General features: G+C 42.2%; 84 protein-coding genes and 1 tRNA gene (1 of these 85 only partly in view). 39 read left to right on the top strand and 46 right to left on the bottom strand.

The genetic code is table 11. From position 1 onward, the window contains the following. Positions 1 to 1,526, bottom strand: partial view of an ATP-dependent DNA ligase gene (locus ACZ41C_RS09075; RefSeq protein ID WP_464560860.1) — the 5' portion only. Its footprint begins 163 nt before the window's first position; the window shows 1,526 of its 1,689 coding nt (coding positions 1-1,526); it begins with the start codon at positions 1,524 to 1,526; the stop codon falls past the left edge of the window. Then, a complete protein-coding gene (locus ACZ41C_RS09080; RefSeq protein WP_464560862.1) occupies positions 1,523 to 2,545 on the bottom strand; it encodes a ligase-associated DNA damage response exonuclease in 1,023 nt (340 codons plus the stop codon). Before ACZ41C_RS09080 ends, ACZ41C_RS09075 begins: the two co-directional genes overlap by 4 nt. A 307-nt stretch (positions 2,546 to 2,852) precedes the next feature. On the opposite strand from ACZ41C_RS09080, the gene ACZ41C_RS09085 reads away from it, so the two are divergent. Next, positions 2,853 to 3,275 carry a tellurite resistance TerB family protein gene (locus tag ACZ41C_RS09085; protein WP_272635618.1) on the top strand — a complete coding sequence of 141 codons (423 nt, stop codon included), beginning with the start codon at positions 2,853 to 2,855 and terminating at the stop codon, positions 3,273 to 3,275. Between the two features lie 167 nt (positions 3,276 to 3,442). Here the strand turns inward: ACZ41C_RS09085 and fbp are convergent, their stop codons facing one another. After that, positions 3,443 to 4,453 carry a class 1 fructose-bisphosphatase gene (gene fbp, locus ACZ41C_RS09090; protein ID WP_272635617.1) on the bottom strand — a complete coding sequence of 337 codons (1,011 nt, stop codon included), beginning with the start codon at positions 4,451 to 4,453 and terminating at the stop codon, positions 3,443 to 3,445. Positions 4,454 to 4,561: 108 nt separating this feature from the next. Between fbp and ACZ41C_RS09095 the strand changes: the two genes are divergently transcribed. The 3 genes from ACZ41C_RS09095 to ACZ41C_RS09105 all read left to right on the top strand — a co-directional run bounded on the left by ACZ41C_RS09095 (position 4,562) and on the right by ACZ41C_RS09105 (position 8,211). Beyond that, positions 4,562 to 5,041 carry a GNAT family N-acetyltransferase gene (locus ACZ41C_RS09095; protein ID WP_138257906.1) on the top strand — a complete coding sequence of 160 codons (480 nt, stop codon included), beginning with the start codon at positions 4,562 to 4,564 and terminating at the stop codon, positions 5,039 to 5,041. Between the two features lie 23 nt (positions 5,042 to 5,064). Beyond that, positions 5,065 to 6,312, top strand: coding sequence for an aspartate kinase (locus ACZ41C_RS09100; RefSeq protein WP_138257905.1), 1,248 nt, complete (start codon positions 5,065 to 5,067; stop codon positions 6,310 to 6,312). 84 nt (positions 6,313 to 6,396) lie between these two features. Beyond that, the gene (locus tag ACZ41C_RS09105) at positions 6,397 to 8,211 is read left to right on the top strand and encodes a GNAT family N-acyltransferase (RefSeq protein WP_464560866.1); all 1,815 of its coding nucleotides are present in this window, start codon (positions 6,397 to 6,399) and stop codon (positions 8,209 to 8,211) included. A 4-nt stretch (positions 8,212 to 8,215) separates the two neighbouring features. On the opposite strand, the gene ACZ41C_RS09110 is transcribed toward ACZ41C_RS09105, so the two are convergent. The 14 genes from ACZ41C_RS09110 to ACZ41C_RS09175 form a co-directional block, all read right to left on the bottom strand. After that, positions 8,216 to 8,710: an N-acetyltransferase family protein gene (locus ACZ41C_RS09110; RefSeq protein WP_464560868.1), complete on the bottom strand. Its 495-nt coding sequence runs from the start codon at positions 8,708 to 8,710 to the stop codon at positions 8,216 to 8,218. Positions 8,711 to 8,726: 16 nt separating this feature from the next. After that, positions 8,727 to 9,212: a DUF6428 family protein gene (locus ACZ41C_RS09115; protein WP_464560870.1), complete on the bottom strand. Its 486-nt coding sequence runs from the start codon at positions 9,210 to 9,212 to the stop codon at positions 8,727 to 8,729. A gap of 15 nt (positions 9,213 to 9,227) precedes the next feature. Next, positions 9,228 to 9,551 (bottom strand): ArsR/SmtB family transcription factor, encoded by a 324-nt coding sequence (locus ACZ41C_RS09120; protein WP_464560872.1) that lies wholly within the window; start codon positions 9,549 to 9,551, stop codon positions 9,228 to 9,230. 77 nt (positions 9,552 to 9,628) lie between these two features. Continuing rightward, positions 9,629 to 10,015, bottom strand: a complete 387-nt coding sequence (locus ACZ41C_RS09125) for a TM2 domain-containing protein (RefSeq protein ID WP_138257900.1) — start codon at positions 10,013 to 10,015, stop codon at positions 9,629 to 9,631. Between the two features lie 53 nt (positions 10,016 to 10,068). Next, on the bottom strand, positions 10,069 to 10,455 hold the full coding sequence (locus ACZ41C_RS09130) for a VOC family protein (protein WP_464560874.1): 387 nt from the start codon (positions 10,453 to 10,455) through the stop codon (positions 10,069 to 10,071). A 7-nt stretch (positions 10,456 to 10,462) separates the two neighbouring features. Next, positions 10,463 to 10,918 (bottom strand): DUF1801 domain-containing protein, encoded by a 456-nt coding sequence (locus ACZ41C_RS09135; protein ID WP_154917391.1) that lies wholly within the window; start codon positions 10,916 to 10,918, stop codon positions 10,463 to 10,465. A gap of 1 nt (position 10,919) precedes the next feature. Next, positions 10,920 to 11,291 (bottom strand): VOC family protein, encoded by a 372-nt coding sequence (locus tag ACZ41C_RS09140; RefSeq protein ID WP_464560877.1) that lies wholly within the window; start codon positions 11,289 to 11,291, stop codon positions 10,920 to 10,922. Between the two features lie 32 nt (positions 11,292 to 11,323). Further along, positions 11,324 to 12,268 carry a 2-hydroxyacid dehydrogenase gene (locus tag ACZ41C_RS09145; protein ID WP_464560879.1) on the bottom strand — a complete coding sequence of 315 codons (945 nt, stop codon included), beginning with the start codon at positions 12,266 to 12,268 and terminating at the stop codon, positions 11,324 to 11,326. 7 nt (positions 12,269 to 12,275) lie between these two features. Further along, entirely contained in the window at positions 12,276 to 12,641 is a 366-nt protein-coding gene (locus ACZ41C_RS09150; protein ID WP_464560881.1) for a cupin domain-containing protein, read from the bottom strand. 99 nt (positions 12,642 to 12,740) lie between these two features. Next, the gene (locus tag ACZ41C_RS09155; RefSeq protein WP_464560883.1) at positions 12,741 to 14,480 is read right to left on the bottom strand and encodes a glycoside hydrolase family 13 protein; all 1,740 of its coding nucleotides are present in this window, start codon (positions 14,478 to 14,480) and stop codon (positions 12,741 to 12,743) included. Positions 14,481 to 14,576: 96 nt separating this feature from the next. After that, positions 14,577 to 15,932, bottom strand: coding sequence for a magnesium transporter (mgtE, locus tag ACZ41C_RS09160; RefSeq protein WP_464560885.1), 1,356 nt, complete (start codon positions 15,930 to 15,932; stop codon positions 14,577 to 14,579). Next, entirely contained in the window at positions 15,919 to 16,794 is an 876-nt protein-coding gene (gene rsmA, locus ACZ41C_RS09165; RefSeq protein ID WP_464560887.1) for a 16S rRNA (adenine(1518)-N(6)/adenine(1519)-N(6))-dimethyltransferase RsmA, read from the bottom strand. Before rsmA ends, mgtE begins: the two co-directional genes overlap by 14 nt. A gap of 53 nt (positions 16,795 to 16,847) precedes the next feature. Further along, entirely contained in the window at positions 16,848 to 17,477 is a 630-nt protein-coding gene (locus ACZ41C_RS09170) for a DUF4286 family protein (protein ID WP_464560889.1), read from the bottom strand. 189 nt (positions 17,478 to 17,666) lie between these two features. After that, on the bottom strand, positions 17,667 to 19,451 hold the full coding sequence (locus ACZ41C_RS09175; RefSeq protein WP_464560891.1) for a tetratricopeptide repeat protein: 1,785 nt from the start codon (positions 19,449 to 19,451) through the stop codon (positions 17,667 to 17,669). Between the two features lie 207 nt (positions 19,452 to 19,658). Here ACZ41C_RS09175 and ACZ41C_RS09180 point away from each other — a divergent pair, with 207 nt between their 5' ends. Next, the gene (locus ACZ41C_RS09180; RefSeq protein ID WP_464560893.1) at positions 19,659 to 20,966 is read left to right on the top strand and encodes a ComEC/Rec2 family competence protein; all 1,308 of its coding nucleotides are present in this window, start codon (positions 19,659 to 19,661) and stop codon (positions 20,964 to 20,966) included. A gap of 3 nt (positions 20,967 to 20,969) precedes the next feature. On the opposite strand, the gene serS is transcribed toward ACZ41C_RS09180, so the two are convergent. Beyond that, positions 20,970 to 22,241, bottom strand: coding sequence for a serine--tRNA ligase (gene serS / locus ACZ41C_RS09185; protein ID WP_464560895.1), 1,272 nt, complete (start codon positions 22,239 to 22,241; stop codon positions 20,970 to 20,972). A 79-nt stretch (positions 22,242 to 22,320) separates the two neighbouring features. Here serS and ACZ41C_RS09190 point away from each other — a divergent pair, with 79 nt between their 5' ends. Further along, complete coding sequence (locus ACZ41C_RS09190) at positions 22,321 to 22,701, top strand: VOC family protein (protein WP_464560897.1); 381 nt, start codon at positions 22,321 to 22,323, stop codon at positions 22,699 to 22,701. On the opposite strand, the gene ACZ41C_RS09195 is transcribed toward ACZ41C_RS09190, so the two are convergent. Further along, positions 22,698 to 24,020 carry an HTTM domain-containing protein gene (locus tag ACZ41C_RS09195; protein ID WP_464560899.1) on the bottom strand — a complete coding sequence of 441 codons (1,323 nt, stop codon included), beginning with the start codon at positions 24,018 to 24,020 and terminating at the stop codon, positions 22,698 to 22,700. The two genes, ACZ41C_RS09190 and ACZ41C_RS09195, sit on opposite strands and share 4 nt — an antisense overlap. Next, positions 24,020 to 24,949: a bifunctional riboflavin kinase/FAD synthetase gene (locus ACZ41C_RS09200; RefSeq protein WP_138257888.1), complete on the bottom strand. Its 930-nt coding sequence runs from the start codon at positions 24,947 to 24,949 to the stop codon at positions 24,020 to 24,022. The genes ACZ41C_RS09195 and ACZ41C_RS09200 overlap by 1 nt, the downstream gene beginning before the upstream one ends. A gap of 53 nt (positions 24,950 to 25,002) precedes the next feature. On the opposite strand from ACZ41C_RS09200, the gene ACZ41C_RS09205 reads away from it, so the two are divergent. Beyond that, positions 25,003 to 28,788, top strand: coding sequence for a reprolysin-like metallopeptidase (locus tag ACZ41C_RS09205; protein ID WP_464560901.1), 3,786 nt, complete (start codon positions 25,003 to 25,005; stop codon positions 28,786 to 28,788). After that, the gene (locus tag ACZ41C_RS09210; protein WP_464560903.1) at positions 28,785 to 29,468 is read left to right on the top strand and encodes a hypothetical protein; all 684 of its coding nucleotides are present in this window, start codon (positions 28,785 to 28,787) and stop codon (positions 29,466 to 29,468) included. Before ACZ41C_RS09205 ends, ACZ41C_RS09210 begins: the two co-directional genes overlap by 4 nt. Here ACZ41C_RS09210 and pth read toward each other — a convergent pair. The 3 genes from pth to ACZ41C_RS09225 form a co-directional block, all read right to left on the bottom strand. Then, positions 29,465 to 30,094: an aminoacyl-tRNA hydrolase gene (gene pth, locus ACZ41C_RS09215; RefSeq protein WP_464560905.1), complete on the bottom strand. Its 630-nt coding sequence runs from the start codon at positions 30,092 to 30,094 to the stop codon at positions 29,465 to 29,467. The two genes, ACZ41C_RS09210 and pth, sit on opposite strands and share 4 nt — an antisense overlap. Before the next feature lie 82 nt (positions 30,095 to 30,176). Beyond that, on the bottom strand, positions 30,177 to 30,827 hold the full coding sequence (locus ACZ41C_RS09220) for a 50S ribosomal protein L25/general stress protein Ctc (RefSeq protein ID WP_138257885.1): 651 nt from the start codon (positions 30,825 to 30,827) through the stop codon (positions 30,177 to 30,179). A gap of 57 nt (positions 30,828 to 30,884) precedes the next feature. Then, entirely contained in the window at positions 30,885 to 31,826 is a 942-nt protein-coding gene (locus ACZ41C_RS09225; RefSeq protein ID WP_138257884.1) for a ribose-phosphate pyrophosphokinase, read from the bottom strand. Positions 31,827 to 32,013: 187 nt separating this feature from the next. Between ACZ41C_RS09225 and ACZ41C_RS09230 the strand changes: the two genes are divergently transcribed. Next, positions 32,014 to 32,095, top strand: a tRNA-Leu gene (locus tag ACZ41C_RS09230). Between the two features lie 124 nt (positions 32,096 to 32,219). On the opposite strand, the gene ACZ41C_RS09235 is transcribed toward ACZ41C_RS09230, so the two are convergent. Beyond that, positions 32,220 to 33,173, bottom strand: coding sequence for an alpha/beta hydrolase (locus ACZ41C_RS09235; protein WP_464560908.1), 954 nt, complete (start codon positions 33,171 to 33,173; stop codon positions 32,220 to 32,222). Positions 33,174 to 33,414: 241 nt separating this feature from the next. Between ACZ41C_RS09235 and ACZ41C_RS09240 the strand changes: the two genes are divergently transcribed. From ACZ41C_RS09240 to ACZ41C_RS09300, 13 genes are all read left to right on the top strand, one after another. Continuing rightward, positions 33,415 to 33,921, top strand: coding sequence for an RNA polymerase sigma factor (locus tag ACZ41C_RS09240; RefSeq protein ID WP_138257855.1), 507 nt, complete (start codon positions 33,415 to 33,417; stop codon positions 33,919 to 33,921). A gap of 112 nt (positions 33,922 to 34,033) precedes the next feature. Beyond that, positions 34,034 to 35,194, top strand: coding sequence for a FecR family protein (locus ACZ41C_RS09245; RefSeq protein ID WP_138257854.1), 1,161 nt, complete (start codon positions 34,034 to 34,036; stop codon positions 35,192 to 35,194). A gap of 113 nt (positions 35,195 to 35,307) precedes the next feature. Then, positions 35,308 to 38,871, top strand: a complete 3,564-nt coding sequence (locus ACZ41C_RS09250) for a SusC/RagA family TonB-linked outer membrane protein (RefSeq protein WP_138257853.1) — start codon at positions 35,308 to 35,310, stop codon at positions 38,869 to 38,871. Between the two features lie 4 nt (positions 38,872 to 38,875). After that, a complete protein-coding gene (locus ACZ41C_RS09255; RefSeq protein WP_138257852.1) occupies positions 38,876 to 40,441 on the top strand; it encodes a SusD/RagB family nutrient-binding outer membrane lipoprotein in 1,566 nt (521 codons plus the stop codon). Between the two features lie 61 nt (positions 40,442 to 40,502). After that, the gene (locus ACZ41C_RS09260) at positions 40,503 to 42,005 is read left to right on the top strand and encodes a mandelate racemase/muconate lactonizing enzyme family protein (RefSeq protein WP_240042696.1); all 1,503 of its coding nucleotides are present in this window, start codon (positions 40,503 to 40,505) and stop codon (positions 42,003 to 42,005) included. Positions 42,006 to 42,185: 180 nt separating this feature from the next. After that, a complete protein-coding gene (locus tag ACZ41C_RS09265) occupies positions 42,186 to 43,124 on the top strand; it encodes an RraA family protein (protein WP_138257851.1) in 939 nt (312 codons plus the stop codon). Positions 43,125 to 43,151: 27 nt separating this feature from the next. Then, positions 43,152 to 43,613, top strand: coding sequence for a nuclear transport factor 2 family protein (locus ACZ41C_RS09270; protein WP_464560912.1), 462 nt, complete (start codon positions 43,152 to 43,154; stop codon positions 43,611 to 43,613). An 11-nt stretch (positions 43,614 to 43,624) separates the two neighbouring features. Further along, entirely contained in the window at positions 43,625 to 44,731 is a 1,107-nt protein-coding gene (locus ACZ41C_RS09275; protein ID WP_240042695.1) for a bile acid:sodium symporter family protein, read from the top strand. A gap of 79 nt (positions 44,732 to 44,810) precedes the next feature. Continuing rightward, on the top strand, positions 44,811 to 46,052 hold the full coding sequence (locus tag ACZ41C_RS09280) for a mandelate racemase/muconate lactonizing enzyme family protein (RefSeq protein WP_205123402.1): 1,242 nt from the start codon (positions 44,811 to 44,813) through the stop codon (positions 46,050 to 46,052). A 27-nt stretch (positions 46,053 to 46,079) separates the two neighbouring features. Next, a complete protein-coding gene (locus tag ACZ41C_RS09285) occupies positions 46,080 to 47,015 on the top strand; it encodes an RraA family protein (RefSeq protein ID WP_138257848.1) in 936 nt (311 codons plus the stop codon). Positions 47,016 to 47,075: 60 nt separating this feature from the next. After that, on the top strand, positions 47,076 to 49,325 hold the full coding sequence (locus ACZ41C_RS09290; RefSeq protein ID WP_138257847.1) for an outer membrane protein assembly factor BamB family protein: 2,250 nt from the start codon (positions 47,076 to 47,078) through the stop codon (positions 49,323 to 49,325). Positions 49,326 to 49,386: 61 nt separating this feature from the next. After that, positions 49,387 to 50,598: a cupin domain-containing protein gene (locus ACZ41C_RS09295; protein ID WP_464560916.1), complete on the top strand. Its 1,212-nt coding sequence runs from the start codon at positions 49,387 to 49,389 to the stop codon at positions 50,596 to 50,598. 210 nt (positions 50,599 to 50,808) lie between these two features. Next, a complete protein-coding gene (locus ACZ41C_RS09300) occupies positions 50,809 to 51,996 on the top strand; it encodes a fumarylacetoacetate hydrolase family protein (RefSeq protein WP_138257845.1) in 1,188 nt (395 codons plus the stop codon). Between the two features lie 245 nt (positions 51,997 to 52,241). On the opposite strand, the gene ACZ41C_RS09305 is transcribed toward ACZ41C_RS09300, so the two are convergent. Genes ACZ41C_RS09305 through ACZ41C_RS09350 form a run of 10 tightly spaced genes read right to left on the bottom strand, consistent with a single transcriptional unit; the run spans position 52,242 to position 66,688 of the window. Continuing rightward, positions 52,242 to 54,953, bottom strand: coding sequence for an alpha/beta hydrolase-fold protein (locus ACZ41C_RS09305; protein ID WP_464560918.1), 2,712 nt, complete (start codon positions 54,951 to 54,953; stop codon positions 52,242 to 52,244). 36 nt (positions 54,954 to 54,989) lie between these two features. After that, complete coding sequence (locus ACZ41C_RS09310; protein WP_464560920.1) at positions 54,990 to 55,883, bottom strand: alpha/beta hydrolase; 894 nt, start codon at positions 55,881 to 55,883, stop codon at positions 54,990 to 54,992. A 49-nt stretch (positions 55,884 to 55,932) separates the two neighbouring features. Next, positions 55,933 to 57,684 (bottom strand): glycoside hydrolase family 43 protein, encoded by a 1,752-nt coding sequence (locus ACZ41C_RS09315; protein ID WP_464560922.1) that lies wholly within the window; start codon positions 57,682 to 57,684, stop codon positions 55,933 to 55,935. Between the two features lie 30 nt (positions 57,685 to 57,714). Beyond that, positions 57,715 to 59,073: a glucuronyl esterase domain-containing protein gene (locus tag ACZ41C_RS09320; protein ID WP_464560924.1), complete on the bottom strand. Its 1,359-nt coding sequence runs from the start codon at positions 59,071 to 59,073 to the stop codon at positions 57,715 to 57,717. A 17-nt stretch (positions 59,074 to 59,090) separates the two neighbouring features. Next, positions 59,091 to 60,293 (bottom strand): esterase, encoded by a 1,203-nt coding sequence (locus ACZ41C_RS09325; RefSeq protein WP_138257842.1) that lies wholly within the window; start codon positions 60,291 to 60,293, stop codon positions 59,091 to 59,093. A gap of 29 nt (positions 60,294 to 60,322) precedes the next feature. Beyond that, positions 60,323 to 61,489: an alpha/beta hydrolase-fold protein gene (locus ACZ41C_RS09330; RefSeq protein ID WP_138257841.1), complete on the bottom strand. Its 1,167-nt coding sequence runs from the start codon at positions 61,487 to 61,489 to the stop codon at positions 60,323 to 60,325. A 21-nt stretch (positions 61,490 to 61,510) separates the two neighbouring features. Continuing rightward, positions 61,511 to 62,113 carry an alpha/beta hydrolase gene (locus tag ACZ41C_RS09335; RefSeq protein ID WP_464565742.1) on the bottom strand — a complete coding sequence of 201 codons (603 nt, stop codon included), beginning with the start codon at positions 62,111 to 62,113 and terminating at the stop codon, positions 61,511 to 61,513. Further along, positions 62,014 to 62,625 (bottom strand): hypothetical protein, encoded by a 612-nt coding sequence (locus ACZ41C_RS09340; RefSeq protein ID WP_464560927.1) that lies wholly within the window; start codon positions 62,623 to 62,625, stop codon positions 62,014 to 62,016. The genes ACZ41C_RS09335 and ACZ41C_RS09340 overlap by 100 nt, the downstream gene beginning before the upstream one ends. Before the next feature lie 23 nt (positions 62,626 to 62,648). After that, positions 62,649 to 64,214 carry a glycoside hydrolase family 43 protein gene (locus tag ACZ41C_RS09345; protein ID WP_464560929.1) on the bottom strand — a complete coding sequence of 522 codons (1,566 nt, stop codon included), beginning with the start codon at positions 64,212 to 64,214 and terminating at the stop codon, positions 62,649 to 62,651. 2 nt (positions 64,215 to 64,216) lie between these two features. Continuing rightward, a complete protein-coding gene (locus ACZ41C_RS09350; RefSeq protein ID WP_464560931.1) occupies positions 64,217 to 66,688 on the bottom strand; it encodes a glycoside hydrolase family 95 protein in 2,472 nt (823 codons plus the stop codon). A 211-nt stretch (positions 66,689 to 66,899) separates the two neighbouring features. Here ACZ41C_RS09350 and ACZ41C_RS09355 point away from each other — a divergent pair, with 211 nt between their 5' ends. The 8 genes from ACZ41C_RS09355 to ACZ41C_RS09390 all read left to right on the top strand — a co-directional run bounded on the left by ACZ41C_RS09355 (position 66,900) and on the right by ACZ41C_RS09390 (position 79,853). Continuing rightward, positions 66,900 to 67,916, top strand: coding sequence for a zinc-binding alcohol dehydrogenase family protein (locus ACZ41C_RS09355; protein ID WP_464560933.1), 1,017 nt, complete (start codon positions 66,900 to 66,902; stop codon positions 67,914 to 67,916). 13 nt (positions 67,917 to 67,929) lie between these two features. After that, positions 67,930 to 68,763, top strand: coding sequence for an amidohydrolase family protein (locus ACZ41C_RS09360; RefSeq protein ID WP_464560935.1), 834 nt, complete (start codon positions 67,930 to 67,932; stop codon positions 68,761 to 68,763). Between the two features lie 6 nt (positions 68,764 to 68,769). Further along, complete coding sequence (locus ACZ41C_RS09365; protein ID WP_464560937.1) at positions 68,770 to 69,564, top strand: SDR family oxidoreductase; 795 nt, start codon at positions 68,770 to 68,772, stop codon at positions 69,562 to 69,564. Positions 69,565 to 69,583: 19 nt separating this feature from the next. Further along, positions 69,584 to 70,909 (top strand): L-fucose:H+ symporter permease, encoded by a 1,326-nt coding sequence (fucP, locus tag ACZ41C_RS09370; protein ID WP_464560939.1) that lies wholly within the window; start codon positions 69,584 to 69,586, stop codon positions 70,907 to 70,909. Continuing rightward, entirely contained in the window at positions 70,906 to 71,256 is a 351-nt protein-coding gene (locus ACZ41C_RS09375; RefSeq protein ID WP_464560941.1) for an L-rhamnose mutarotase, read from the top strand. The genes fucP and ACZ41C_RS09375 overlap by 4 nt, the downstream gene beginning before the upstream one ends. Positions 71,257 to 71,766: 510 nt before the next feature. Beyond that, positions 71,767 to 74,847 carry a SusC/RagA family TonB-linked outer membrane protein gene (locus ACZ41C_RS09380; RefSeq protein ID WP_138257832.1) on the top strand — a complete coding sequence of 1,027 codons (3,081 nt, stop codon included), beginning with the start codon at positions 71,767 to 71,769 and terminating at the stop codon, positions 74,845 to 74,847. Positions 74,848 to 74,878: 31 nt separating this feature from the next. Further along, positions 74,879 to 76,411, top strand: a complete 1,533-nt coding sequence (locus ACZ41C_RS09385) for a RagB/SusD family nutrient uptake outer membrane protein (protein WP_138257831.1) — start codon at positions 74,879 to 74,881, stop codon at positions 76,409 to 76,411. A gap of 184 nt (positions 76,412 to 76,595) precedes the next feature. Further along, positions 76,596 to 79,853 (top strand): VCBS repeat-containing protein, encoded by a 3,258-nt coding sequence (locus ACZ41C_RS09390; protein WP_464560944.1) that lies wholly within the window; start codon positions 76,596 to 76,598, stop codon positions 79,851 to 79,853. A 77-nt stretch (positions 79,854 to 79,930) separates the two neighbouring features. Here the strand turns inward: ACZ41C_RS09390 and ACZ41C_RS09395 are convergent, their stop codons facing one another. The 4 genes from ACZ41C_RS09395 to ACZ41C_RS09410 all read right to left on the bottom strand — a co-directional run bounded on the left by ACZ41C_RS09395 (position 79,931) and on the right by ACZ41C_RS09410 (position 88,010). Then, entirely contained in the window at positions 79,931 to 80,968 is a 1,038-nt protein-coding gene (locus ACZ41C_RS09395) for a glycoside hydrolase family 43 protein (RefSeq protein WP_464560946.1), read from the bottom strand. A gap of 5 nt (positions 80,969 to 80,973) precedes the next feature. Continuing rightward, the gene (locus ACZ41C_RS09400; RefSeq protein ID WP_138257828.1) at positions 80,974 to 82,428 is read right to left on the bottom strand and encodes an MFS transporter; all 1,455 of its coding nucleotides are present in this window, start codon (positions 82,426 to 82,428) and stop codon (positions 80,974 to 80,976) included. A gap of 10 nt (positions 82,429 to 82,438) precedes the next feature. Then, positions 82,439 to 83,581: an endo-1,4-beta-xylanase gene (locus tag ACZ41C_RS09405; protein WP_464560949.1), complete on the bottom strand. Its 1,143-nt coding sequence runs from the start codon at positions 83,579 to 83,581 to the stop codon at positions 82,439 to 82,441. Between the two features lie 283 nt (positions 83,582 to 83,864). After that, a complete protein-coding gene (locus tag ACZ41C_RS09410) occupies positions 83,865 to 88,010 on the bottom strand; it encodes a two-component regulator propeller domain-containing protein (protein ID WP_464560951.1) in 4,146 nt (1,381 codons plus the stop codon). A gap of 459 nt (positions 88,011 to 88,469) precedes the next feature. On the opposite strand from ACZ41C_RS09410, the gene ACZ41C_RS09415 reads away from it, so the two are divergent. Beyond that, positions 88,470 to 89,555: a Gfo/Idh/MocA family protein gene (locus tag ACZ41C_RS09415; protein WP_138257826.1), complete on the top strand. Its 1,086-nt coding sequence runs from the start codon at positions 88,470 to 88,472 to the stop codon at positions 89,553 to 89,555. Positions 89,556 to 89,784: 229 nt separating this feature from the next. Here ACZ41C_RS09415 and ACZ41C_RS09420 read toward each other — a convergent pair whose 3' ends face one another. Both ACZ41C_RS09420 and ACZ41C_RS09425 read right to left on the bottom strand, forming a co-directional pair. Then, complete coding sequence (locus ACZ41C_RS09420; protein ID WP_464560953.1) at positions 89,785 to 91,137, bottom strand: TolB family protein; 1,353 nt, start codon at positions 91,135 to 91,137, stop codon at positions 89,785 to 89,787. Positions 91,138 to 91,236: 99 nt separating this feature from the next. Then, on the bottom strand, positions 91,237 to 92,130 hold the full coding sequence (locus tag ACZ41C_RS09425; protein ID WP_464560955.1) for a hypothetical protein: 894 nt from the start codon (positions 92,128 to 92,130) through the stop codon (positions 91,237 to 91,239). A gap of 212 nt (positions 92,131 to 92,342) precedes the next feature. Here ACZ41C_RS09425 and ACZ41C_RS09430 point away from each other — a divergent pair, with 212 nt between their 5' ends. Continuing rightward, positions 92,343 to 93,455, top strand: a complete 1,113-nt coding sequence (locus tag ACZ41C_RS09430) for a Gfo/Idh/MocA family protein (protein ID WP_464560957.1) — start codon at positions 92,343 to 92,345, stop codon at positions 93,453 to 93,455. Between the two features lie 42 nt (positions 93,456 to 93,497). On the opposite strand, the gene ACZ41C_RS09435 is transcribed toward ACZ41C_RS09430, so the two are convergent. Then, a complete protein-coding gene (locus ACZ41C_RS09435) occupies positions 93,498 to 94,466 on the bottom strand; it encodes a 2-hydroxyacid dehydrogenase (protein WP_464560959.1) in 969 nt (322 codons plus the stop codon). A 16-nt stretch (positions 94,467 to 94,482) separates the two neighbouring features. Then, positions 94,483 to 95,178, bottom strand: coding sequence for a 3-keto-disaccharide hydrolase (locus ACZ41C_RS09440; RefSeq protein WP_464565744.1), 696 nt, complete (start codon positions 95,176 to 95,178; stop codon positions 94,483 to 94,485). A gap of 254 nt (positions 95,179 to 95,432) precedes the next feature. Here ACZ41C_RS09440 and dinB point away from each other — a divergent pair, with 254 nt between their 5' ends. The 6 genes from dinB to ACZ41C_RS09470 all read left to right on the top strand — a co-directional run bounded on the left by dinB (position 95,433) and on the right by ACZ41C_RS09470 (position 108,114). Then, positions 95,433 to 96,647 carry a DNA polymerase IV gene (gene dinB, locus ACZ41C_RS09445; protein ID WP_138257992.1) on the top strand — a complete coding sequence of 405 codons (1,215 nt, stop codon included), beginning with the start codon at positions 95,433 to 95,435 and terminating at the stop codon, positions 96,645 to 96,647. A 122-nt stretch (positions 96,648 to 96,769) separates the two neighbouring features. Next, on the top strand, positions 96,770 to 99,802 hold the full coding sequence (locus ACZ41C_RS09450) for a DNA polymerase III subunit alpha (RefSeq protein WP_464560961.1): 3,033 nt from the start codon (positions 96,770 to 96,772) through the stop codon (positions 99,800 to 99,802). Between the two features lie 395 nt (positions 99,803 to 100,197). Further along, positions 100,198 to 103,284, top strand: coding sequence for a SusC/RagA family TonB-linked outer membrane protein (locus ACZ41C_RS09455; RefSeq protein ID WP_464560963.1), 3,087 nt, complete (start codon positions 100,198 to 100,200; stop codon positions 103,282 to 103,284). Positions 103,285 to 103,323: 39 nt separating this feature from the next. Then, positions 103,324 to 105,069 carry a RagB/SusD family nutrient uptake outer membrane protein gene (locus ACZ41C_RS09460; protein WP_464560965.1) on the top strand — a complete coding sequence of 582 codons (1,746 nt, stop codon included), beginning with the start codon at positions 103,324 to 103,326 and terminating at the stop codon, positions 105,067 to 105,069. A 128-nt stretch (positions 105,070 to 105,197) separates the two neighbouring features. Beyond that, a complete protein-coding gene (locus tag ACZ41C_RS09465; protein WP_464560967.1) occupies positions 105,198 to 106,244 on the top strand; it encodes a phosphatidylinositol-specific phospholipase C1-like protein in 1,047 nt (348 codons plus the stop codon). An 88-nt stretch (positions 106,245 to 106,332) separates the two neighbouring features. After that, positions 106,333 to 108,114, top strand: coding sequence for an alkaline phosphatase (locus ACZ41C_RS09470; RefSeq protein ID WP_464560969.1), 1,782 nt, complete (start codon positions 106,333 to 106,335; stop codon positions 108,112 to 108,114). 66 nt (positions 108,115 to 108,180) lie between these two features. Here ACZ41C_RS09470 and ACZ41C_RS09475 read toward each other — a convergent pair whose 3' ends face one another. From ACZ41C_RS09475 to ACZ41C_RS09490, 4 genes are all read right to left on the bottom strand, one after another. Further along, a complete protein-coding gene (locus tag ACZ41C_RS09475) occupies positions 108,181 to 109,632 on the bottom strand; it encodes a TolC family protein (RefSeq protein WP_464560971.1) in 1,452 nt (483 codons plus the stop codon). Next, positions 109,625 to 112,867, bottom strand: a complete 3,243-nt coding sequence (locus ACZ41C_RS09480) for an efflux RND transporter permease subunit (RefSeq protein ID WP_464560973.1) — start codon at positions 112,865 to 112,867, stop codon at positions 109,625 to 109,627. Before ACZ41C_RS09480 ends, ACZ41C_RS09475 begins: the two co-directional genes overlap by 8 nt. 21 nt (positions 112,868 to 112,888) lie before the next feature. Next, positions 112,889 to 113,971: an efflux RND transporter periplasmic adaptor subunit gene (locus tag ACZ41C_RS09485; protein WP_464560975.1), complete on the bottom strand. Its 1,083-nt coding sequence runs from the start codon at positions 113,969 to 113,971 to the stop codon at positions 112,889 to 112,891. A gap of 126 nt (positions 113,972 to 114,097) precedes the next feature. Next, a complete protein-coding gene (locus tag ACZ41C_RS09490) occupies positions 114,098 to 114,511 on the bottom strand; it encodes a hypothetical protein (protein ID WP_464560977.1) in 414 nt (137 codons plus the stop codon). 314 nt (positions 114,512 to 114,825) lie between these two features. On the opposite strand from ACZ41C_RS09490, the gene ACZ41C_RS09495 reads away from it, so the two are divergent. Beyond that, on the top strand, positions 114,826 to 115,236 hold the full coding sequence (locus ACZ41C_RS09495) for an SRPBCC family protein (protein WP_464560979.1): 411 nt from the start codon (positions 114,826 to 114,828) through the stop codon (positions 115,234 to 115,236). The last annotated feature ends 107 nt before the right edge of the window (positions 115,237 to 115,343 follow it).

A 115,343-nucleotide genomic window follows, 5' to 3' on the forward strand; every position in this document is an offset into this window, starting at 1 on the left:
AACACATGATGTGGGGTCACACTTCGTACCGGGCCAAAACGTTCCAATGTGTTTTTCTTGATCCATGCATCCAATGTTCTAAATTCGGCATCGGTGAGTCCGGAGTACGCTTTCGCAAAGGTGACCAATTCCCGTTCCCCCTTCTCATTTTCGTCCCACAGGGCAAAAGTGTAATCGGTAAACAAGTTGCTTCTACGCCCGTGCCCTCGCATGGCATAGGTGAGCACGGCATCTATTGTTAATGGATCTACCTTCCATTTCCACCAATCCCCCTTTTTTCGCCCTACCAAATACGGAGAGTCTTTTCTTTTTAGCATCAACCCTTCACTGTGTTTTTCTCTGGAAAGCTCCCTTTCTTTGGCAACCTCCTGCCAGGAATCAAACTGCATGGTTTCCGAGAGTTGTAGGGGCAAATCACTTCGATTTCGTTGAGTGCCCCCACTTTCACTTTGCTCTGTAGTTTTTGATTTCTGGTGGCTGAGCGTAGTCGTAGCCACGGTTTCAAACAGAGCTTCCAACAATTGTCTGCGTTCGGAAAAAGGTTTCTGCCGGATATCCGTTCCCTGCCATTCCAATAAATCATATGCTTTAAGAATGACGGGAACTTTTGTGAGGAGGGATTTTGAAACCGATTTCCTCCCGATTCGTTTTTGCAAGTCGTTAAAGGTCCCTATTTGTCCTTTTGGGTAGGGTAATATTTCGCCATCGATGACCGTTCCATTGGGAATAAAACCGATAAACTGTTCAAATTCCGGGTACTTGTCTGTAACCAGTTCCTCGCCCCGGCTCCAGACAAAGATTTCATCATTTCTTAGGATGACCTGTGAACGTATACCGTCCCATTTGTGTTCCATGGACCATTCGTTAACATCGCCCAAACTTTCCGGGACTTCTTCTAGCGCATAGGCCAAATAAAAGGGATAGGGTTTGGATAGGTAGTCGGTTTTGTGCTCCTCCAAGACCAGCTGTTGAAAGGAAATTGTATTGGGGTCCCAATTCCCCATTAACTTATAGGCGAGAATGTCCTCGTCAATTTCAGTGGCCTTGGAGAGTGCCCTTGTCATCAATTTCTGACTCACCCCAATGCGGAAACCGCCTGTTATCAATTTGGTGAAAACGAACCGTTCATAGTAATCCAGAACCTTCCAATTGTCAAAAAGATACTGCTTTTTTTCGTAGTCCGATTTCTTTTTGAGCGCTATCATCTCCTCCAAGAATTGGGTCAGGGTCTTCCCTGTGGACGCTTTTGATGAAGGGACCACCAAGGAGATGGTTTCGGCCAGGTCGCCAACAATGTGGTAGCTCTCCTCAAAAAGCCATAAAGGGATGTTCGCAAGTTCCGATGCCCATTCCCTTAAAAGTGTCGTGTTCACGGGTCTGGGAGGCCTGCGGTGCGATAGGATGGCGATGGTCCAAACTTTATCGGTATCATTAGCCTTCAAAAAGTATTGGGTGAGGGCATCAACCTTAACGGTAGTCTTGTTAGTGCTGTCCAGCGTCTTAATAATTTGCGCAAATCGTTTCATGATTCGGATACAGATTTTGAGGTTTCCATCTCGCCCTGTTCGCCTTCATATTGAGTGGCTTCGGTGCGTGCATCGTATCCTTGTTCCCTAAGGTATCGGGAAAAAATATCGCTATAGCCATGCGTACAAATGACTTTTTCTGCGCCTGTAGCTTCAATACTGGAAAGTAAGCCTTGCCAATCGCAATGATCGCTAAGGACAAAACCTTTGTCGATGGCTCGTCTGCGTCTAGCTCCCCGAAAGGTCATCCAACCACTTGCCGATGCCGTTACATAGGGCACCATCTTCCTGATCCAAGGGCTGCCATGGGCACTGGGAGGGGCCAAAACGATGTTTCCCAAAAGTTCTTTTTTGGTTGTTTCTTTAGTGACCAATTTGGTGGGAGGGAAAGAGACCATCGGCCTTAGGACTTCCGTCATATTCTCTATGGCCCCATGGGTGAAAATGGTGCCAATCTCTGTATCCAAATACTTTAACAATCGCTGTGCCTTTCCAAGACTGTAACCAAATAGGATGGAGGTCTTACCTTCCTTTTTGTTCTCCAGCCACCATTTGTTAATATCTGCTAGGACCTCTTTTTGGGGCAACCATTTAAAGGCAGGAAGACCAAAGGTACATTCGGTGATAAACGTATGGCAGTTTACAGGCTCATACGGGGTGGATATGCCATCGTCCTCCGTTTTGTAATCCCCGGTAAATACCCAGACCTCGCCTTTGTGTTCTACCCTAACTTGGGAAGCTCCAATGATATGTCCCGCTGGATGCAGGCTAAATTTTACGTTGTTAACGGTGAAGGTTTCGCCCCATTCAAATCCTGTGGTCTTAATATCACCCAACCTATGTGAGATAATGGGAATGTTCCTTGGATGCGTGATATACTGTTCGTTTCCCCAGCGACTGTGGTCCGCATGGCCGTGGGTGATAATAGCCTTTTTAACAGGTTTCCACGGATCTAGGTAAACGTCCGCTTTTTCACAATAGATACCTTTATCGGTAAATTTTAAAAGGGGTGATTTCATCTGTTTATATTTAATGGTATTAAATGGTCAGATGCAATTATTCACATCGCTGTTTATTGTATTTTAAAAAGGTGTTCATGAATCTTTGATTTAGTTCATTATTTACTATTTGCTTTTCAGCGGTATTCATGAAACTTCGTTTTCGCCATCCCGATAGCTATCGGGACATCCCGGTGGGTATCAGGACTTGTTATGGCTCATTTCATAGCATCGTGAAGTTACAAATTTGCGTAGAAACAAAGTTGGACGGGATATAAACTATGACCTGTAAAAAAATTATATTTGCCCAATAAAACAAAATACGATTATGGCCATTGCAGATTTATATACCAGTGGAGAACATAGAAGAAATTTGGCACATTTTGCGGCCCTCGCTACTCTTGCCTCTGTTGATGGAGAGGTAAGTACGGAGGAAAAGCTTTTATTGGACCGATTTGCCACCAAACTGGATATCACACAGTCCGAATATAAGGAAGTCCTTAAAAAAGAGAACAAGTATCCTATTGAGGCGCCGCTTGATTCCGAGAAACGTTTGGAGCGACTTTATGATTTGTTCAGGATTATTTATTCTGATCATGAAATGGATCCGGAAGAAAAGATTCTGGTTAAAAAATATGCTATTGGACTAGGTTTTAATGGGGAAAAGGCAGATAAAGTTATAGAACGTTCCGTTCAAATTTTTGGAGGTAAACTTGATTTTGAGGATTACCTCTATTTGGTCAAGAAATAATTTACAAAGCACTTGAAACAGAAAGGGGAGCGATTCGCTCCCTTTTTTATTGGCACCGCCAAAAGCTATAATACACCGAGGCTTGCCCGCCTGAACGCCAGTCGGGCAGGCATCAAAATTAAAAGTTCGTTTTCGAAGAATATCTCCTGAGCTTGCCCCGAGGTTGTTTACTGGTACTTATCCAGGAATTCCTGCAGTTTTTCCACCATTTTCCGGCTACCGCAGAAAAAGGGAACACGTTGGTGCAGTTCGGTCGGTTGTATGTCCAGAATCCGCGTTTTACCACCAATGGCGATTCCGTTCGCCTGCTCTGCAATAAAGGCCATGGGATTGCATTCATACAGTAATCTCAATTTTCCGTTTCCAGTGAGGCTACTTTTGGGGTACATATAAATGCCGCCCTTTATCATGTTCCGATGAAAATCCGATACCAAAGACCCAATGTACCTTGATGTGTAGGGCCTGTCTTCTTCCTCCATTTGGCAATATTTGATAAAGTCCTTCACACCTTGATGAAAATGAACGTAGTTCCCTTCGTTCACGGAATAAATCTTGCCGTTTTCTGGAAATTTCATATTGGGGTGCGATAGGTAAAAGGTTCCCAAAGCTGGGTTGAGGGTAAAACCGTTAACACCATCGCCAGTTGTGTAGACAATCATGGTGGAGGTTCCGTAAACAACGTAACCCGCGGCAACCTGTTGGTTACCAGGTTGTAGAAAGTCCTCAATGGTGACTGGGGTACCAACCGGGGTCACCCTTCTGTAAATGGAAAAGATAGTACCTACAGATACGTTTACATCTATATTGGAGGAACCGTCCAAAGGGTCTATGAGCACTACATATTTATTCTGATGGTTTTCATCACTGCTGTTTATAGAAATGAAACTATCCTCTTCTTCGGATGCTATTCCACAGACAATTTCCCTATTGGTTAAGGTCTGTATGAACTTTTCATTGGCAAAAACATCCAATTTCTGTTGGTTTTCCCCTTGGATATTGGTCTCGCCCGAGGTACCAATTATATCCACTAGCCCCGCCTTGTTGACTTCGTGGTTTACCACCTTGGCAGCCAAACGAATGGCGTTGATTAATTTGGATAGTTCCCCAGAGGAATATTGGAAAGATTTCTGGTTTTCAATGATAAATTCCCCTAAGGTTTGTTTTCTGAAGGCCGACATAGGATATAAAGGTTGATCTCACTACAAATAACGCCTATTTTGTGAAACTCTTGTGTTTGGTTTTCACTTCTTTGTTTAAAATTATAACTTTGTGTTTTATTTGTAACAATGAATTATAATATCAGAGCTTCCCGAAGGGAGGATATGGTACAGGTGTTGGAATTGATCCGGGAGCTTGCCGTATTCGAAAAAGAGGAAAATGCGGTTGAGGTTACCGTGGCCGATCTGGAAAGGAGTGGCTTTGGAGATGATAAGTTATTCCACTGTTTCGTGGCCGAACAGGAAGGGAATATCGTTGGAATGGCCTTGGTCTACCCCAGATATTCTACGTGGAAGGGACCCATCATCCACTTGGAGGATCTCATCGTCACGGAGAAAATGCGTGGAAGTGGTCTGGGGACCGCTTTGTTGAACGAGGTAGTGAAGTATGGCCACAAATTGGGTGTAAAAAGGATAAGTTGGGAGGTGCTCGATTGGAACGAACCTGCTATTGAATTTTATAAAAGCAAAGGTGCAGATGTAAAACGCGATTGGGACGTGGTGCACTTGGATGAAAAAGGGATAGCCAACTATTTGGCGAAGATTTAAAATTTTAGAATCGTAATTCGTGTATGAGAGTATTTAAGTTTGGAGGTGCCTCCGTGAAAGATGCGGAAGCGGTAAAAAATGTAGTAAACGTATTGCAGACAGTAGGCTATGAAAACACGCTGTTAGTAGTTTCCGCCATGGGAAAGACCACCAATGCCATGGAAGAGGTGGTAAATGCCTATTTTAAGAACAAGAAGGACATTCCCTCAAAAATCTCGGACATTGTGGAGTACCACAACGGCATCATAAACGATCTGTTTGAGAACAAACAACATAAAATTTATAAGGACTTTAAGGTGTTGATCGATGAGATCAACGGATTTTTGGTCTGGAACAAATCCCCCAATTACAATTTTGTCTATGACCAAATTGTAGGATATGGAGAATTGATTTCTACCACCATTATCAGTGCCTATTTGGAGAAAGTCGGTATCGCCAATAACTGGTTGGACGTGCGCAATTATATCAAGACCGATAACAGTTACAGGGACACTACCGTAAACTGGGAAAGGACCCAGGCCAATGTAGCGGATATCGATAAGAAGGTACTGAACATCACCCAAGGTTTTTTGGGTAGTGACGACAACAACTTTACGACCACTTTGGGAAGGGAGGGGTCGGATTATACCGCTGCCATTCTCGCCTATTGCCTTAATGCAGACTCCGTGACCATCTGGAAGGATGTGCCCGGTGTTTTGAACGCAGATCCTAGATATTTTAAGGAAACGCAGTTGTTGAACAATATATCCTATCGAGAGGCGATCGAACTTGCCTTCTATGGTGCATCGGTCATACATCCAAAGACCCTGCAGCCGTTACAGCGTAAGGAAATACCCTTACATGTAAAATCATTTTTGAACCCCAAGGACCCCGGGACTACGGTGGGCAAGGGCATGGGCATCGAACCCAAAGTTCCCTGCTTCATCGTTAAGAAAAACCAAGTGCTTATGAAATTGTCCTCACTGGATTTTTCCTTCATGGTGGAGAACAACATCAGTGAGATTTTCAAGCTATTTCATGACTTTAAGATCAAGGTGGACCTGATCCAAAATTCCGCTATAAGTTTTTCAGTTTGTGTAGATAACAAATTTGGTGGTTTGCAAGATCTTTTACAGCAATTAAAAAGTAAGTTCAAGGTGGTACACCATGAGGATGTTTCGCTCTACACCATCCGGCATTTTAACGCCCAAGCACTCGAATCCTTGGTCAATGGGCATGAAGTTCTGTTGGAACAGCGGGGTAAGGAAACGGTGCAATTAGTGGTGAAATAGCCTTCTGCGCTATTTTTTCCCTTCTTTAAAATAGTGACCTCCACTACCATTTTCCTATATTTATGCCCTGAAATTGTTTAGGGTATGGGTTTAGTGACCGCAAAAGAAGTGGCAAAGGCCGTTAACTTGTCCAAGTACGGCTTTCTGGGAACTTTTATAGGTTGGGTATTGATGAAGGTCACCCGCATATCCGGTGTCAATAGGTTTTACGATAGTATTTCGCACTTGGAGGGCAAGGAATTTACCCAGGCCGTTTTGGACCATTTTGAAATCGATTTTGAAATTCCCGAAGAGGATTTTAGGCGATTGCCCAAAGACGGCCCGTTCATCACCATTAGTAACCATCCCTTGGGAGCTATTGACGGTGTTCTGCTGATGAACCTATTGCTTCCCAAAAGACCGGATTTCAGGATCATGGCCAACTTCCTGTTACAGCGTATGGTGCCATTGGACCCTTACATTCTTCCGGTAAATCCGTTCGAAGGGCATAAGGATGCCAAAAGTAGTGTTAGCGGATTTAAAAGGACACTCACACATCTAAGGGATGGGCATCCCTTGGGGATATTTCCGGCAGGGGAAGTTTCCACGTATCGCGATGGAAAATTGATCGTGGACAAACCTTGGGAAGATGCTGTCTTAAAGCTAATAAGAAAGGCGGAGGTACCGGTAGTCCCTATTTATTTTCATGCCAGAAATAGCAAGCTTTTTTATAGGCTTTCCAAACTGAACGATATTTTTAGAACGGCTATGATTCCTTCACAGGTATTTTCACAACATAACAGACCCATAAAAATCAGGATCGGCCAGCCTATAACGGTACAGACCCAAAAGGAACAGGAAGACATGGTTGAATTTGCAGATCTGTTGCGAAGAAAGACCTATATTCTCTCCAACGCCTACGAAAAGGAACGGCTGATAGACCAAATACCCACTTCCCTAAAAATCCCCAAACCGCCCAAAAAGATTGCTTCCGCCATGCGAAAAGAGGTGATGCAGGGCGAAATCGAAAAGCTTCGGGAAAAGGATTGCAGGTTGTTGCAAAGTAAGAACTACGAGGTTTTCCTAGCCAAGGAGAAGGATATGCCTTTTATCCTCAAGGAAATTGGACGGCAGCGAGAGGTTACCTTTCGGGAGATAGGGGAGGGCACCAATAATTCCATTGACCTGGACAAGTTCGATTCCTATTATTACCATCTTTTTTTATGGGACGATGCGGAAAAATGCATTGTGGGTGCCTACCGCATGGGTCTGGGTTCGGAAATTTTCCCGGAATACGGCATCGACGGGTTTTATTTGCAGGACCTGTTCCGGGTGGAACCCGAACTTTATGGGATGATGAAAAATTCCATTGAAATGGGAAGGGCCTACATTACCAAGGAATACCAGCAAAAACCCATGCCCCTGTTCTTATTATGGAAAGGTATCGTACATACGACCTTAAGGCATCCGGAGCATAAATACCTAATAGGGGGCGTAAGTATCAGCAACCAATTCTCCAATTTTTCAAAGAGCTTGATGATCGAGTTTATGAAGTCGCATTATTGGGATCCCTATGTGGCCCAATACATTCGGCCCAAAAAGGAATTCAAGGTAAAGCTTAAGGATGCCGATAAAGAGTTTGTCTTTGATGAGACGCAGGCCGATTTAAATAAGTTCGATAAGATGATTGATGAGGTGGAACCCGGTAGCCTTCGTTTGCCCGTCCTTATCAAAAAATACATCAAACAGAACGCCAAGGTAGTCGCTTTCAATGTAGATCCACTTTTCAATAATTCCGTGGACGGTCTCATGTACATTAAAATTGCCGATTTGCCCGAAAGTACCGTAAAACCGGTCATGGAGGAGTTTCAGGCGGAATTGGAACGCAAGTTGGCTGAATCCCAACAAAATCAAGAGTAAGGTTTTAATCTATACCGATAACCGTACTGCGTCTTTCGAAAAGGACATTGTCTATCCAAACACCGCTCAAATTTCCAACCCGCTCGCGGACACCGATTTTTCTGAAACCTGCCGATTCGTGTAATTTAATACTTGTTTGGTTCGATGGAAAAATCCCCGATTGTAAGGTCCAAAATCCTTGTGCTTCACTCTCCAAAATCAGGTGTTTTAAAAGCGCTTTCCCAAGGCCCAGCCCCCTATACTTTTCACCTATGTATATGCTGACCTCCGCTACGCCCCTGTATACATGTCGGCTAGAGACGGGCGCCAACGCTGCCCATCCAGCAAGATTGTCCTCATAAAGTCCCACAAACCGACAAATTTTCAAGTGCGACCTGTCCCATTTTTCGTAAGTGGGAATCTGGGTCTCAAAAGTGGCCATGCCCGTGGCAATGCCTTCCCCATAAATTTTGGCAACCTTTTCCCAATCGGTGGCGGCCATTGGTCTAATTGAAATCATTGAAAGTCCTTATGGATTAACAACAGCCGCTTCCCGGCACACATGCTGAAACGGCTTCTGTAGCTTTTTCAGGGATACCACAGGTCTCTTTGGCCTTACAATCCGTTTGTTCCACGCCCAATTTTATAATTAGATTGTTATGCGAAATTTCATAATCGTTCACGAATAATTGTGCGGTATGAAAACTTTGGTTGCTGTATTCAAACTTGACCTCTACATCCCTTTCCATGGGCTTTATCTTGTCCACTTTTTTGAGAATGGAAAGTGCTTTGTAGGCACTCATATACTCCCGTTTGTCCTTTTCCAATGGACTTTCATAGAGTTGGATGATGGTTTCCTTCCAAAAGTCGGGGTTTGCACCACAATCAACGGAGTCGATGGTTACATTTTTCACTTCGGTGATGTGATAATTGGCACCTACCAATAGACCGGGAGCATATTCAAAAAGTAAGTTTTTACCAGAATTTCCTTCAAGGATGTTCAAAAGTTCTTTTGTTTTCATACTATAATTTTTTGGTTAACAGCAATTTGTTTTGGTTTTGTTGAAAAAGGAGTTGAGCATTTCTTGAATGGCCGACCATCTTTCCAGATTGATGCAATAGCATACCCGTTTCCCTTCTATTTCCCCAGAAATTAAACCGATACTCTTCAATTCTTTTAAATGCTGGGAAATGGTAGGTTGGGCCAGGCCTATTTCGTCTACAATATCGTTGCAGATACAGGCTTCCTGCTTGCTTATATATTCTAGGATGGCAATCCGTGCAGGGTTGGCCAACACCTTAAGTATAACGGCTAGTTCGTTCTGCCTGTTGGTAAAAATTTGTGTTTTGATAGCTCCCATAGTAATATTTATATATTGCAATATTACGATAATAAATTAAAATAAAAAAAGCCTTTTTCATAAAGGCTTTTTTTATTTTAGAACCAAGGTTTCTTGCCCACCTGATAGGTGTTATAAAACTCTTCGTCTGATTTGGTAAGATAGATAATCCCTTCAATCAAACCGACTAATCCCGGAATCCAAACAAACAACAGCCCAACGGCTAAGCATGACAAAACATAAGCAGCTAATGAAACCCCTAAAAGGATGAATCCTTCCTTTTGATATCCTAGTATGAACTTATGTACCCCAAGCGAACCCAATAAAATTGCTAGAATACCCGCCAATACTTTTTTGTTCTCACTTCCACCAGTAGCACTTTTTAAGCCTTCAGTGAATTCATTTGCGGTCTTTTTTGCTTCATTGGCGAAATCGTTGGCAGCATCTTCTGCCTTATCGCCAAAATCTTTGTTTTCTTCTGACATGGTATTATTTTTAGGTGGTTAATTATAATTTAAAAGTAAAGAATAAAACGATATCACAAAAAAACTTTATCATTAGGTTCCCAAAGCTCCAATTTATTGCCATCTGGGTCTAGAATCCAACCAAACTTACCATAATCGTATTCCTCAACTTCCCCGACAATTGTAACTCCCTCCTTTTTCAATACTTCCAAAAGTTCAATTAAGTATTCCACTCTAAAGTTCATCATGAAGGAGGAAGTACTGGGCTTAAAGTATTGGGTGTCCTCTTTCATGGGACTCCATTGTGTAGTACGGTCGTTTCCGTCTTTGTCCTTCCACCAAAATGTACAACCGTATTGATCTGTATTCAGTCCTAAATGGTTTCTGTACCATTCCTTAGTTTTATCCGGATCTGATGTCTTAAAAAAGAATCCCCCCAATCCAGTTACCCTGTTTTTCATACGTTTCTTATTTTCCAGTTTTATTCTCGTAAAGGGCTATCCAGTCCTGAACGCTCATTTTGCGCGCTAGATTCCCAATAAGTACATAGGGAATGTCGTCCAAGTTCTTGAACCTAATACAGCTTTTCCCCATATCCAATTTACGTTTACTGTGTTTAGGATATTCCGTTTTAAACCAATCCAACAACTTGGGGTCCGCGTACAGACCGGAATGATAGAGGGCTACAAAGTTTTTTTGGGACGCCAAATTTATAAAGGGGAGAGGAAGTTTCGGATCTACATGGTAACCGGCGGGATACAGGCTATGCGGCACTACATAGCCCAACATGCCATAGCTGATCTGTTCCTCAAAACCTTCCGGTAGATTTTCCAGGATGTTTTTCCTAATTTCCAAAATTACCGCCTTTCTTTCTTCGGGCAATTGGGAAATATAGTCTTCTGGTGAATCCGCCTTGTACTGCATCTCAAACGTGTTGGTCTATTAAAATGGGGTTGCCATCTGGGTCTAATAACGTAATGCTGGCAGGTCCTGAGGTACCTTCTTCTACCTTACGCACAAGGTTGATGCCCTTGGCTTCTAGCTTCTTTTGGATGTCACGGATATCGGTATAATTGTTCAAGGTATTGGCATTAGAATCCCAACCGGGATTATAGGTGAGGATATTCTTTTCAAACATACCTTGAAAGAGCCCAATGGTAGAGGTTTCATTTTTTAGAATCAGCCAATTTTGTTCAATATCGCCATGGAAAACCGAGAAGCCCAAAGCTTCATAAAACGCTTTGGAGGCCTTAATGTCCTTGACACTAAGGCTTACGGAAAAAGAGCCTAAGTTCATTTTAAAGGTGTTTAAGTTTGACTATCAATCCCTTAAGCTACAAATTTATTTTTGATTTTGTCCACCACGGTCTGTGCCAACTTAATTTTGCTCTCTATCGTCCAACCGGCCACATGGGGGGAGAGGATGACATTTTCCGCTTGGGTCAAATATTCAAAGGCCTCGGGAAGTCCGTCTCCGGTAAACATATTTTCAAAGGAGGTTTTTTCATATTCAAGGACGTCCAAACCAGCGCCCAACACTTTCCCCGATTTCAACGCTCCGACCAAATCGGCCGTTTTAATGCATTTGCCCCTGGCCGTGTTGATGATCCAGATATCGTTGTGGAACTTGTTCAAAAATTCGGAATTGATCATACCTATGGTGGCCTCGGTTTGGGGAACATGTAGGCTCAGGACATCGGTTCGCTGGTGTAACTCCATGATGCCTACTTGCCGGGCATATTCATCCTCTACGCCACCTATGATGTCATAACATATAACCTCCTCTACATCAAAACCCTTTAGTTTTTTGGCAAAGGATTTTCCCATGTTTCCGTATCCTACGATACCTACTACCTTACCTTCCAATTCTACCCCTCGGTTGCCTTCGCGGTCCCATTTGCCGTTCCTGACTTCGGCATCGGCCTTGTTCAATTTATTGAAGAGGGACAGGAGCATGCCCAGGGCATGTTCCCCAACGGCGTTTCTATTTCCTTCCGGCGCAGCGGCCAAAAAGATGCCCAAGGACTTGGCATACCGGGTATCGATATTCTCCAAACCGGCGCCCAAGCGTCCAATGAATTTTAAGTGCTTCGCCTTGTCCAGAAAAGAGGCGTCAATGGTAAATCTGCTTCGGATGATGAGTCCGTCGTAGTCCCCAATTTTCTCTTCTATCGCTTCCTTTGTGGAAACATAGTCCTCATCATTCACAAACCCCATTGCGTTGAATTGTTCAATAATCAAGGGATGGTTTCTATCTACATGGAGTACTTTCATAGGATGTTTAAATTTTTGGATATTTAGTTTGGGTGAGGTCATGGGTTACATCGCCTGTATGGGCCGTTGTACTTTTTTCAAATAAAAGGATGTGGACTTCCTCCCCGGCATCGGTCTTGGGACAATGTTCCACCCCTTTTGGAACGACAATGATTTCACCTTCCCTTACTACCTCGGTACGGTCCCTAAACTGCATATAGAGTGTCCCTTTTATGACCTGAAACAATTCATCTTCCTGTTCATGGGAATGCCAAACAAACTCACCTTTAACCTTTGCCAGTAACACCTGCATATCGTCCACGATCGCTATTTGATGTGGGTGCCAATACGTGTTGAACCGGCTATGTTTTTCCTGGATGTTAATTGCTTTCATTCGCTTGAAATTTGGTTAATAGCCTGATTTTTAAACATTTACTTTTTAAAGGATACTTAACTTTCCCTATCCAAGCCTTCTACGAGGGTTTCATCTGTGCTACTCCAAGGGTATGATGGCCGCTTGATAAGGCAACAATTCAATTTGATTCTCGGTCATTTTAATAGGTTCCAAATTGTTTATCCATTCGTCTCCCAGATTCCATCCTTCGGGAAGGTCTATCGTTGCATTGCTGGTCGAAAAGTTTAGCAGGACGGCTATTTTTTCGTTCCCCAAGGTTCGTGTATATGCGTAAATCGTGGGATGGTCTTTGGCGATAATTTCGTAGTCTCCATACACGAGCACATCGTTATTCTTTCTGAGGGCGGTCATGGCCTTGAAATGCTTCAGTACCGAATTTGGGTCTGCTTCGTTCGAGGCCACATTGATTTCCTGATAGTTTTCGTTGACCGGAAGCCATGGAGTGCCGCTCGTAAAATTTGCATGGGCCGATGCATCCCACTGCATGGGCGTTCTCCCGTTGTCCCTTGATGAGAATTTCAGGTTTTCCATGTAGGCCTCCACATCGCCGCCTTGGTTCACTACTTTTTTATATCCGTTGATGGCCGCTATGTCCTGATATTCCTCAATGGTCTCAAAACCGATATTGGTCATACCCAGTTCATCCCCATAATAACAATACGGGGTGCCACGCATACTTAATATAAAGGTGTTCAACAGTTTTGCCGAAGCGGCCCTAAATTCCGGGGTATCATTGCCAAATCTGCTCACCAAACGCGCCTGGTCGTGATTGGCCAGAAATATGGACAGCCATCCGTCCTTGGCGAATTCCCTGTCCCATTTGGTGAATACGTCTTTTAGGGTGGAGAGTTCATATCCATCGGACTTTGCAATATCCACCCCTTCAAAGGCATAGGCCATGTTCAGCTCGTTACGGTCGGCATCCACCAAGTTATGCGCATCCTCGAAATTCCGGCCCGCTCCCTCCGAAACGGACATGACATCGTATTTGCTAAAGACCTCCTTGTTCATTTCCTTGAGGTAGGTATGCAGGCCGTCTTGCAAGGCATAATACTGGATAAAGTTCTTTTCCAAGTCATCGTCAATGGCGGGAAAAGTGGTATCCTTGGCTGCGAATTGAAAGGCATCCAACCGAAAACCGTCTACCCCTTTTTCGGCCCAAAACTTCATAATGTCGTAAACTTCCTGGCGTACTTTGGGGTTCTCCCAATTGAGGTCCGGTTGTTTCACGGAAAAGTAATGGAGGTAATACGCATCCGTGATGGAATCGTATTTCCAGGCCTCCCCATTTTCATCGAACAAACTGTATCTGTAATTGGGCTTCCCTTTTTCAGCGGGCCACCAATGGTAGTAATTCCTGTAGGGATTGTCCCGTGAACTTCTAGACTGCTTGAACCATTCATGTTCATCGCTACTATGGTTCACTACCACGTCCATAATGAGCTTGATGTCCCGCTCGTGCATCCCTTTTAGCATGGTGTCAAAGTCCTCCATGGTTCCAAAGTCCTCCATAATGCCCCTGTAATCGCTCACGTCATAGCCATTATCATCGTTCGGTGAGCTGTAAATAGGGTTCAACCAAACGGCCGTGACCCCAAGACTTTTTATGTAATCCAATTTTTCGATGATGCCTTTAAGGTCGCCAATCCCATCCCCATCTGTGTCTTTAAAGCTTCGGGGATAGATTTGGTAAATAATGGCTTCCTTCCACCACTTTTGATCCATTTCAAAGGCCTCATTTTTTGGTTCCTGTTTTTTTTCCTGGCAACCTATCAGCATAAAGGACATTAGAATCCATAGTGTTCGTAATCGATTCATTTTATCGTTGTTAGTTGGTAAATGGTTTTATCGGAATAAATTATTCTTTCAATTTAGGAATAAAAAAGGAGCTAATTGAGATCAAATGCGTGAGCGTTAGATTCCCAAAATGAGCTTGGCGATCATAAAATATATGAGGATGCCAAAAATATCATTGCTGGTGGTAATAAAGGGACCCGTAGCGATGGCGGGGTCTATGCCTCTTTTATGCAGGAACAAGGGTACAAAAGTACCGATCAGTCCGGCAACTATAATGACCGCAATCAAGGAGATGGAAATCGCAAAGGAGATATTGACCTTGCCTTCATAGGACCAAACAAATATAAATAGTAAAATAGCCAGTATAATACCGTTTAGGGTGGCCAACAACATTTCCTTTATCAATCGGTTGCTGATACTTCCCTTTAAATCGTCATTGGCAAGGCCTTGTACGATGATGGCACTGGATTGTACCCCTACGTTCCCGGCCATAGCGGCGATCAGAGGGGTAAAAAAGAAAATAATGAACTGCTCCTGTTTGAAATCCTCCTCAAAGCCTCCCATAATCATAAAGGCTCCAATACCGCCAATAAGGCCCAAAATCAGCCATGGCAACCGTGCCCTGGTCAAGTCCAGAATACTATCATCTGCCTCTACATCCTGCGAGATACCTGCGGCCATTTGATAGTCCCTATCCGCTTCTTCCCTGATTACGTCCACGATGTCATCAATGGTGATACGCCCCACCAACCTGCCAATCTCATCCACAACCGGGATGGCTTCCAAGTCGTATTTGGACATGATCTTGGCAACCTCTTCCGGTTTTTCATTGACGTTGACGGAGTCTACCTTGGGAATGTAGACATCTTTTATGTGTGTTTTAGTGGAAGTGGTCAACAGGTCCTTGAGCGACAACCTGCCAATGAGCTTGTCTTCTTCGTCCACGACATAAATTGAATGTACACGGGTCACATTTTCGGCCTGGGCGCGCATTTCCTTTACACAAGTGAGTACGTTCCAGTTTTCCCTTACTTTTACCAATTCCTTGGCCATAAGGCCCCCGGCGGAATATTCATCGTACCGAAGCAGGTCAACGATATCCTTCGCATGCTCCCGGTCCGCTATTTCAGAAATTACTTTTTGAACCATTTCCTGCGGAAGTTCCCCAATGATATCCGCGGCATCGTCCGTATCCAGTTCCGCTAGTTCCTCGGCGATTTCCTTCGAGGAAAGATTGCTCAGAATAGCTTCTCGAACGTCTTCGTCCACTTCCGTAAGCACATCAGAAGTTTTGTAGCTATCCAGCAGTTTTATGAGATAGGTGGCCTCGTCCTCGTTGAGTTCATTGATAATTTCCGCAACATCTGCATAATGCACGTCCTCCAAAAGGGAATTCAGCTCCGTATCCCTTTGGTGTTCGATGAGCTCCTCTATCTGGGCAATGAGTTCCTCTGTGAGTTTAAATGGCGTCATGTGCTATCTTCTTTGTCAACGCAATGAATTCCGAAACGGAAAGCTGTTCCGGACGTTGATCAAATATAGCATCTTCTTTAAGATTTTCGGAGAGTCCGAGTGTTTTTAAACTGTTACGGATGGTTTTCCTGCGCTGGTTAAAGGCGGTTTTAACAACGGTAAACAATAATTTTTCATCGCAGTCCAGAACGTACTCCTTTTTTCGGGTAAGGTTCAATACCCCGGATTGCACTTTTGGTGGTGGATCAAAAACTTGCGGATGCACCGTAAATAGGTATTCCGCATCATAAAAAGCCTGCGTAAGGACGGATAATATCCCATAGGTCTTACTACCTTCCCTTGCGCAGATACGCTGTGCCACTTCTTTTTGGAACATGCCGGAAAACTCCGGTACCTGATGCCGCATCTCCAGCATTTTAATAACGATCTGTGTGGAAATGTTGTAGGGAAAGTTCCCGGTGATGGCAAAGGGTTCAGCACCAAAAAGGGGGGACAGGTCGTAGTTCAGAAAATCGGCCTCCACTACCTTAAAGGAGCCGTTGCCTTGAAATACCTTGGGGTGTTCCAAGGGAAAACTGTGGTTGAGGTATATGATGGATTCGGCATCCAGATCCATAGCGACCAAATCAATTTCCTTTCGCAATAAATATTTTGTGAGTACCCCGGTGCCGGGACCGATTTCCAGCACATGGGTATAGCCTTTGAATGAAAGTGTTTCCGAAATTTTTTGGGCGATGTTCTCGTCCTTTAAAAAGTGCTGCCCTAGGTGCTTTTTGGCTTTGACCGGACTTTTTTGGTCGGCATAGTTTCCCTGATCATCGCGAGGCTTTTTATTTTTTCCCTTTCCCTTTCTTTTTCCCATTTCAGATTTTTTTAAAGCTTACCCAAACGTCAGGTTCACCTAGAGCTAGGTGATTACCTTGCCAAATATACCCAAGCTTTTTTACCTGAAAGCAAACCGACCTCGATTCTTTCGTAGGCGTCCCCTTCATAGAAATCGGCCTTTTTCAATTCATCGTCCGTAAGTACATAGACTTTACCGTGAATTTTATCTTGCGGATTATGGGTCGGTTCCAAGGTGGGATATAAACCGGCGACTTTTATATCGGAAATCCGATGTCCGTGTAGGGTATCATCATACCCGCCCAGAAGCCTTGAAAAAACGCCCAATTGAACCTCTTTTTCCTGCAAGGTGCCATAGGTAAAAAGGTGGTGCGTTGCGGTATTCCGATGCACAAAAAACTCATCGACCACCTCTAGTTCCGTCCGGAATGAAATCAATTGGTCCGCAAATAATTTTTGCCCTTTTTGCCTTAATCTTGGGGCATCCTCCCTGTAATAGTCATTGAGCATTTCCTTGCTGGCCACGGTATATTGGACGGAATAGGTGTGCCCCGTACCTTCTTCGGCCAATACCTTGGTCATTTTTGCACTCAGGAACTTTCCTGTGGCAAGCACCTCTGGAATATGTACGGATTTCATCCAGTGAAGCCATTTTTCATGGGCCTTATCCTCTATGTTGCTGGTTACGTTATAAATGTACATGGGGTGATGGTTGTTCGTTTTTGGTTGTTGATTGTTCGCTATTCGCTTTGCGCTAAACGCTTACCGCTGTTCGACTCTAAGCTATTAACTGTTCAATGCTAATTGTTTATTATGTATTGCCTCCAGCATATTTCTAACTGTTAACTCTACACTCTGAACTCCGCACTCCGCACTCTCGACTATTAAACGTTAATTGACCGCATCCCCCCGCAGCATTCTAAAATTTTTGCGGGCCTGTGGAAAATAATAGCTGTCCTGATAGTCATAAATGATACGTTCATAATGTGCCTTGGCCTTCTCCGGCTCGTCCAGTACAGTCCTGTAAAGTTCCCCTAAGGCAAAATAGGCGTCGTCTGCCAGGATACCGTTACCATAGAACTCGATTATTTTTTGATAGTTGAATTCTGCCGCTTCGTATTTCTTTTGGGATTCCAATAATTGGGCCTGTTTTAGGAGTGCCTCGTCCTCTATTTTTTCTCCCTTGTGGTTTTCCAAAATATCGTTTAGGTCTTGGATCGCCTCGTCCGTTTTGTTCTGATAGGCCAAAAAATCGGCACGGGCATATTTTTTCAATGCTGTCTGGGTGGAGTCTTCCAAGGAATTGTCCGATATCAACAAACTCAATTGCATGGCATCGTTCGCGATGAGCTGCGAGGTAGAACCCCGTAGCACCTTTAGCTGTGTCAATGCCCAGTCAAAATCTCCCTTATAGAAGCTTGTTTCCGCTACTTTGTATCGGGCATCCTGTCCCATGACATCGTTTTTTAACTTGTCCTGAACTTGCGAAAAAAAGATGAGCGCTTCGTTAAACCGACGGTCGTATACCAAAATATCGCCAAGGGCAAGCTTAATGTAGGCCTTGCTCCGTTCGTTCATGGGTAGTTCCAAACTGTTCTTTAGCAGTTCGATGGCCGGGCCGGGCTCGTCTTTTTGAAAGGTCAGGAAATTGGAATAGGCCACCTGGAGTTGCAGGGTCTGGGTCTGGTATCCGTATTGTAAAATAAGGGCTTCGTAGCGTTTCTGTATGGCGTCCAATTGATTTTTTTCCACTTCTTCCAAGGTGATGTCTATCAAATGCAGCTCCGCGTTCAATTGCACAATAGGGTCCGCACTTTCATCCTTGATGTATTCAAAAACCTCCTTGGCAACCTCATATTCCTTCTCCTCTAGTACCGTGGTGCCCAAATTCTCCAGGCGACCGGTATTGCCGCCCTCCATACGTTTGTAAATGGCCTTTTCCTGTCTGAATGCGCTTCCAAATTGCCGTTGTTTTACGAACAGCCAGCTCAGCAGCTCGTTCCAGATGATATCCGGATTTTTCTGTGCCTTTTGAAGAAGTATGGCCCTAAGGGTCTGGTTGTTGACATCCTCCGGGTCCGATGTAATGAAGTCGTCAATGCTTCTAAGGATATTGGATTTTGACGTTTTATTGTTCACCAAAAGTTCCAAATAGGAGGTGTACATTCTTTCAATATCGCCCTGTTCCCCATAAATCCTGGCTAACTGGTAATTGTAGTCCAAGGTAGGGTTCAGTTCCATAGCCTTCTTATAGGCCGCCACGGCTCTGTCCAATAAGGTATATTTTTGGAATTGGTAGCCCAAAGCGTACCCGTAGTTAGGGTTTTCCTCAATAAAAGCCAGGGCACGGTCATAATATGCCTCGGACTTTTCCGGCATGTCCTGGAGGGAATAATTGTAACCCATTTCTATCAATAGGGTAGGATGTGGGTTTCTCTGGTTCAACTGTTCCAAAAGGTAGGCTTCGGCATCGGTATAGCGTTCCAGCTGTTGATAACAGGCAATAAGACCTTGTAGATAGTCCGTTCTTCTCGGATTCTGTTTCGCCAATTTTTCGTAGAAAACGACCGCTTTTTCAAAATCGCCATCGGCAAAATATTGCTTGGCCAAAAAGTCCTCTTGGGCACAAACGCTGATGGAGATGAATAGAAAAGCAAAAAATCCTAAAAACTTCATAGCAGAAATTTATCAAATTTAAGCAAGAGCCGTAAAAGAATCTGTTAACTGAACTATAATAAGGTCAATATCGCATGGCGGCAATGGGATTTCATGTCAATTCGTACAGATTCTGCGACTGGTTATCAAATAATATATTGTAGGAATACTATTAATAATGTAGTTTTAGTAAAAGGGGCCATTTACCGGCCAAACGCAAAAAATTAAATGGAAACACGGTTTTTAGGGTCAAAAACAAAACGGTTTTACTTCAACAACGGCGTTGAGGACGTGAGCTATGTGGTAATCTATGGTGATGAACTAATGGTGGAACCTTTGGAGGACAATATTGCGGAGAGTTACAGAACTGCCATTTACCGGGGGCGAGAAGGAAAGATTGCGTCCAACACCAAACTATTGCCTAAAAGGAGTTTGGAATTTTATTTTTTGGACATTGGGCAAGGGGATGCTTCCTTTACCGTAACCCCCGATAATATTAAAATATTGGTGGACGGCGGATTAAAGGACAGGGCCTTGGGTTTTCTTATCTGGAAATTCCGATTGGACCAGCCCGATACCAGCGTAACAATTGACCATTTGTTTTTAAGCCATGCCGATAAGGACCATATTGACGGCTTGGAGCCGCTACTTGAACACCCCAAAATTACGGTCAAGAATATATACCACAATGGTATTGGTTTATATGCCGATGGACACAACACGGAAATAGGTACCATGGAAAATGATAGGTTGAGAACCATACATGACTCGGTACAGGATTTGGAGAATGAACATCTTAAAAGTGACTTTAGCGAATGGATCGATGCCGTTAAAGGCTCTGGAGCTACCTACCAACGTGTGGACGCTTCCAACGGGTATCTGCCCATAGGGGACGCAAGCGTACAGTTGGAAATATTGGGACCCACCCTGGAATCCGACAATTCGTTTAAGTGGTTTGGCGGAAAGTCCCATACCATTAATGGACATTCCTTGATCTTTAGGATTGACTATGACCATGTAAGGGCCTTTTTTTCTGGGGATTTGAACGTGGAGGGAAGTGAACATCTCTTGTCGATACCGGGGAATACCCTTAAAGTAAACGCCCATATTTTTAAGGCGCCCCATCACGGCAGCCATGAGTTTTCCCAAAATTTGCTAAATCATGTGAACCCCATGGTCACTGTGGTTTCCTCTGGGGAAACACCGGATCATGGTCACCCAAGAGCGGTTTTTTTAGGAGGTTTGGGACTGGCCGGAAGGGGAAAAATGCCCCTTATTTTTTCAACGGAACTTTCGGCACTGTTCGTGGATGCGGGTGACGTTGAGGCACAAGTCTATTCCGATGCTACGGTAACTACGTTGGGCGACCTCGATTTTTCCGATTCCTTGGCAAACACGGAAGCCAGGCAGCGTTTCAAAAAAGTATTGCCGGGAATTATAAACGTTAGAACAGACGGTGAGCGTATTTATGCCTTCCGGCGTGTTCAGATGGGCTATCAATGGGAATCCTATGAATTGAAATACAATGACGTCTAGGGACTAGTCAATTTTATCGAACCCACAATAGGGCACCAACACCTCGGGGATTTGGATACCGTCTTCGGTTTGATAATTTTCAAGAATTCCGGCCAAGACTCTGGGCAAGGCCAAAGAGCTACCGTTCAGGGTATGTGCTAGTTGACTTTTTCCGTTTTCGTCCTTGTACCTTAATTTTAAACGATTCGCCTGATATGTTTCAAAATTGGATACGGAACTGATTTCCAGCCATCTGTCCTGCGCCGTAGAAAACACCTCAAAATCGTAGGTTAGGGCAGATGTAAATCCTAAATCCCCACCACACAATCGCAAGATACGGTACGGCAATTTCAACTCACGCAAAATATTTTTTACATGTTCCACCATACCATCCAAAGCTTCGTACGATTTATTGGGATGCTCTACATGGACAATTTCCACTTTGTCAAACTGGTGCAACCTGTTCAGTCCGCGCACATGGGCACCATAACTTCCAGCCTCTCTTCTAAAACAAGGCGTGTAACCTGTGTATTTAATGGGAAAGTCGCTTTCCTGTAGGATGGTATCCCTAAAAATATTGGTCACGGGAACTTCCGCCGTAGGTATTAGATACAGGTCGTCCGCAGTTATATGGTACATCTGTCCTTCCTTGTCCGGCAATTGTCCGGTTCCATACCCGGAAGCCTCGTTTACCACGTGGGGCACCTGCATTTCCGTGTAGCCGGCATTGGTATTCTTGTCCAGGAAATAGGAGATCAAGGCGCGCTGTAAACGTGCTCCTTTCCCTTTGTAAACGGGAAAACCGGCTCCTGCGATCTTAACGCCGAGTTCAAAATCGATAATATCGTATTTCTTGGCCAATTCCCAATGGGGTAAGGCGCCATCTACCAGCTTGGGAATGTCCCCTTCCCTAAAAACTTCCTCATTGTCCTCTTCGGAACTTCCTGCCGGCACCAATTTGTTGGGGATATTGGGAATTTGATATAAAAGCGATTGAAGTTCCTCTGCCGTAGTTGTCAGTTCCTCCCCTAATTGTTTGGACTCCTCCTTAAGGTCCGCCGTCTTTTCCTTTAAGGTATTCGCCTCTTGTGCCTTTCCGGATTTATAGAGCATGCCAATTTCTTTCGATAACCTGTTTGATTCCGCAAGGATGGAATCCAATCGGGTTTGGGTAGCGCGTCTTTTTTCATCCAAAAGAAGTACGCCGTTCAGCATGGATTCGGCATCAATATTTCTTTTTTTAAGGGCTTCTAAAACGTTCTCCTTTTCCTCTCGTATGACCTGTAATTGTAGCATCGCTCTATATAATTTGGCAGCAAATTTAAGGGAAAGTTCCCATTAAAAGGTATACTTTTAATACCTAAAACAATGGTTTATGGTTTTTGAGCATTTTGCCTTGAACGTTGCCAATATTGGACAGGTGGTAGATTGGTATTGCCAGCATCTGGGGCTAACAATCGCAAGCGAACAAAAAGTAGCACCCTATATGACCTTTTTGGCTGATAGCGCCGGCAGGGTCGTCTTGGAACTTTACAGTAGGGACGATGCCACAAAAAGAAATTTTGAATCGGAACATCCGTTGACATTTCATGTTGCCTTTGTTTCGGAGGATGCGGCTAAGGATAAGGAGCGTTTAATGGCCCAGGGCGCAACCTTCTTCGAGGAGGTCCTCAAGCCGGATGGCGGTCATCTCGTTATGCTCCGTGATCCTTGGGGGATGCCCCTACAGCTTTGCCAGCGGGCGATAAAATTTTAGTCCTCCAATGGAGACGGTAGTATCCAATCGCTGTGTTTCAATGGTGTCCAAGGAATATTTGCGAGGTCCACGGTTGGGTCTATGAAAGGAGCTAGAGGTCGGCCATTGATGCTTACCTTGGAATTAATTAGGTATACGGATACTTCCTCGTTTTCCTCTTTTAAATCCCTTTTTAGATACTGTGCAAATTGCCAGGCAAAATCTGGATAGGCGAGGACTTTTCGTTGTTGACCTGTAGTAAGATATTGCTGTATATCTATGAATAGTTCCGTGCCGTTGCCGCGCAATACCTTAAATTGTCCCGTACCGCTTCGTTCCCTTAACATCATTCTCCAGCTCATTCTATGGCCTTCTTCCGTCCATAATACATCGTCCTTTATAAAATAGTGCCTGATAGGTAGGATTAACTGGAGCAAAAAATAGATACCGAACACTACCAGGAATGGTTTTTTATAGTTTGGGACCACCGTTTTCTGGAGGTTAAAAGGGACTTTACGTTTGAAAAATAACTTTCTGATGGTTTCCGGTTCAAAGAAGAAAACCGTGAAAGCCAAGGACAGATAAGGAAATATTCCTATCTGGAAAATGACCGAATTGAAGAGGTGAAAGAAAATGGAGGCGATAAAGGCCGCTTTTCGGGTAGGTTTCCAAATCAACGCCGGAACCACCAACAAATCAAAAATAATCCCAAAACTCCCGATGATTTTGTGCATCCAAGGCTGTTGCAATACATCACCAACGAGCGGGTAGCCGGACTTTGACTTCATCAGTATGTCTATCATGCCAAAATCCAGCCAATCTCCGTACAGTTTTGCAATGGAGGCGTAGGTATATACAATGAACAATTGCAAGACTATGATCCACTTCACATAGCCGTACATGGAATTTTCCTTTTGAGAGTTTCCCATGCGAACATCCAAGGAATATGCTTTATGGGCCGGAAATAGGCACATCAAAAAGGAAATAAGGACCAATAAATAATAATGATTGTTATATGCGGTTTTTTGCATCAGGTAACTGCCGGTCCAGAGCAAGGTAAAAGCCAGTACGGAGAATCTGTATTTTAGCCCCAACGCTATACATATTCCCAAGATACCCATCAGGGAAAAATAAAAATACATACCCGGCCCGGCAAGGGCTTCCAGCCATGCAAAATCAATAAAGGGAAAGGTGTATTGGGGCGCTACGATATTCCTTTTGAGCCAGCCCGTGGCTATGGCACCAAAACATTCCAATGAAACGAGAACGCCAAAAAATATGCGGAAAATGATAAGCGGGCTGTTGTCAATTCTATGAAATAACAACCTCTTGAGCATCATTATCTATTGGATATAAATTGCAGCGATTTCTCTTTGTCCTTGGCCAATTGTAATTTCAGTTCGTCCAGGGAATCGAACTTTTGCTCATCACGGAGCCGGGAAAGGAGATTTATCTGGAGATTCTTGTCGTAAAGGTCCGCATCAAAATCAAAAAAATGAACCTCTATTGTTTTTGAAGTACCGTTCACTGTTGGATTATAGCCAATATTCATCATGCCAAAAACATCCGCACCCTCAATATGGCTTTTTATGATATAGGACCCATTTTTGGGAACAAGTTTATAGGTTTCCTCAATATGGACGTTCGCCGTTGGGAAGTGGATTTTTCTGCCAAGGCCCTTCCCTTTTTTTATGGTCCCCGTTAGCATGTACTCATAGCCTAGGTAGGCATTGGCCGTTTCTATATCGCCATTTTCCAAGGCCCTACGTATTTTCGTGGAGCTCACGGAAACCTCGTCTATTTCCTGCGCAGGGATTTCCTCCACGGAAAAATCCAGCGCGTTTCCAAAAGCGATCAAGTCGGTTATATTGGCGTTCCTATTTCTGCCAAACCGATGGTCGTAACCAATAATAACGTTCTTGGATTTTAATTTGTTCACCAAGAGATCGCGAACAAATTCCGTGGCCGAAAGCCGCGAAAATTCCTTGGTAAACGGATGGATGACCAAAATATCCAATCCCATTTTCTCCAGAATGGATTTTTTTTCGTCTATGGTGTTAAGAAGCTTTATATTGGCATCTTTTTGCAGTACCATACGGGGGTGCGGAAAAAAGGTAAGTACGGCCGATTTTAAATTGGAGTTCTTGGCACGGTTTATGACTTTTTCCAATATTTTCCGGTGACCAATATGTACTCCGTCAAAGGTGCCAATGGTTATGGCAACAGGGTGTTTTTCATCGTAATTGGAAATGCTTTGAACTGTAATCAACGCTGTTGGAAAATAAAAAGAACTATATTTGATTTGGAGATAAAAGCCCCACAATGACTGCTAAATTACGTCTTGTTTTCTCAATTACCATAGTATTTCTTTCCTTTTCTGGGTTTGCACAGACCAATTATTGGCAAAGAGCGGAGCTTAAAAATCAGGATAGGCAAAGTACCCTCAAGCGATTAGATGTACAAAAGGCCAGGGCATTTGTGCTGGATGAAAAAGGGTTGAAAGGGGAACTTTCCAAGGTTTCCAAATCCAAAAGATCAGTAAGAACCATCCATTTTCCGGATGCTGAAGGCAATTTGATACCGTTTCAAGTCGAAGAATCCCAATTATTTGCACCGGAATTGGTCCAAAAATATCCCAACATAAAATCCTATAGGGGCGTAGGGTCCGGACCAAATAAGCAAAAGATATTTTTTAGTGTTTCCCCCAAAGGGATACAGACTATGATCATGGACCCTGGCAAGGGGGGCACCGTATTTATGGAAAAAGCGGCCAGCGGTGATTATGTGGTTTACAATGCAAAAGATCATTTGACCAAAAAATTGGATTTTGTCTGTAAGACCGACCCAAATATGGTTGCCTTACAATCCACCGCGTCAACAGCCAAGCTAGTGGACGATCAAAGCCTGAGGAGGTTTAGGGTCGCGATTGCAGCCTCCGGGGAATACACGCAATTCCATGGGGGTACCATCCCCGATGCCCTTGCGGCCATCAATGCCACATTGACACGGGTGAACGGCGTTTTTGAACGTGATCTGGGAGTGACCTTGGAGCTGATTGCCAATACGGATGCCGTTATTTATACCAACCCGGATACGGATCCCTTTTCAGGGGGCCTGAGTTCCCAAACCCAGAATACCTTGACCAGTGTTATTGGCGAGGCCAATTATGATATTGGCCATTTGTTCAATCAGCAGGATGATACTTTGGATGGCAATGCAGGTTTTATTGGTTCCGTCTGTCAGGATAACAGAAAGGGCAGCGCCTACACCACGTTGTTCGCTCCACAAGGCGATCAGTTTGACATCGACTTGGTTGCCCATGAAATGGGACATCAGTTTGGAGCCAACCATACTTTTTCACATTTGTCCGAAGGCACCTTAGTGCAGGTGGAACCTGGAAGCGGCACCACCATTATGGGGTATGCCGGGATTACGAACGCAAATGACGTCGCCACAAATTCAGATGACTATTTTCACTATGTGAGCATCGTACAGATCCGCGAATATTTGGAGACGATAAGCTGTGGGGAAACCCTGCCTTTGACCAACAATGCCCCCATTTTAAATCCGGTCAGTAACTACACCATTCCTGTTGGAACCGCCTTTGTATTGACGGGCAGTGCCAGTGATCCTGATTCAACGGATGTGGTAACCTACACTTGGGAGCAAATAGACAATGGAATTGTCACCCAGGCCACTTTTGGGCCCAATAATCCCACAGGTGCCATGTTCCGTTCGCTCCCCCCTTCAGTATCTCCAGAACGTTATTTTCCAAGGTTGAGTAGGGTAGTATCGGGTGACCTTACCCAGTCCAACCCTGTTGAAGGAGGGGCATGGGAAACGGTATCTAATGTGCAGCGTGAAATGAACTTTTCGCTTACTGTGCGCGATAATGTATTGAACGGCGGACAATCCGCCTCAGATGAGGTTACAGTTGTCGTTTCCAGACAGGCAGGCCCTTTTTTGGTTACCTCACAAGAGGTGCCGGCAACTTTTGTGGCAGGCGAAACGGAGACCATCACTTGGGATGTGGCCAATACCAATGAATTGCCCATAGCAGCCCAGAATGTGGATATTTTTCTCTCCACGGATGGCGGACTCACCTTCCCCAACAGGATTGCCCAGAACATTGCCAATGATGGAAGTCATACTATGGTGATTCCAGGAGGTTATACCACAACTGCCGGGAGGTTTATGGTCAAGGCTTCGAACAATATTTTCTTTGCCGTGAACCAAGCTGATTTTTCCATTTCGGAGTCTGAAGTGGTACTAAATTTTGCGGACCTTACCTATGAAGTCTGTAAACCGGATGACCTTGTGGTCAGTTTTGACTATGAAGCGTATTTAGGCTTCATGGAGGAAAGTACCCTGAGTGTTGGGGCGTTGCCACCTGGAGTGACCGCCACTTTTTCACAGGATACCGTTTCCGTTTCCAATACCACGATTGACCTTACTATCTCGGGAACTGAAAATTTGGCCATTGGTAATTATCCTATTGATGTTATTGCCACTTCGGTCAGCGTTACAAAAAGTATTTCCTTGCAATTGAGCGTTTTCGATAGCAATTTCTCCGAAGTCATACTTACCGCTCCATCGGACGGAAGTTTGGACGTATCAAAAGATGTAGTCTTGGAATGGGAACCGGATTTGGTGAGTACCTCCTACGCGGTTGAAATTGCAACGGACATCGGTTTTACGGAAATTATTGAATCCAAAGTGTTGGCGACAAATTCCTACCAGCCCACGTCCTTGTTGAACGAAACCCAGTATTTTTGGCGTGTCAAGCCTTTGAATGCCTGCGGGGAAGGAGTTTTTGGGGTACCTTTCAGTTTTACAACGATACAGTTCAATTGTATCACCAAGGCGAGTAACAACGTTCCAATAACCATAACCCCTGTAGGAACACCAACGATTACCTCAAGGGTTCTTTTTTATCAGGATTTGAATTTGGCCGATATCAATGTAAACCTGGATATAGAACATACGTATTTATCGGATTTGGTCATCAGCCTCACTTCCCCAGCGGGAACAACGGTGGTTTTGGTTTCCAGTGCCTGTGGGAACAATTCGGACATCAATGCGGTTTTTGACGATGAGGCTGCAGACGCATTTACATGCTCCGGTTCCCCTGCAATTAACGGAACCGTGCGTCCCATTGGCACCTTGAGTTCCTTTTATGGGGAATCCATACTAGGTGAGTGGGTCTTAGAGGTAAAGGACAATGCGGCGTCGGACGGAGGCCGACTCAACAATTTCTCCTTAGAGGTGTGTGTTGAGGGTGATTTTAGACCTGATGACGACGAGGACGGGGTGTTCGATGATGGAGATGATCTGTGTTTGGGCACACCTTTGGGGCAGGAAGTGGATGCATCTGGTTGTGCCATTTACAGATTTACCCAAGAAAACTTTAACGTAAGCCTTGAAAGCGAATCCTGTAGGCCAAATAACGATGGTGCCATACGGATAGTTCCCAAAGTATTTTTGGATTATGAAATCACCGTAAACGGGAACGGTGTAAATACTACCGATAATTTTACCAATAGTTACAACCTTACCAATTTAAGCGCGGGAACCTATGATATCTGCATTACCGGAACCGATGGTACCATCAGCTACGAACCCTTCTGTTTGGAGGTGGTCATTATAGAACCTGCCCCACTGAGTGTTACCTCCAAGGTTTCCTTACAGGCTTCCCAGGTGGTTCTGGATTTGGAAGGAGCCAAAGGATACTATGTTGAACTTAATGGTTTCACTACCTATACGGCAGAAAAACAGTTTTCATTGGACCTTTCCAAGGGCATCAATTTTTTAAAGGTGTACACCGATATTCCCTGTCAGGGTATGTATGAGGAGGAAATTCTAGTTTCCGATGGCCCACGGGTATTCCCGAACCCCTTCCTCGATTTTATAGAAATCTATTTCGATGTACCCACACAACGGGCTACGATGCAGTTGTTCAGTTCGGATGGTAGGTTGTTACGAACCGATAAATTACAGGATGGCGTTTCCTCCCAAGAATATGATCTGAGTATGTTGCCCGTTGGCATGTATTATTTGCAATACGAAAGTAGGGGAATGAAAAAAACAACTAAGATTTTAAAAAGATGATGAGAAAGACAGTACTTCTTATGTGCCTTTTTGCGGTATTTGGTTGTAAAAAGAAAGACGACCCTAAACCTCCCGGTCAGGTGTTGCTTTTGTTCCCTGAAAAGAATTCTGAATGTACCACGGGTATAGATCAGGATGCCACTACGAGCAGGGTGACCTTTCAATGGCAAAGATCGGATAATACGGACAGCTATGAATTGCGCGTGACCAATATCAACTCCAATACGGTGCAGACAATTTCCACCCAAAGCACAACGGCCAGTCTTCCCTTGCTAAAGGGACAGCCTTATTCTTGGTTGGTGCGTTCCAGGAACAATCAAGTGGACAACACGATTTCTAGCGAAATGTGGAGTTTTTATAATGCAGGTTCAAGAACCACATTTGCCCCGTTCCCGGCTGAAATATTGGATCCCAGCATGTCCGAACGTGTGTTCAAGGACATTAACAATGAAGTGACCCTGTCTTGGTCTGCATCGGATCTGGATGATGATATTGAGAATATCGAGGTATATTTTTCGGAACAGAATCCGCCTACGGATTTGGAAGCTACTTTGTCCAACTTGGCCACTACCTTTAAAGTATCCGTAATCTCTGGCAGTACGTACTATTGGAGTGTGGTTACGCGGGATGCAGAAGGAAATGCCACCAACTCTGGAATCTATAGTTTCAGCGTTCTTTAAACCCCGTTGAATTGGTTCATTGTGCGGGAAACACCTGACAAAACAAAGGATTCCATAAGCGCAATGGATTTTTCCAATCGCTCCGGCATTTTTGAGTTCTCCTCGTCGTTCCACTGGCCAAGTACATATTCCACTTGTCTGCCCTTGCCAAAATCGGCACCAACACCAAATCGAAACCGATTGTAATTGGTAGTCTGTAATACTTGTTGAATATCCTTTAGACCATTGTGGCCGCCATCGCTTCCCTTGGTCTTGAGACGCAAAGTACCAAATGGGAGGTTGATGTCATCCGTTATGACGAGCAAGTTTTCCAAGGGTATTTTTTCCTTGTCCAACCAGTATCGCACCGCTTTACCGCTAAGGTTCATGTAGGTGGAGGGTTTCAGGCAGAGGATGCTTCGGCCTTTTAATTTGTAGATTGCAATGTCACCTAGCTTCTCGGTTTCAAAAGCCAGCCCTTTCTGATTTGCGAGGGCATCCAAAATTTTAAAACCAATGTTATGTCGGGTTTCGGCATAATCGGCACCTATATTTCCTAATCCAACGATTAAATACTTTTTCATGGGGTCTACCTCCTCTAAAAATGGGTCTACTAAGCCCAATAATTTTTTAAGATATTTCAACATAGAATATCTTTTACAGTTGCCTAAAAATACAAAAGCACCCCAATATTTAAACCGGGATGCTTTTTGGGTCTGTAAATCAAATCTATTCTTGGGCAGCTTCTTCAGCTGGGGCCTCTGCTCCCTCAGCACTTGCTTCTGCTCCTTCTTCTTCATCAGTTTCTTCATCCTCGTCATCGGTCATAACCGCAGTACGTGCTGTTTTAACCTGTACTACCGTAGTGGTATCTGGGTGAAGGATGGTGAAATCGTCACTTAACAAGGACGAAACCGCAATGTTCTGGCCAATTCTAAGTTTGGAAATATCCACATCAAAGAAATCCGGTAATTTATCCGGTAAGGCCTTAATGGTAAGTTTTCTTTTTCTGAACAATAAACGTCCACCGTTTCTAACCCCTGGCGAGTTTCCTTGCAACCTAACTGGAATATCCATGGTTACAGGTTTGTCCTCGAACAACTGATAGAAATCAATGTGCATGATACTGTCAGTAACAGGGTGGAACTGGATGTCCTGCATTACGGCGTTCACCTTGGTCCCGTTATCCAATTCAATTGCAACTGTGTGCGCATTGGCGGTGTAAACCAAATCCCTGAACGCTAGTTCATCTGCTGAAAAGTGCAATGGTTTATCCCCTCCGTATACTACGCAAGGAACCTTTCCAGCATTACGTAGGGCCTTTGTTGACTTCTTGCCCACGCTTTCTCTTTCTGATCCTTTAATTGTAATTGACTTCATTATATGTATTAAAAATTAAAAATTCTAATTGTTTCCTGGTCCGTTCTTAGTCTCTTTTTACATTAAAAACTTGGACGAAATGGAATTGTTGTTGTGTACTTTGTGCATAACATCCGCAAATAGATCCGCACAACTCAGTACTTTTACCTTATCGCTTTTTACTTCCAAAGGGATGGAATCTGTAATGATCAATTCCGTTAGTTTGGACTTTTCGATTTTCTCGTAGGCATTGCCGGACAATAAGCCATGGGTAGCAATCGCCCGTACGCTTACCGCTCCCCGATCCATCATCAAATCTGCAGCTTTGGTCAATGTACCTGCGGTATCCACCATATCATCCACCAGAACAACATTCTTCCCTTGGACATCCCCAATAAGTTCCATGTGGGAAATGACATTCGCCTTGGCCCGCTGTTTGTAACAAACGACTACATCGCTATCCAAGGCCTTGGAATAGGCATAGGCCCTTTTTGATCCGCCCATATCAGGTGATGCAATGGTTAGGTTTTCCAATCCCAGGTTTTGCAAATAAGGGAGAAACAACGTAGAGGCGAACAAATGATCTACAGGTTTTTCAAAGAATCCTTGAATCTGGTCCGCGTGTAAATCCATAGTTATGATCCGGGTAGCTCCAGCCGTTTCCAGCATTTTTGCAACAAGTTTAGCGGCAATGGGTACCCTTGGTTTGTCCTTTCTGTCCTGTCTGGCCCATCCAAAGTAAGGCATTACGGCAGTTATATGTCGCGCAGAGGCACGTTTGGCACCATCGATCATCAATAACATCTCCATAAGGTTTTCCGGACCGGGATGGGTAGATCCAATGATAAATATTCTTGCACCACGAATGGATTCTTCAAAAGAGGGCTGAAACTCACCATCACTGTATCGGGAAAAAATAACATTGCCCAAATCCACACCATAGGCCTTGGCAATTTTTTCTCCTAAAACCGTACTTTGGGTACAGGCGAAAAATTTTGGTTCCGGAACGCTGTATGGCATGGCTTGTTTTTTGTATCTCTGCCCCTAGAACGAAGTAGGCTTAATGCCTTGTTTCTACTGCGCTTTGCGCAGGTGTTTTCTAAGGAGGTGCAAATTTAGAAATTAATTTGTCTTGCTAAAGGATAATTGTTGAATTTTTTGGTGTGGAAATAAAAATATTTTTTAGTTTTGCAGTCCTATTTTAAACGCTCGAGTGGCGGAATTGGTAGACGCGCTGGATTCAAAATCCAGTTCTTTCGGGAGTGTGGGTTCGATTCCCACCTCGAGTACAAAAGGGAAAGCCGAGATTTATGTCTCGGCTTTTTTGTTTCTTTAGATAAGGTATAGTTTAAGAATGGAATTATCTCAGGTGCTACCTTTAAAATTTATTAAACGCAATTATCGCTCTATTATTTATTGCTTTGGCATCACTTCTTTCCCAAAGCCATTGACATCCAGCCAATGAACAAAAGCATCGAACCAGCGATTGCTCGTACGGTTTGGATTTCCTAGGCCAAATCCATGTCCCCCGTTTTGATATAAGTGGAATTCTACAGGAATACCAGCTTTATACCAGGAATCAATAATCCCAAACTGTCCTCTAAAAAGAAAGTCATCACTTGCAATAACATTAAACATAGGAGGTGCGTTATTAGGAACTTCAACAGGTCCCATACCACCATAAATGGGGCCTATAAAAGCTAACTTCATAGTTTTTGAATTTAGTGTTGAATGCATTGTTAGCCCGGCCCCGGCAGAAAATCCAATCATTCCTATTCTCTTTGTGTCCACGCCCCATTCCTTTGCACGTTCTATTATCATTGCATAGGCGGCCTCTGTATCCTCCAATTGGTTGGAAAGGTCCATTTGTCTAGGCGGCACGGGTGTTTCTTCCTTATTCCCATTCGAATTTTCAGTAGGTTCTGGAGTTCGAGGTCGGTTCATCCATGCGGTGAAATCATCAAGGGACTCTGGGGTAGGGTGTAAACGATATTTAAGTACGAAAGCAGCATATCCTTCCTTGGCGAGTGCTTCTGCCACTTCCCAGCCTTCATTACCCAGGGATAGCCATCTAAATCCACCACCAGGGGCAACAATAACAGCTGCGCCATTTGCCTTATCAGTGTCTGGTAAAAAGGGAGTAAGTGTGGCTTGCGTTATATTTCTGGCCATAGGATCGCCCCATTGCCTAAACCAGGATTCCTTGGCAGGCTGATTTTCCACACCTCCTGTTTTTAACGGAATTGCCTTTGGTTCCTTCGGTGCTTCAAGTGGATAGATTGTCCCATCTTGGGCTATCATAGGGCATTTGCCAAAGAAAACCAGAAAAATGGCGAGTTTCAAAGGGATTTTAAAATTATTTAGCATTTAAAGGTGTTTTAATTACACTTAAATGTAAAAAATATATTTAATAAATAGCCCTTGTAATTCAACGTATCCACGAACAATGAATTTTCTATTTATTAAATACAAATTTTTACAATATGATATTTTTATTGCATATATAATAGCAATTTAATACATTGCCTCTATTAAGTGTAAAAAAAACAGTTATAAACAAGTAATTTGTAGGCAGCAAATACTTCACCTTGGAATCGTAAAAACACATATGATGGAAATGCCAAGCCATAAACTTCTAGAGCAAATGTTTTTGGACCATTATAAAGAATGGTGTCTAAAATCCTTTAGTTATGTTGAAAATATGGATGATGCCCAAGATGTTGTTCAAAACGTTTTTATCAAACTTTTGCAAAAAGAAAATCTTTCCCATGTTATTGATATTCATAAATATCTTAATGTGGCAATAAGGAACGAAAGCCTTAAAAAAATAAAAAAGAGCCGTGAGACTTTTCAACTTAACAACCAATCAACAGAAGTACCTTCCCATGAAAGCGAGTTGATAAAAGGGGAAGTTTCTGAAAATATGCTAAGAGAACTAGAGGCTTTACCTGAGCAGAACAAAAGAGTTTTTACCCTATGCGTACTGGAAGGTAACAAGTATGAAAGTGCCGCAGAAATCATGGGAATTACCGTAAATACGGTGAAATATCATCTTAAGAAATCTTTTAAGTCTTTACGGATAAATTTAAAGGATGTGTATTTATGGTTCTTGTAAATTAAGCATTCTTTAATTTTATACATCTTTTTTTGATAAATCCACTACCCGATTTTAATCTTCATGGGTCTTAATAGTAGACAACGTTGATTTGTTTACTAAATAAATAGGATTGATAGCAAATATTATAGTTAAGAGGATAAAGGGTACTTTGAGTCGTGAAGAAGAGCTTTATTTTCAGAAATGGCTTTACCAAAGCAAGGATAATCAACTTACGTATCAAAGACTGGTGAAGTTGCATGAGCTAAATGTGCCTTTGCCTGATGTAGACGAACTGGATGCCAAGAAAGCTTGGCAACTTCTTGTTCATACCGGAAAGCAAAAAAGAAAGGACGATTCAAAATTTTCTGGAAGGGAAATTCTAAAATACGCCGCCATTTTCGTGGGGTTATTGGGTTGTTTTTTTATGTACAAGTCTTTTCAGGAAGATATTTCTATAGTTGAGCCAATTGATCCTGATTCCATAACATTGGTTTTGGGTAATGGAAAAACGCAGGTACTTACCAAAGAGGGTACGTTGAAAATAACCAATACTAAGGGAGAGGTTCTTGGCGAAAAGGTGGATGGTTTGGTTGATTATTCGCAATCAAAAAATGAAGACGAGGTGGAAACGGAGTCGGAATATAACACCTTGAGGATACCCCATGGAAAGACTTTCAAGGTAGTCCTTTCAGATGGAACTTTAGTTCACTTGAATGCTGGGTCATCATTAATATATCCCGTAAAATTCCAAAAAAATAAAAACAGGGAGGTCTCATTAATTGGTGAGGGCTTTTTCGAAGTAACAAAAAATGAAAACAGTCCTTTTATAGTCACATCTGGTGGTGTGGATGTTAGAGTGCTGGGTACCAAATTTAATATAACATCCTATCCTGAGGACCAGAACCAAAATACGGTTTTGGTCGAAGGTTCAGTTCGACTTTACAAAACCGGTTCTATTTATGACCTGGAAAACTCTACCCTGCTTTCACCTGGCTATAAAGCCGAATGGAATACAGAAACTAACAATATTGATTTAGAAAAAGTACATACAGAATTATATACAGGTTGGATAAACGGCAAACTGATGATGAAGGAAATGGTCTTTTCCAATATTGTTAAAAGGCTCCAACGGCATTACAATGTTACCATTACAAGTGAGAACCATGAATTGAATAATAGAGTGTTCACGGCCACATTTGAGAAAGAATCAATTTGGGAGGTATTGGAAACATTTAAACTGGAAACACCCTTTGATTATGAAATTGAAGGAGACCATATACGTATTAAATAGCAACCTTAAATCGACTTGCCTATGGTTACAAATTAAAAACTAAAATCAACCTACAGAACCCACTCAATTCTGTAAGAAAGAAAACTGAATCAATTAATAATCAACAATATGATATGAAAACTAACGATCTATTAGGGTTATTTAGACCCGGTTACATGAAAATTGGTTTAACGACCAAACTATGTTCGCTCTTATTTATCGCCGCACTCATTTCTGCGCAGGCGAACACCCTATCCCAAAAAACCAAGATGACCATTAACTTGGAAGACGTGCCAACGTACAGGGTTATGGAAGAAATTGAGGCAACTACGGAATATAAATTTCTGTATGATGTCAATAAAGTGGATACTTCTAGAAAGGTTTCCATCAAGGTTAAAGACTTAGCACTTGAAAATGTACTGCAAGTACTTTTTAACAATACAAATACCGATTTTGTTTTTAGTGGAAATCAAATCGTATTGAAACCTAAACAGGTACAAACCAATACGCCAAAGTCTAGTGTGAAAAGTTCGGACAATGAAACCACTTCTGTTCAACAAAGCGTGTCTGGAACCGTAAATGATACCAACGGGCAGCCGATTCCCGGGGTTTCGGTAGTTGAAAAGGGAACTTCAAATGGAGTTGCAACCGACTTCGATGGAAATTACTCCATAACCTTATCCCAACCAAACGCGGTGCTCATTTTCAGTTCACTGGGGTTTTCCAGGAAGGAAGTAACCGTGGGGCAATCCAGTGAACTCAATGTTGTATTGGAAGAAAACGTTGAAGGACTGGACGAGGTTGTGGTGACTGGATTGGGAATAAAAAGGGATGCGAAAAAAGTGGGATATGCGGTCACCGCTGTGGATACAGAGGAGCTTACCAAAACCAGAACGGTAAATGCTATGGAGTCTTTGCAAGGTAAGGTAGCCGGATTAAATATCAGCCCTCCATCAGCAGGGGCTGGTGCCAGTGTTCAAATTCGTTTGCGTGGTCAATCCGCATTTGCCGGTGCAAGCAATTCACCATTATTTGTAATCAATGGTCTTCCAATAGATCAAGGTGCTAGAGGGGCCAATGGACGTGATAATCAAAGAGATCTTGGTGATAACCTACAAAATCTTAATCCGGACGATATTGAAAGTATGACGGTTCTTAAGGGAGCTACTGCCGCCGCTATTTATGGTGCTAGGGCAGCAAATGGTGCGGTGATAATAACAACAAAAACAGGTACCTTAAACCAAGGTATTGGGGTTGATTTCACATCAAGCATTACTACTTCCCATGCGTTGAATTTCTTGGATGAAATAAGACAAACTGAGTATGGTCAAGGAACTGGTGGAGTTCGGCCACAGACACAGGGAGAGGCCCAAGGTACAGGACAATTTAGTTTTGGCGAAAGATTTGATGGAGTACCCACGGTCAATTTTGATGGTGTGTCTAGACCTTACTCGCCTAATCCATATCAACTCTACGATTTCTTAAGAACTGGAACAAACCTAACCAATACCGTTGGGTTTTCCGGGGGCAATGAGAAAGGAAGTTTCCGTGCTTCATTTGCAAATACTTCCGCTAAGGGTATTCAACCTGCGAATGAATATGAGAAACGCATATTTAATGTAGGTATAAATTATAACGTTACAGAAAAGCTGAACATGCTTTTAAACGTAAACTATACGAACGAGGAGAATATCAATCCGCCACAGATTGGTACACAAGGCCCGGGTGCCGTAGGTTTTTTCAATAGATTGGCTATTTCTACGCCTATTGAGGCTTATCGTCAAAGTGCCATTGATCCTGTTACTGGTGCAGAATTGCGTACCAATGGATTTTTAGGAACTATCAACAATCCCTATTACCAATTACAAAAGAATCAATTTTTTAATGATAATAGGAACCGTCTGTTAGGTACGGCTACTTTAAGATATCAATTTACAGACTGGCTATACCTTCAAGGAAGGTATAACTATGATTATGCTACCAATTTTACGGAGTGGAATGAGCTTAATGGAGCTGGTGCTACAACGACCCTAGAAGGTGATACAGGGTTTTATAGAGGTCGTTATGACATTCAGCAGACCCAAACGCGGGATGTAAACGCTGATTTCTTATTGGGTGCAAACAAGGAATTTGGAAAGTTTTCGGTTGATGCAAGTTTTGGAGGTAATACTTGGCGTTCGCAATTTCAAAGAAATGCCCAATATTCAAGATTGTTCGTAGTACCTGATTTATATTCAATAAAAAACGGAACAAGTTTCGAAACTGATGAAGCCGCTTTTCAACCTTACCAGTTTAGTACCTTCAGAATCAATTCTCTCTATGGATTGGCTGAATTTGGATATGACAATCTTTTATACCTGAACTTTACGGGTAGACAAGATTGGTTCTCGGTACTAAACCCAGAGGACAATAGTGTTTTCTATCCTTCTGTTTCCGGTAGTCTTATCTTTTCTGAATTGATGAAAGAACAAAGTTGGTTGACTTATGGTAAATTAAGAGGTTCTTGGGCAGAAGTAGGTAGTGCCAATGGTGTGGGGACCTATGAGGGTATACTTAATTACACTATTAATCCACCATTTAATGGCCAAACCACTGCAGGGGTTGCAGGTAATTTTGCCCCAAATCCACTTTTACGACCTTTTACGGTTACGGAGAAAGAAATTGGTTTGGAAATGCGGATGTTTAACAGTCGCCTCCGTTTTGATATAGCTGCTTTTGATAAGGTGACCACTGACCAAGTGCTGGATGTAACCTTATCCAACGCATCTGGTTATGATAATTCAAAACAAAACTTGGGATCCCTTAAAAACTCTGGTTTGGAAACTTTGGTAGAAGTGGTGCCCATACAGACCGATGATTTCATGTGGTCAAGTACATGGAACAACGCCTATCTTAAAACAGAAGTATTGGATGTTGGAAATGATAGTGGTACACTTTTATTAATTTTCTTTAATGGAACCGGAAACGAATTTCTCGGAGAGCTAAGATATACGGAAGGATTGCCAATGAACCAACTATATACCAGAACGTATAGGAGGAATGACAGTGGCCAGATTTTAGTGAACGATGACGGTAGATTATTGGCTACAAACGGTGATACGCCTGGAGCTGAAAACACAAATGGGTTTTTACCGGTTGGATCTTCCATACCGAAACATGTTGGTGGCTGGAATAATAATTTTTCCTATAAAAACCTGAATTTTAGCTTCTTGATTGATTATAGGTTTGGTGGTACGATGTTGTCATCCACGCATTTGAACATGACAAGGCAAGGACATTCCCAGTTTTCCCTTGAAGGTCGAAGAGAGGGAGAGAACGGTGTAATTGTTCCTAATAGTGTATATGAAAGCAATGGTCAGCCAAATACTACCGCGGTAAGCAATTTGCAATCTTTCTATGCAGATTACCGTAACCTTCAAATTGGAGATCCATTTACCTTTAAATCTGATTTTATCAAGTTGAGAAGTATTTCATTATCCTATGACCTTACGGATGTGGTAAACAATATGGCGGATTTGAAGTTTGTGAAGGGATTAACGTTATCTGCTTCTTGTAGAAATGTCGCTATTCTTTATAAGGACATTCCAGGGCTTGATCCAGAAGCTATTCAGTCCTCGGGTGATTTTAGGGCCGGTTATGAAAATTCAGCACTGCCTACTACCCGTAATTTTAATTTTAGTCTCAATGTTAAATTCTAGAACCATGAAAAAGATACAATATATATTATCCATAGTTTTAGTCTGCCTCATTTTGCAAGGGTGCGACGAAGATTTTGTGGAAGTGAACACCAATCCTTATGCGGTTAATGAGGTAGATCCGGCCCTTTTGTTTGCTGGGGCACAAAGAAGTCATTTAGGAACTTGGGCAGCGGAACATACCATTGTACAACATTTTGTAATTCCTTACAATCAGGGAGCTACACTAGGTTTTAATTTTAACGAGGATATTGATGGGGTAAATAATCCCAAATGGAATGATTCGTACCCTTCTGTAATTCGAAACTTGGTACAAGCTACAGAATTGCTTGGTGAAGATACTGATCGTGTCAACCTGTTAAGTATGATTCGTATATGGAAGGCCCAGGTATTTATGGGGGTCGTGGATACTTATGGTGATGTGCCATATTCAGAGGCTGGAAAGGCTGTCAGTGATATCATTTACTTTCCTTCATATGATGATGACGAAGCTATCTATGATGATTTATACAATGAGATAACAAGTGCGGTTGCATCCCTTAATGCCAGTGGTGATTTTGTTTCGGATGATTTGTTTTACGGAAGTAATGGTAGTCAACCTACAAACTCTGCGTCGGCACAAGTTGAAAAATGGAGAAAACTTGGAAACTCTTTATTGTTGAGATTGGGTATGCGCTATTCAAAAGTTAATCCATCTAGGGCGGAATCTATTGTTTCGGAAGCGTTTTCCGGTGGAGTTATGACTTCGAATGCTGATAATGCGTACGTCAAATATGATGGCAACGTTTATGCCTGGGGAGACAATAATCAGCTACGTAATTTTTCCTTTTTCAATTATGCCGCTGAGCCACTGGTGGACCAGTTAAAGACAACCAATGACCCAAGGGCAAAGTATATGATTGCAATGTTTGAAGATCCCGGGGCAGTGGCCAACGAAACGAATCCAAATACGGATTTAGATGATCAATTTGGTGTTCCAGTCGGTGTTTCTGATTTGCAATTATCGGACACATCCCTTGGGTACAGAGGACCAAAAGGAACAGGTCTTGACTATAGCCAGATTAATGTTTTTGCAGCCGCTTCCCCTGCGGCACCGGCATTTTATGTAACCTATGGCCAAACATCTCTCTTATTGGCAGAAGCTGCCTTTAGAGGTTGGGTCTCTGGAGATGCCCAGTCTTATTATGAGGATGGTATCAGGGCCAATATGGATATTTATTCTTTGTATCCCAATACGGAGCCTATACCAGCATCTGAAGTGGATGCTTATTTGGCCGAACCTGAAGTTGCCTATAATGCTTCAAACGCTTTGGAGCTTATTAATACTCAATATTGGTTGGCCAATTACCGCAATGGAACAGAAGCATTTGCAAATGTTAGAAGAAGTGGATTCCCTGATTTAGCCCGTAATGATTTCAATGATAATTTACTGGCAAACGGTGGTGACGGATTTGTGCATAGAATGACATATCCAGACCGAGAGGGTTCTGCCAATTCCGATAGTTACACTGCTGCGGTCTCCGCCATAGGGGGTGACAATCTAGTTTCGAGGGTATTCTGGGATGTGGAATAAAAGGATTAATTTAAAGGGATAATTTATTAAGAGCTAAAAACTTAAAATCCCTAACTAAATTATGATGGAAAACACACTGCGAAAACTAGTATCGAAATTTAAAAAAGAGGAAGAAGGTATCTTGGCCCTTAGAAACAGGGAACTGGAAGATCCTAGAATCACGGACCAAAGAAGAAACTTCCTCAAAAAGACCGCTTTGGGTGGAATAGCGATGACCGGAATGATGGGTCTTGGTATCGAGGATACCATAGCGCAAACAACTTCCAAGGTCAGCAGGATGTCTGCCCCGTCGGAGTTGAAGATTACCGATATGCGCTATGCACTGACCAATGTTATGGGCGGTACGGCCATTATCAAAATCGAGACCAATCAAGGTATTTATGGTCTTGGTGAGGTAAGGGACGCTGCGGATGTTCGCTATGCCTTGTTTTTGAAGAGTCGCATTTTAGGAGAAAATCCATGCAACGTAGAAAAGATATTCAAGAGCATCAAGCAGTTTGGCGGACCTGCAAGGCAAGCGGGTGGTGTATGTGCCGTTGAAATGGCATTATGGGATATCTGTGGTAAAGCGTATGATGTTCCGGCTTGGCAATTATTGGGAGGAAGATATAGGGATAAGGTTAGGCTCTATGCAGATACACCCGAAGCATCTTCTCCAGAGGAACAAAAAAGATTGATCGACTTTAGGATAAATGAACAAGGATATACCTGGTTGAAAATGGATGTTTCCATAGGGGAACTTCGTGGCAAACCAGGTACTGTTGTGAATGGTAAGTTTTGGGAGAACGATAAAGGAGTATTGGCCCAATGGGGCGATCGAAGAAACATGATGTCCTACGGAAATACGATGCATCCTTTCACGCAAATCCAAATCACCGAAAAGGGTTTGGAAGAACTTCAAAAGGTCGTGGAGGATGTACGCAATATGGTAGGCTATGAGATTCCCATTTCTACGGACCATTATGGGCATTTTGATTTGAACAATGGTATTCGATTGGCAAAGGCCTTGGACAAGTATAGATTGGCCTGGTTCGAAGATATGGTGCCCTGGCAATATAATGAACAATGGCGCACTATTACCGATGCTATAGAGACACCAACAACGACAGGTGAGGATATTTATCTTCTAAAGGATTTTCTTCCTCTGATACATAATAGGGCAGTGGATATCATCCATCCAGATTTGGCATCTTCCGGTGGACTTTTGGAAACAAAAAGAATCGCCGATTATGCCGAAGAATATGGTATAGCAATGGCCATGCATCAGGCGGGTACACCGGTTTCATTTATGGCCAATGTGCATTGTGCTGCCGCTACCCAAAACTTTTTGGCATTGGAGCATCACTCTGTTGATGTTCCATGGTGGGAAAGTCTGGTAAAAACCGTTGGCGGTTTTAAAATGATCGATAAAGGTTTTGCAACTGTACCATTAACGGCGCCAGGTCTGGGAATTGAGTTGGATGAGGAAGTAGTGAAGGCCCATTTGCATCCTTCAGATAAGACATTCTTCAAATCAACGGAGGAATGGAATGAACTCAGGTCTCATGATAGAACCTTTAGTTAAATTTTGAATTATAATTAAGTGTATTGAGTAAGGGTTTACCAATATTAAAACTTTGTATTTGAGTTAGTTTAAGTTAAGCAGGAGAACGCTTCCTTATATGGAGGTGTTCTCAGCTTGATTACTATTGTAGCTTAGGTATTTTGTTAATTTGAATATGGAAAAACTTTAAATCGGGTTAAAATGAAAAATTTCAAAATTGTACTGGTCTTGTTTTGTTTAACATATCATTTCCAAGGCGATGCTCAAGGGGTGACAGGTTCTGTGGAATATATCAAGGAGCTGACTTCCCAATGGAAAGGGGAGCGCTTTGATGATGGAAGACCCAAGGTAACGGATGCCCTTTTAAGCAGGATGAAAAATATACAGATAGAGGAGGCCTGGGGCTTTTTAAGAAGTAGAGGCTACAACAACCAATATGAAGGGGAATGGGAAATTATCCATCCGGAAGGTGTTATGACTGGAAGAGTGGTCACTGCCCAATATATGCCGTTAAGACCGGACTATCAAAGATTGATAAAACTAAAGGGAGCCGAGGAAAAAAGGGATACCATAGGGGGCAGCAATTCCTGGCCCATTCAACAGTTGGTACCGGGAGACGTTTACGTGGCGGATGGATATGGTAGAATCATTGATGGTACCCTTATAGGTTCCAATTTGGGGAATGCCATTTATGCCAATTCACAGAACGGGGTCATTTTTAATGGCGGTGTACGTGACGTGGCGGGTCTTTTGGATATTGAAGGCTTCAATGGATGGCATAAAGGAGCGGACCCGTCCTATCTACAAGAAGAAATGTTGTCTGCCATTAATGTGCCAATTAGGATAGGAAGGGCAACTGTTTTGCCAGGCGACGTGGTATTGGCAAATAGGCATGGAACCATCTTCATTCCTTCCTATTTGGCTTCTGAACTGGTGCTTTCCTCTGAAATTGTAGGCTTACGGGACATTTTTGGATTTCAGAGATTACGGGAGAAGAAATATACTGCTGGCCAAATCGATACCAAATGGACGGATGAAATCAATAAGGATTTTGAAAACTGGTTAAAATCCTATCCGGACAGCAAATTACCCATGACAAGAAAGGAGCTTAACGATTATATGGATTCCAGAAAAAATTAAATATCAAACCATTAAATAAAAAGGAATATGATAGCAATGAAGTTGCATTTTCTTTCTAAGGTTGCGCGGGGACTAACACTTATTACACTTTTGGGCCTTACTTCTTTTATTTCGGCGCAGAATCGAAATAAGAATGTTACGGAAATTGAGAAAGCAGTTACCGAATTATACGGTGCCATGGTGGACAAGGAAAAAGAAGTTTTGGAGCAATTGACATCGGAAAATTTATCCTATGGTCATTCCAGTGGTGCTTTGGAAAATAAATCGGAATATGTAAACGGGGTACTGAACGGTGCATTTCAGTTTTCTTCCATTACGCAAAAGGAACAGACCGTTGCGGTAACCGGTAATGTAGGTGTGGTTCGGCATATTTTTGAGGCCCAAGGAAACAACAATGGTAAACCGGCCGAGGTAAGGATAGGCTGTCTATTGGTATTTAAAAAGGAGGGCCGATGGAAACTACTGGCGAGACAAGCTTATAAACTTTAAAATATTTACTCTTGGGAAAAATCAATATTTATTCAATTTCTTTAGGCTTTGCGGCGGTTTTCTTATTGGTCGTCGTTGGTATGATCATATCGGGAAATATAGATATGGCAGGACCTTTCATACTAATTCTTTTTGCCCTCATTGCATTCGGCTTCAACGGGTATGAAAAATTAAAAGGTCTTATTTTTACAATTATGATTTTTATGGGGGTGACGGCTGCCCTCTACTACCCATCCTATTTCACCAATATTGGTGATTTCAAGCTCACTGTACTTATAATTCCACTTATACAGATTATTATGTTCGGTATGGGTACCACTATGAGCATCAAGGATTTTGCAGCTGTTTTTCAATCACCTAAGGGTGTTGCTATAGGGGTGTCGGCACAGTTACTAGTAATGCCCATCATTGGTTACATTTTGGCACAGATAAGTGATTTTCCTCCGGAAATTGCAGCCGGTATCGTTTTAATTGGCTGTTCCCCAAGTGGTGTGGCCTCAAATGTTATGGCTTTTTTAGCCAATGCCAATGTTGCTCTGTCCATAACCATTACATCCATAGCAACATTATTGGCTCCTTTTCTTACGCCACTAATGATGAAGGTATTTGCAGGTGAATTCATTGAAATCGATGTGCTTTCTATGATGTGGAGCATTATCAAAATGATTATTCTTCCCATAGGTGCGGGTCTTTTGGTCAATAAACTTTTGGGAAAAGGTGCCAATTGGATTGGTCGAGCCATGCCGCTAATCTCAATGTTGGCCATTGGATTGATCATTACGATTATCACTGCTGCGGGCAGGGATAGTTTGTTGGACATAGGAGGCATATTAATGTTTCTTGTATTGATCCATAATTTCTTTGGATACCTTCTAGGTTATTGGTACGCGAAACTCTTCAAAATGTCCGAAGAGGATGCGCGAACCATTGCTCTTGAAGTGGGCATGCAAAATGCTGGATTGGCATCTGGTATTGCCAACAGTCTTGGGAAAATAGCAACCATGGGATTGGCGCCCGCAGTGTTTGGACCGTTGATGAACATCACTGGATCTGTATTGGCCTCTTACTGGCATGGAAAACCAACGGTGAAGGAAGCTAAAGTTTTGGAAACCAATTAATAAATAAAATTAATCACATTAACAAAAATCAAAAGAACCAATGAAAAATTCAAGAAGATCTTTTATATCAAAATCTTTAATGGCTGGAGCAGGTTTAGGTATGGTTTCAAGTACCTATGGTAACGAATATGTAGCAGCTATTGATAAAAACCCCAAACTTTCTGCGCCTTCAGATTTAAAGATAACCGATGTAAAATGTGGTTTTATACGAAGGGGTAGTGGTCTTTTCGTGAAAATACATACCAATCAGGGAATTTACGGATGTGGAGAAGGTGTTGATGCCGTGCCAGGTACCTACCACCTGGTCAAAAGAATGGGATTTTTTTTAAGGGACCAAAGTCCTTTCAACGTTCATAAAATATTTGAGGATATTAGACGGGCGGGTCATTTTGGCGGCGCGCAGTCAGGTACTTACGTAGCAGTTCTCTCAGCTATTGAAACTGCCTTGTGGGACTTGGCTGGCAAAGCCTTGGATTTGCCTGTTTATAAGTTGCTTGGAGGCAAATTCAGGGACAAGGTAAGGGTATATTGTGATACGGCGCTTTATAGGGTTCGTTTTCCCTCTCCGGACGATTTCGCTACCGCAGCAAAGGATGCCATCAAAAATTGGGGTTTCAATGCCTTAAAGTTCGATTTGGATTATGCTAGTGATCCGGATAAGTATGATCGATATAATTGGACCGCCAGTCCGGGTGAAATTATACGTATGTATGATCAACTTGCCGCGGTGAGGGAAGCGGTAGGTCCAAAAATTGATTTGTGTGTGGATATGCATGGACGTTATGATCATGTTACCGCCCAGACCATAGCAAAAAAAGTAGAGGATTTAAATCTTACTTGGTTGGAAGAGCCCATACCAGCAGAAAATTTTGATGCTTTTAAAACACTTGCCGAAGAAACAAGTACTCCAATTTCTGCTGGTGAAAATGTGTATCTAGGTCATGGGTTCAAGCAATTGTTAGACAATGGAGTGGATATTATTATGCCAGATCTTCAAAAATGTGGCGGATTAGGTGAAGGTCAACGTATTGCCAATTTGGCCAATTTATATTATGTTCCTTTCTCTCCACACATGGTGGCTTCATTCCTAGGAGCCATGGCCTGCGCCCATGTGTGTGCCTCGGTTCCAAATTTCCATTTAATGGAATGGCAATCGTACTTTCATACAGACCCCATGTTTAAGGAAATAGTAACCTATGATGAAGGAGATTGGGTAAAGGATAGTTTTGTAAAAGTTTCGGATAAACCGGGTATTGGGGTAGACATCAATGAGGATGCCATGCGAAAATATGCACCTGAAGGAGTTCCGTTTTTTGAATAATCAATAACACTTTAAATATAGAAGATTATGTTTGGAAAAAAATATATGCTCCTAGTGGTGCTCGTGGGTCTTGCAACACAAATGATGGGGCAGCAGATCAGTAAGGAAGAACTTATTTTTTTGACTCCACAATGGACCGGAGAACGTTTTGATGATGGAAGACCCAAGGTGTCCGATGCCCTGTTGGAACGGATAAAATCCGTAAGTGTGGAAGAGGCTTGGGCCGTCATGAAGAACGAAGGATATCGATATCAAATAGCGGAGGATTGGAAAATGATCAATCCAGATAGTGTTTTGGTAGGTCGCGCCGTAACAGCCACCTTTATGCCAGGCCGCCCTGATGTATGGAAAGCCATTGATGACCGTGGAAAAGCTGAGGGAAAACGGGGACAAAATACATGGCCCGTGGATATTTTGGTTAAGGGTGATGTTTATGTTGCCGATCAATTTGGGGCGGATAAGGACGGTCCTACCATTGGGGACAATGTAGGGAATGCCATTTATGCCAAAACTGGAAATGGCATCGTTTACGACGGCGCTCTTAGGGATGTGGAGGGACTCATGGAAATAGGTGGTTTTACCTCCTATTACACCAGCTATGATGCATCCCACCACAATCCACCGGGAGATTTGAATACGATGCTCATCGGTATAAACCAACCTACCCGAATCAGAACGGTAACCGTTATGCCAGGCGACGTGGTCTTGGGAAAAATGGGAGTAGTGACTTTTATACCTCCCCACTTAGCCGAAAAGGTCGCAACAACTTCGGAAGTTGTTAGGCTCCGTGATATGTTTGGCCACTTGCGTATCAAAGAAGGTGTATATACCGCAGGACAAATAGATACCCGTTGGGCAGAGGATATAGAAAAAGACTTTAGCAAGTGGCTCAACGAACATATAGATGATCTTCCTGTTTCAAGGGAACAGATTCAAGAAATATTGAAGAAAAGAACTTGGTAGCCGATAGTAAGTACGGTTGAAATTAAAACCCTTATCGCCGGGATTTTACACCTTAAAATAATGCAAAAAAAAGACTTATCCAGATTTCTGATTCCTCTTTCAGTAACGATGTTTATACTCGTTCTTGTTGGATGTCAATCTCCTGAAGTACAAAGTACGGACCATAAGACATGGTCCCACTATGGGGGCAGTCCGGATCAATCCAAGTTTTTTGAGTCGCCTAGTATTACCAAGGAAAATGTAGGTCAACTGGAAATGCTTTGGAGCTATCCTTCCGGCGATGATAGGTTTTATTTTTTCAGTCCTATTATCGTGGACAGTACCATGTTTGTGTTAGGAAAGAATAGTTCTTTAATTGCAATTAATGCCCTAACAGGGGAAGAACTTTGGATTCATGCCAATTTACCGGGAATTACCAGAAGAGGTATCAATTACTGGGAAAGTAAGGACAAGAGTGATCAAAGATTGTTGTTTACCTTGAACAATTCCATACAGGCCATAGATGCAAGAACAGGAAAATCCATAGAGAATTTTGGAAACAATGGATATGTAGATCTTAGGGAAGGGTTGGACCGTGATCCAACCTCAATAACCCGTATTCAATCTATGATGCCAGGTGTCATTTATGACAATCTATTGATATTGGGGTCCGCGCCCGGAGAAGGATATTTTTCGCCGCCGGGTCATGTCAGGGCCTATAACGTGGTCACTGGTAAAATGGAGTGGATATTTCATACCATTCCCCATCCTGGCGAATATGGCTATGAAACATGGCCAAAGGATGCTTACAAATATGTGGGCGGTGCCAATGTTTGGAGTGAAATCTCCGTAGATGAGGAAAGGGGAATCGCGTATTTGCCCATTGGTTCACCTACGTATGATTATTACGGGGCCGATAGACTAGGAAGTAATCTTTTTGCAAATTCCCTGGTTGCCGTAGATGCTAAGACAGGAGAAAGATTATGGCATTACCAAACGGTACATCATGATTTGTGGGATTATGATCTATCACCTGCACCTCAACTACTAACAGTGAACAAGGATGGGAAAAAAATAGATGCGGTTTCCATAGCCACAAAACATGGATTTGTTTTTGTGTTTGATCGGGTATCCGGGGAACCTTTATTTCCAATTGAAGAAAAACCATTTCCAAAAAGCGAAATGCCTGGGGAAGAATCTTGGCCTACCCAACCCATAACATCACTCCCTAGTTTTACAAGACATGAGGTAACCAAGGAAAATTTGAATCCATATTTTTCGGATAGCCTTCGACAGGATTGGCTTAAGCGGCTGGACTCGGCAAAAACCGGTCTGTATGTGCCGCCATCGGATAAATATGAAACCCTAATGATGCCCGGAGCCTTGGGTGGTGCCAACTATGGTAATACTGCTGCAGATCCAGACAATGGAATAATGTACATAATGACCCAGGAGTATGCCTCAACGTACAGGTTAAACAAAGTGGAACCACCTAAAAATGAGTTGACGAATAATGATGTTGATAAGGTGAAATCGCTCTACGGGTCTTCGTGTATTGCCTGTCATGGTCCAAATATGGAGGGTGGTGCGGGACCTTCCCTAAAAAATTTGGGACACCATATGTTTTATGAGGATTTTAGAAACATTGTAATCAACGGAAAAGGGGTCATGCCTGGTCTGGTACATGTGGACGAAGCCTCTTTAAAGGCGTTGTTTCAGTTTTTGGGAGGTGATCCTGAACGTAGAAATTTTAGACGTGGCCAAGGTGAAGAAGTGCCAATCGAAGGACCAGTTGTGGCTTCAGGAGGCGTAGATATTCCCCCGGATACCCAGCGTGGCGCTCCCATGCAAGAGTATCCTGAAGGCACTGATCATCCAGAAGTAAGGTACACCACGGATTATGGTTTGGACTGGCCGGGTTTAATTGACCCACCTTGGTCTTCGATCCTTGCATATGACCTCAATAACGGAACGATAAAATGGAGACGGCCCATTGGCGTGGACTCCCTTTATGCAAAAGGGGATGAGACCAAGGGAGCTCCAAATGGTACACAACGTAAGGGTATGGTAATTACCTCTACGGGTATCGTATTTGCTACTGCCAAAGGAGGCAAGGTATATGCATTTGATAGTGAAGATGGAAGCGTACTATGGGAAACTACTTTGAGCAATGAAACCAATGCCCAACCAAGTATGTTTACTTTGAACGGTAAGGAATATTTGGTCATAAATGCTACTTCCAATTTTAGAAGCGATAGTTACGATCATTCAAAAAAGTCGGGAGCCATTTCCAAAGGGTACGTGGTTTACGGGATACCGGATAAAAAATGACTTCTTTCGTAGGGGTTAAAAATGATAATTTTTCGAATCGATTAAAATATAATTCACTCTTATGAAACCAATGCTTAGTTTTTTGTGCTGTCTTTTGGGCAGTATCTGTATAGCGCAAAACCTCAATGAAAGGGTGGTCCACAATGACCCTTCTACCTATCGGGATTTGTCTAGTGTGCACGCAGGTGCGGGTACAATGGGTTTTACCCAGTTAGTAGGTAGAAATGATCTGGCCACTAATTTTTTGTATTTACATTCTGGAATAATTCAGCCTAAATCTGGGATAGGCCATCATTTTCACCATTCCATTGAAGAGATGTACGTTATTCTGGATGGGGAGGCGGAGTTTACGATTAATGGAAGAACATCGACCCTAAAGGGGCCGGCATTAGTTCCCTGCAAACTTGGCGATTCCCATGGTATTTATAATGCCTCTGGAAAACCTTTAAAGTGGTTGAATTTTGCCGTAAGCGAGGTAAAGGCAAGGGGAGATGCCTTTGATTTGGGAGACGATTTATCCAAAACCAAAAAAGATGGCGCCCCTGTGTTTGTAAATGCTCAATTGAACATGAGCCAACTTAAAGAGGACGAAAAGGCCCATTATGGAAAGGGAGCAAAGTTTAAAAGAATTTTGGGACCCGAAATCTTTAGAACCGCTTGGCACCATGTGGATCATCTAGTAGTGCCGGCAGGGACCAAAACAGAAATGCATCGATTGGAAGGTACAGAGGAGGTTTATTACATTATGAAAGGAACAGGGTCCGCTACAGTAGGTTCGTCCACGGTAGAGTTAAAGAAAGACGATTCCTTCTTTGCCAGCTTGGGAGAGGAGATATCATGGTCTGGTGATGGTGAAGATTTGGAAATTTTGGTGATTGGTATAGCCGCATCCAATGAAAGTGGGCATAAAATTAATAAACCCTTGAACCGACCCAAGGCCATGGCATTGCAAATGGACTTTGTGGTAGATGCGGAAAATGCGGCAGCTTTTGAAAAAATGTACTATTCCATTTATGTTCCCGCGATGGTCGTACAAGACGGATATTTAAGTTCTAAACTACTTCGTCTTTTTCCTCAAGATTTGTCAAAGGAGATCCAAGCGGAACCAACTATATTCAACTACCAAATTCAAATATCTTTCGATACGGAAGAAAATAGGACAAAATGGGTGGCCAGCGACCAGCATCAAATTGCATGGCCGGCAGCATCAGGACTTGCCAAGGAATTTAAGTGGCGAGGCTACGATGTTATGGGCGATGATGTGCAGCATTAAAATAGTCGTTCTTAAAATGGGTCGGCATTTTCCTTGTTAGTAATAAAGGCTTAAAAATGGTTTCTTATTTTTAAGATGGGTAAATAAGCATCCAGACATTTATTGAAAACAAGATTCGACACCTCGTAAGGCGATGTTTTAGAATAAAATTAGGCAAATACATGGCAATACAACAACGATTGTACAACCCACTAAATATCAAAACTATACATGGATAAAAATCAAATAATCCCAGAATTGGCTAATGAAGGCATATGGATAGGAAGATGCCACGTTCCAAAAAAAAACGCTTTTAAAAATATAGCGGGACCCCACGTGATTTGGGCCCATAAGGGAATAGTTTATGATCTGTCCTATTATTTTAAATCTACCAGTGAACTTATCAATACTAGTTCTTATAAAGAGTTTCTAAAGGTGAACGACCAAAATATTACCCAAATAGGAAAGCTGGAAGAAATATTGGAGAACTCCATATTCCATAATAGGGATGAAGAAAAACCTTTTCTACTGGCGCCTAACGATACCCAGGCGGTAAAGGCGTGCGGGGTAACTTTCATTAAAAGCCTATTGGAACGTGTAATTGAGGAGAAGGCAAAAGGTGATCCCATGTTGGCGAATGAGATAAGGGAAGAAATTACGGCTACCATAGGGGAGGGTCTAAATAATGTTAGACCTGGCTCTGACCATGCCATGAAATTAAAGGAAGAACTGAAGAAACGGGGTATCTGGTCACAATATTTGGAAGTAGGTATAGGGCCGGATGCCGAAGTATTCACTAAGTCCCAACCCTTTTCTTCCGTTGGTTTTGGCGCTGAAGTAGGGGTTCACCATGATTCTGGTTGGAACAACCCAGAACCAGAAGTGGTATTGGTAGTGACCAATAAAGGGCAAATAGTGGGTGCCACATTGGGCAACGATGTTAACCTGAGGGATTTTGAGGGAAGGAGCGCCTTATTACTTGGCGAAGCGAAGGATCAAAATGGCTCATGCGCCATCGGTCCGTTATTTAGAATGTTTGACGATACGTTCTCCCTGGAGCATTTAAAAGCTTCAAAAGTATCATTAAAAATTGAAGGAAAAGATGGCTTTCTTTTAGAAGATTCCAGTGATATGGGGGAAATAAGCAGGTCTCCGGAGGACTTGGTGAGTCAGGTATTGAGCGATAATCATCAATATCCCGATGGGTTTGTACTTTTTTGCGGAACGATGTTCGCCCCTACGTTGGACCGGGACAAAGAAGGTATGGGCTTTACCCATAAAATAAATGATAAAGTGGTAATTGCATCTCCCAAACTTGGCCAATTGGTTAATTGGGTAAACTTAACGAATAGGATTCCAAGATGGCAATTTGGAATCAATGCCTTTATTGATTATACCCTAAAAAGAATGATCGGCTAGCATTAGCTATAGGTTGATGCTGTGGTAAATTGAAATCCCCCTTCTTAAGAAACTGATTTATTTGTTCCTAAACCTATTGTTTTATTACTCCCAACCTCTGTAAATAGCAATTTTCAATTGTGCTTACAGGGATTGGGAGTCAACATAGATTACATTGTATTGGATAAGTTCAAAGTATAGAATTCATTAGGAAATTGCTTAATAGGCCTTTTGTTTTTTCCATAGTCACTATTTTTCAAAAGGTTTCATTTTGTAAATAAGCGCTGTGCAAATGTATAAAGGTCATGTCGCCATACGGGCCATGTATGTCCTCCTGGATATTCGCTGTACTCATATTTGATACCTATCTCGTCAAATTTTTTCATCATTACTTGACAGTTTTGGTAGGCGATATCCTCTTTACCTCCCATCGAAATAAAGAAGCGGTTCAAATTGTTATTGATTTTCTCGGTATGCTTTTTCATAAGTGCATATTGGGGACCCGATAACTCATCGTTATTTGCGAACCATCCCGAACTGAAAACACCTAAATAAGCGAACATATCCGTATTCTGAATACCTGCATAAAGTGTTTGCAATCCACCCATGGAGAGTCCGGCTAAGGCTCTATTTTCAGCTCCTGTCTTTACCCGGTATTTGTTTTCCACAAAAGGTATCGCTGCTTGTTTTAGTTCATTTTCAAAAGCCTTCAGTGAATTTTCGTTGAACCCGGCGAGACCGCCAGAGGAAACATTTCCGTCCAACATGGCAATAATCATAGGTTCAGCCTCATTTTCGGCAATTAAATTGTCCAATATTAGATTAGTTTTCCCTTGCATGGCCCAGCCCCGTTGGTCTTCACCACCGCCGTGTAAGAGGTAGAGCACCGGATAGTTGCCGGTTGACCCATCGTACCCCGGAGGTGTATAGACATACATTTCTCGCCAAGAACGGGAAGCTTCGGAATAGTACTTGTTAATGCGAATATCACCATGGGGAACATCCTTTAAGCTGTAGTATCCATCTCCCTTGAACGGTATCTCGATTCCACTGGCCATACGACCCATTCCATAAAATGATTCGCTGGCAGGATCTGCAACCGCTACCCCGTCGATAATCAGGGAATAGTAGTGAAAACCTTCGGTGATGGAGTCTGTGGTAACGGTCCAAAAACCTTCATCATCTATTTCCATGTCGTATTTTTTACCCAGGTCTATTTGTAGATTTTTGGCATCCGGAGCCTTGGTCTTGAAAATAACACGCTTATCTGGTAGTATTTGAGGATAGGACGACCTTCTTATATTGGTGCTTGCTGGTAATCCGAGCACGCTGTATTTGTTGAAAAGTGATTTATCAACCGGTTTAAAGAGTAATTGAGAAAACATGTACAAGTCATTTTTCCACACCTCAAAATCATGTCCACCTGGTTCCACATAAAAGATATGGGGAACATCGTGTTTACTCAAGTAATCACTCGTACGTTTACTAAAAGGCATCAGACCGTCGGCATCGCCACAACTGATCCATAATGCTTCCAATTCTTTAGCCTTTTCAGGATTTGGCAGTAATTCTTCAGGTACTTTTGTATTTGGAGCCGAAGAAAAGGCACCTACCCAAGAAAAAGTATCCAAATTGCCCAAACCAAAATTTAGGGTTTGCCCACCACCCATAGAGAGACCTCCAATGGCACGGTGCTCCTTATCCTTGTAGACTTTGAATTTTTTCTCGACATACGGAATCAAATCGTTCAACAAGTCTTTTTCAAAAGTGGCAAATGCGGCCACTTTATCCTGGGCAAAAATATTACCCTCGGCCCGGTCATTTTTCATGGCGCGACCGTTTGGCATGACCACGATCATGGGTTCCAATTTTCTTTCCGCATAAAGATTGTCCAAAATTGCGGCCGGAGCTCCATTTTTATACCATTCCTTTTCATCGCCACCGATGCCATGTAATAAATATAATACTGGATAGCGTTTTGATTTGGAATAACCTGGAGGAGTATAAATGAGCGCTTTCCTCTGGGCACCGACCGTTTTTGAATCATACAGAATACTGTCGATACGACCTTTCGCTATTCCGGATTTTTCCATATCAAACCCTTTAGGAGCGTGCCTTTCGGTAATTGGATTGTTGGCCTGATTACGAAGAGCATTCAATAGTTTAATGGCATATCTTCTGCCAAGAATACGGTAGCCTTCGGCATTAAAATGAAGATTATCCTTTGCATCCGGCACTCCCTTTGACGAAACAATATGTGCATTGGGTATCGTTTCTGGAAGCGTTGCAACAATTTCGTTCATACTCGAACAAATACCACCTTGATCCGCATGTACCATCTCACCGGCAATTAAAGGTGTTTTGGAAGCCTCAAGCCCCAAGTCTTTAAGCAGGTTGTCATATACTATTTGCACTTTTTTGGGCCATAGGGTGTCCCCGGTGTTCGATTCTCCCTGATGCAATAGAATACCTTTTATTACACCGTCCTTTTGAGCAATTTTTGCCATATCTACGAGACGTCCATATGGATTTCCGTCGTATTCCTTTATCATATTCAGCATCCAATCCGGTGCCGTTTTGACATAATCCTCATAACCATCCTTGTCGAAAAGCTCAATTTTGCAACTTCCTACCGCTACATTTATGACCCCAACTGTAATGCTATCCGGAAGTTTTTCTACAAGCGTTCTTCCAAAGTAATCAGTAGGTGTAAGGCCCGTTTTACAACGGCATAGAGGCGGTATGGCCGTGTACCAATTTCCTTTCTTCCGATTAAGTTCCGGGCAGTCTACTGCTGCCAACACCTTAAAACGGTCCGTTACATCAATAGTGTCCTGTGCTTCTATACGAGCGTTCCCCTCCATGTTGGACTGACCAAAACTCAAATAAATATGAAAGTTTGGGTCCTGACCCATAATTTTTATGGAAGATATCAGGAGCATTGCCAAAACGCCGATGTGGATTCTTAGTTTTTTCATTTTTAGTGTTGTGTATCTAGTTTACAATTAAAAATATCAGTCATTGATTAATTGGTTCCTTTTTATCCAATCAAATAAGGGAGTAATCCAGCTGGAGTGTTTGAAAATAAATCCATGACCTCCTTTTGGATATATATGCATTTCCACATTTACTTTATTGTGTCTCAATTGTTCAAAATATTCAATACTATTGTCCACATCAACAGTGATATCATCTGCAGCATGCGTTATGTAAGCAATTGGTGTATTTGTATTCACTTGTAATTCATTGGAGAAAAGTCGAATATCTTCTTCACTGGGATTTTCACCAATTAAAGCATTTCGAGAACCATCGTGGGTTAAATTACTGGTCATGCTAATCACTGGGTAAACCAAAATTTGAAAGTCGGGCCGTAAGCTTGTGTTCCGTTCATTTTCTATGTAGGCCTTTTCAAAATGGGTGGAAACAGTTGAAGCTAAATGCCCCCCAGCAGAAAACCCCATTACACCAATTTTATCTTTGTTCAACCCCCACTTTTCAGCATTTTCACGTAATATTTTTATGGCTTGTTGGGCATCTTGTAAAGGGCCAATTTTTCTATCTACCATAATCTCATCATTTGGTAAGCGATATTTTAAAACAAAAGTCGCAATACCTTTTTCAGCTAAAATTTTCGCATTACTAATGCCTTCACCTTGATAAACAACAACACTATAACCACCGCCGGGAATAAGAATAACGGCTGTGCCTGTTGCTTTTTCGGGATTTGGTTTGAAATATTCCAGGGTAGGATTGGTTACATTCCTATACAAACCTTCTCCAGATTCTTTTATTTCAGAGGGTTTTGAATTTGGAATTTCAGAAGAATATAGATTTATTATTTCCTGAGCATTTATAGCGGAAAATGATAAGAAGAATAAAACTATATGATAAAAAATATTTTTCCCCATTAAGTAGATTTTAAGTTACTCGGTAATTACTTTTCAAAAAATAATTGTACTAATCCTCCAGTATGATGTCGTTACCCGATGTTGCATACAATCCTAACAAGGCACCGGTAAAACCTCCGGCAACATCGGTAGAGAGAATATCTCCAGAAACTGTTCCGCCAACCGTTTTGAAATCCGAACCGTTTACTGCATAACTAAATTGATATTCATCCCCATCGGCTGATATTTTTAGGTCTATTGGGCCATTCAAATCAATCGGTTCCGTTGCTATGATTTTAGAAACTGTTTCGCCACGCCAATTGGGTTTACTGTTTTTCTGAAGAACTAAATAGTTTTGCTTTCCTTTTTTTGTGATACCGAATACATAATTGGAATTTTCATTTTGATAGGCCGTAACTCCGGCCATGTCTTTTTCCGATTTCGGCTCATATTCCAAAGTAGTTGTAAAGGAAAAGGTTTTATGCTGTTGCCGATGAAATAACGTTGAGGTAGGTTTTCGTTCCTTGATGTTGGTACTAAACGGGGTTATTTCCAAGCCTTTCTTTGTTTGTTTGATGAACGCTTCCCGTGTACCCCTTAAACCAATCCATCTATAATCCAGCTTATCCGAAGAGAAATCTTCTTCAAAGGTGAAGTTTCCATTGGGTATAAAACCATCTTGACCGGTTTTATTGGTTACGCCTTTCGGCATTTTAAGCTTTGGCTCTATAGGGACCAAACCATTTTCGAAGACAGGATATTCACCGGACCAATCTACGGATAGAATAAAGGTCTCCCTACCCGTATTAACGCGATTTTCTTCATTGGGCCTAATGGCAAGGAATACGCCGTAATATTGGTCGTCCGGACCTTTAACCAAATCGGCATGACCGGCCCAGTCCACCATATTTTCTCTGTCTTTTGGAAAGTAACGTTGGGTCAAAATCGGGTTACTTGGAGCAGGAATGTAGGGTCCTTTTGGGCTATCACTTTTAAAAATCACTTCACTATGCCAGTCGCCCGTACCACCTTCCGCGCACATTAAGTAATAACTTCCGTCTTTTTTATAGATATGTGGTGCCTCGATCCAAATAGGTTTTTCGGTAATATCTACGCCACCATCTACAATGATTTCGTCTGTGCCGGCTATTACTTGATCCTTCTCAATATCATATTCCCATATCTTGATGACCCTGTGCCCATTGTATAATTCTTTTCCTTTATCCGGGGCATCATTATGTACAACATAAGCCTTACCGTCATCATCAAAGAAAATGGAAGGGTCAATTCCGCCAAAATCTAGCTTTTTTGGGCTACCCCATGCTTTCATAGGATCTTTTGTTTTTACGATGATATTTCCTAGTCCCCCAGAAAAAGCCGTAACAATCATATAAAATGTATCATTATGAGGGTTGTAGGTTATACCAGGGGCATAAACACCTTGACTAATACCGGTATCATGAGGATTGAACTCTGTAATATCATCTAGAACACCACCTAAGTCGGTCCAATTAACTAAATCTTTTGAGTGGAAAATCGGCACGCCGGGAAACATGGCAAAAGAGGAGCAAACCATATAATAGTCGTCTCCCTTTCTGGTAATGGCAGGGTCTGGGTAACAACCCTGTAAAATGGGGTTATAAAATTCCCCTTCTTCCAATGGATAATCGTTGTAGACCTGATCGTTACCCTCATAGATGACTTTCGTAAATATGGGGACGTTTTTTTTAGGTGGATACGTACTGTATTCCGCAACCGTAAAGCTTACCATGGCAAACAGCGATAAAACGACCATTGCTAAAAGTGTATTTCTTTTTCTCATTTTTAAAGTATTCAAAAGTTGTATTAATTCTTATTTATCTTTCCAGTACTTATGTGCCCACGCAATCCAAGTACTCCAGTTGGGCCCTGTGCTATGCCCGCCCGCATGTTGCCTAAAAGCAACTTCTCCAGAAGTTAAAGCTTGACCAATTACCGGATATTCTTCGCTTTCCATACCTTTTTTGCCGAGTAAGGTATATACTGGGGTGGCATGAAGTCCTGCAAGGAACATGCCCTTTCCATCCACCCAATTTCCTTCGATGAGTGGCGAACCTACGCTAATAAAGACGGGTCTTGGCGCACATAGGGCAATGAGTTCATGGGCATCAACGGGCAAGTCATTTACCGTGAGCGTGCTAGCGTACTTAATGAAATTGCCAGCAAACCAGTGGTACTCGCCGCTAGAAGCCAAATTTTCTACCATCTCACCAAAATTCCTTCGTAATAGGGAAGCTCCTCCAGCACCAGAGCTACCAATAAAGCCCAAAGAAAACCGTGGGTCAAAGGCCATGGTGACCAAGGCCGCCTTACCATAGCGAGAGGTTCCTTCAATACCGATTTTTGAGGCATCGATTTTAGGATTAGTTTCATAGTAGTCCATGGCTCTTTCTGCGCCCCAGGCCCAAGCACGAAGCACGCCCCAATCTTGGGGACTTCTATGTTTTCCTTTGTTTGTCAAGCCGATGATGCCCGAGGTGAGTCCGGCCCCATGATCAGCCTGTACACTTGTGGGTACCAAAATGGCATAGCCCCAGTGCTGTGAGATGAGTTGTTGTTTCCATAACGGTTCGTACGAGGATAGCAAATAACTGCTAGGTTCTTTAGGAGGATGACCAAAAGGCCAAGTGATAAAGCCAAAACGGGTGACCAAAGGGACTGCTTTTTCAATGATTTTGGGAAGGCCTATCAGCAACTCAATATTAACTTCGATATTGGGATGGTTGGAATTGTCCACCTTGCCGATAAGTAGCGTTTCCATTACCGGATACGGACCGGCGGTGGTGTCTTTTTCCGACACGATGGTCCAGCTTATATCGGGGATGTTTTCGGGTACATGACCGTACATCTCCTCTTCAAACTGTGCTACTATTTCTGGTCTTCTAATGTTCCACCAAGCTTTTTCTGTTGCTACTGGAGTTCCGTTTGAAGTAACTAAAGGGTCGGGTAGGGAATAGAAACCAACTTTGTTCTCATCCGTATTAGCGGCATTGGGGTCAGTAGGATTTCCTGATGGTCCTGGACGATTGGGAATCGTAATCCCCAATTGCTCCTTCATTTGTGCAAAATCTTGTCGGGTATACTTGGCGATACTATCCCTTGACAAATCACTATTCTGGGCACCTACTAGGATAGTACTTAAGAAAATAAAGAAGTATAGTATTTTTTTCACGTTGGAAGGATTTTTGTTCAGTTATCAAGGTCTTTCCAAAGGTTGGGCAGAAACCTATAATATAAGAGGTGCCGCCAAGTAGACCAGTCATGTCCACCCTTGCCGCCCACATAGTATTCGTGTTCTATGTCATGGTTGTTCAATGCATCGACGAGGCCTTGGACCCTAGCATTGAAAAAACCTTCCGCTTCCTTGGTTCCTTGACCTACGAAAAGATAATCGACCTTGTCATTGACTTTTGGATCATTTAAGAAATCTTTCAAAGAAGTTTCCGCATCGGTATCTCCAGCACTGAGAATTCCAAAGTTCGCAAAAAGATCGAGCGACCTAAAACCGATGAACATACTGTGACGGCCTCCCATGGATAATCCGGAAATGGCCCTTCCTTTAGGAGATTCTATCGTACTGTAATTTTTATCTACTATTGGAATCACATGGTTTCGTAGCTCCTTTTCAAAAATATCAAAGGTCAGTTGTGCATGCTCAGGATGATTCCGATGAATGACCTGATTGTTGGGTATGGCAATAATCATTTGGTTTGCCTTGCCTTCTGCCAAAAGATTATCCATAATAAAGTTCGCTCTTCCATCATAAATCCAATTGGATGGTAGCTCGCCACTACCTCCGACCAAATAGAGTACGGGATATTCTTTACTGGAATCATAGCTGGGAGGCGTGTATACATACAATTCCCGTTCGCCATTGGTGACATCCGAATGATAAACGTGACGCGTGACATTTCCATGGGGTACATTTTTCGCATCATAATACGAAGGTTCGTCACCATGCACCACCAAAGTACTGTATGGTGGCATGGCCGTAAAAGCGGCCTGAGTATTATTGGGATCTGCAATTTGTGCACCATCTACCCTAAAATGATACGAATACATATCCACCGGAAGCGGGCCAATAGTCAATGACCAGACCCCATCATCACCTTTGGTAAAAGGGATGGGCTCTCTTCCCTTGCCCAAGGCAGTGTTGATGGCACCGGGGTTCAATTCCACATTTTTTGCGTCGGGAGCTTTTACCCGAAAAGTAACGGTGCGGTCATCATGCACTTCGGGAGAATTTACCGCTGCACTAAAAGGAATCAACCCTTCCGTATCTTTCTGAGGGTTATAGTCCAAGTTGACATTCGCTTGCTGACCAAAGCCAAGGGCTGCAGTTAACAGCAGAGCCGAGGTGAAAATTTGTAAATAAAAATTCTTAAAATTCATAGTAGTGTATTAAAGTTTCATCGCCTGCTTCAATTTTTAAAAATGAGCTGGGCAAATTCATAAAGGCTTCTACGCCAAGTCAACCATTCGTGTGCCGTCTTGGGCGATTCGTAAAAGGTGTAGTCAATACCTTGTTTGTCAAGCATGTTCTTGAAGGCGCCGATAGACCCGGGAAAAGGGTTTGGTTCTTTAGTACCCATGCTCAAAAAGAAAACATCCATTTTTTCATCAAGCGACACACCATCATCAAATACCCCGTTCAAGAAAGTAGTAGTATCAATGGCATCACTACTGGGATAGTTGGAAGTACCGCTAAAACCTCCGTATGAAGCGAAAGTATCCAAGTTGTTCATGCAGATACGCATGGTCTGGTTGGCTCCCATGGATAGGCCAGCAATAGCCCTTTGCGTCCGGTCCGTTTTGGTCCTGAATTCTGCATCAATCATGGGAATTATTTCGGTCATCATCACTTCCTCGAAAGCGGAGGCGGGTCTGCCACCGGACTGACTTTTCTCCAGTTCTTCCGGTCTGTAAGCATAGCCGTTATCCATCACGATAATCATCGGTTCCGCTTTATTTTCGGCTAACAGATTATCCAAAATCAGATTGGTATGCCCTTGGGAGGTCCACCCCGTTTCATCCTCAAAACTACCATGTTGCAAATAGAGTACAGGATAACGTTTGTTGGTTTCTTTAAGGTAGTTTGGCGGGGTATACACAAAACAGCGTCTCCAGCCCTTGGTAATCTCCGAGAAATAGATTTTTTCCGAAACCAAACCATGAGGCACCTTTTTAAGGGCATAAATTTCCTTGTCGCTTGATGGTATTTCGATTCCGCTTCCCCATCGGCCAGCGCCGTAGTAGTATTTGGTGCCCGGATCGGGAACCGATGCCCCATCCACATTCAATTGGAAATAATGAAATCCTTCATCCTGCGGTTCGGATTCCCCGGTCCATAGACCGTCTTCATCTTTGACCATCTCATATTTAACCCCTCCGATATCCAAACGGACATCGGTAGCATGAGGAGCCAAAATTTGGGCTCGTACTTTTCCTTCGGAATTGACTTGCGGAAATTCTTTTCCAGGTTGATTGGTCTCCGATGGCTTGTACCCATCACTGCTTTTGGATTGGGCAAAACTGTATCCGTATCCAAAAAAAGCGATTAGCGTCAGCGTAAAAATGCTGTTTTTCATGTGTTCTCGGAATTCAGGATTTTACTTGGCAAACAACATGGGGGCCATTTCTTTCAAACTGCGACGCCATGTCTGGAATTCGTGGGCCGTGCCTTCAGAAATATAGGAGGCCACTGGGTAACCGGCCTCTTTTAATTTTTCTGTAGCTTCCTTTATGCGCTCTGGACGTTCCTTACTGCCGCAGCTTAGAAATATAAGTTTCACATCTTCTTTGTCGATATCCTCAGGAGCGTACGTACCACCACTTAACAAACCGTAATATTCGAATACATCAGGCTTATTCAAGGTAATCATCTTTGTTTCCATACCACCCATGGAAAGTCCCGCCATGGCCCTATGGGATGCATCGGCCATAGTACGAAAATTTTTATCTACATAAGGAATCAGTTCATCCACCATTACAGTTTGAAAAGGGGTGATGTCAAAATTACGGAGTCCCCCGAACTTGATTTCGTTCGTCATCCCGTAGGTCATTACAATGATAAAGGGTTCAATTTTACCCTCGGCAATAAGATTGTCCATAATCAAATTGGCATGGCCTTGATTGCTCCATGCGGTTTCATCCTCGCCCCAACCATGTTGTAGGTATAATACCGGATATTTTTGTTTGGATTTTCGGCATATCCTGGAGGGGTATAGACAAATGCTCTTCTTGATGTATTCGTACTGGGTGAAGGAAATAAGATTTGTTCCACCTTACCGTGAGGAACATTCTTTAGTGCATAGAACTCTTGGTCATGTGCAGGAATTTCTATACCGCTTTCCCAGCGTACAGAACCGTAATAGTTCTTGGCGCCAGGGTCATTGAAGGTACCGCCATCCACATTCACGTGGTAGTAATGGAATCCCTCGTCCATAGGGCCTTCGGTAGTACCCACCCAAAATCCGTCTTCTCCTTTTTCCAATTTAGTGCCACCTCTGCCACCTAAGCCTAAACTGACCCGTACACTATCCGCGGCAGGTGCCTCAATTCTAAATCGGGCATAACCTTGGGAATTCACCTGGGGATATTCCTTGCCCGGTTGGTTTTTTGTAGAAGGTTTGAAATCCTCAATAATAGTTGGGCTATTTTGAGCACTGCTTATATAGCTCACTGCAATAGTGAGTAAAGCGATTAGTGGTAATTTTCTGTTCATTTTATATTGATTATAGTATTGTTTTAATCCAGTTCATTCTTAATTCGGAAATAGTCGAAATCCACCAAGCCTCCGGTTTGGGAAGTGGCATAATTGAAGAGCCCAAAACGGTATCCCATAAAGTGGGGTAGGGTGTAGGACATTTTTAATTCCGAACCTATTCTTTTCCAATTTTTGTTATCCAAACTATAATAAAACCAAGCAACGTCCTTCTTGTCCGTAAAATCGCAGCTGGCTTTTAAATAGATTGTTTTTTGATTTAGCGCCAGCTCCTCTACAATCTTTTCACCTTCATTATTTCCTAGAACCATGACAATTTTCTTTTTGCCCTTTACTTGGGTTGCACCGACCCAACCGTAGTTTTTTTGGAGAAGCACCAATCCGGCATTATCACCATCTTTCATGTTAGAAACGTCTATGGAAGTAACACCCTGACAAACGGGACCTATCGTTCGTTGTGTAAGCGTATTTCTGGTATCCACCAATGTTTCGTCCGTTCGCCCTGTGGTCAATCGTAAAAAACCTTTACGGTTTGAAAGCGACCATAAACTGTCCACAGGATTATGGTTCCATTGCCAAACCAATGGAAGTATTACATCATTTTTTTTACGCTTGAACTCATCCGAAGCCACGATATTCGGAATCAATCCTTCGCTTGGAGGTAAATCCAAGGAATCAGGGACTTTTCCATCTATGCCAAGTAAGGGCCAACCATCTTCCCATTTGACCGGAACTATATATGGAATTCTACCCACGGAGCCATAATCCCTAAAGAGATAAGAAAACCATTTGCCATCCGGGGTATCTATGAGGCCGCCTTGGGCAACTCCTTTGTCCTGAAGGGCAAGTCTGCCTTCCCAAGGACCGTTGATGTTGTCCGCTCGATGAATTAATACGGTACGCATCCCACCCCTTGGCCAGGTAATGTTGAAAAGATAGAATTTTCCGTTGATTTTAAAGAGTTGTGAACCTTCTGCACCCAACATGATGTTGTCACCGGCCGGGGCACTGGCGTTTTCAATCAAGACCCTTTCCGTTCCTTTTTTTACGCCGGACAAATCGCTTTCAAGTTCGGCAATCATCAATTTCCCAGCACCCCAAATCATGTATACTTTGCCATCATCGTCAAAATGGACCGTCAAGTCGTGATAGGAAGGTTCAAACGAGGTTTCTTTCCAAGGACCGTTTTCTATATCCTTGGTAGAAAAGGCGTAGGTTTTTCCGGTGGTGGCTGCAAACGTGAAGACATAAAATGTTCCATTATGGTAGCGTATACAACTGGCCCAAGAACCCCTGCCGTAGGCATTTTTACCGTTTTCCATATTTATGGCATCCACTTCTCCGAGTCGGTCATAGGCATAGTTCACCAATTCCCAATTGACCAAGTCTTTGGATTTCATGATAGGAACCCCCGGACTCAAATGCATAGTGGTACTGCTCATATAGTACGTGTCTTCTACACGCACCATGGATGCGTCCGGAACATCCGCAAACAAAATGGGGTTCTGTGCGTTTTGCTTTTGGGCATGAGCGGAAAACTGAAGCATCAGTAAAACGAGCAAAATAGTATGGGTGAAAAATCGGATCATGCTTACTTCTCCATTATAAAGGTGTATGTCTTTCCTTTTTCAGTTTCCAAATCGTATAGATACGTATTTGCCAATTCTAGATTCTTCAAGGTGGCCTCCTTGGAAATTATGGGTGCAGCCGTTTCAGGTACATAAAAGAGTGGATTCGGATTTTCGTCTTCCGCTTTTTTCAAGGTTCCTATTCCGACTAATTCTACAGCGTTTGGAACTCGAAGCCGAAGGTTTCCTCCCAAATTCGATTTTATCGTAGCGACCACCAATTTTTTATCCTCCCATTCCATCGAAACCAATTCAAAATTGCCCCGAGCTTTTAATCCGCCTACATAACCTGACTTTAGGGCATCGGGAATGGCGGGGAGTAAATGAACCGACCCATCGGAACTTTGCAACAACATCTCGGCAATACCAGAGGTGCACCCAAAATTACCATCGATTTGAAACGGTGGGTGTGCGTCAAAAAGGTTATTGTAGGTGCCACCTCCACCTTGGTTGATACCCACCGGGGTCAATTGGTCTTTTATCAATTTATAGGCATGGTTGCCGTCTTGCATTTTGGCCCACCAATTTACCTTCCAGCCCATGCTCCATCCCGTTGAAACATCACCCCGTTGTAGGAGCGTATTTTTTGAAGCTGCAAAAAGTTTGGGGGTTCGGTAGGGCGAAATCTGGTTGGACGGAAAGAGACCGTACAAATGGGAAATATGTCTATGATGATCTTTGGGCGAGTCCACATCATCCAACCATTCCTGTAATTGATTGTGCTTGCCCACTTGCATGGGTGGTAGTTTCTTCCGTAACGTTTTAAGGGAATCGGCAAAGGCTCCATCTTTTTCTAAAATTTCTGAAGCTTTGATTGCCGTATTGAAAACATCCAAAACCAATTGATTGTCCATTGTAGAACCTGCCGTAATGGAAGAGCCTTTATGTTCCTCTGGGGCGTTTTCGGGAGAATTTCCAGGAGCAACTACCAAATAGGGGTAGTTAGGGTGCTGTACCAAAAAATCGGCATAGAACTCCGCCACCCCTTTCAACACAGGATAGCTAGATTGTAAAAACGAGGTGTCGCCCGTATATAAATAATGTTCCCAAAGATGCTGACTGGTCCATGCACCTCCACCGTTCCAGATACCCCAAAACGCACCGTCTATGGGGCCGGTTATTCGCCATATATCAGTATTGTGGTGCGCCATCCAACCCTTTGCGCCGTACATCACTTTTGCGGTTTCTTTTCCTGTTTCCGAAAGCTCTTGCACCATGGTCAAAAAGGGTTCGTGCAATTCCGAAAGGTTGGTGCGTTCCGCAGGCCAATAGTTCATTTCGGCGTTAATGTTGATCGTATATTTACTGTCCCATGCGGGTTTCATGCGTCCGTTCCATATTCCTTGTAGGTTTGCTGGTTGTCCACCAGGTTGGGAAGAGCAAATCAATAAATACCTTCCAAATTGAAAATATAGGGACACAAACGAAGGGTCATTAGTATTTCTAAAATTTGCCAATCGCTCATCCGTAGGTAGTTTTGAAGCCTCCGAACTTCCAAAATCCAAAACAACCCTATCAAAGAGCTTTTGATATTTTTTAATGTGGTCAGACTTTAATTGGTCATACTCTTTTTCAAAAGCAGCATCCAAATACGCTTTTGCCCGTTCCGTTTCATCACCACTCAAGTCATGGTATGAATTAAAGTTTGTAGCAATGGAAACCATGATAACGGCTTCATCCGCATTTTTAACTTCAACGGAGGAATTGGTTTGGGTGACCGTTCCGTTAGTAGTTTTTATTCTGGCCAGCGCATTGAACTCCACTTTACCCTCTACTCCTTCGTGGTCACTCGTTTTGCCCCAAAGTGAAAGTTGGTCGTTACCCTGAGTCTCAATTCTTGGTTCTAGGTGCGGCGTAGTAAAGTTTGCCGTAAATGAAACTTTACCCGGTTCATCAGCCGAAATTTTGATAACTAGCACACGGTCGGCCAAAGAAACAAATGCTTCTCGGTTATAGGTAATCCCATTTAATTGGTAAGAGGTTTTACTAACGGCCTTGCTGATATCCAATTCCCGATAATAGTCGTTGTAATTGTTATGGTTTGGAAACGACAGTTCCAGATTGCCCACGGGCTGGAACATTTGACCATGCGATTTTTTGGTAATGATCTTCTCATTGGCCAGTTGTTCGGCGGCCTTGTATTCACCATCAAAGATTAACTTTCTCACTTCTGGCAGAGCTTCCAGTGCATTGGGATTATCATTTCGATTAGGGCTTCCACTCCATACGGTATGCTCGTTCAATTGAAAAATTTCATTAGACACATTGCCGTAAACCATGGCTCCTATGCGTCCGTTTCCTATGGGCAAAGCATTTTCCCAATCCTTCCCGGAAGGTTCATCATACCATAATTTTAGGTCAGAATTTTGTTGTCCGAAAAATAAAAATGGAGCTAGGAGAATGGCCGTACATATTACTTTATTAAGGGTTACCATCTAACTTATAAAATGAAGGTTTAAATTTAAGTTTTCAATATACACATAAAGCCGATTTAAATTTTATTTTTAAAAAGTATTTTTTGAATAATTGTGAAGGAATCTAAAAAAAACCAATAAATTGTTAGAATAACTTCCGTTATTTTGAGACTTATAACATTTGTGAACCGAATTATTAATTTTTTTGGTTTAAGATAAGTGACGCAGCACCATGAAATATATCATTTGCCAGGAACCTGGCCGTTTTGAATTGAAGGAAAAAGAACGACCGGTTAGAAGGACCGGGGAAGTACTGGTCAAAATACATCGTGTAGGTATTTGTGGAACGGATTTACATGCCTATGGTGGAAATCAAGCTTTTTTCAAATACCCAAGAATACTGGGTCATGAACTCGCCGGGGAGATATTGGATATTGCCCAAGATGAAGATGATTTCAGAATTGGCGATCAAGTAATCGTCATGCCTTATGTAAGTTGCGGCACCTGTGTGGCCTGCAGAAATGGAAAAACAAATTGCTGCACCCAAATCAATGTTTTAGGCGTACATGTGGATGGGGGGATGCAACAAATTATAAGCCTGTCTAAAAATCTGCTTATTCCCGCAAATAATCTTTCCCTCGAGGAAATGGCCATCATTGAGCCTTTGGCTATTGGGGCACATGCCCTAAGAAGGGCAGCTATTCATAAAGGCGAAACAATCGTAGTAATTGGTTGTGGACCTATAGGTATCGGCCTCATGAAGTTGGCCCAAATTAAGGGTGCCAAGGTTATTGCCTTGGATATGAATAAAGACCGATTGAATTACGCTGCCAATCAAATAGGGGTTTCCCATGTTTTGGACGTTAGGGAGAGCCCCCTTGAAAAGATAGCTGAAATTACCAATGGTGACTTGGCTACCGCTGTATTTGACGCTACTGGAAACAAACATGCTTTGGAAACAGGTGTATCCTATATGTCACACGGTGGCAGATTTGTTTTGGTAGGCCTTTCCAAAGGAGAACTTACCTATGTGCACCCCCAGATACATGCCAAAGAAACGACTTTGATGTGCAGTAGAAATGCTACTTTGGAAGACTTTCAGTTCGTAATCGATCATATAAAGGAATTTCCAACAGATTCGTTTATAACGCATAAGGTTCATTATTCTGAAATGATTGAACATTTCGACTCTTGGTTATTACCAGAAACAAATGTGGTCAAGGCCATGGTTACTTTTGATTGGAAATGAAAAGTTCGTTTTTATGATTATTGACTCACATCAGCATTTCTGGATTTTTGAAAAGGAAAAACATGCCTGGATCGATGATAATATGGCCAACATCCGAAGGGATTTTTTACCGATGGATTTGGAGCCCATTTATAATGAAAACAAGGTGGGTGGTTGTATTGCCGTACAGGCGGACCAAACCCTTAAGGAAAACGATTTTCTACTGGACTTGGCCAGTAAGCACGATTTTATAAAAGGCATCATAGGTTGGGTCGATTTGCGAAGTGAACGTCTTCAGCATGATTTGGACATTTATGGGCAATTCCCCATTGTCAAGGGGTATAGACATGTAGTACAGGCCGAAATAGACCCATTATTTCTTTTAAGGAAAGAATTCCTGGAGGGTATTGGAGAGCTGCAGAATCGCGGCCTGATCTATGAAATTTTGGTCTTTCCGCATCAATTACCTTCCGTATTGGAATTCGTGAGGCTTTTTCCCCACATAACTTTCGTACTTGACCATATGGGCAAACCCTATATTAAATCGGGATATATCAAAGCATGGAAATTACTCATGAAGGAACTAGGGAATGTTGAAAATGTACACTGTAAAATATCGGGTGTAATTACGGAGGCGGATTACAGGAATTGGTCGGTTCCCGGTTTACTACCGTATTTGGAAGTGGCTCTGGAGTCCTTTGGTACCAAGCGTATACTTTATGGTTCTGATTGGCCCGTTTGCCTTGTAGCCGGAAATTATGGCAAAGTCCTGGAATTGGCCAAAGAATTTGCCAATGAACTTTCCGAAAATGAGCAACAGGATTTCTATCATAATAATGCAGGGAGAATATATAACCTAAAAAATTGAAGCAGCATGGATTTAAATCTTAGAGGCAAAATCGTTGTAGTAACGGGTTCAGCGGGGATGGAAGGCAGCATTGGACATGCAATAACATTTGCCTTGGCAGCGGAAGGTGCCATACCGGTACTTATCGATAGGAACATAAGGGGGATTGAGTACGAAAAGCAGTTAGGGCAAACCGGGTTGGATGCCCTTTTTATTCAAACGGACATGACCGATGTAGACCAAATCAAAAATGCGATAGATAAAGTTTCAGAAAAATATGGTCGTATTGATGTGGTCATAAATAATGTGGGCGTAAATGATGGGGCCTCCTTGGACAAATCCATTGAGGATTTTGTAGCCTCTTTAAAACTGAATCTTATCAGCTACTTTGCAACGGTCAAATTTGCGTTACCCCTATTGAAAAAAAGTAAAGGAAATATATTGAACATTGGGTCCAAGGTAGCCCTTACCGGGCAGGGAGGTACTTCTGGTTATGCGGCCGCCAAGGGCGGCGTCTTGGGACTTACCAGGGAATGGGCAGTGGATTTGATAAAATTTGGCATACGCTCCAATGCGTTGATGATTGCCGAAAGCTATACACCCGCGTATGAGTCTTGGATAAATAGTTTGGAGAACGGAAAACAGAAATTAGAGGAGATAAAAAACAGGATTCCCTTGGATTCAAGAATGACGTTACCGTCTGAAATAGCCGATACCGTTCTTTTTTTAATATCGGAAAGATCCTCCCATACTACAGGTCAGTTCGTTTTTGTAGACGGGGGGTATGTACATTTGGATAGAGCTTTGTTATCCACAAAATAAACCAACCCAACCTAAAATCATGGCAAATCAGACCCCAACACCATTACTTAAACAATCGGTATTAGTTCCCTTTATACTTATTACTTCCCTTTTCGCCCTTTGGGGTTTTGCAAATGATATAACCAATCCAATGGTTTCCGCATTTAAAAAAGTGTTGGAACTGGATAATTTCCAAGCCTCTTTGGTTCAATTGGCATTTTACGGTGGATATTTTACCATGGCCCTACCTGCCGCGATATTCGTTAACCGATATTCCTATAAGAAAGGTATTTTGCTGGGCCTTGCCTTGTATGCCGTAGGAGCCCTTCTTTTCTATCCGGCAGCGGCCTATGAGGAATTTGGGTTTTTTTTGGCGGCCTTGTATATTCTGACATTTGGATTGGCATTTTTGGAAACTACAGCAAACCCTTATATTCTTTCAATGGGCTCCGAAGAAACTGCTACAAGACGCCTTAATTTGGCCCAGGCCTTTAATCCAATTGGAGCACTGCTAGGTCTTTTGGTAGCACAAAAATTCATTCTGGCGTCATTGCAATCAGATGACCTTTTGCCTAACGGAGCGCCTGTTTATGGAACTTTGTCAGAAACAGCTAAGGAATTGGTAAGGACATCGGACCTGGCAGTAATTCGTAATCCATATGTAATCTTGGGTCTTGTGGTCATTGCATTTTTTGTGGTCATTGCATTGATCAAAATGCCACGTAACGAAAGACAGGAAGGCAAAGTGGTTGTATCGGAATCCATAAAAAGACTTTTTAAGTCCAAAAAATTTGTAGGGGGTGTAGTGGCACAGGCTTTCTATGTAGGGGCACAGATTATGTGTTGGACCTACCTTTATCAATATGCGGAATCCTTTGGTATTACCAATGAGAAGGCGGTAAATTTTGGAATTGCGGCGTTGGTCATATTTTTGACTGGTAGATGGGTGGGAACCGCACTACTCAGGATAATAAGTTCCGGAAAGCTACTGTTTATATTCGCCATAGGAGCATCCATTTTTACATTGATAACCATTTTTGTTCCGGGTATGGTAGGATTGATCGCTTTGGTAGGCATTTCCTTTTTTATGTCCATTATGTTCCCAACAATCTATGGTATTGCATTGGAAGGGCAGGGAGATGATTCCAAATTTGGGGCTGCCTTTTTGGTAATGGCCATCGTTGGCGGTGCGTTGATGCCCACCTTACAAGGATTGATTTTGGATTTGGGGGGAACCGGTTACACGGATATATCGATTTTGGGAGTACCTGAAGTGAATTTCTCATTTGTTCTACCATTGTTATGTTTTATTCTTGTTGGAATCTATGGACGCAATGTGTATACAAAATACAATCCTACATTATGAAACCAACCAAACGCTATTGTTTTGCCTGTGATTTGGTAAATGAGCCTGATTTAATAAAGAAATATAGGGAATATCATGAAGCTGGAAATGTTTGGCCAGAGGTTACTGAAAGTATTAAAGGTGCCGGTATTTTGGATATGGAAATTTATTTGGTCGAGAACAGGCTTTTTATGATTATGGAAGTGAACGAAAGCTTTTCCTTTGAACGGAAACAAAAAATTGACAAGGAAAATGCCAAAGTTCAGGAATGGGAACAATTGATGTGGACGTTCCAACAGGCCTTACCGTCTGCACGTGATGGGGAAAAATGGATACCAACCGAATGTATATTCAAGCTATCTCGATAAGTGATAAAATCAATCGTACAATTTTAAACATGCTCTAAATTATTCTTATAAAAAATGCATTGTGTCCCTATATTTTTGGAATTCGATGGCGATTGTACATTTTGAAGACATTTTATTTATAGTTTTTATCAGCGAGAATCAAACCTAAACTTCAAAACAGCCTCATAACATCGTTTATTAACAGTTATGCGGTCCATTCCAACGTAAAATAAGAGGTGTAAAATTTTAATTTATAGAGTTTTATCTAGTTTTATGGGATCTAATCATTCCTAAGTAATTTGCATTATTTGGGGCAATAAGATGAAGTACTGTTAAAATTATACCCTGATAAATGGGTGTTGTTTGAATAATTAACAATATAATCAGTTGGGTGCAACAATATTTCAAGAAAGCGCATCATCTGTTTTAATATTTCTTTCCCCTTTGGAATACATTTGGTTTCAGTTTATTGGTGACAATTAAACTTGATTAACATTACTATTGATTGCAACAAACTTTAACCACTTAATTATGAATAGATTTAAAACAGCCTTGATTGCAACATTTATCTTAGGATTGCAATTGGCATTTTCCCAAACGTTGACCGTTACCGGTACAGTTACCGATGACTCAGGGACACCACTTCCTGGAGCATCAATTTTAGTGGCTGGCACTTCCAATGGAACCCAGACGGATTTTGATGGAAACTACGTTCTTTCAAACGTTCCCTCCAATGGATCCTTGGCCTTTAGTTACATTGGATTTAAGACACAACAAATTCAGGTCGATGGTCGGTCTACAATAAACTTAGTTCTTTTAGAGGATACGGAGGCGCTGGATGAGGTAGTTCTAATAGGATATGGTACTCAGAAAAAGGAATCTGTAACCGGAGCCGTTTCTACCGTTTCTTCTCAAGATATCGTTGCGCTCCCCGTTGTGAGTTTTGCCGAGGCACTCCAAGGTCGTGTTCCTGGTATCCAAATCAATAATTCAGGGGGACCAGGTACCGATCCAATTGTGCGTATTCGTGGTATTGGCTCCATTAGTTTTGCATCAAGTCCTCTTTACGTTGTAGATGGATATCCGGTAGGTGGCCTGGGCGACTTCGATAATAATGACATCGCTTCCATTTCTGTACTTAAGGATGCCAGTGCTGCGGCCATATATGGTTCAAGGGCTGCCAACGGTGTTATTTTGGTCACCACTAAAAAAGGCAGGGCCGCAAATGGGGTTGAACTGAATTATCGCACATTTAGCGGGTTTGCAAATGCTTCCAACAAATTGGATTTATTGAACCGAGAGCAATATCTCGAATTTGGAAGGGAATTATTGGATAATGCTGGAGCCACGTATCCTTCCCGTTGGAGTGAATTGAATACCCCTATTTATCCTGGCGCAACCCAAACCTATGCTGAAACAGATTCAGATTATCAGGATGCCGTTTTTACCACGGGTATCACCACCCAGCATCACCTTAGTGTTAGGGGAGGCTCTGAAGCTTCTAGGGTGTATGCTTCATTTGGCTATTTTAAGCAAGACGGTATCATGTTGGGAACCGGTTTTTCTAGATATAATTTTAGGGTGAACTCAGATCATGATATCAATGATTGGTTATCGGTTGGAGAATCTTTCACAATATCCAATGGTGAAAGACTAAATGAAGCGGAGTTGGGAGGAAGAACCCAGATTCAGAACATTATAAGAGGTATACCTTATATACCGTTGAGGGACCCAACATTGCCAGGAGGTCTTAGAGCGCCAGATGGCGCTGATGGTACGGATCCTGAAAACCCATTAAGACCCGCGGTAATAGACAGAAATACAAATTCCAATGTACGGATTTTTGGTACGGCCTACGCCAATGTTAAACTTTTTGATGGATTGGATTATCGTTTTACAGCGGGTATCGATTGGAACAATTTCAGAAACCTGCAATTGCAACCCATATATTTTGACGGATTTGCGGGTAGGGTAGAAAATATTACAATAGATCAACAGAATACCTCCACCGGAAATTATTTTTCAAACCAATTGAACTTTGTTAAGACTTTTGGTAAGCATAATATCGATGCCATAGCCGTTGCAGAAAGACAAGATTTTGATATTTACACTATAACCGGTAATGGTCGTCGTCTAAGTAATGACTTAAATGTTCTCCAGGGAACCCAGGCACAAACAGTTAGCGGAACGGAAGGCTCAAATGTCATTTATTCCTTCTTGGGAAGATTGAACTATGATTTTGGTGGTCGTTATTTGTTAAGCGCTTCATTACGGCGTGACGGTTCCTCAAAATTTTCCGATGGATTCAAGTGGAAAACCTTTCCGGGAATATCCGCTGGTTGGAATATAGCTGAAGAACCTTTTATGCAAGGACTTGAAAACTTGTCAGAATTAAAAATTAGGGGAAGTTGGGGTCAAGTTGGTTTCGAAGGAATCGGTGATTTTGAAAGTCAGGCCGGTATCTCTACCAACACCAACGCAATCATAAACAATGAGGAAGTACAAGGAGCTTTTTTCAATCGTCTTGCCAATGCTGAATTGGAGTGGGAGGTGACCACTATGACCAACGTAGGTTTTGATTTGGGCTTATATCAAAATAGGGTTCAGTTGTCTGCGGAATGGTATAAGCGAACTACGGACAATTTGATTCTTAATGTTCCTATTCCTGCCTCACTTGGTTTCGCAGGAAACACGATTGCCAATGTAGGGGGTATGGAAAACTGGGGTATGGATTTTAGCACTTCTTATTATTCAAAACCAGGAACCGAATTTCAGTGGAACGTTGCTGCAAATGTTGGGCTTTTTAGAAATGAGGTAGTGGCATTAGCTACTGAATCCGCTAGTATTTTTGGTGGTCAAAATGCCGATGCGGGTGGTTTTGACATAACCCGTACCGCTGTAGGCGACCCTATTCAATCCTTTTATGGATGGAAGGTCGAGGGTATTTTCCAAAGCCAAGCTCAAATTGATCAATATAATGCACTTGATGGTGACGCATCCACACCGTATCAAAGTAATGCTGCGCCTGGAGATCTTATTTTTCAGGATTTGGATGGCAGTGGTGATATAACTGCGGACGACCGTGATGTCATTGGTAGTTTTATTCCTGATTTCTCCTACGGTTTAAACTTTGACGCTTCCTATAAAAATTTATATCTTAATATGTACTGGTATGGAAATCAAGGAAATGATGTTTACAATGCTACAAGGGTATATACTGAAGGAGGGTTAAGACTGTTTAATCATGGAACCCAGGTATTGGATGCTTGGACCCCTACCAACACAGATACGAACATACCAAGAATGGTAAATGGTGATCCCAACCAGAATACCAGAACATCAGATCGCTTTGTGGAGGATGCCTCATTTTTAAGATTGCAGAACCTAAAAATTGGCTATAGGTTTCCACAAGATTGGTTGGACAGGGGCTTGGCCGGTCTTAGCAATTTTAACGTGTATCTTTCTGGAAACAATTTGTTGACTTTCACAAAATACCAAGGATATGACCCTGAAATTGGGGCAAGAAACAACAACCTGAATATCCAAGGTGTGGATTACGGGCAATATCCAAGACCCCGTACTATCTTAATAGGATTGGAACTAGGATTTTAAAATTGTTATAAAAGAAAATAAAATGAAAAATATGAAAAACTTAAAACCCACGATTGCCATAATTGCGGCTTTTCTCTTCAGCTTATCATGCGGAAGGGAAGATTTGGATCTAACGAACCCTAATGAAGTCGTTGTTGCTACATTCTACAAGAACGGAGACGAGTTAAGGAGCGGTGTTTACTCCATCTATGCATCCCTACAGAGTCTTCAGTTGTATGCAAGGGAATATTTCTTTTTACACGATTTAAGGGGCGATGATAATAAAGCCGGCGGAGGCCAATTAGAAACGCCTAGAAATCAGTTGTTAATAGGTACCAATGACCCTGGTAATTCGGTCGCTAGAGATGTATGGACAGGCCTCTACGCTGTAATTTTAAGGTCAAATATTGTAATAACCCAAGGGCCTGAAGTAGCGGATATAAGCGAAAGCTTACGGACGGCCTTAATTGCAGAAGCCAAGTTCACAAGAGGTTGGGCCTATTTTGAGTTAGGAAGTCTTTGGGGAGGAGTTCCCATCTATACCACCTATGCTGGAACATTTGAGGACAGTGCTCCAAAATCATCACAGCAAGAAGTACTGGATTTGGCCATTCAAGACCTAAGGGACGCTGCAGCAGGATTGCCTTTGGCATCACAGACTGAACAACCGGGCAGGTTTTCAAAAGGTTCCGCTCAGGCAATGTTAGGACGTGCTTTAATGTTTACAGGTGACTATGCAGGAGCAAAAACCGCTTTTGAAGCCATAGTAGACTCAGGTGAATACGCCTTGGTAGATGAGTTCGATGATAACTTTCAAGAGGAGAATGAATATAATAGGGAGTCCATTGCAGAGATTGGTTACTCGAACGTTGGTGGTTTCAACTGGAACGGAACGGGTGACGGCGTAGGTAACGAGCAAAGTGTTAGAACACAGGAATATTCTGCTGTGGGTTGGAGAAACTTAATACCTTCAGATGGTCTATTAAATGAGTTTGAACGTGTATCCAAAGGCGATGCGAAAGATGACCCAAGATTTGCAAAAAGTTTTTATTCCTTGGGTGATACTTTTAATAATGGAGAAAGTGTTTTGACAGATGTCCAAGGCGAGGAGACCACGTTTGAGGGCGTTACCACAAAAATAAGCTGGAGAAAGTATTCGCTTATGTACAAAACCGATCCTGGAGGATTCCTAACAGGAGGTATCAACATGAGGGTAATTCGCTATGCGGAAGTCCTGATCAACTTGGCAGAATGTGAATTGGAGTTAGGTAACCCTGCAAGGGCAATAGCGTTATTGAATCAAGTTCGTGCAAGGCCTAGTGTAGATATGCCGCCATATCCTACTACTAATTTTCCTGTTAGTAACCCAACCGAGGTTATGGAAGCCATTATCCATGAAAAGCGTGTAGAACTAAGTTCAGAGCAAATTAGGAATAGGGATATTTTAAGATGGAGAAAGGAAGGTAAGTTGCCTGCCGAACCCATTTCACATTTTGAACCAAAATTGGAACTACTTCCTATACCACAAAGTGAGATTGATAACAATGCTAAATTGTCGGAATCTGATCAAAACCCTGGTTATTAGAAGTCATATAAATATTAGTTAGATTGAGTTAGTTTTTATTGGTAGTGCCAAAACCGTGAGGGTTTTGGCACTTCCCTTTTATACTTATCTATATTATTTAGTATTTTACTATATGCGTTGGATTAGCGGTTTTATTTTATGTGTTCTCTTATTTGGTTGTGAGACCAAAAAGCCTGAAAATACATTGTTTAAAAAGGTAACGACCGAACACTCAGGCCTCACTTTCAGGAACACTATTACAGAGAATGAAACATTGAATATTATAGATTATGAATATCTGTTTAATGGAGGTGGAGTGGGGATTGGGGATTTTAATTCAGATGGTCTGCCTGATGTCGTTTTTTCTGGTAACATGGTCACTAGCCGTATCTATCAAAATATTGGGAACCTTCAGTTTAAAGATGTCACTTCGTCTTCCGGAATCATAACCGATGCTTGGTGTACCGGTGTGTCCATTGTTGATATTAACAATGACGGGAAACCGGATATCCATATTTCGACGGCCCACGATCTTTTCTTGGGAAACACTAAAAACTATTTTTACCTCAATGAAACGGAATCCAAGGAGGAAATAAAATTTAGGAACCTTGCAAGTGAAATGAACATCGCAGATTCTTCTTACACGATGCAGGCCGTTTGGCTGGATTATGATAGGGATGGCGATTTGGACCTTTTTTTGGCCAACAATTCCAAAGAAGAATACCCTAAGAACAATGCTTTTGGTCAACGAAAGGACGGCAGGGGAAAAAGTACGGATAAACTTTACAGGAACAACGGAACCAATAAAAATGGCATTCTCCAGTTTGAGGATGTTTCAAGGGAAGCGGGAATCTCTATTGAGGGATGGAGCTTGGGCGTTGCTGTAATGGATATTAATGGGGACCAATATCCGGACATTTACGTAGCTAATGACTTTCTGTCCAATGATGTGCTGTACGTGAATAATGGAAACGGCACATTCACCAATAAAGTTTCTGAATATTTTAAGCATCAGAGCCACAATAGTATGGGTATAGATGTAGCCGATATCAACAATGATGGAGGGCTTGATTTTTTGGTTTTGGATATGTTTCCAGAAGATAATTTAAGAAGGAAAACCATGTTTTCCGAAATACCTTTCGACAGGTTTAATTCATCGGTTAAAGCAGGTTACCAGCCGCAATTCGTTAGAAACGTACTTCAGGTGAGTACACCCTCAGGATTCAGTGATATTGGAAATTTTGCCGGTGTTTCGGCTACGGATTGGAGTTGGGCACCCTTGATAGCTGATTTTGACAATGACGGACTTCGGGATATCTATATTACCAATGGTTATAAAAAAGATATTACCGATATGGATTTTGTGGATTTCAATAACTCTTCAAATGTCTTTGGTTCTTTTGAGGAAAAGAGAAAGGCACTTGTCGATCAACTGAAAAAAATGGATGGGGTAAAAAAGTCAAACTTCTTCTTCAGAAACAGGGGCCAGAACAAGTTCGAAAATGAAACGGCCACCAGTGGTATACAGGTACCATCTTATTCAAACGGTGCAGTATATGCAGATTTGGATTTGGATGGCGATCTTGACATTCTTACCAATAACATCGATGATGAAATACTTCTTTTTGAGAATAAAAGTACGGATGTTAAAAAGGATAATTCCAGCTATCTAAGGTTGAAGTTCAATCCAAATGCAGAGAATATTGGGGCCAAGGTATGGGTCTATTCCAAAAAGGGAAAGCAATACGGGGAATTCCATCCCCAGCGTGGATATCTATCATCTGTTGAACCTTTTATGCACTTTGGTTTGGGAAATGCAGCGATTATCGATTCGATCAGGGTAATCTGGCCCGATGATACTACAACATTGTTACAAAATGTTGATACCAATCAAACGATTGCTCCAATAAAAGGAAATTCAAAGATTGAAGTTAAAATTTCAAAAAAACTTGAAAAAGCCTATTTGGAGGAGATTGCCCCTCCTTTGGACTCCCCCTATGTCCACCAAGAAAACACCTTTGACGATTTTAAAAAATGGCCGCTGCTTTTTAGAGGCTACAGTAGGCCAGGCCCAATTCTTTTAGGAGGAGATATAAATGGCGATGGTCTAGAAGACTTTTTTGTGGGAGGAACTGCAAATAATCCTGCCAACTTCTATGTACAGTCAGCAAATGGCAACTTTGTTAAATCTCCATTTCAGAAATCCCAAGATGAAATTAGAAGTGAAAATTCAGCTGGCTGCTTTTTTGATGCGGACAATGATGGGGATTTAGATTTATATCTTGCAAACGGAAGTTCAGAAAATTATGCCGATACTGATTTGTACCAAGACGTTCTTTATTTGAACGACGGAAATGGGTTTTTTAATATGGAAACCGATGCACTTCCCAAAATTTCATTTCCAACCAATACCGTCGTTCCTCTTGATTTTGATAAAGATGGAGATGAAGACCTTTTTGTGGCAGGTCGTTTAGATCCCAATAATTTTCCTTTCTCACCAAGATCCTATCTTTTGGAGAATAACCAAGGTGTTTTTATGGATGTAACAAAGAAAATTGCCCCAAAACTGGTTTACCCTGGAATGATTACGGATGCATCTGCTGCAGACATAAATAATGATGGGTGGATCGACCTTATTTTGGTGGGCGAGTGGAATCCGGTTCAACTTTTTTTTAACAAGCAAGGTCGATTGGCTCTCGATTTGAGCGATAATGGATTAAAAGACACACACGGATGGTGGAATTGTTTAAGGGCTGGAGATTTTGATGGGGACGGCGATATGGATTTCGTAGCCGGTAATTGGGGCTTGAACAATCCCTTTTACGCAACTGGAGAGGAACCACTAAGACTTTACGCCCATGACTTTGATAAAAATGGCTCCATTGAACCTATTATAACGTATTTCAATCAGGGTAAGGAGTACATTTTACAGGCAAGGGGTACTTTGATGAAACAGTTGCCATTAATTAGAAAGTTGACAAAAAATTACCATGATTACGGGGAGAAAACTTTTGGGGAACTATTCGATAAGGAGAAAATGGATTCAAATTCTATTTTCAAAGCATATGAACTGGCCTCCATGTATTTTGAGAATACGGGAAATGGAAAATTTAGGAAATCTCCACTACCCGAGCAGTTGCAATGGTCTCCTATTTTCGATTTTATTGACATCGATATTAATGGTGATGATGCTATGGAATTGTTGAGTGTAGGTAATTTTATGAACACTGAAATCCTAACCGGCCATTATGATGCAGGTATAGGACAGACGCTGGAATATAATCGGACTAAAGGTGAATTTGAATTGATCAAATCAAGTAAAAGTGGTTTTGACATTACTGGGGAAGCACGGTCTTTGTTAAGACTGAAAAGCCATTCCGACGATGAACTAATAATTTTAGGTTTACAAAACGATACTTTAAGGTATTTTAGAAAAACGATTCCACTCTCAAAAAATCAGTAGAAACAAAATCGATTCTTTTAACCTTCGGTTATGTTTCTTAGTACTTTAAAAGCAATAGTCTAATTTTAAAATTATTATCAATCCCTATAAGCTTTGAGCGTTTTTATGGTTCCATCGCTTAGGTGTTCAATTTCCGCAACCTTAATGCACCTTAGATGGGTTACGCCCTTAGATAATGAGGAATCATGGTAGAAAAGATACCATTTTTCGTCTACTTTACATATTGAATGGTGGGTTGTCCAACCAACAACCGGTTCGAGGATCCTTCCCTTATAGGTAAATGGCCCATATGGATTATCACCAACGGCAAAACATATAAAATGAGTGTCGCCAGTAGAGTAGGAGAAATAATACTTTCCTTTGTATTTATGTAACCAGGCGGCCTCAAAGAATCGTCTTTTGTTATCCCCGGCCAAAAGCGGGTTGCCATTTTCATCAATGATTAAGGCATCTTTAGGTTTTTCAGCAAACTCAAGTAAATCATCGGTCATTTTTGCAATCTTGGGCATTAGTGCCATTTCATCGTCATTGGGTAGATGTGCTGTTGGACTCTCAGGTTCTTTACCATTAAATGAGCCATTTCGCCATCGTTGCAATTGACCGCCCCAAAGACCACCAAAATACATATAGAAGCTTCCATCTTCATCTTCAAAGACTGCTGGGTCTATGGAAAAGCTATTCTTTATAGCTTGCGGTTGTGGGGTGAAGGGGCCGGTTGGAGAATCGCTTACGGCAACACCTATCCTAAAAATGCCGTCATGGGCCTTTGCAGGAAAAAACAAATAATATTTACCGCCTTTATACGCAGCATCAGGCGCCCACATCTGTCTCTCCGCCCAAGGAACATCCTTTACATGAAGGGCAATTCCATGATCAACTGCCGGACCATCAATGGTATCCATGGATAGGACATGATAGTCCTCCATGGCAAAATGACTCCCTAAGTCGTCAAAAGCCTCGCCAGCGTCTATATCATGTGAGGGATAGATGTATATTTTACCATTATAATAATGAGCGGAAGGGTCTGCTGTATATATATGCTTTACTAGCGGACTTGAAATCGCCTTTTCATTCAGTTTGTCAAAATTTATATGATCTAAACTCTCTTCAGGCATGCTATTTATTTTTGTCTATTTCTAATTAAATCGTTTTCAATCTGGGTCTCCATTTTTTTATTAATCTCATAAAAAAATAGTAGTGCTATTCCCATTAAAAATGCTATGGATGGGTATATGCTAACCAACATTCTTGTACCTTCGATTGCGCTATCCGGTTGAACTACAGCACCGTTGGAGGCAAATTTCTTAGGAATGTAATTGTAAACCCCAAGTATCCACGTTACGAGTGAACCGCCAATAGTGAGCCCTAGTTTTAACCCGATCATCATGGCGGAAAAAATAATGGCCGTGGCCCGTCTATTGTTCTTCCATTCGGAATAATCTGCAACATCTGCAATCATGGCCCACAAGAGTGGAATGGTAATGCCGTAGAAAAACCCGTGCAGAATTTGCGAAAGGAACATAAGTTCTACTGAAGTAGAAGAAAAGAAGTAGAAAATGGCTATAAATAGGGTGGATACGAACAATGCACTACCAAATACATCTCTTTTTCCATATTTGTCCGCCAAACGTTTTGATAATGAAATCCCGACAATCATAAAAATAATTCCGCCAGCATTGAACAGTCCAAACCCTGCAGAAGTTGGATCGTCCCCAAAAAAGTCCAAACCTATGCTGGAAAGAGCCCTTAAAAGCGGAGCGATAAATTCTGCCAAACTGGCCGCATTTACATAGTTCTCAAAATAATAAACGTACGATCCTCCCTTCATTGCAAGGGTTATGAACACCAAGGTGGTGAGTACCAACATTATAATCCAAGGTCTGTTCTTTACCAAATCGCCTAAATCTTCCTTTAAGCTAGATTTCTGATCAGGGGTAGGGACAACACGTTCTTTGGTTGTAAAAAAGGTGATCAATAGCATGATGGTCCCAATAACCGCCAAATAGGTCATTACCGTTTCAATGCCATCCGCTTTATTGCCATCACCAGCATACATTATGATTGGCAACATGAAAACCTGTACAAAGAATTGCGCAAACATCACGGCAACGAATCGGTAGGATGAAATACTATTGCGCTCCTTCATACTTCCTGTTATAACTCCGCTAAGAGCGGCATAGGGAAGGTTGTTGGCCGCATACAATAACAGTAATAGGGTATAGGTTATCGCGGCGTAGACTACCTTACCTGTATATTCAAAATTGGGTGTGCTGAATGCTAAAAGTGCAACGATTCCTAAGGGTATCGAAGTAAACAATATCCATGGCCTAAATTTTCCCCACCTACTCCTTGTCCTATCGGCAAGTGCACCAACAATAGGGTTAAAGGCGAATGCGGAAATGATACCAACCACAAATATGATAACCGAGGCATCATCCGTTTCCAATCCATAAATATCCGTATAGAAATACGCCAAGTAGGTAACCAAAGTTTGGAACACAAGGTTGGCGGATAAATCTCCCAAACTATAGCCAACTTTTTCCTTAATGGATAGTTTATGTGAATCAGGATTCATAATCTACAAATTAGTTTGTTGTCTGTAATTGGTCAAGTTTTTCTTTTAGGCCAATTATGCCATAGTAAGCTGGCTTTGGTTTTAACTCCCTATCAAAAAGTAAAGGATAGTTGGTCCTACCACGAATTGGAAATCCGTTTAACCATGACTGTCCGTCATTAACACCCCAAAAGGTAACCCTACTGATTTTATCCCTATGTTTTAGGAATATTTTGAAAATGTCCTTATATCTATTGGCCAATTTTGTTTGTATTGAATCGGGTAGACCTTTGGTGTATGGATTCATCTCTTCGCTGTTCTCGAAATTCTGACTGATTTCGGCCCCTTCCAAATCCCATGGGTTTGGCAATACACTAATATCCAATTCCGTAATTGCTACCTGGACCCCCAATTTTGAATACTCCAAAATGCTTTCTTCTATTTCTTCAAGGGAAGGGTAATCCAAGTGCCAATGTCCCTGCATTCCAACCCCATCAACTTTTATTCCTTTTTCCTGGATTTTCTTTATCATTCTGATAGCACCTTGCCTTTTATCAGGATTTGTCATGTTGTAATCATTATAAAATAACTTTGCATTAGGGTCTACCTCAGAGGTCCACTTAAATGCTAATGAAAGATATTCATCCCCCATTTTCTCAAGAAAAATGGAATTTCTAAGTGTACCGTCTTCATTTAAGGCTTCGTTCACAACATCCCATGAGTCAACGACACCTTTAAAGTGAAGAGCCAAATCCTTGATATGTTTTTCTGTTGCATCCTTAAATTCGAAGCTGTCTTCGATAGTTGCAAACCAAGGAGATAACTGACTGTGCCAAATTAAGGTATGGCCATGTACATGCATGCCGTTATTTTTTCCCAATGCAACAAATTTATCGGCCAATTCAAAATTAAAACTATCCCTTTGAGGATGGATAATGGACGATTTCATTATGTTTTCGGCGGTAATGCTATTAAATTCTCTTTTTACCAGGCTAAGAGAGGCACTATCACTTTGGTCTATTATTCTACCGTTCAAAGCTACGCCAATATAAAAATCCTTTTCAAAAGCTTCTTTTAGTGATTTTACTTTTACTGGATTTTCATCCTTTGTCTGCGAGCAACTTATCAGAGATGTTAAAATAATGAACATGAAGGATTGTAAAACGAGTCTCACAATAGAACGGAATTTTTCGGCTTTATTAATTGAAGAACAAATCATTTTAGAATTTATGTAAATCATTGTATTTGGTCATTTAGGCCATAAATCTAACCGAAATCGAATCCTTAGAATATCACATTTGTGGCTTTGTATCCTAAACATGTTGTATAAAAATTTTATGGTATTACGGAACTACCTTAAAACCAAGGTTGGATATGGATTTCATTGAAGCTAAGCCCAGAGTATATCTGATGCTACTATTTAATAAAATTTGGGTGTTTAGAGATTGTTCATTTTTCTATTTTGTTTTAATATCAGTAGGAAGGATACCAAACTCTGACTTAAAACAACGACTGAAGTAGGATGGGGAAGAAAAACCTACTTTGAACCCTACTTCGGCAATCGATTCACACCCTGTTTCTATCATATTTTTCGCCTTTTCCAAACGAACCTTGCGAATCAGTTCATTAGGGGTAAGTCCGGTCATGGCTTTAATTTTTCTATACAGTTGACTTCTGCTTAAGTACATATCTTCTGCCAGATGTTCAACGTTCAATTCTGCTTTTTCAATATTCTTGTTCAAATAGTCCAATACCTTTCTCATAAAGGATTTATCCAATTCAGTTGTTTTTTCCAACAAATTAAGTTTTGAAGGGTCGTTCAAATTTTTGCTTATATAAACTTGTCGATTTTCAATCAAACGGGATAGATAAGAATTTAATAAACGCATATCAAAAGGCTTGGTCAAATATACATCAGCTCCAGAATTTACACCATTTATCATGTCATCAGGCATGGTCTTGGCGGTCAACATAATAATAGGGATATGACTTGTGGCAATATTGTTTTTAAGCTTACTACAGAATTCCAAACCGTCCATTTCTGGCATAACTACATCGGTTATGATTAGGTCAGGTATTTTTCTGTTTGCCAAATCCAGAGCTTGTTGGCCATTAGATGCTTCAAAAACATTATGGTCAAAGGAAAGTTCCTGCTTGAGGTATGACCTCAGTTCAACATTGTCCTCAACGATTAAAATTGTCTTCGCAGATTTATTTCCAAATTTATGGGTCAAAGGTTTTTTTAATGAGCCCATATCCGGCAACATACTTTCGCTGGCCGTATCTTTCAATAGTTCATCTTCTTTAAAGTGTTGATTGCCCAAGGGCAGAAGTATTCTAAATTTTGTCCCTACAGCTTCTTCACTATCTATAATAATTTCTCCTTTCAATAACTCAACGAAATTCCTGACCACCTCTAGTCCTATCCCCGTACCTCCATAATACTGACTATTCATGTTTTTAACCTGATAGAATCTATCGAAGATTTTTTTCACTTCCTCTTGGTTGATACCACTACCTGTATCTTCAATTGAAATCTCTATGCATGGCAGTGTTTTGTTATTTACAAGTCTAAAACAGTAATCTGTAGGAGATTTGAAAACGCTTACTGTTATGGCACCATTTTCAGGTGTAACCTTGAATGCGTTGGAAAGTATATTAAAGATTACTTTTTCGAGCATTCCGGCATCGCTCCACAGATAGGGTGTTGTCTCATCGCGCTCTATCAATAGGGCAATGTTCTTTAATAAAGCCTCTTCTTTGAAGTGGTCTGTAATTTCCTTTACAAAATCATTAATGCCTATTTTAGAAACTTTAATGGAAAATTTGTTTAACTGAAGTTTTCTAAAATCCATAAGCTCATCAATAAGACGTTTGAGCCTAGCTGCGTTTTTGTAAATTATGGTATGTTTTTCCGCTACTTCCTTTGGAAGCGGCTGTCCAGTATTTGACATTATGTCCTTTAACGGATTCAAAATAAGGGTCAGTGGGGTTCTGAACTCATGGGATATATTTGTAAAAAACTGTATTTTTTTATTGTTCAGCGCTTCCTCTTGACTGCGTTTGGTGCGTTCAAATTCGACGAGACGTTTTTCTCGAATTCTCGCCCTTACAAGTCTGTACAACCAAGATGAAAAAATAATGATGGTTAGTAGGTAAAGGATTATAGCCATTTTTGTTTTCCACCAGGGGGCTAGAATGGTAAAGGAGAGGGTTTTTATTTCATTGCTCCAAACCCCGTCATTATTAGCTGCCTTTAATTTAAAGGTATAACTGCCCGGGGACAGGTTTGTATATGTTGCACTTCTATTATTGCCCACAAGATTCCAATCTTCCTCGAACCCTTCCAAATAATACGCATACTGATTTTTTTCTGGCCTTGTATAGTTTATACCAATATATTCTATAGTAAAAACACTTTGCTTGTGGTTGAGTGTTACATGTTCGGTTTCTGAAATCACCTTATTTAATGGGGAATTTTTATCGTCGATTTTTACAGATTTGTTGTAGACCTTAAAATCCGTAAAATATATCTGTGGTTCGTACATGTTCTGAGGTAATGTAACAGGTCTTACCTCATTTATACCCTTATAATTGCCAAAGTAGAGAGTGCCATCAACATCCTTAAAGGCGGCATTGAAGTTAAAATCATTGGTGAGAAGACCGTCATTTATGTCATAATTGATAATCTGTTGATTACTTTTATCATAGCACGAAAGTCCTTTGTTGCCAGCCATCCACAATCTTCCATCGTTGGATTCGATTATCGTTGAAATTGTTTCTTGCTGCAATCCTTGTTCTTTATTGTACCACGTTAAAAAATTATTGGTTGTATTGTACTTCCAAACCCCTGCACCGTCCGTACCTATCCAGACATTATGCTCAGAGTCCTCAAAGAGAGAAACGATCACGTCTACCGAGACCATATGACCATTTGGATTCATAAGCTCTGGCTTTAACTCAATTTTATTGAACGATTCCTCTGAACTGGCCTGTCTTTTGAACAGTCCACTTGTGGTTGCGACCCATATGTTGTTATTTCTATCGACCATGACCTTGCGAATTTCCGCACGGCTTGTCTTTAAATCGTTGAACTTTTTATCGTCCACATAACCAAATTTTCCGTCTGCGAGACTATAGAAATGTAAACCATTTGAGAAGGACCCAATCCATATTTTACCATAGGCATCCTCTGAAAAACTCATGACCCGATTTGATTTCAAGGCACCATTAGTACTCTGGTAATCGAAATGTTCAAAAACATTTGAGTTGGACTCAAGAAAGTAAATGCCTGAATTCCAAGTGCCTACCCAAATGTTATCTTGGCTGTCCATGAATATGGTCTGTACATCGTCAGCATTTAATTGCTTGGCTATTGGATTTTTAGGGTCTAAAAGATGTATAAATTGATTTGTTGCAGTGTCATAAACATCTATCCCGCCACCATCCATAGCTATCCAAAGCCTGTCTTCCTTATCCTTTAGGATGCCCGTTACGGAAGATGATTGCAACGAATTTTCAACATTGGGAATGCTTTGTATATCAGGAAATTTATCATAATTGTAATCGTGTACTCCAACACCTTTGTTGTAATATCCTATCCAAATACGATCTTGTGCATCCACCAATAGCGACCATACAGAGTTTGATTTAATACTGTTGCCGTCGAATTTATCGTACCGATAATTTTTAACGAGATCGCCTTTTTTGGAAAGTACGAATAATCCATCATTTTCGGTCCCACACAGAATCCGGTCATCAGGAGCTTGAACAATGGTCAATATGCGCTCATCCGTAATATTGAAGGTTTCGATTGTTTTTTCACTATCGGTTCCATTAGGTGCCAAAAATTTTATCAATCCATTGGAATGTGTTCCCATCCAAAGCGAACCTTCGTCATCTACAAAGAGCGATTCGATATTCAATTCATCATTTTCAGTATGAGTAAAGAGATCTTCCTTGAGCAAAACCTTCGTGGCCTCAACACCATTAAATGCATAAAGACCCTTGTTCGTTCCAATGTAAACAGTTTCATCACCGTATTGAACCAGGCAATTGATAAGTGAGGGAGTCTGAATGTTATCATTTATTTTTAAGGGATATCCCTTTAAAGATTGAATATCCACTTTAAAAAGTCCGTTCGCAATTGATCCAATTAATAAACTGTTCTGGTTTATTTCTACAATGGATGTAACGACAATATTGTTTAAGACGGTTCCATTTTTATTAAAGGAGACATGTTTGAAGCTATCAAGCTCCTTTTGATAAACATCCAATCCAGTTTCCGTACCCACCCATAGCAGTCCGGAAGAATCAACGTAAGCGGTGTGGACTAATGAACTGTTTAGGGAGTTGGGATTGTCAAATTCCTGCTTGTATGTAGTTATATCTATTCCGTTGTATTTGTTTAGCCCCACTCCGTAGGTTCCCATCCATATCAATCCTTGGTTGTCCTGTACAATTGAGGAAACTGCTCTTTGGGTAATGGATTCTTCTATAGCCAAAAAGTTATATGCCGCTTCCTTCTCTTGAGCGGATAGAATTAGGGAGCAAAAGAAGGATACGATAAGGTAACTTGTTTGAACATAATTCCGATGGACCATAGTTTCAAATGTTTTCTAATAGGCAGTACAAGCTGAAAATTCGATAATTTTTCTTACATAACGTATAATTATCAATTTTAGCAATAAATTTCCAAGTAACTGATAATCTTTCATCTAAAAATGGGGTTTTTTACGAAAATGTTTTAGTGGGTAATGCAAAATAGTATTTTATTGGTTTGAATTGGAGGGTTGAGGCCAGATATTATTTTGAAATTACGGGCTAGGATTCACCCTTTTTTACTTTTAATTCCATTGGCTCTTTTGAATATTGCACAGGAATGTCAATCCTAAATTTATCCCAAGCGACTCCTAAATTTTTACACTATTGTAAAAATCGCCTAGTCCTTTGTAAAGGATGTTTTTTTAGAATGTTTAGTAATAAGTCGAAAACCATTTTAAAGTATTGAAGATGATATCAAATCTTATTTTGTAATTTGATTTAAAATAGGACAGTAAATTATGAACCAGAGAAGAATTTTTATTAAGAATACGCTAATTGCAGGTGCGGCAGCAAGCTTTTCCCCAAGTTTTTTAATGTCTGCAACACGAACTAATAAAGAAAAACTGGGTGTCGCCTTGGTAGGATTGGGATATTATAGCACAGACCTTCTTGCACCGGCTCTTCAGTTGACCGAACATTGTGAACTGAAAGGCATTGTTACGGGGAGTCCAGAGAAAATTCCGGTTTGGCAGGAAAAATATGGTATTCAGGACAAGAATATTTATAATTATGAGAATTTTGATTCCATTGCCAACAATGAGGAAATTGATATAATTTATGTGGTTCTTCCTCCATCAATGCATATGGAATATACGGTTAGGGCTGCAAATGCAGGGAAACATGTTTGGTGTGAAAAGCCCATGGCAACCTCGGTAGAAGAATGTACAACGATGATAAACGCCTGCAAAAGTAATGGCGTAAAGCTGGCGATAGGATATAGATGCCAACATGACCCCAATATTCAAGCTTATATGAAAGTGGCCAAGGAAAGACCTTTTGGAAAGGTCAAAATGATAACATCGGCGGCCGGATATTTTGATGGAAGGACAGATCATTGGAAACAGAAAAAGGACCTGGGTGGAGGTGCCATGGGAGATATGGGGGTCTATGCATTGCAAGGTGCCAGGTTGGCTACTGGGGAGGAACCAATATCCGTATTGGCGCAGGCATCCACCACTAGGCCGGAGATTTACCATGAAGTTGAAGAGACCATGATGTTTCAGTTAGAGTTTCCCAGTGGAGCACTTGCTTCTTGCCAAACCAGTTTTGGAATACAGATGAACCATTTACATGTAAATTATGAGAAAGGCTGGCTCAAAATGGAACCGCATTCATCTTACAATGGAAATAAAGGTAGCATGTCTGATGGTACAATAATTAATTTTCCTATCAACAGCCAACAGGCAAAACAAATGGATGAGGACGCATTGTCCATTATGAATGGTCAGAACATGTTGGTTCCTGGTGAGGAAGGTCTAAGGGACATAAGGGTAGTTGAGGCGATTTATAAATCTGCAAGACAAAATTGTGTGGTTAAATTGTAGCATCTGTCTTAAAATGAGTATGGGATAAAGACATTGCAATGTTATCCTCTTAGGATTAAAGAGTAGGGGTTTTTCTTTTTCTTGCAAAGTGTTTAAAATATTGAAAGAAAGCACCTTGCAAGTGAGTATCTTGAAATGATCCTTTCAAATCGACTCCCATCTCCAGTACAAAAGGGAAAGCCGAGATTCATGTCTTGGCTTTTTTATTTCAATACTTAACACTAAGTTTTCAATTCACGGAATAACTTACAAAGGCCAATTTCTTACTGTCCGGGCTCCAGGAGGGTACATTGATAGTTCCCTGGCCACCAAAGAAAACGGGAGTAATATCACGAATTTCCTTTGTTTCAACGTCCATTAGTCTTAGTTTGACCTGTTTTCCAAATAAGTGATTTTGTTTTTCATCGGTCGTGTATGCTATGTATACGATCCATTTACCATCTGGTGAAGGGTGCGGGAACCAATTGGAATTTTCATCAAATGTTAACTGTTCCGGTTTTTTTCCGTTGGCCAACATCCTCCAAATTTGCATGTGGCCCGTCCTGTAGGAGTTGAAATAAATATATTTTCCATCTGGGGAATACTCGGGTCCGTCGTCTAATCCTTCTGTTGTGGTAAGCCTTTTTTCCTCGCCACCTTTTACGCCAATAGTATAAACGTCGTAATTCCCATTCCGTTCCGCACAATAGGCCAAGGTTTTGCCGTTGGGCGACCAGCCATGCCAGTAAGAAGGGACTTTTGTGGTTACACGCTTTGGTGTTCCTCCACTTATGGGCATGATGAAGATTGCCGATTTATAGGATTTGGTGGAAGGATTATTTTTATCGTTGTGGCTTATGGCCAACCACTTGTTATCTGGCGAAATTCCATGATCATTGTTACACTGATTTGCAAAACCAGTATCAAGCAGGTTCAATTTTTTCGTGTTAAGGTCCAGGTTATATAGTTTTCCTTTACTGTTCACGATCAAATAACCTTCTGGATGCCAGTTGGGTGCCTCAAAATGTTCGTTGATTTGAAGAACCGTCTCAATGCGACCCGTTTCAATATCCACGGTTTGTATGTAGCTAGTCGTATCTATTTTGTTTTCAGGTGGATGATCGTAGAAATGCATGGATTGGCCAACCATTTTCCATTCACCATCGAACCTTTCCAAAAAACGGACTTCATAGGAAAGGCTTTCCTTACCTTGAACGTCCACCGAAACCTCATTATGTCCAACGATTGCAGAATTCCCATCAATACGTATTTTATGATTGCTGTGAAAGGCAAAACCACCGTTACCGATCATATTTGATGGAGGGTCCATCATTATGGACACGGGAACGTCAATAAAGCTGCCATCGGGTCTGGACATGACATTGATTGCATTGGAAGTCGCTTCCCAACATTCGGCATGTCCTTCCTTGTCACCCACTCGCCAGGTAAGTCCTTCTTTTTCCAATAGCTTTATAATTTCTACTGAGTCCTTTTCCCTTTGGGAGTGTATTGTCGTACAAAAGAGAATAGATAAAAGAGGAATGAGCTTCATTAGAAAACGCCCAATTTCAATAGTTGCCCAAAGCCTAAGTATCTGTTTCATTATAATTTACGTGACTTGTATAAAAGTACATATAAATTATCCAAAAATGACGGGCACTGGCTTTATGGACTCCAAGAGAATTAAATTGGGCTTTTGAGACTACTTGTTCACGCTGATCATTACCGCTTCACAACTTTGAAGGTCCGAGTTCAAGATCAGGTTTTCAGACTTTGACCCATCCGATATTTCTACGGATACCGTGTTGGGAGGGGCATCGCCCAAATTGTGTGCGTAGAGGAACAGGTCGTTGGATTTGTTGGGGTTTAGCTTTACCTTGAATTCCCGCTTGTAATAGGTCAAATAGTGTTTGGACACGACCGGCAAACCGTTGAGGTAGATGGATACAATGTCCCCGTCCTGTCTTCCATGGTCCCAAATTTTGATGGTAATGTTCTCACTGTCAAAGGAGAGTTCTTTCGTATAGGAGATTTTCCTGCCTTCAAACTCGTCCCTAAGAGCATTTTCCGTTTTTTGTGTTTCCTTGACCGTATTGGAAGATATTGTCTCGATTTTCTCTTTTTTATCCCGCTGTTTTCTTCTCATTTCGCGCTTTTCCTTTCGGGTCGGTTCCCGTTTCGTTTCTTGTGCCTGTTCGTGCTTTTTCTTTCGCTCGTCCGAAGCCTTGTTGGAAATTGAAAAAAACGGGGTTACGAACTTGGCTATGCTGTATTTGTCATCGGGGAAAAGCTCGATACCTACGACCTGATATTGATTACCGGAACCTATGTTTTTGGCAAGCGATATCCCGTCTGCCCTTCCATTGTTCTTGAAGGATCCAAGTTCCTGCACCACCATTTCATTACGTACCAAAAAGAACCGAATCGATTTTTCCGGACCAATATTTTGGGTGGTCCACTCCAAGGAAACCTCCTGGGGAATGATCCAGACCGTACTTTGGTCCGGATTGTTGATCTCTATACTGGACTTGCTTTCTTGCGTAAATCCTTTGATGCCAATAAAACAAAAAAGAAATGCAATTAAAGGGTATTTCATGTATAATTTAAAAATCAAAATATATCCGCTTTTTCTAGTTTGGTTAAAGCTATAAAATTCGATGTTTTATAATAACGTATTTTCTGCCAAAATGTTGGGGGCAAATACTGGATTGTCCAAAACGGCATTTTTTTATTTTGATATATTTAGCGAACCTGTATTAGGTGTATGAAAAACATTATTTTTATGTGGTTGATTTAAAATAGATTATCATGGCATCAAGAAGAAAATTTTTAGAGAATATCGCAATTTCATCAATAGGTGTTTCGTTATTAAATAACCCGACCCACCTTTTCGCCGCTCCTGCGGAAAAATATGAAGGCCCAATGCTTCGGGTCGCCATTATGGGACTTGGAAGCTATGGTACTAGGGTAGCGGAAGCCATGCTGGATTGTAAAAAGGCCAAATTGGTAGGTGTCATTAGTGGAACCCCATCAAAGATTACCGATTGGCAATCCAAATACAATATTCCCGCGAAGAACTGTTATAATTATGAGAATTTTGATGCGATAAAGGACAACAAGGATATAGACGCCGTATACGTCATTACCCCTAACGGATTGCATTGTGAACAGACCATTCGGGTAGCCAAGGCAGGAAAACACGTTATTTGCGAAAAACCCATGGGAGTGAATGCCGAGGAAGGACAAAGAATGGTGGATGCCTGTAAGGCGGCCAATGTAAAATTGTTGATCGGTTATAGGATGCATTTTGAGCCCAAAACGGTGCACGTCATCCAAATGCGAAAAGATGGTGAATTCGGCCAGCCAAAATTTTTTCAGGGCCAGTCCGGTTTCGTTATCGGAAATCCTACGCAATGGCGGTTAGATAAGGAGCTTGCCGGTGGCGGTGCCATGATGGATATAGGTATTTATTCCATAAATGGGGCCAGGTATGTTCTGGGTGAAGACCCTATCTGGGTGACCGCCCAGGAAACCAAGACCGATCCGTTGAAGTTTAAGGAAGGGGTAGATGAAACGATACAGTTTCAAATGGGCTTTCCAAGCGGTGCAGTGGCCAATTGTCTGTCTACCTATAACATGAACAATTTGGACCGATTTTTCATGACCGGTACCAAGGGCTGGATGGAGATGAAACCATCCACCGGGTATGGGCCCATTCAAGGGCGCACCCACAAGGGTGAACTGGAGCAGCCCCACTATACCCATCAAACGTTACAAATGGACGGTATAGCAGAACTAATTTTTGAGGGAAAACAGCCCATTGTGCCAGTAGATGGTGAGGAAGGGGTAAAGGATATGAAAATCATCGATGCTATTTTTAAAGCGGCGAAGAGTGGGGATAAAGTTATGGTTGAAATTTAAAACGAATTTCCGATTCCATAATAAAGAGGTGTCGAGCAGAATTTATACTCCTGGGCTAACCAGGTTTGTCAACGGTTCGCCTCTTGAAAATTGGATAATATTCAAGGCTACCAATCTAGACATTTCGTTGCGGGACTCAACGGTCGCGGAACCGATGTGGGGAGTGATCGCTACATTTTCCATGTTCAGTAGGGGATTGTCTTTATTCATGGGTTCTGGATTGGTAACATCGAGACCGGCTCCCCATATGACCTTATTTTGTAAAGCTTCAATGAGGCTTTTTTCGTGGTGTAGACCTCCTCTGGCCGTATTTATAAAAATGGCGGAAGATTTCATTTTGGGAAATACATCGGCATTAAACAATCCCTTTGTTTCATTTGAAAGCCCGGCATGAACGGATAGTACATCGCTTTCTTTCAATAATTCCTCAAAAGATACATAGCTCGCATTCAGCTCTTTTTCCATCTCTGGGTTTGGTCTCCTGTTATGATAAATGACTTTCATATTATAGGCCCCTAGGCAGCGTCTGGCGAATTCGCTTCCTATTCGTCCCATCCCAAAAATGCCGACTGTTTTCCCTTTTAGCTCCATGCCCAAATTGGCTTGTGGCCTAAAATGTCCCCAATCCCCGGATATAATGGTCTTATGCATATGGAACATTTTTCTGGAGACGGCCAGCATCAATGCAAAGGAAATGTCTGCAGTGGCATCGGTCATGGCATTCGGGGTATTGGTGACCGGGATACCCAATTCCGTCGCTTTTTCTATATCGATGTTGTTATAGCCCACGGCAAATTGCGAAATGAGCTTTAAATGTTTGTTCTTTTCCAGAAAATCGGCATCCAACGTATAAATACTAGAGGACAATAGTATATCGTGTTTCTTAGTGGCCTGGATAAGTTCTTCCCGGGTCATAGGGATATCATTTTTCCAAACGGTAACATCCAATCCTTCTTGTTTGAGCATTTCTATACCCAAGGGAGGAAAGTTCAAGGAAACCAATACTTTCATGGTGATAGTTTTTGGGCTAGTTGTATGGTAAGAGTTCTATTTTTCTAAAATCGATGGGGTGGCTGTTGGATTGCAGGGAAATATAGCCACTTTTTACCGTGGAATCACCTTCTTTGATAAAGGCCCTTGCAAATTCGTTTTCTGGATCATATACGGGATTGGTATAGCTCATGATTTCCTCCCCGTTTACAAAGTGCTTCATTTTTCCGTCTTGTACATCAATTTCAACCGTTATCCATTGATCTCCGTGGAAGGTTTTGGCCACTTTGGCCGGATTGCAGAACAGGTCACTTCGTTCCCCATCTATCTCTACCTTCATTCCTATACCGCAAATAGCGCCTAGAGGTCTGTCATCGGTACCATTGCCCCCGTGCAGATTGTACTCCAGACAAATGGGGAAACCTTGGTTCAATTGAACAGTATTGGGCGGTTGGGTGTGTATCTGTACCCCGCTGTCCCTATAGCCCCATTCCGGGGCACCGGGAGCGGTTTCGCCCACAAACCGATATTCTACTTTTAATCGGTAATCCATTAATTCCTTATTATAGAAAAGGGCACCGAAGCGCTCGCCAAATTCGGGGCCGTATCCATCGTAACGTATTTTTAGGATACTGTCCTCTACCCTAAAAGTATTTCCAAAATTCTCCCCTAATGGGTATCCGTTTATCTTCATGGTCCAACCGTTGAGGTCTTCACCATTAAAAATGGCTATCCATTGATCTTTGGGTTGTTCCGGAACAACTTTTTCAGCGGCTTTTTTGTTGTCCTTACAGCTGGTTTAACAGATAAAAGTGGTTAGTAAAAGACCCTTGCAGAGCAATGCGACAGGTTTTATCATAGTTTTTCAATTTTTAGAATGGATTTTAAAAATAATCATATTCTGCATGTAAAGGCATAAAATAAAGATGGATTATTTCCAATAATATGGATTTATTCCATAAATTAGTCTTCCTTTTTTAATCGATGATGGACAAGACGATTTTACATTTGGATTTGGATACCTTTTTTGTGTCCGTAGAGCGTAGGCTGGACAGTAAACTGTTGAAGAAACCTATCCTTGTGGGTGGGTTGAGTGACCGTGGGGTGGTAGCGGCATGTAGTTATGAGACCCGTGGATATGGTGTGCACTCCGGCATGCCCATGAAAATGGCCAAGGAACTTTGCCCCGAAGCGATACAGATTAGGGGAAACGCAGGGACCTACAGTCAATTTTCAGATGTGGTCACGGATATCATCAAGGAAAGCGTGCCCCTTTTTGAAAAGTCCAGTATCGATGAATTCTATGCCGATCTTACAGGGATGGACCGTTTTTTTGGAGCCTATAAATATGCCTCTGAACTACGGCACAGAATTATCAGGGAAACCGGGCTCCCTATTTCCTTTGGACTTTCGGTCAACAAAGTAGTCTCCAAAGTGGCTACCAATGAGGCGAAGCCCAATAACCAATTGAAGATAGATTACGGCCTGGAAAAACCCTTTTTGGCCCCACTTTCCATAAAAAAGATTCCCATGGTGGGCGATAAGACCTATCAAACGCTCAGGAATCTGGGATTACGGAAGGTGCGGACCATACAGGAAATGCCCATGGACGTCATGCAGCGCGTTCTTGGTAAAAATGGCACGGTCATTTGGAAAAGGGCCAATGGCATAGATCATTCCCCGGTGGTCCCGTTTTGTGACCGAAAGTCCATTTCTACGGAGCGTACCTTTGATCAGGACACTATTGACGTGGCAAAGTTGAAAGGGATCCTTATCGCCATGACGGAGAACCTGGCCTACCAGCTCCGCCGGGGCGAAAAGTTAACGGCCTGCATTACGGTAAAGATTCGCTATTCTGATTTTAATACCTATTCCAAGCAGTTACGGATTCCCTATACGAGTGCGGACCATATCCTGATTCCCAAAATCTTGGAATTGTTCAGGGTACTGTATAACCGAAGGTTATTGGTGCGGTTGATAGGTATCCGGTTCAGTCATTTGGTATCGGGCAATTATCAGATCAATCTTTTTGATGATACCGAGGAGCGGCTCAACCTGTACCATGCCATGGACCATATTAGGAACCGCTTTGGGGAAAAGAGCGTGGTTAGGGCCTCGGCCATGGGAAAGAATACCATTGGACGCATGCACAATCCGTTCGATGGGAGACCGCCCATCGTGCTGGCACATCGGAAACAGTAAAAATTAGTTACTGGTTGTTAGTTGCTAGTTGTTAGAATTAGATGTTATTGATTACCAATAACCAACAACTAGTAGCTTTTGAACTTGACACTTGAACTTGAACTTGAACTTGAATTTGCCCCTTGTATTTAAACTGCCACACATATTACAGTTTGCGCTACGGAACCTTTTCCGAAGAGGAACTTCTGCGCATGGCACAAAAAAATAGGGTGTCGAAATTGGTACTGACCGATATCAACAACACGTCCGCGGCGCTGAATTTTGTACGCAAGGCTCCTGAATATGATGTACGTCCCCTATTGGGAATCGATTTTAGAAATGGTGTGGACCCCTGTTTTATAGGCATAGCCAAAAACAACGAAGGCTATTTGGAACTGAACAATTTCCTGTCCAAACATCTTCATGAGGAAAAAAGGTTCCCTTCCCGGGCTCCACGCTTTCAAAATGCCTATGCAGTCTATCCTTTTGAAAAGGTGCTTCTCAATGAAATGGTACACTTTGGGGCACACGAGTTTATAGGAATATCGATAGCAGACCTGCGTAAGTTGCCATTTTCAAGAATAAAGGGGTTGAGGGACAAGTTGGTGGTGCAACAACCGGTGACCTTTCGGCATAAGGGCGATTTCAATGCCCATAGGTTGCTACGGGCCATTGATAGGAATGTGCTGTTAAGCAAGTTGGAGAAAACGGAGGAAGGCAGCGAGGATGAAAAAATGTATCCTATAGAGAATCTAGTGGCCGCTTTTTCAGAATACTCCTTTATCTTGGAAAACACGGAAAAATTGTTGAACACCTGTTCCATCCATTTTGATTTTTCAAAGGACAGGGTTTCCCAAAACCTACAAACCTATACGGGATCCAAGGAGGAAGATGATGCAATGATCGAGCGATTGTGTAGGGAAGGTCTACCGTACCGATACCAAGAGGTGGGCGAGGAGATCATGGAGCGTTTGAAAAAGGAGTTGGGGCTGATCAAGGAAAAAGGTTTTGTTTCCTATTTCCTGATCAACTGGGATATTGTTTCCTATGCGCGAAAACGTGGGTTCTTTTACGTGGGCAGGGGTAGCGGCGCCAATAGTATCGTGGCTTATCTGTTGCGAATTACCGATGTGGACCCCATGGAACTCGACCTATATTTTGAGCGCTTCATAAACCTCTATCGAACCAACCCCCCGGATTTTGATATCGATTTTTCACACCATGATCGACCGGTGATGACCCAATATATATTTGACCGTTTTAAGCATGTGGCCCTTTTGGGTACCTACGTTACTTTTAAGGAAAGGGGCGTTATCCGTGAGTTGGGGAAGGTATTTGGACTTCCTAAAAATGAAATCGATTTTCTCGCCGAAGGAAAGTTTGATCCGGGAAAGCTTGATGAGGTGGCACGGCTGGTGTTGAAATATGGTCGGTTGATCATGGGAATGCCCAATTACCTGAGCATTCATGCCGGAGGTATTTTGATCAGCGAAAGGCCCATACATTGGTTTTCGGCCACGCATTTGCCGCCCAAAGGGTTTCCTACCACACAGTTCGATATGGTGATATCTGAAGACGTGGGACTTTATAAGTTCGATATTTTGGGCCAAAGGGGCCTCTCGAAAATTAAGGAATCCTTGGAGATCATCGCCTATAACCGCATGGGTAACACCCAGGAAATAGATATCCACGATGTCAAAAAGTTCAAAAAGGACCCCAGGATCAACAACCTGATCAAGACTGCCCAATGCATGGGGTGTTTTTATGTGGAGTCCCCTGCCATGCGGATGCTGTTGAAAAAGCTGGAAGTGGATAATTACCTGGGTCTTGTGGCTGCCAGTTCCATCATCCGTCCAGGGGTTGCCAAAAGCGGTATGATGCGGGAGTACATCCTAAGGCATAGGGAAAAGGGGAGGACAGCCGAGAAGGCGCATCCGGTCATGTTGGATATTATGCCGGAGACCTATGGGGTCATGGTCTATCAGGAAGATGTGATCAAAGTGGCCCACTATTTTGCCGACCTTGATTTGGGCGAAGCCGATGTGTTACGGCGGGGAATGAGCGGAAAGTTTCGTTCGCGGGAAGAGTTTGAAAAGGTACGTTTAAAATTTATCGAGAATTGCCGCAAAAAGGGAGAGCCGGACAGTGTTATTTTTGAGGTGTGGGAGCAGATAGCCAGTTTTGCCGGCTATGCCTTTGCCAAGGGACATTCCGCTTCGTATGCGGTGGAAAGCTATCAGACCCTGTTCTTAAGGGCCTACTATCCCTTGGAATATATGGTGGCCGTGCTTAATAACGGGGGCGGTTTCTACCGGACGGAATTCTATGTCCACGAGGCCCGCATGCTGGGGGCTACCATACACCCGCCCTGTGTTAATAGGAGCAATCATAACAATGTAATCTACGGAGAAGCTATTTTCTTGGGACTGGGCTATTTACGCGATTTGGAAAGCAGGGTAGCGGAACGTATCCTCAGGGAAAGGAGTCGGGAAGGAATATTTACCTCCTTGGAGGATTTCTTGGATCGTGTGGTCATATCCATAGAACAGATAAGTATTCTTATACGTATCGATGGGTTCCGGTTTACGGGAGTCAACAAACACCAATTATTGTGGAAGGCCCATTTGTTTCTCAACAGAGGGACAAAGCTGGAGCACCCAAAGCTTTTTCCGGCCGTACATCAAAATTTTAGGATTCCCCCATTGCATACCAGTGGTCAAGAGGACGCCTTTACCCAATTGGAACTGTTGGGTTTTTGTCTGTGCAGTCCGTTCGAGCTCTTGGCAGAACCTCCAAAGAATACGAACGGGAGCAAGGATCTAATTAACTATGTAAACGGTTATATAGATATTTATGGGTATTTGGTTACGGTGAAAAATACGAGTACCCATACGGGGAAGCGTATGTATTTCGCCACGTTGGTAGATCAGCAGGGAATGGTTTTCGATACGGTGTTGTTTCCACCGGTAGCTGCCAAGTATGCTTTTAGGGGCAGGGGTATTTATCGGTTCTACGGAAAGGTGGTGAGCGAGTTCGATTTCTTGAGCATCGAAGTCATCAAAATGCGCAAGGAAGATTACATCCCGGATCCACGTTATGCCGATATGAAGACCAGTGCCAGAATTTTTTCCGATAAAAAGAATGCAGCTTCACCTTCAGAACTCAAGTTGGAATAGGGAAACTACAATTGGAATAAAACGCTCTTAGTAGAGTAGAAGCAATACAGTATAAATGGCAAGAAGGATAATACACTTTTTCATAATGTATTGGATTTGGTGTTCGATTATTTATACCGCTAAAGTATACAGAACAGCTACTTTCTTGGCAAACTCTTCGAACACCCGAGGGAAATAATCGGTAAAAACCATTTTTCCGTCTTTGGAGCACCAAAAAGTATCGATGGAAAGCGTCCTACCTCATTTTAAATTAAACTAATCATAAAGTATCCGTAACCTACCACCTACTTCTTAAGAATTACTTTTGATCGGAAATCTAAAAACAAAAAAGAGCCTGCGGCAACAGGCTCTCTAAAAAGCATCGAAAATCATTAAAACTTCAACACTTTAAAACTATGTATCTTAAAAACCGACTAACTAAAATCGGCTTTGCCTTACTTTTTGCGATTTTAGGAAGCAGTTTCCTCTTCGGGAACTCAAAAACTACCAATAAAAGTATTGAAAAAGCATGGGGATCTGTAGAGGATTCCTATTATTTTATATTTTTTCTGGAACAGAACCCCATAACCGGACAGGTTACGGATGAAACGGGAGCGCCACTTCCGGGAGCGTCCGTGCTGGAAAAAGGAACCAGTAACGGTTCCATTACGGACTTTGATGGTAATTTCACCATCAATGTAAGCTCTGGGGCAACTTTGCAAATTTCCTATTTGGGCTATAGTTCCAAGGAGATAGAGGTAGGCAATAATTCCATTATAAATGTACAATTGGAGCCGGATGCCACGCAATTGGACGATGTAGTGGTCGTAGGTTACGGTACCCAAAGGAAATCTGATATTACAGGTGCTATTGCATCGGTTAAAAGCGAAGATTTCAATCAGGGAGTGGTAACCAACCCTGGGGAATTACTACAAGGTAAATTGGCAGGGGTGAACATCGCGGCAAATAGCGGAGAGCCTGGTGCGGCACAAAATGTGATTATCAGAGGGGTTGGAAGTTTGCGTTCAGGTACACAGCCGCTTTATGTGGTTGATGGCTTTTTGCTGGACAATGCTAACAACGGTTTTGATACCAACCCTTTGAATTTTTTGAACCCCAGCGATATAGCTAGTATTGATGTGCTAAAAGATGCCAGTGCTACCGCGGTATACGGATCACGAGCCTCCAATGGAGTCGTTGTGATTACTACAAAGAGGGGAAGAATGGGCAAAACCGAAATGAATTTCTCGGCGTCCACGGCTTTTTCCACCATTTCAAACAAGATCGATGTATTTGATGCGGACACGTTTCGCAACCAAGTAGTAGCGGTAGGTGGTACGCTGGAAGATTTTGGGGCCAATACCAATTGGCAGGACGAATTGACACAAACCGCGGTATCCAACAATGTAAACTTTTCCATGAGTGGCGCCACAACGGAAAAATTTGCCTATTTCGCTTCGGTGGGGTACCAAGAACAAGAGGGTGTTTTGCAAAACAGCAACCTTGAACGCTATTCGGGCAAATTGAACATGAACCAAAAAGCGTTCAACGGTAAGTTGAACGTTGATTATAACCTCACCGCCTCGCGTACCCAAAATTTGAGACCTGTAATAACAGGAACCATAAGTGATATGCTCAGTTTGAACCCCACGATTCCCGCACTTACAAATGGTGTTCCAACAATTTTGAACACAAACGCCTTAAATCCGTTAAAAAGGAACGAACTCTTTAGCGATACTGCCATCAACAACCGTATTTTGGCCAGTATTTCGCCTTCAGTTACAATTTTCGACGGTTTGGTCTATAAATTAAACCTAGGGGTCGACTATTCAACTACCACAAGGGACGAACAGTACAGACCTTTTCCAGAGGTCGTAAATGAATCCAATATCTCACAGGGCTCATTGGAGAGCACAATCAGTTCCAATACGAATGAACTGGTTGAAAATACACTAACGTATAATTGGAACAATGAGGTTCATAATGTAACCGTACTTGCGGGACATTCCTATCAGAAATTTTTAGAAGAGGGGAGAACCTTTTTTTATAGAGGTTTCGCCAACAATAATATTGAGCCACGGTTCCAGGACCAGACCAATACGGATGAATTTCCAACTACGGTAACAGCTGCCGCAGAGCAGAATGAGCTACAATCGTTCTTTGGAAGGGCCAACTATACCTATGATGATAGATATCTTGTGACTGCCACCTTGCGTGCAGATGGTTCTTCAAAATTTGGTGCAAATAACAAATATGGGTATTTCCCTGCATTTGCACTTGGCTGGAATATTAGCAATGAGAATTTTATGGCCAATTCCGTATTTGATAACCTTAAGCTGCGCGCAAGTTGGGGACAAACAGGTAACCAGGAAATCCCCTCCAAGATTACAAAGGCCAGTTTTTCGGAAGATAGGTTGTTAACGGGTGCAGGGAGCCTAAGTACCTACCCCATCGATACCCAGGGCAACTCCATTGACGATTATCCGTTCGGTATCGTTTTTACCCGCTTGGCGAACCCCGATCTACAATGGGAGGTTTCCACACAAATTGATTTAGGTCTTGATTTTGCGCTATTCGACTATAAATTGACGGGTACGCTGGATTATTTCAATAAAGTTTCTTCTAATATCTTATTGGAAGTAGTGCCCGCAGACCCCGTAGAACCTACCTCTACTTTCTGGGATAATATCGACAATATGGAAATCCATAACAGTGGCGTCGAATTGGCATTGGACTACAACAGCAATTCACAGGGCGATTTTTCATATAACATTGGGGGCAACGTCACCTATATTCAAAACGAAGTAAGGGATTCACCCTATTCGGTCCTTACTACAGGAGCGGCGCAAGGGTCCGGACAAACAGGTGCAACCATTAATGGGTATATCAACAACGAGCCAATAGGTGCTTTCTACATGCTTGAATTCGATGGTATTGGAGCCGATGGCCTTAACCAGTTCAAGGACACTAATGGAGATGGTGCCGTCTTGGATGATGACCGGAGGGTAGTGGGCAGTGCCATCCCTGATTTTATCTACGCGTTTTATGCGAACTTCAAGTACAAGGCTTTTGATTTGGGGCTAAACTTCAATGGGGTAGCCGGTAATGAAGTATACAATCACACAACAATGTCCCTTTTCAACAAAGCGCAATTGGGTAGGTCTAACAACACTACGGATTTTGCCGTGCAGTTTCCCAATGAGTCGTTGAGCAATTCGAATACGGTATCCACCCGCTATCTAGAGGATGGTTCGTTCTTACGTTTGAACAACGCCACGCTAGGGTATAATTTGAGCGCGGAAAAGGTCGGCTTGGGGGATGCCCTTCAAAACATCCGTTTTTCGTTAACCGGGCAAAACCTTTTCGTTCTTACCAATTATACCGGCTTTGACCCAGAAGTCAATACGGGCGCTACCCAAGGCGAAATACAGACCTTTGGTATCGACAGGTTTACATATCCAAGAGCAAGGACCTTACTTTTCGCTCTTAACGTAACATTTTAATGAAAAACAAAGGATTTTAAAATCACATAAAAAAGTATCATGAAAACTATTAGATTTTACAGAGCATTACCGATAGTGCTATTTTTAGTTGCATTTTTTGGTTGCACGGACTTGGAGGAGGATGTACTGGACGAGTCGCTTACCGGGACCGGTCAGGCTGAAATTGTAAGTGGTTCCATTGCGCCCGTTTACGGTCTACTTAGAAATGTATGGCTTCATACACGTAATTTTGGTCTCCAGGAAATCGCTTCGGATGAAGCCATAATTCCCAACCGAGGTGGGAGGGACTGGTTTGACGGTGGTAAGTTCATCGCAGTGCATCAACATCTGATGACCCCTGGTAATAGTCTCGTGGGCGATTCCTGGAACGAAATAACCTTATCCATATCCAGGGCGGTCATCGCCATTGATAGACTGCGTCCTGAGGCTGATAACGGAAATGCCGAGGCGCAAGGTGCTTTGCACGAAATGATCGCCGCAAGGGCCTATCTCAATATGTTGGTGCTGGATAATTGGGGAATTGTTTTTAAAAAAGAAAGTTCAGAAGAAATATCCCAAATCCTTAGAGCGCAAGAAGCTGTGGATTATATTGAAAGTGAACTATTGTCCGTGGTTGAAGTTATCAATAACGACCAAGGTCCTGGTAGGTTTACCAAAGATGCGGTGAAGGCCCTTTTGGCCCGATTGTACTTGAATTCCGCCGTATACCGCGATCCTTATGGTACACCCAATTTTTTGGATGCCGATATGGATAAGGTAATTCAATATTCCAATGATATCATTTCGGGACCCTACTCTTTGTCACCGGAGTATTTTGACATATTCAATGACGACAACAATAGCAACCCTGAAGTTATATTTTCGCTCGATCAAAGGGGCGTTTTGCAGACAGAACACAGTCGTTGGCAGTACTGGTCCATATCGGGCGATCAAATTCCAAGACCGGAATTCCCCAATACACGTGGCACCGATGCCGCTGCGGCAACTCCTGATTTCATTCAGACATGGGCAGATGCCTATGGCAATATTTATGCGGCCGTGGCCGATGCCCGTTTCTTTCAAGAGAACACCGTAATCCCGGAAAATCTAAGAGACCTCACAGGTGTTAACCCTAACAACGATGCAGACCATTTTTACTGCGTTCCGGCCGAGGAGTTTGAAATTGATAGGGGTATACTTCGTGGAATAATTTGGGGACCTCGAAAAGACGAGCAGGGCAATATTCTCACCTGTGATGATGGGTCTGTCCGTATTTATCCCGTCATAAACAGAAGGACAAGCGGTGCGGACCTTAAGTATGTGGACCATAACCTTGACGTTAATTTTACGGATGAGGGCAGTCTGCACAACACTGGACATCGGTTTTCGAAATATCAATTCAGCCGTACAGCTCCCAATTGCTGTAGCAACAGTAGCGTGGATATAGTATTGCTTCGTTTGGGTGAGATTTATTTGATGCGGGCCGAAGCAAAACTCCGTAAAGGGGACAATGCCGGTGCCTTGGCAGATATTAATACCCTTAGAACCTCAAGAACCGCCAGGCCTGAGCAGACGCCCGAAGCACTTGCAACGATTGACCTTGATATTCTATTTCGTGAATCTGGATTTGAGCTCTATTGGGAAGGACTGAGAAGAACATACCAAATCCGTTTTGGCAAATATGAGGGCTCCTGGACGGGCAAGACGGATAGCGATCCAAACAAAAGATTGTTTCCCATTCCTCAGAGAGCGATAGATGGAGCATCTAGTTTAGAGGGATTTTTGGTGCAAAATCCCGGTTATTGATGCTCTATATTAAATTAAATACGGCCGGTATGAAAATACCTGCCGTATTTTCCTTTTCTGGGGGGTTTAAATTAGTTTGAACGGGTTAATCGCAATCTATGAAAATGCATAAGCAAATACAGGTATTTATGATTTTAATACTTCCTGTTTTTTGTCTTTCCCAGGAATATGGGAAAGGAAATGTACGGCTGAACGATATCCAGGTGATCGGAAGTCACAATAGTTACAAAATAGGAATTGAAAAGCCTTTATGGGAGTATCTATTTCAATTGGATTCATCAATGGCAAAATCGCTTCAATATGAGCATATCCCATTGACCCAACAGTTGGATTTAGGACTTAGAAACCTGGAACTTGATGTATTTCACGACCCTCAAGGTGGACACTATTCCAATCCAAAAGGATTGGATATTGTAGAGCTATCGGGAGAAAAATTCTTGCCGTTCGATAGGGAGAAAAAATTAAACAAACCCGGCCTCAAAGTATTTCATGTTCAGGATATAGATTTTAGAAGCCACCAATTACTTTTTCAAGAGGCGCTGCTGGAACTTTTGACCTGGTCCAACAAAAACCCGGAGCATACTCCAATCTTCATAACGTTGAACACGAAAGACGGGATAATACCGCAACTAAAGGATCCTTTGGTTTTTGATGCCGATGCATTGGAAAACCTGGATAAAGAGATAAAAACGGTTCTCCCAAACGAAAAATTGATAACTCCGGATTTGGTAAAGGGGGATGAAGAGTCTTTGAAGGAGGCAATACTTGGCGATGGATGGCCCAGTTTGGACGAGGTAAAGGGGCGTTTTCTTTTTGTCTTGGATGAAAGTGAGACTAGGTGTGATCTCTATCTAGATACATTCCCCGGACTTAAAAATGCGGCACTGTTTATCAATAAACCGGAGGGAAGTCCGGAAGCGGCCTTTATGATCGTAAATGATCCGGTTGGGAATTTTGACAAAATCCGGAATTTGGTTTCCAAGGGTTTTATAGTCCGCACTCGTGCGGATTCGGGAACGGTTGAGGCAAGAAATAATGACTATACAAGGTTTGAGAAAGCTAAAGCTTCGGGTGCCCAAATCATTACTACCGATTATTATCTGCCTAGCAAACTTTTTGAATCGCACTACAAAGTTGATTTTGGTATGGGTACATTTGAGAGAATAAAAGAATAGCGCAACCAACAAATACCGCAAACCATGGTTACCTTGGGGCCTCTTACTAGAACTTTAACCATAAGGACAGTGAATAATCTTGTTTAAAATGAAAATTGACGATTTACTAAAACGCCTATTATCGCTTTGGATTCTGGTCTTTGCGCTACATTTTGGCTATGGACAAATACCTTACAAAGTACATTCCCATAATGATTACCATCAGGATTTCCCTTTTGTAGAAGCGTATATAAATAACGCTTCATCTATAGAAGTTGATTTGTTTCTAAAGGATAATACCCTGTACGTTACCCACGAGGAATCAAATATCAAAGAAGGTCGCACGCTATCCTCACTTTACTTGGAACCCTTATCGGAACTAGAGAAAAAAGGTGAACTACGGAACTTACAACTCTTACTGGATCTAAAGTCCCCTGCAATACCTACCCTAAAGGAAATACAAAAGGTATTAAAAAAATATCCTGATCTTATAAAAGGAGATAAAGTCTCCTTTGTGATATCAGGAAATCGTCCGGATCCAAGTGATTATGTTAACTATCCGGATTACATATACTTTGATCATCAAAATTTGGACAATTTGGAAATGGTACCAATGGAAAAGGTGGCCATGATCAGCCTTAGCTTTCAAAAGTATTCTGTTTGGAACGGATATGGCCGAATGGTGGAAGAAGAACTGAACCAAGCCAAAGCTGCTATAAAAAGAGCCCATACGTTCAATAAACCTTTTCGGTTTTGGGCAAACCCAGATACCAAGACCGCTTGGGCACGGTTGGCCACATTGGGGGTGGATTTTATCAACACCGATCAACCGGCCAAGGCATATAATTATTTGGAATCTTTGGATAGCAGGAGTTATAAGGGCGAGGTTAATTCGATATATAGGCCACAATACAAGTTTGATCCAAATTCTAAACCAATGAATATCTTGCTTTTGATTGGCGATGGTAATGGATTGGCCCAAATTTCGGCCGCTATGTTCGCGAATAGGGGTCAATTGAGTATCACAACTATTAAGGACATTGGGTTGATAAAAACATCCGCGTTTGATGATTTGATAACCGATTCGGCCGCAGGGGCAACGGCCATGGCCACGGGACAAAAAACGAATAATAGGGCCATTGGGTTGGGACCCAATGATGAGGTGTTGCCTAACTTGGTCGATGTCGCATCCGGAAAAGGGTATAGAACAGGAATAATTACGACCGATGCCATTTACGGTGCTACACCGTCGTCATTCTATGCCCATGTAAAGGATAGGGACAATACCGATGGTATCCTAAAGGACTTGAAAACAAGTAAATTGGATTTTTTTATTGCCGGGGGAGCTTCTTATATTGCTGAATTGGGCAAGGTGTTTAAGCCAATCACGCTGACAGAATTTACCGATCTAAAAAATAAGACCGCGATATTTTGGGGAGATAACAAGATGCCGACCCTAGAAATGGGCAGGGGGGATATGTTGCCAAAATCCGTAAAAAAATCCATGGAAGTTCTTTCAAAAGATGGAGAACCTTTTTTCATGGTCGTGGAAGGAGCCCAAATAGATAATGGCGGTCATTCCAATAATGTAGCCACCATCATAGATGAAATGTTGGACTTTGATGCAACGGTTGCCGAGGTATTGAAGTTTGCCGATACAACGGGCAATACGTTGGTTCTGATTACGGCCGATCATGAAACGTCCGGCTTTGGAATCGTGGGCGGAAATTTGGAACAAGGCGGGGTTCAAGGTGATTTTTTGACTATAGATCATACTGCCATCATGGTTCCTTTATTTGCCTATGGGCCACAAGCTCAAAATTTTCAAGGGGTGTATGAAAACTCCGAGATATTTTCAAAGCTCAAGGAAATTATGGAGGCCAAGAACTAACCATTCTTTAAAAAAAAAGAAAAAGCCCCCTAGAATGGAGGCTTTTAATTTAGGTTTCGGCGGAAATCAATTCCATCCACCACCAAGAGCCTTGTAAATATCCACACGGGCAACAAGCTGGTCCCGTTTCGTTTCTATCAACTCCATTTTGGATTCCAAAGCTTCCCTTTGGGTAAACAGCACCTCTATATACTCGATTCTTGCCGATTGGAACAATTGGGTTGAAAGGTTTATGGATTCCGTTAAGGCCGCTACCTGCTCGGCCTTTAGGTCATAGGTTTTTTTGAGGTTCTCCATGTTGGATAATTGATTCGCAACTTCAATGTAGCCTTGAAGAATCGATTTTTCATATTCATAGACCGCCTGTACCTGTCTGGCATTCGCCGTATTGTATTCTGCCTTGATGGCATTTCTGTTTATCAAGGGGGCAACCAAATCGCCCACCGCCGAATATAATAGGGACTGCGGGGTTTCTGTCAGATATTTTGGTTTAAATGCCTGAAGTCCCACCCCGGCTTTTATCCCAATCGAAGGATAAAAGTTGGCCCTGGCCACTTTTATGTCCAGTTTAGCGGCGTGCAACTCATACTCCGCTTGACGAATGTCAGGTCTGTTCAATAGCAGTTGCGACGGAATACCGGCATAAATGGTATCGATTTCGCTTTCTATGAACCCTTCCGAATTTCTTTCAATTCGTTGGGGTGACCTACCGATGAGAAAATTCAGTTTGTTTTCCGTTTCCACGATCTGCTGCTGCACCTCAAATTTATGGCTTTGGTTCTTTAGGACTTCAGCCTCAAACCTGCGTACCGCAAGTTCGGTCGCCCTTGCCGCCTGCTTTTGTAAACGTACCATTCTCAGGGCATTTCCTTGTATCTCAAGGTTTTGCTCAATGATGGCCAATTGGTTGTCCAAAGCGATCAATTCATAGTACGAATCCGCTATCTCGGCAATAAGACTTGTGACCATAAAGTTTTTGCCCTCTACGGTGGCCAAATACTCCATGACCGCTGCCTTTTTTGAGTTACGTAACTTTTTCCAAACATCCAGTTCCCAAGAAGCGAAAATTCCGGCGGAAAAATTGGTCAAAGGCTCTGGAAATTCCTCGTCCTCCCGAATGTTCAGGTTTTTTTCAACCGCACCGTTTCGGGTGTATTCCCCCACTTTTTCAACATCGGCACCAGCCTTGACATCGATAAATGGCAGATATTCCCCTTTTCTGGCCTTTACCTCATTTTGTGCGATATCGATCTGTTGCAACATAATATTCAGCTCTTGGTTGTTTACCAAGGCAATATCGATCAACGATACAAGGTAGGCATCGGAAAAGAATTCCCGCCACCTTGTGTTCGCGGTGTTCAAGGTATCATTGGATATGGCCCTGTAGGTTTCCGGTAAGCTTTTGTCCTCCTGCTTTAGCGTTTTCGTTGGAACACAGGAATGGAAGGCCCCAAAAAGAACAATACAGACGAAAAGCCTACCGTAGCTTTCTATTTTAGGTACTCTGTAGTTATTCATTGTCATTTCTTTTGGTTAATTTTTTCAAGAGTTTTTTCATTTCCTTTAAGGCCGTTTTAGTCCTGCTTTCCTCTTCGGAAATTCTCATGAACTCTTCGGAAACCGGTTCGTTGGACTCTCCCTTGATGAGACTTCGACCATCGGCCATCTTTGCGAAAATGTAGTAAAGACCCGGGATTATTAGTACCCCGAATAGGGTTCCCAACAGCATTCCACCCATGGCCGACCCTCCAATGGTCCGGTTGCCGATAGCTCCAGCTCCGTGGGCGATGACCAAAGGAATAAGTCCGGCGATGAAAGCAAAGGAAGTCATAAGAATAGGTCTAAACCGTACTTTGGCCCCTTCAATGGCGGAGGCCAAAATAGTACTTCCCTGCCTTCTTTTCTGAACGGCGAACTCCACGATAAGCACGGCGTTCTTGCCTAGTAGCCCAACCAGCATGATAAGTCCTATTTGTGCATACACGTCATTGGCAAGTCCCATCGCCTTGAGCATTACAAAGGACCCAAAAATACCTACGGGCAGTGAGAGTAAAATTGCAAAAGGTAAAAGGAAGCTCTCATACTGCGCCGCCAATACAAAGTAGACGAAAATAAGCACAACGATGAATACATACAGCGATTCATTGCCTCTTTTTGCCTCGTCATACGAAAGACCTTCCCAATCTACATCATACCCGCGTGGAAGCTTTTTTTCCGCTACCTCCTTGATCGCTTCAATGGCATCGCCACTTGTAAATCCTTTTGCAGGAAGTCCTCTGATGGATGCCGAATTGTAAAGGTTGTACCTGGTAATTTCATTGGGTCCCAAACGTTTTTCCATCGTCATAAAGGCAGAGTAGGGTACCATTTCGCCTTCCTCGTTCTTTACGAACAATTTTTCCAGATCGGAAGGTAATGCCCTGTACTCTGGTGCTGCTTGGGTGTATACCTTGAAAAACCTTCCAAAACGGATAAATCCTTGCTCATAGGTACTACCGATTAAAATGTTCAGGTTTTCCATGGCCTTGTCTATACTCACCCCCTTCTGCATCGCAATTTTGTTGTTGATTTTTAGTTCATACTGCGGATAGTTGGCAGAGTAGAAAGTGAAAAGGCCGGTAATCTCTTCACGTTTTGATAGCGCATCCATAAAATTATTGTTGATACGTTCAAATTCATGGTAATCGGTTCCGTCCGTTTTATCCAAAAGACGTAGGGAAAAACCCCCGGAAGAACCAAAACCGGGAACGGCTGGTGGTTCAAAATATTCGATTACCGCACCCAAATCCTTGGTTTCCTCTTCCAGTTCCTCCATAATCTCGTGAACGGAATGATGCCGTTCCGACCATGGTTTTAGGTTGATCAAACAGGTACCCGCATTGGAACCACGGCCTTCTGTCATAATCTCATAACCTGCTAGGGATGAAACCGATTCCACACCCTCTGTTTCCTCACATATCTGTTGCAATTTTCTGGCAACATCATTGGTGCGTTCCAATGTTGATCCTGGAGGTGTTTGGATAATCGCATAGATCATACCTTGATCCTCATTGGGAATAAATCCGGAGGGCAAGGTTTTGTTCGTGAAAAATATACCTACACAAAATGCGATAAGGATACCAAAGGTCAATACCCTTCTTGCTACGATACGGTCCAATACTTTCCCATATTTACCGGTCAATTTTTCGAATCCACGGTTAAACCAATCGATGAATTTGTCCAACGGGGATTTCTTTCTTTGCTTTCCATGGTTGTTTTTTAAGATCATGGCGCAAAGAACGGGTGTCAAAGTAAGGGCCACCACCGCTGAAATTACGATAGATCCCGCCATGGTAATGGAAAACTGGCGATAGAATACACCCACAGGTCCTGTCATAAAGGCAATGGGAATAAATACGGAAACCATCACCAAGGTAATGGCAATGATCGCGCCCCCAATTTCATTGACGACCACCTTCACGGCCTCAAATGGTCCAACATGTTTTTCTTCCATTTTGGCATGGACGGCCTCCACGACCACAATGGCGTCATCCACCACAATACCAATGGCCAAAACCAAGGCAAATAAGGTTATCAAGTTGATGGACAATCCAAATAGCTGCATTACGAAAAACGCACCTATGAGGGATACGGGAACCGCAATGATGGGTATTAACGTGGAGCGCCAATCGCCCAGGAACAGAAATACCACAATGGCAACCAGGATAAAAGCATCCCTGAGCGTGTGCATTACCTGTTCTATGGAAGCATTTAAGAAACTGGATACGTCGTAACTGATTTTATAATCAAGTCCGGAAGGGAGGTCTTTCTCCAACTCTGTAAGCTTGTCCTTTACGGCATCGATAACATCACTGGCATTACTGCCAAAAGTCTGTTTCAAAACTATGGAAGCCGATGGTTTACCATCCAGATTGGAATAAATATCAAAAAATTCGCTTCCCAGCTCTACATCGGCCAAATCACCAAGTTTCAAGATTTCACCATCTTCGTTGGCCTTTATGATAATTTCCTCGTATTGTTGGGGTTCGTTATATCGGTCTTGATACATCAACACATATTCCAAGGATTGCGAGGTCTTACCGGAGCTCTGTCCGATCCTTCCCGGTCTGGCCAAAATACTTTGCTCTTCCATTGCCGTGAGGATTTCCTCGGCAGAGACATTATAAGCCCGCATACGGTCTGGTTTTAACCAGACACGCATCGCGTATTTTCGGCTTCCCAAAATTTGGGCACTTGCAATACCATCGATTCTCTGTATTTCTGGAATCATCTTGGTATATGCGTAGTTATAGAGGAAGAGCTCATGATCATCCACGTTATCACTGTAGAGGTTAACGTACATAAGCATACTGGGCTGAATAGGTGTTATGATAACCCCTTCGCGTTGCACAAGATCTGGTAGGTTTGGCATTACCTGGTCAACGCGGGTCTTTACCCGTACGACCGCTTGATCTGGATCGGTACCAGGTTCAAAAATGATACGTATGGTCGCCTCGCCGGCACTGGTGGCATCGGAAGCGATATAGCGCATTCCCTGTACACCGTTTATGGCGGTTTCCAAGGGGATTAGTGTGGACTTTACCAAAACGTCCGCACTGGAACCTGGATAGGCAATGAAAATGTTTACCGTGGTCGGTGCAATTTCGGGGAACTGTGAAATAGGCAATTGCTTTATGGAAAGCAATCCTACAAATACGATTATTACCGATATGACAATAGCCAAGACCGGTCTCTTGATAAATTTACTGAACATAATACGTTGGATTAATTCTTGTTATTCGGCATAAACGGCCAACTTGGAAATCACCTCGTTCGGCTCCGCGAACTCGGTCTTTATTTTTTCCTTGTTCTTGACCATTCGTATGCCATCCAGTAAAATTTTATCTTTAGGACTTACTCCTTTACTAACAACAAATAAGTGAGGAAGTTCTGCAGCAACGGTAATTTCCGTCTGTTGCACAACGTTATTTTCGTCGATCACAAAAACATATTTTTTGTCAAGAATCTCAAAAGTGGCCTTTTGGGGAATGATGATAGCATCTTTAAAGGGGATGGTCATGAGAATACTTCCAGTCTCTCCGTGCCTAAGAATTCTGTCGGGATTGGGGAAGGTGGCCCTAAAGGCTATATTTCCCGTTTCGTTGTTGAATTCACCTTCAATGGTCTGTACGATACCCTTTTGGTTGAACTGTTTGTTATTGGCCAACAAAAGACCTACGGTTTTCTTATCGCCCCTGTCCTTGCTCATGATATAATCCAAATATTCGGCTTCCGGTACGTTGAAATAGACCCACATTTCGGAATTATCGGATAGGGTGGTCAATAGTTCTCCTTCATCAAGTAAACTACCTTCCCGAACGTGAAGGTGGTCCATGATACCATCAAAAGGTGCGCGAACATCTGTAAATCCAAGATGTGTTTGGGCCAATGCCACCTCTGCTTTTGCTCTTTCTAAAGTAGCTTTGGCCATGGCGAGCTCATTGGCGGAGACCACATTGCCATCGGCAAGTAATTGGGTGTTATTGAGCTCTATTTCGGCAATTTTGGCTTCGGCCTCTGCCTTTTGTAAATCGGCTTGATAGACATTGGGCATTATGTTGAACATCTTTTGCCCTTTTTTTACGAACTGGCCTTCGTCTACATGAATTTCCTTTAAATACCCTTTTTCAAGGGCCCTAAGTTCTATGTGGCGTATAGAATGAATTTGGGCCACATAATCCTTGGTGATGGAAGTGTCTTTTTTTATGGGACTGGTAACCAAAAATTTTGTGTAGTCCTCGTGGGTTTCTTTTTTGGAGTTACAGCTAGATAGGCCCAAAATAATTAGAAGACCTATAATCATGGGGATTCTCCTCATAATTTTAAATTTAGAAAATGATATTATTTAGAACAATGGATTTGCCTATCACTTCTCCTAAAGAAGGAGTCTAGGTGAGAAAGGCTTTTTGAAAGGGGCCAGCAAAGTGTTGCGGCCTAAAAAATGCTATAGTCTAAATACCTGATACTTGATGTATCTTCTAAATAAGGAAGTTGTATCCGATGCGCTGAAGGCTACAAAGGATTTTTGTGAATCAAAGCGAGTATGCCAAATGAATTGGGTTCTAAGTGAAGTAGCGGAAATGCCACCTAAATATCTACCGTGCTGCGTTGGAAACGTATGTCTTATCTCTTCCTCTTGCTCTTCGGTTTCTGCAACCTCGATGGCAAGTTTTTTATCACTGGATAATGGGTTGATGGCGACCTGGGCATGCTGGTCTACATCATTGAGTTGGATTAAGGCTTCCTTGGAATCGAGTTTTATGGAATCCTCTACCTTTAAATTGGAATGAACAAAGAAAAGCCCACACAGCAAGGTGAGCATTAGTGGTAAGGAATATTTTAAAAGACTTTGCTTCATTTCGGGGGTGAAATTATATCAAGAAAACCCTGATAACAAAAAGTGGTTGTTAAAAAAATGCAAAAATCGATAGAAAAGTGATTAATGAAGTTTAACGGGGCTTTTTTTATGTAATTAGTAATTAATGGTTTAGTATACCTTAATCTGTATAAATAGAACGTTAACCTTACGTTCGAGAAAAAATACAATGATTCCGTCCCGGACATTTATTTCCTCAAAGTTCAATTGGCAAAATCTTGCATGAAATTGTAAGCTATCTTTAGATCTAATAACACAAACGGATCAACTATCAATTAAGTATAAATAAACAAAAAATGAAGGCAATAGAAGTAGCAGCTATCGTAAACGCCAAGAAAGAAAAAACTTGGAAGTATTGGACGGAAACAAACCATATCAAAAATTGGAATTTCGCATCGGATGAATGGCACTGCCCAAACGCTGAAAGCGACCTTAGGGAAGGTGGTAGGTTTACTAGTAGGATGGAAGCCAAAGATGGGAGTATGGGCTTTGATTTTGGCGGTCAATTCACCAAAATAATACCTAATAATCTGTTGGAATACACCTTGGATGACGGACGGGAAGTATCCGTAATATTTGTGGACAAGGAGGGTCAAACGGAAATTGTGGAGACCTTTCAACCCGAAAACCAAAATTCCCTGGAGTTACAGCGGCAAGGTTGGCAGGCCATTTTGGATAATTTCAAGGACTACGTGGAATCCAATTAGACTTATTTTTTTAGGTTGGATACTTGAATTCCTTTAATATCAGGAAAAATGGGATTGTACGGAATCTACGGGTATTGTTGGAGATTTTTTATTTTAAAGTTGGTTAT

The organism is Maribacter sp. C-4077 (assembly GCF_055378385.1).

Excerpts from the sequence above, each read along its gene's own strand:
- ACZ41C_RS09080 (WP_464560862.1), bottom strand. The coding sequence starts at position 2,545 with ATGAAATCACCCCTTTTAAAATTTACCGATAAAGGTATCTATTGTGAA.
- ACZ41C_RS09085 (WP_272635618.1), top strand. The coding sequence starts at position 2,853 with ATGGCCATTGCAGATTTATATACCAGTGGAGAACATAGAAGAAATTTG.
- fbp (WP_272635617.1), bottom strand. The coding sequence starts at position 4,453 with ATGTCGGCCTTCAGAAAACAAACCTTAGGGGAATTTATCATTGAAAAC.
- ACZ41C_RS09095 (WP_138257906.1), top strand. The coding sequence starts at position 4,562 with ATGAATTATAATATCAGAGCTTCCCGAAGGGAGGATATGGTACAGGTG.
- ACZ41C_RS09100 (WP_138257905.1), top strand. The coding sequence starts at position 5,065 with ATGAGAGTATTTAAGTTTGGAGGTGCCTCCGTGAAAGATGCGGAAGCG.
- ACZ41C_RS09105 (WP_464560866.1), top strand. The coding sequence starts at position 6,397 with ATGGGTTTAGTGACCGCAAAAGAAGTGGCAAAGGCCGTTAACTTGTCC.
- ACZ41C_RS09110 (WP_464560868.1), bottom strand. The coding sequence starts at position 8,710 with ATGATTTCAATTAGACCAATGGCCGCCACCGATTGGGAAAAGGTTGCC.
- ACZ41C_RS09115 (WP_464560870.1), bottom strand. The coding sequence starts at position 9,212 with ATGAAAACAAAAGAACTTTTGAACATCCTTGAAGGAAATTCTGGTAAA.
- ACZ41C_RS09120 (WP_464560872.1), bottom strand. The coding sequence starts at position 9,551 with ATGGGAGCTATCAAAACACAAATTTTTACCAACAGGCAGAACGAACTA.
- ACZ41C_RS09125 (WP_138257900.1), bottom strand. The coding sequence starts at position 10,015 with ATGTCAGAAGAAAACAAAGATTTTGGCGATAAGGCAGAAGATGCTGCC.
- ACZ41C_RS09130 (WP_464560874.1), bottom strand. The coding sequence starts at position 10,455 with ATGAAAAACAGGGTAACTGGATTGGGGGGATTCTTTTTTAAGACATCA.
- ACZ41C_RS09135 (WP_154917391.1), bottom strand. The coding sequence starts at position 10,918 with ATGCAGTACAAGGCGGATTCACCAGAAGACTATATTTCCCAATTGCCC.
- ACZ41C_RS09140 (WP_464560877.1), bottom strand. The coding sequence starts at position 11,291 with ATGAACTTAGGCTCTTTTTCCGTAAGCCTTAGTGTCAAGGACATTAAG.
- ACZ41C_RS09145 (WP_464560879.1), bottom strand. The coding sequence starts at position 12,268 with ATGAAAGTACTCCATGTAGATAGAAACCATCCCTTGATTATTGAACAA.
- ACZ41C_RS09150 (WP_464560881.1), bottom strand. The coding sequence starts at position 12,641 with ATGAAAGCAATTAACATCCAGGAAAAACATAGCCGGTTCAACACGTAT.
- ACZ41C_RS09155 (WP_464560883.1), bottom strand. The coding sequence starts at position 14,480 with ATGAATCGATTACGAACACTATGGATTCTAATGTCCTTTATGCTGATA.
- mgtE (WP_464560885.1), bottom strand. The coding sequence starts at position 15,932 with ATGACGCCATTTAAACTCACAGAGGAACTCATTGCCCAGATAGAGGAG.
- rsmA (WP_464560887.1), bottom strand. The coding sequence starts at position 16,794 with ATGGGAAAAAGAAAGGGAAAGGGAAAAAATAAAAAGCCTCGCGATGAT.
- ACZ41C_RS09170 (WP_464560889.1), bottom strand. The coding sequence starts at position 17,477 with ATGTACATTTATAACGTAACCAGCAACATAGAGGATAAGGCCCATGAA.
- ACZ41C_RS09175 (WP_464560891.1), bottom strand. The coding sequence starts at position 19,451 with ATGAAGTTTTTAGGATTTTTTGCTTTTCTATTCATCTCCATCAGCGTT.
- ACZ41C_RS09180 (WP_464560893.1), top strand. The coding sequence starts at position 19,659 with ATGGAAACACGGTTTTTAGGGTCAAAAACAAAACGGTTTTACTTCAAC.
- serS (WP_464560895.1), bottom strand. The coding sequence starts at position 22,241 with ATGCTACAATTACAGGTCATACGAGAGGAAAAGGAGAACGTTTTAGAA.
- ACZ41C_RS09190 (WP_464560897.1), top strand. The coding sequence starts at position 22,321 with ATGGTTTTTGAGCATTTTGCCTTGAACGTTGCCAATATTGGACAGGTG.
- ACZ41C_RS09195 (WP_464560899.1), bottom strand. The coding sequence starts at position 24,020 with ATGATGCTCAAGAGGTTGTTATTTCATAGAATTGACAACAGCCCGCTT.
- ACZ41C_RS09205 (WP_464560901.1), top strand. The coding sequence starts at position 25,003 with ATGACTGCTAAATTACGTCTTGTTTTCTCAATTACCATAGTATTTCTT.
- ACZ41C_RS09210 (WP_464560903.1), top strand. The coding sequence starts at position 28,785 with ATGATGAGAAAGACAGTACTTCTTATGTGCCTTTTTGCGGTATTTGGT.
- pth (WP_464560905.1), bottom strand. The coding sequence starts at position 30,094 with ATGTTGAAATATCTTAAAAAATTATTGGGCTTAGTAGACCCATTTTTA.
- ACZ41C_RS09220 (WP_138257885.1), bottom strand. The coding sequence starts at position 30,827 with ATGAAGTCAATTACAATTAAAGGATCAGAAAGAGAAAGCGTGGGCAAG.
- ACZ41C_RS09225 (WP_138257884.1), bottom strand. The coding sequence starts at position 31,826 with ATGCCATACAGCGTTCCGGAACCAAAATTTTTCGCCTGTACCCAAAGT.
- ACZ41C_RS09235 (WP_464560908.1), bottom strand. The coding sequence starts at position 33,173 with ATGCTAAATAATTTTAAAATCCCTTTGAAACTCGCCATTTTTCTGGTT.
- ACZ41C_RS09240 (WP_138257855.1), top strand. The coding sequence starts at position 33,415 with ATGATGGAAATGCCAAGCCATAAACTTCTAGAGCAAATGTTTTTGGAC.
- ACZ41C_RS09250 (WP_138257853.1), top strand. The coding sequence starts at position 35,308 with ATGAAAACTAACGATCTATTAGGGTTATTTAGACCCGGTTACATGAAA.
- ACZ41C_RS09255 (WP_138257852.1), top strand. The coding sequence starts at position 38,876 with ATGAAAAAGATACAATATATATTATCCATAGTTTTAGTCTGCCTCATT.
- ACZ41C_RS09260 (WP_240042696.1), top strand. The coding sequence starts at position 40,503 with ATGATGGAAAACACACTGCGAAAACTAGTATCGAAATTTAAAAAAGAG.
- ACZ41C_RS09265 (WP_138257851.1), top strand. The coding sequence starts at position 42,186 with ATGAAAAATTTCAAAATTGTACTGGTCTTGTTTTGTTTAACATATCAT.
- ACZ41C_RS09270 (WP_464560912.1), top strand. The coding sequence starts at position 43,152 with ATGATAGCAATGAAGTTGCATTTTCTTTCTAAGGTTGCGCGGGGACTA.
- ACZ41C_RS09280 (WP_205123402.1), top strand. The coding sequence starts at position 44,811 with ATGGCTGGAGCAGGTTTAGGTATGGTTTCAAGTACCTATGGTAACGAA.
- ACZ41C_RS09285 (WP_138257848.1), top strand. The coding sequence starts at position 46,080 with ATGTTTGGAAAAAAATATATGCTCCTAGTGGTGCTCGTGGGTCTTGCA.
- ACZ41C_RS09290 (WP_138257847.1), top strand. The coding sequence starts at position 47,076 with ATGCAAAAAAAAGACTTATCCAGATTTCTGATTCCTCTTTCAGTAACG.
- ACZ41C_RS09295 (WP_464560916.1), top strand. The coding sequence starts at position 49,387 with ATGAAACCAATGCTTAGTTTTTTGTGCTGTCTTTTGGGCAGTATCTGT.
- ACZ41C_RS09300 (WP_138257845.1), top strand. The coding sequence starts at position 50,809 with ATGGATAAAAATCAAATAATCCCAGAATTGGCTAATGAAGGCATATGG.
- ACZ41C_RS09305 (WP_464560918.1), bottom strand. The coding sequence starts at position 54,953 with ATGAAAAAACTAAGAATCCACATCGGCGTTTTGGCAATGCTCCTGATA.
- ACZ41C_RS09310 (WP_464560920.1), bottom strand. The coding sequence starts at position 55,883 with ATGGGGAAAAATATTTTTTATCATATAGTTTTATTCTTCTTATCATTT.
- ACZ41C_RS09315 (WP_464560922.1), bottom strand. The coding sequence starts at position 57,684 with ATGAGAAAAAGAAATACACTTTTAGCAATGGTCGTTTTATCGCTGTTT.
- ACZ41C_RS09325 (WP_138257842.1), bottom strand. The coding sequence starts at position 60,293 with ATGAATTTTAAGAATTTTTATTTACAAATTTTCACCTCGGCTCTGCTG.
- ACZ41C_RS09330 (WP_138257841.1), bottom strand. The coding sequence starts at position 61,489 with ATGAAAAACAGCATTTTTACGCTGACGCTAATCGCTTTTTTTGGATAC.
- ACZ41C_RS09340 (WP_464560927.1), bottom strand. The coding sequence starts at position 62,625 with ATGAACAGAAAATTACCACTAATCGCTTTACTCACTATTGCAGTGAGC.
- ACZ41C_RS09345 (WP_464560929.1), bottom strand. The coding sequence starts at position 64,214 with ATGATCCGATTTTTCACCCATACTATTTTGCTCGTTTTACTGATGCTT.
- ACZ41C_RS09350 (WP_464560931.1), bottom strand. The coding sequence starts at position 66,688 with ATGGTAACCCTTAATAAAGTAATATGTACGGCCATTCTCCTAGCTCCA.
- ACZ41C_RS09355 (WP_464560933.1), top strand. The coding sequence starts at position 66,900 with ATGAAATATATCATTTGCCAGGAACCTGGCCGTTTTGAATTGAAGGAA.
- ACZ41C_RS09360 (WP_464560935.1), top strand. The coding sequence starts at position 67,930 with ATGATTATTGACTCACATCAGCATTTCTGGATTTTTGAAAAGGAAAAA.
- ACZ41C_RS09365 (WP_464560937.1), top strand. The coding sequence starts at position 68,770 with ATGGATTTAAATCTTAGAGGCAAAATCGTTGTAGTAACGGGTTCAGCG.
- fucP (WP_464560939.1), top strand. The coding sequence starts at position 69,584 with ATGGCAAATCAGACCCCAACACCATTACTTAAACAATCGGTATTAGTT.
- ACZ41C_RS09375 (WP_464560941.1), top strand. The coding sequence starts at position 70,906 with ATGAAACCAACCAAACGCTATTGTTTTGCCTGTGATTTGGTAAATGAG.
- ACZ41C_RS09380 (WP_138257832.1), top strand. The coding sequence starts at position 71,767 with ATGAATAGATTTAAAACAGCCTTGATTGCAACATTTATCTTAGGATTG.
- ACZ41C_RS09385 (WP_138257831.1), top strand. The coding sequence starts at position 74,879 with ATGAAAAACTTAAAACCCACGATTGCCATAATTGCGGCTTTTCTCTTC.
- ACZ41C_RS09395 (WP_464560946.1), bottom strand. The coding sequence starts at position 80,968 with ATGCCTGAAGAGAGTTTAGATCATATAAATTTTGACAAACTGAATGAA.
- ACZ41C_RS09400 (WP_138257828.1), bottom strand. The coding sequence starts at position 82,428 with ATGAATCCTGATTCACATAAACTATCCATTAAGGAAAAAGTTGGCTAT.
- ACZ41C_RS09410 (WP_464560951.1), bottom strand. The coding sequence starts at position 88,010 with ATGGTCCATCGGAATTATGTTCAAACAAGTTACCTTATCGTATCCTTC.
- ACZ41C_RS09415 (WP_138257826.1), top strand. The coding sequence starts at position 88,470 with ATGAACCAGAGAAGAATTTTTATTAAGAATACGCTAATTGCAGGTGCG.
- ACZ41C_RS09420 (WP_464560953.1), bottom strand. The coding sequence starts at position 91,137 with ATGAAACAGATACTTAGGCTTTGGGCAACTATTGAAATTGGGCGTTTT.
- ACZ41C_RS09425 (WP_464560955.1), bottom strand. The coding sequence starts at position 92,130 with ATGAAATACCCTTTAATTGCATTTCTTTTTTGTTTTATTGGCATCAAA.
- ACZ41C_RS09430 (WP_464560957.1), top strand. The coding sequence starts at position 92,343 with ATGGCATCAAGAAGAAAATTTTTAGAGAATATCGCAATTTCATCAATA.
- ACZ41C_RS09435 (WP_464560959.1), bottom strand. The coding sequence starts at position 94,466 with ATGAAAGTATTGGTTTCCTTGAACTTTCCTCCCTTGGGTATAGAAATG.
- dinB (WP_138257992.1), top strand. The coding sequence starts at position 95,433 with ATGGACAAGACGATTTTACATTTGGATTTGGATACCTTTTTTGTGTCC.
- ACZ41C_RS09455 (WP_464560963.1), top strand. The coding sequence starts at position 100,198 with ATGTATCTTAAAAACCGACTAACTAAAATCGGCTTTGCCTTACTTTTT.
- ACZ41C_RS09460 (WP_464560965.1), top strand. The coding sequence starts at position 103,324 with ATGAAAACTATTAGATTTTACAGAGCATTACCGATAGTGCTATTTTTA.
- ACZ41C_RS09465 (WP_464560967.1), top strand. The coding sequence starts at position 105,198 with ATGATTTTAATACTTCCTGTTTTTTGTCTTTCCCAGGAATATGGGAAA.
- ACZ41C_RS09470 (WP_464560969.1), top strand. The coding sequence starts at position 106,333 with ATGAAAATTGACGATTTACTAAAACGCCTATTATCGCTTTGGATTCTG.
- ACZ41C_RS09475 (WP_464560971.1), bottom strand. The coding sequence starts at position 109,632 with ATGAATAACTACAGAGTACCTAAAATAGAAAGCTACGGTAGGCTTTTC.
- ACZ41C_RS09480 (WP_464560973.1), bottom strand. The coding sequence starts at position 112,867 with ATGTTCAGTAAATTTATCAAGAGACCGGTCTTGGCTATTGTCATATCG.
- ACZ41C_RS09485 (WP_464560975.1), bottom strand. The coding sequence starts at position 113,971 with ATGAGGAGAATCCCCATGATTATAGGTCTTCTAATTATTTTGGGCCTA.
- ACZ41C_RS09490 (WP_464560977.1), bottom strand. The coding sequence starts at position 114,511 with ATGAAGCAAAGTCTTTTAAAATATTCCTTACCACTAATGCTCACCTTG.
- ACZ41C_RS09495 (WP_464560979.1), top strand. The coding sequence starts at position 114,826 with ATGAAGGCAATAGAAGTAGCAGCTATCGTAAACGCCAAGAAAGAAAAA.